At 72.9% G+C, this 109,954-nt stretch carries 104 protein-coding genes, 1 tRNA gene and 2 pseudogenes; 63 read left to right on the forward strand and 44 right to left on the reverse strand.

Features of this window, described 5'->3' with window-relative positions; all coding sequences use genetic code 11:
- Positions 1 to 142 precede the first annotated feature (142 nt).
- The 5 genes from AB0927_RS23005 to AB0927_RS23025 all read left to right on the forward strand — a co-directional run bounded on the left by AB0927_RS23005 (position 143) and on the right by AB0927_RS23025 (position 4,907).
- Entirely contained in the window at positions 143 to 1,342 is a 1,200-nt protein-coding gene (locus tag AB0927_RS23005) for a segregation/condensation protein A (RefSeq protein WP_366669546.1), read from the forward strand.
- Entirely contained in the window at positions 1,339 to 1,986 is a 648-nt protein-coding gene (gene scpB / locus AB0927_RS23010; protein WP_366669547.1) for an SMC-Scp complex subunit ScpB, read from the forward strand. Before AB0927_RS23005 ends, scpB begins: the two co-directional genes overlap by 4 nt.
- A 12-nt stretch (positions 1,987 to 1,998) precedes the next feature.
- The gene (locus tag AB0927_RS23015) at positions 1,999 to 3,066 is read left to right on the forward strand and encodes a pseudouridine synthase (protein ID WP_366669548.1); all 1,068 of its coding nucleotides are present in this window, start codon (positions 1,999 to 2,001) and stop codon (positions 3,064 to 3,066) included.
- A gap of 76 nt (positions 3,067 to 3,142) precedes the next feature.
- Positions 3,143 to 4,150, forward strand: coding sequence for an ADP-ribosylglycohydrolase family protein (locus AB0927_RS23020; protein ID WP_366669549.1), 1,008 nt, complete (start codon positions 3,143 to 3,145; stop codon positions 4,148 to 4,150).
- Positions 4,151 to 4,154: 4 nt separating this feature from the next.
- Entirely contained in the window at positions 4,155 to 4,907 is a 753-nt protein-coding gene (locus AB0927_RS23025) for a nucleotidyltransferase domain-containing protein (RefSeq protein ID WP_366669550.1), read from the forward strand.
- Positions 4,908 to 4,933: 26 nt separating this feature from the next.
- On the opposite strand, the gene AB0927_RS23030 is transcribed toward AB0927_RS23025, so the two are convergent.
- Together AB0927_RS23030 and AB0927_RS23035 are read right to left on the reverse strand one after the other, a co-directional pair.
- A complete protein-coding gene (locus AB0927_RS23030; RefSeq protein ID WP_366669551.1) occupies positions 4,934 to 5,632 on the reverse strand; it encodes a nucleotidyltransferase domain-containing protein in 699 nt (232 codons plus the stop codon).
- A 21-nt stretch (positions 5,633 to 5,653) separates the two neighbouring features.
- Complete coding sequence (locus AB0927_RS23035) at positions 5,654 to 6,139, reverse strand: Rieske (2Fe-2S) protein (RefSeq protein WP_366669552.1); 486 nt, start codon at positions 6,137 to 6,139, stop codon at positions 5,654 to 5,656.
- A gap of 185 nt (positions 6,140 to 6,324) precedes the next feature.
- On the opposite strand from AB0927_RS23035, the gene aroH reads away from it, so the two are divergent.
- The 5 genes from aroH to der all read left to right on the forward strand — a co-directional run bounded on the left by aroH (position 6,325) and on the right by der (position 10,835).
- Positions 6,325 to 6,687 (forward strand): chorismate mutase, encoded by a 363-nt coding sequence (aroH, locus tag AB0927_RS23040; protein ID WP_366669553.1) that lies wholly within the window; start codon positions 6,325 to 6,327, stop codon positions 6,685 to 6,687.
- Positions 6,684 to 7,769 (forward strand): prephenate dehydrogenase, encoded by a 1,086-nt coding sequence (locus AB0927_RS23045; RefSeq protein ID WP_366669554.1) that lies wholly within the window; start codon positions 6,684 to 6,686, stop codon positions 7,767 to 7,769. Before aroH ends, AB0927_RS23045 begins: the two co-directional genes overlap by 4 nt.
- Before the next feature lie 127 nt (positions 7,770 to 7,896).
- On the forward strand, positions 7,897 to 8,592 hold the full coding sequence (gene cmk, locus AB0927_RS23050; protein ID WP_366669555.1) for a (d)CMP kinase: 696 nt from the start codon (positions 7,897 to 7,899) through the stop codon (positions 8,590 to 8,592).
- A gap of 80 nt (positions 8,593 to 8,672) precedes the next feature.
- On the forward strand, positions 8,673 to 9,275 hold the full coding sequence (locus AB0927_RS23055; protein WP_366669651.1) for a lysophospholipid acyltransferase family protein: 603 nt from the start codon (positions 8,673 to 8,675) through the stop codon (positions 9,273 to 9,275).
- A 78-nt stretch (positions 9,276 to 9,353) separates the two neighbouring features.
- Complete coding sequence (der, locus tag AB0927_RS23060) at positions 9,354 to 10,835, forward strand: ribosome biogenesis GTPase Der (RefSeq protein WP_366669556.1); 1,482 nt, start codon at positions 9,354 to 9,356, stop codon at positions 10,833 to 10,835.
- Between the two features lie 63 nt (positions 10,836 to 10,898).
- Here der and AB0927_RS23065 read toward each other — a convergent pair whose 3' ends face one another.
- Both AB0927_RS23065 and AB0927_RS23070 read right to left on the reverse strand, forming a co-directional pair.
- Positions 10,899 to 11,297, reverse strand: a complete 399-nt coding sequence (locus AB0927_RS23065; RefSeq protein WP_366669557.1) for a hypothetical protein — start codon at positions 11,295 to 11,297, stop codon at positions 10,899 to 10,901.
- Positions 11,298 to 11,361: 64 nt separating this feature from the next.
- Complete coding sequence (locus tag AB0927_RS23070) at positions 11,362 to 12,144, reverse strand: hypothetical protein (protein ID WP_366669558.1); 783 nt, start codon at positions 12,142 to 12,144, stop codon at positions 11,362 to 11,364.
- Positions 12,145 to 12,682: 538 nt separating this feature from the next.
- On the opposite strand from AB0927_RS23070, the gene AB0927_RS23075 reads away from it, so the two are divergent.
- Together AB0927_RS23075 and AB0927_RS23080 are read left to right on the forward strand one after the other, a co-directional pair.
- Positions 12,683 to 13,363 (forward strand): transglycosylase family protein, encoded by a 681-nt coding sequence (locus AB0927_RS23075; protein ID WP_366669559.1) that lies wholly within the window; start codon positions 12,683 to 12,685, stop codon positions 13,361 to 13,363.
- A gap of 380 nt (positions 13,364 to 13,743) precedes the next feature.
- A complete protein-coding gene (locus tag AB0927_RS23080) occupies positions 13,744 to 13,959 on the forward strand; it encodes an I78 family peptidase inhibitor (protein ID WP_366669560.1) in 216 nt (71 codons plus the stop codon).
- Positions 13,960 to 14,084: 125 nt separating this feature from the next.
- Here AB0927_RS23080 and AB0927_RS23085 read toward each other — a convergent pair whose 3' ends face one another.
- Both AB0927_RS23085 and AB0927_RS23090 read right to left on the reverse strand, forming a co-directional pair.
- Positions 14,085 to 15,110, reverse strand: a complete 1,026-nt coding sequence (locus AB0927_RS23085; RefSeq protein WP_366669561.1) for a phosphatase PAP2 family protein — start codon at positions 15,108 to 15,110, stop codon at positions 14,085 to 14,087.
- A 240-nt stretch (positions 15,111 to 15,350) separates the two neighbouring features.
- On the reverse strand, positions 15,351 to 16,547 hold the full coding sequence (locus AB0927_RS23090; protein ID WP_366669652.1) for a glycosyltransferase family 39 protein: 1,197 nt from the start codon (positions 16,545 to 16,547) through the stop codon (positions 15,351 to 15,353).
- 276 nt (positions 16,548 to 16,823) lie between these two features.
- On the opposite strand from AB0927_RS23090, the gene AB0927_RS23095 reads away from it, so the two are divergent.
- Positions 16,824 to 18,473, forward strand: coding sequence for an MFS transporter (locus AB0927_RS23095; protein WP_366669562.1), 1,650 nt, complete (start codon positions 16,824 to 16,826; stop codon positions 18,471 to 18,473).
- Positions 18,474 to 18,562: 89 nt separating this feature from the next.
- Complete coding sequence (locus AB0927_RS23100; protein WP_366669563.1) at positions 18,563 to 19,747, forward strand: acyl-CoA dehydrogenase family protein; 1,185 nt, start codon at positions 18,563 to 18,565, stop codon at positions 19,745 to 19,747.
- A gap of 37 nt (positions 19,748 to 19,784) precedes the next feature.
- On the opposite strand, the gene AB0927_RS23105 is transcribed toward AB0927_RS23100, so the two are convergent.
- A complete protein-coding gene (locus AB0927_RS23105) occupies positions 19,785 to 20,222 on the reverse strand; it encodes a cell division protein SepF (protein WP_366669564.1) in 438 nt (145 codons plus the stop codon).
- Positions 20,223 to 20,493: 271 nt separating this feature from the next.
- Between AB0927_RS23105 and AB0927_RS23110 the strand changes: the two genes are divergently transcribed.
- On the forward strand, positions 20,494 to 21,717 hold the full coding sequence (locus AB0927_RS23110; RefSeq protein WP_366669565.1) for a DUF5685 family protein: 1,224 nt from the start codon (positions 20,494 to 20,496) through the stop codon (positions 21,715 to 21,717).
- Positions 21,718 to 21,723: 6 nt separating this feature from the next.
- Here the strand turns inward: AB0927_RS23110 and AB0927_RS23115 are convergent, their stop codons facing one another.
- Positions 21,724 to 22,644 carry an ABC transporter substrate-binding protein gene (locus AB0927_RS23115; RefSeq protein ID WP_366669566.1) on the reverse strand — a complete coding sequence of 307 codons (921 nt, stop codon included), beginning with the start codon at positions 22,642 to 22,644 and terminating at the stop codon, positions 21,724 to 21,726.
- 484 nt (positions 22,645 to 23,128) lie between these two features.
- Here AB0927_RS23115 and AB0927_RS23120 point away from each other — a divergent pair, with 484 nt between their 5' ends.
- The 9 genes and pseudogenes from AB0927_RS23120 (at position 23,129) to AB0927_RS23160 (ending at position 35,634) form a co-directional block, all read left to right on the forward strand.
- Positions 23,129 to 23,986 carry an amino acid ABC transporter permease gene (locus tag AB0927_RS23120; protein WP_366669567.1) on the forward strand — a complete coding sequence of 286 codons (858 nt, stop codon included), beginning with the start codon at positions 23,129 to 23,131 and terminating at the stop codon, positions 23,984 to 23,986.
- Positions 23,983 to 25,740, forward strand: coding sequence for an FAD/NAD(P)-binding protein (locus tag AB0927_RS23125; protein ID WP_366669568.1), 1,758 nt, complete (start codon positions 23,983 to 23,985; stop codon positions 25,738 to 25,740). Before AB0927_RS23120 ends, AB0927_RS23125 begins: the two co-directional genes overlap by 4 nt.
- Positions 25,741 to 25,769: 29 nt before the next feature.
- Positions 25,770 to 26,531: an amino acid ABC transporter ATP-binding protein gene (locus AB0927_RS23130; protein WP_366669569.1), complete on the forward strand. Its 762-nt coding sequence runs from the start codon at positions 25,770 to 25,772 to the stop codon at positions 26,529 to 26,531.
- Positions 26,532 to 26,808: 277 nt separating this feature from the next.
- A pseudogene (locus AB0927_RS23135) lies at positions 26,809 to 27,213 on the forward strand (LLM class flavin-dependent oxidoreductase); the annotation flags it as partial.
- A 354-nt stretch (positions 27,214 to 27,567) separates the two neighbouring features.
- Positions 27,568 to 28,350: a DUF1684 domain-containing protein gene (locus AB0927_RS23140; RefSeq protein WP_366669653.1), complete on the forward strand. Its 783-nt coding sequence runs from the start codon at positions 27,568 to 27,570 to the stop codon at positions 28,348 to 28,350.
- A gap of 216 nt (positions 28,351 to 28,566) precedes the next feature.
- Positions 28,567 to 29,466 (forward strand): S1 family peptidase, encoded by a 900-nt coding sequence (locus AB0927_RS23145; protein WP_366669570.1) that lies wholly within the window; start codon positions 28,567 to 28,569, stop codon positions 29,464 to 29,466.
- Between the two features lie 352 nt (positions 29,467 to 29,818).
- Positions 29,819 to 30,901: a S1 family peptidase gene (locus tag AB0927_RS23150; protein WP_366669571.1), complete on the forward strand. Its 1,083-nt coding sequence runs from the start codon at positions 29,819 to 29,821 to the stop codon at positions 30,899 to 30,901.
- Between the two features lie 255 nt (positions 30,902 to 31,156).
- Complete coding sequence (gene dnaE / locus AB0927_RS23155; RefSeq protein WP_366669572.1) at positions 31,157 to 34,609, forward strand: DNA polymerase III subunit alpha; 3,453 nt, start codon at positions 31,157 to 31,159, stop codon at positions 34,607 to 34,609.
- Complete coding sequence (locus tag AB0927_RS23160) at positions 34,606 to 35,634, forward strand: ImpB/MucB/SamB family protein (protein ID WP_366669573.1); 1,029 nt, start codon at positions 34,606 to 34,608, stop codon at positions 35,632 to 35,634. Before dnaE ends, AB0927_RS23160 begins: the two co-directional genes overlap by 4 nt.
- Here the strand turns inward: AB0927_RS23160 and AB0927_RS23165 are convergent.
- Positions 35,612 to 35,986 carry a cupin domain-containing protein gene (locus AB0927_RS23165; protein WP_366669574.1) on the reverse strand — a complete coding sequence of 125 codons (375 nt, stop codon included), beginning with the start codon at positions 35,984 to 35,986 and terminating at the stop codon, positions 35,612 to 35,614. The genes AB0927_RS23160 and AB0927_RS23165 overlap by 23 nt on opposite strands.
- Before the next feature lie 91 nt (positions 35,987 to 36,077).
- Between AB0927_RS23165 and AB0927_RS23170 the strand changes: the two genes are divergently transcribed.
- The 3 genes from AB0927_RS23170 (at position 36,078) to AB0927_RS23180 (ending at position 38,243) form a co-directional block, all read left to right on the forward strand.
- A complete protein-coding gene (locus AB0927_RS23170; RefSeq protein WP_366669575.1) occupies positions 36,078 to 36,524 on the forward strand; it encodes a MarR family winged helix-turn-helix transcriptional regulator in 447 nt (148 codons plus the stop codon).
- A 159-nt stretch (positions 36,525 to 36,683) separates the two neighbouring features.
- Positions 36,684 to 37,544 (forward strand): alpha/beta fold hydrolase, encoded by an 861-nt coding sequence (locus AB0927_RS23175; RefSeq protein ID WP_366669576.1) that lies wholly within the window; start codon positions 36,684 to 36,686, stop codon positions 37,542 to 37,544.
- A gap of 72 nt (positions 37,545 to 37,616) precedes the next feature.
- Positions 37,617 to 38,243 (forward strand): class I SAM-dependent methyltransferase, encoded by a 627-nt coding sequence (locus AB0927_RS23180; RefSeq protein ID WP_366669577.1) that lies wholly within the window; start codon positions 37,617 to 37,619, stop codon positions 38,241 to 38,243.
- Positions 38,244 to 38,294: 51 nt separating this feature from the next.
- Here AB0927_RS23180 and AB0927_RS23185 read toward each other — a convergent pair whose 3' ends face one another.
- Positions 38,295 to 38,795, reverse strand: a complete 501-nt coding sequence (locus AB0927_RS23185; RefSeq protein ID WP_366669578.1) for a DUF402 domain-containing protein — start codon at positions 38,793 to 38,795, stop codon at positions 38,295 to 38,297.
- The gene (locus tag AB0927_RS23190; RefSeq protein ID WP_366669579.1) at positions 38,776 to 39,705 is read right to left on the reverse strand and encodes a GNAT family N-acetyltransferase; all 930 of its coding nucleotides are present in this window, start codon (positions 39,703 to 39,705) and stop codon (positions 38,776 to 38,778) included. Before AB0927_RS23190 ends, AB0927_RS23185 begins: the two co-directional genes overlap by 20 nt.
- Positions 39,706 to 39,777: 72 nt before the next feature.
- Here AB0927_RS23190 and AB0927_RS23195 point away from each other — a divergent pair, with 72 nt between their 5' ends.
- Positions 39,778 to 40,146: a GntR family transcriptional regulator gene (locus tag AB0927_RS23195; protein WP_366669580.1), complete on the forward strand. Its 369-nt coding sequence runs from the start codon at positions 39,778 to 39,780 to the stop codon at positions 40,144 to 40,146.
- A gap of 38 nt (positions 40,147 to 40,184) precedes the next feature.
- Here AB0927_RS23195 and AB0927_RS23200 read toward each other — a convergent pair whose 3' ends face one another.
- Positions 40,185 to 40,955 carry a DUF72 domain-containing protein gene (locus tag AB0927_RS23200; RefSeq protein WP_366669581.1) on the reverse strand — a complete coding sequence of 257 codons (771 nt, stop codon included), beginning with the start codon at positions 40,953 to 40,955 and terminating at the stop codon, positions 40,185 to 40,187.
- A gap of 16 nt (positions 40,956 to 40,971) precedes the next feature.
- A complete protein-coding gene (locus tag AB0927_RS23205; RefSeq protein WP_366669582.1) occupies positions 40,972 to 42,066 on the reverse strand; it encodes a DUF5925 domain-containing protein in 1,095 nt (364 codons plus the stop codon).
- Positions 42,067 to 42,609: 543 nt separating this feature from the next.
- Here AB0927_RS23205 and AB0927_RS23210 point away from each other — a divergent pair.
- Both AB0927_RS23210 and AB0927_RS23215 read left to right on the forward strand, forming a co-directional pair.
- Positions 42,610 to 43,416, forward strand: coding sequence for an SGNH/GDSL hydrolase family protein (locus tag AB0927_RS23210; protein WP_366669583.1), 807 nt, complete (start codon positions 42,610 to 42,612; stop codon positions 43,414 to 43,416).
- Between the two features lie 586 nt (positions 43,417 to 44,002).
- On the forward strand, positions 44,003 to 44,272 hold the full coding sequence (locus tag AB0927_RS23215; protein WP_366669584.1) for a hypothetical protein: 270 nt from the start codon (positions 44,003 to 44,005) through the stop codon (positions 44,270 to 44,272).
- Between the two features lie 115 nt (positions 44,273 to 44,387).
- Here the strand turns inward: AB0927_RS23215 and AB0927_RS23220 are convergent, their stop codons facing one another.
- The 3 genes from AB0927_RS23220 to AB0927_RS23230 are packed head-to-tail and all read right to left on the reverse strand — an operon-like array spanning position 44,388 to position 47,427.
- Positions 44,388 to 45,596, reverse strand: coding sequence for a CaiB/BaiF CoA-transferase family protein (locus AB0927_RS23220; RefSeq protein ID WP_366669586.1), 1,209 nt, complete (start codon positions 45,594 to 45,596; stop codon positions 44,388 to 44,390).
- 47 nt (positions 45,597 to 45,643) lie between these two features.
- Complete coding sequence (locus AB0927_RS23225; RefSeq protein ID WP_366669587.1) at positions 45,644 to 46,423, reverse strand: ABC transporter permease; 780 nt, start codon at positions 46,421 to 46,423, stop codon at positions 45,644 to 45,646.
- Positions 46,420 to 47,427 carry an ATP-binding cassette domain-containing protein gene (locus AB0927_RS23230; RefSeq protein ID WP_366669588.1) on the reverse strand — a complete coding sequence of 336 codons (1,008 nt, stop codon included), beginning with the start codon at positions 47,425 to 47,427 and terminating at the stop codon, positions 46,420 to 46,422. The genes AB0927_RS23225 and AB0927_RS23230 overlap by 4 nt, the downstream gene beginning before the upstream one ends.
- Positions 47,428 to 47,488: 61 nt before the next feature.
- Between AB0927_RS23230 and AB0927_RS23235 the strand changes: the two genes are divergently transcribed.
- Positions 47,489 to 48,199, forward strand: coding sequence for a TetR/AcrR family transcriptional regulator (locus AB0927_RS23235; protein ID WP_366669589.1), 711 nt, complete (start codon positions 47,489 to 47,491; stop codon positions 48,197 to 48,199).
- Between the two features lie 22 nt (positions 48,200 to 48,221).
- Here AB0927_RS23235 and AB0927_RS23240 read toward each other — a convergent pair whose 3' ends face one another.
- From AB0927_RS23240 to hmgA, 3 genes are read right to left on the reverse strand one after another with little or no spacing between them, the layout of a single operon-like run.
- Positions 48,222 to 49,379 carry a type ISP restriction/modification enzyme gene (locus AB0927_RS23240; protein ID WP_366669590.1) on the reverse strand — a complete coding sequence of 386 codons (1,158 nt, stop codon included), beginning with the start codon at positions 49,377 to 49,379 and terminating at the stop codon, positions 48,222 to 48,224.
- 26 nt (positions 49,380 to 49,405) lie between these two features.
- A complete protein-coding gene (locus AB0927_RS23245) occupies positions 49,406 to 50,155 on the reverse strand; it encodes a GntR family transcriptional regulator (RefSeq protein ID WP_366669591.1) in 750 nt (249 codons plus the stop codon).
- Positions 50,156 to 50,199: 44 nt separating this feature from the next.
- Positions 50,200 to 51,510, reverse strand: a complete 1,311-nt coding sequence (gene hmgA, locus AB0927_RS23250) for a homogentisate 1,2-dioxygenase (protein WP_366669592.1) — start codon at positions 51,508 to 51,510, stop codon at positions 50,200 to 50,202.
- Between the two features lie 281 nt (positions 51,511 to 51,791).
- Here hmgA and AB0927_RS23255 point away from each other — a divergent pair, with 281 nt between their 5' ends.
- The 6 genes from AB0927_RS23255 to AB0927_RS23280 all read left to right on the forward strand — a co-directional run bounded on the left by AB0927_RS23255 (position 51,792) and on the right by AB0927_RS23280 (position 57,487).
- Positions 51,792 to 52,382 carry a hypothetical protein gene (locus tag AB0927_RS23255; RefSeq protein WP_366669594.1) on the forward strand — a complete coding sequence of 197 codons (591 nt, stop codon included), beginning with the start codon at positions 51,792 to 51,794 and terminating at the stop codon, positions 52,380 to 52,382.
- 64 nt (positions 52,383 to 52,446) lie between these two features.
- Positions 52,447 to 53,064 (forward strand): TetR/AcrR family transcriptional regulator, encoded by a 618-nt coding sequence (locus AB0927_RS23260; RefSeq protein WP_366669595.1) that lies wholly within the window; start codon positions 52,447 to 52,449, stop codon positions 53,062 to 53,064.
- Positions 53,065 to 53,571: 507 nt separating this feature from the next.
- On the forward strand, positions 53,572 to 54,237 hold the full coding sequence (locus tag AB0927_RS23265) for a hypothetical protein (protein WP_366669596.1): 666 nt from the start codon (positions 53,572 to 53,574) through the stop codon (positions 54,235 to 54,237).
- Positions 54,224 to 54,910 (forward strand): class F sortase, encoded by a 687-nt coding sequence (locus tag AB0927_RS23270; RefSeq protein ID WP_366669597.1) that lies wholly within the window; start codon positions 54,224 to 54,226, stop codon positions 54,908 to 54,910. Before AB0927_RS23265 ends, AB0927_RS23270 begins: the two co-directional genes overlap by 14 nt.
- 87 nt (positions 54,911 to 54,997) lie before the next feature.
- Positions 54,998 to 56,389, forward strand: coding sequence for an aldehyde dehydrogenase family protein (locus AB0927_RS23275; protein WP_366669598.1), 1,392 nt, complete (start codon positions 54,998 to 55,000; stop codon positions 56,387 to 56,389).
- Between the two features lie 15 nt (positions 56,390 to 56,404).
- Positions 56,405 to 57,487 (forward strand): Zn-dependent alcohol dehydrogenase, encoded by a 1,083-nt coding sequence (locus AB0927_RS23280; protein WP_366669599.1) that lies wholly within the window; start codon positions 56,405 to 56,407, stop codon positions 57,485 to 57,487.
- Between the two features lie 29 nt (positions 57,488 to 57,516).
- Here the strand turns inward: AB0927_RS23280 and AB0927_RS23285 are convergent, their stop codons facing one another.
- Both AB0927_RS23285 and AB0927_RS23290 read right to left on the reverse strand, forming a co-directional pair.
- Positions 57,517 to 58,239 (reverse strand): winged helix-turn-helix domain-containing protein, encoded by a 723-nt coding sequence (locus AB0927_RS23285; RefSeq protein ID WP_366669600.1) that lies wholly within the window; start codon positions 58,237 to 58,239, stop codon positions 57,517 to 57,519.
- 57 nt (positions 58,240 to 58,296) lie between these two features.
- Positions 58,297 to 58,938 carry a TetR/AcrR family transcriptional regulator gene (locus AB0927_RS23290; RefSeq protein WP_366669601.1) on the reverse strand — a complete coding sequence of 214 codons (642 nt, stop codon included), beginning with the start codon at positions 58,936 to 58,938 and terminating at the stop codon, positions 58,297 to 58,299.
- Positions 58,939 to 59,005: 67 nt separating this feature from the next.
- Here AB0927_RS23290 and AB0927_RS23295 point away from each other — a divergent pair, with 67 nt between their 5' ends.
- The 3 genes from AB0927_RS23295 to AB0927_RS23305 all read left to right on the forward strand — a co-directional run bounded on the left by AB0927_RS23295 (position 59,006) and on the right by AB0927_RS23305 (position 61,224).
- Positions 59,006 to 60,157 (forward strand): acyl-CoA dehydrogenase family protein, encoded by a 1,152-nt coding sequence (locus tag AB0927_RS23295; protein ID WP_366669654.1) that lies wholly within the window; start codon positions 59,006 to 59,008, stop codon positions 60,155 to 60,157.
- A gap of 59 nt (positions 60,158 to 60,216) precedes the next feature.
- The gene (locus tag AB0927_RS23300) at positions 60,217 to 60,507 is read left to right on the forward strand and encodes a YiaA/YiaB family inner membrane protein (RefSeq protein ID WP_366669602.1); all 291 of its coding nucleotides are present in this window, start codon (positions 60,217 to 60,219) and stop codon (positions 60,505 to 60,507) included.
- 93 nt (positions 60,508 to 60,600) lie between these two features.
- Complete coding sequence (locus tag AB0927_RS23305; RefSeq protein ID WP_366669603.1) at positions 60,601 to 61,224, forward strand: TetR/AcrR family transcriptional regulator; 624 nt, start codon at positions 60,601 to 60,603, stop codon at positions 61,222 to 61,224.
- A 23-nt stretch (positions 61,225 to 61,247) separates the two neighbouring features.
- On the opposite strand, the gene AB0927_RS23310 is transcribed toward AB0927_RS23305, so the two are convergent.
- The gene (locus AB0927_RS23310) at positions 61,248 to 61,709 is read right to left on the reverse strand and encodes a MaoC family dehydratase (protein ID WP_366669604.1); all 462 of its coding nucleotides are present in this window, start codon (positions 61,707 to 61,709) and stop codon (positions 61,248 to 61,250) included.
- Positions 61,710 to 61,801: 92 nt separating this feature from the next.
- Between AB0927_RS23310 and soxR the strand changes: the two genes are divergently transcribed.
- Positions 61,802 to 62,260: a redox-sensitive transcriptional activator SoxR gene (gene soxR, locus AB0927_RS23315; RefSeq protein WP_366669605.1), complete on the forward strand. Its 459-nt coding sequence runs from the start codon at positions 61,802 to 61,804 to the stop codon at positions 62,258 to 62,260.
- Positions 62,261 to 62,297: 37 nt separating this feature from the next.
- On the opposite strand, the gene AB0927_RS23320 is transcribed toward soxR, so the two are convergent.
- Both AB0927_RS23320 and AB0927_RS23325 read right to left on the reverse strand, forming a co-directional pair.
- Positions 62,298 to 63,362, reverse strand: coding sequence for an RNA ligase (ATP) (locus tag AB0927_RS23320; protein ID WP_366669606.1), 1,065 nt, complete (start codon positions 63,360 to 63,362; stop codon positions 62,298 to 62,300).
- A 284-nt stretch (positions 63,363 to 63,646) separates the two neighbouring features.
- Positions 63,647 to 64,249 carry a hypothetical protein gene (locus tag AB0927_RS23325; protein ID WP_366669607.1) on the reverse strand — a complete coding sequence of 201 codons (603 nt, stop codon included), beginning with the start codon at positions 64,247 to 64,249 and terminating at the stop codon, positions 63,647 to 63,649.
- A gap of 223 nt (positions 64,250 to 64,472) precedes the next feature.
- Here AB0927_RS23325 and AB0927_RS23330 point away from each other — a divergent pair, with 223 nt between their 5' ends.
- Positions 64,473 to 67,274 carry a penicillin acylase family protein gene (locus tag AB0927_RS23330; protein ID WP_366669608.1) on the forward strand — a complete coding sequence of 934 codons (2,802 nt, stop codon included), beginning with the start codon at positions 64,473 to 64,475 and terminating at the stop codon, positions 67,272 to 67,274.
- A gap of 34 nt (positions 67,275 to 67,308) precedes the next feature.
- On the opposite strand, the gene AB0927_RS23335 is transcribed toward AB0927_RS23330, so the two are convergent.
- A complete protein-coding gene (locus AB0927_RS23335) occupies positions 67,309 to 68,607 on the reverse strand; it encodes a serine-threonine protein kinase (protein WP_366669609.1) in 1,299 nt (432 codons plus the stop codon).
- Between the two features lie 84 nt (positions 68,608 to 68,691).
- Positions 68,692 to 69,915 (reverse strand): DUF1343 domain-containing protein, encoded by a 1,224-nt coding sequence (locus AB0927_RS23340; protein WP_366669610.1) that lies wholly within the window; start codon positions 69,913 to 69,915, stop codon positions 68,692 to 68,694.
- A 123-nt stretch (positions 69,916 to 70,038) separates the two neighbouring features.
- On the opposite strand from AB0927_RS23340, the gene AB0927_RS23345 reads away from it, so the two are divergent.
- The 3 genes from AB0927_RS23345 to AB0927_RS23355 are packed head-to-tail and all read left to right on the forward strand — an operon-like array spanning position 70,039 to position 73,136.
- Entirely contained in the window at positions 70,039 to 70,812 is a 774-nt protein-coding gene (locus tag AB0927_RS23345; RefSeq protein ID WP_366669611.1) for an SDR family oxidoreductase, read from the forward strand.
- A complete protein-coding gene (locus AB0927_RS23350; protein ID WP_366669612.1) occupies positions 70,809 to 72,482 on the forward strand; it encodes an AMP-binding protein in 1,674 nt (557 codons plus the stop codon). The genes AB0927_RS23345 and AB0927_RS23350 overlap by 4 nt, the downstream gene beginning before the upstream one ends.
- Positions 72,483 to 72,542: 60 nt before the next feature.
- Positions 72,543 to 73,136 carry a TetR/AcrR family transcriptional regulator gene (locus tag AB0927_RS23355; protein WP_366669613.1) on the forward strand — a complete coding sequence of 198 codons (594 nt, stop codon included), beginning with the start codon at positions 72,543 to 72,545 and terminating at the stop codon, positions 73,134 to 73,136.
- A 111-nt stretch (positions 73,137 to 73,247) separates the two neighbouring features.
- Here AB0927_RS23355 and AB0927_RS23360 read toward each other — a convergent pair whose 3' ends face one another.
- From AB0927_RS23360 to AB0927_RS23375, 4 genes are all read right to left on the reverse strand, one after another.
- Positions 73,248 to 74,462 carry an acyl-CoA dehydrogenase family protein gene (locus AB0927_RS23360; RefSeq protein WP_366669614.1) on the reverse strand — a complete coding sequence of 405 codons (1,215 nt, stop codon included), beginning with the start codon at positions 74,460 to 74,462 and terminating at the stop codon, positions 73,248 to 73,250.
- Positions 74,463 to 74,466: 4 nt separating this feature from the next.
- Positions 74,467 to 75,489: a phosphotransferase family protein gene (locus tag AB0927_RS23365; RefSeq protein ID WP_366669615.1), complete on the reverse strand. Its 1,023-nt coding sequence runs from the start codon at positions 75,487 to 75,489 to the stop codon at positions 74,467 to 74,469.
- A gap of 147 nt (positions 75,490 to 75,636) precedes the next feature.
- Positions 75,637 to 76,152: an NUDIX domain-containing protein gene (locus AB0927_RS23370; protein ID WP_366669616.1), complete on the reverse strand. Its 516-nt coding sequence runs from the start codon at positions 76,150 to 76,152 to the stop codon at positions 75,637 to 75,639.
- A gap of 66 nt (positions 76,153 to 76,218) precedes the next feature.
- Entirely contained in the window at positions 76,219 to 77,115 is an 897-nt protein-coding gene (locus AB0927_RS23375) for a DMT family transporter (RefSeq protein ID WP_366669617.1), read from the reverse strand.
- 405 nt (positions 77,116 to 77,520) lie between these two features.
- On the opposite strand from AB0927_RS23375, the gene AB0927_RS23380 reads away from it, so the two are divergent.
- Genes AB0927_RS23380 through AB0927_RS23390 form a run of 3 tightly spaced genes read left to right on the forward strand, consistent with a single transcriptional unit; the run spans position 77,521 to position 79,900 of the window.
- Positions 77,521 to 78,507, forward strand: coding sequence for a hypothetical protein (locus AB0927_RS23380; protein ID WP_366669618.1), 987 nt, complete (start codon positions 77,521 to 77,523; stop codon positions 78,505 to 78,507).
- A 45-nt stretch (positions 78,508 to 78,552) separates the two neighbouring features.
- Positions 78,553 to 79,278, forward strand: coding sequence for a molybdopterin-dependent oxidoreductase (locus tag AB0927_RS23385; protein WP_366669619.1), 726 nt, complete (start codon positions 78,553 to 78,555; stop codon positions 79,276 to 79,278).
- Complete coding sequence (locus AB0927_RS23390; protein ID WP_366669620.1) at positions 79,262 to 79,900, forward strand: cytochrome b/b6 domain-containing protein; 639 nt, start codon at positions 79,262 to 79,264, stop codon at positions 79,898 to 79,900. The genes AB0927_RS23385 and AB0927_RS23390 overlap by 17 nt, the downstream gene beginning before the upstream one ends.
- A 92-nt stretch (positions 79,901 to 79,992) precedes the next feature.
- Here AB0927_RS23390 and AB0927_RS23395 read toward each other — a convergent pair whose 3' ends face one another.
- Entirely contained in the window at positions 79,993 to 81,390 is a 1,398-nt protein-coding gene (locus tag AB0927_RS23395) for a gluconate:H+ symporter (protein WP_366669622.1), read from the reverse strand.
- A 44-nt stretch (positions 81,391 to 81,434) separates the two neighbouring features.
- Positions 81,435 to 81,953 (reverse strand): gluconokinase, encoded by a 519-nt coding sequence (locus AB0927_RS23400; RefSeq protein ID WP_366669623.1) that lies wholly within the window; start codon positions 81,951 to 81,953, stop codon positions 81,435 to 81,437.
- Between the two features lie 141 nt (positions 81,954 to 82,094).
- Here AB0927_RS23400 and AB0927_RS23405 point away from each other — a divergent pair, with 141 nt between their 5' ends.
- Positions 82,095 to 82,796, forward strand: a complete 702-nt coding sequence (locus AB0927_RS23405) for an FCD domain-containing protein (RefSeq protein ID WP_366669624.1) — start codon at positions 82,095 to 82,097, stop codon at positions 82,794 to 82,796.
- 25 nt (positions 82,797 to 82,821) lie between these two features.
- On the opposite strand, the pseudogene AB0927_RS23410 reads toward AB0927_RS23405, so the two are convergent.
- Positions 82,822 to 83,197 (reverse strand): annotated as a pseudogene (locus AB0927_RS23410) (YchJ family protein).
- Between the two features lie 110 nt (positions 83,198 to 83,307).
- Here AB0927_RS23410 and AB0927_RS23415 point away from each other — a divergent pair.
- From AB0927_RS23415 to AB0927_RS23425, 3 genes are read left to right on the forward strand one after another with little or no spacing between them, the layout of a single operon-like run.
- Complete coding sequence (locus AB0927_RS23415) at positions 83,308 to 83,622, forward strand: dsRBD fold-containing protein (RefSeq protein WP_366669625.1); 315 nt, start codon at positions 83,308 to 83,310, stop codon at positions 83,620 to 83,622.
- Between the two features lie 11 nt (positions 83,623 to 83,633).
- Positions 83,634 to 84,923: a phosphoribosyltransferase family protein gene (locus AB0927_RS23420; RefSeq protein ID WP_366669626.1), complete on the forward strand. Its 1,290-nt coding sequence runs from the start codon at positions 83,634 to 83,636 to the stop codon at positions 84,921 to 84,923.
- A gap of 4 nt (positions 84,924 to 84,927) precedes the next feature.
- Positions 84,928 to 86,025, forward strand: coding sequence for a CapA family protein (locus AB0927_RS23425; protein WP_366669627.1), 1,098 nt, complete (start codon positions 84,928 to 84,930; stop codon positions 86,023 to 86,025).
- Between the two features lie 33 nt (positions 86,026 to 86,058).
- On the opposite strand, the gene polX is transcribed toward AB0927_RS23425, so the two are convergent.
- Together polX and AB0927_RS23435 are read right to left on the reverse strand one after the other, a co-directional pair.
- Complete coding sequence (polX, locus tag AB0927_RS23430; RefSeq protein WP_366669628.1) at positions 86,059 to 87,783, reverse strand: DNA polymerase/3'-5' exonuclease PolX; 1,725 nt, start codon at positions 87,781 to 87,783, stop codon at positions 86,059 to 86,061.
- Positions 87,784 to 87,851: 68 nt separating this feature from the next.
- Positions 87,852 to 87,939 (reverse strand) — tRNA-Leu (locus tag AB0927_RS23435).
- 213 nt (positions 87,940 to 88,152) lie between these two features.
- Here AB0927_RS23435 and AB0927_RS23440 point away from each other — a divergent pair.
- The 3 genes from AB0927_RS23440 (at position 88,153) to AB0927_RS23450 (ending at position 90,829) form a co-directional block, all read left to right on the forward strand.
- Positions 88,153 to 89,478: a M20/M25/M40 family metallo-hydrolase gene (locus tag AB0927_RS23440; protein WP_366669629.1), complete on the forward strand. Its 1,326-nt coding sequence runs from the start codon at positions 88,153 to 88,155 to the stop codon at positions 89,476 to 89,478.
- A 192-nt stretch (positions 89,479 to 89,670) separates the two neighbouring features.
- Complete coding sequence (locus AB0927_RS23445) at positions 89,671 to 89,904, forward strand: chaplin (RefSeq protein ID WP_366669631.1); 234 nt, start codon at positions 89,671 to 89,673, stop codon at positions 89,902 to 89,904.
- A gap of 142 nt (positions 89,905 to 90,046) precedes the next feature.
- Positions 90,047 to 90,829 (forward strand): chaplin, encoded by a 783-nt coding sequence (locus tag AB0927_RS23450; protein WP_366669632.1) that lies wholly within the window; start codon positions 90,047 to 90,049, stop codon positions 90,827 to 90,829.
- A gap of 109 nt (positions 90,830 to 90,938) precedes the next feature.
- Here the strand turns inward: AB0927_RS23450 and AB0927_RS23455 are convergent, their stop codons facing one another.
- Positions 90,939 to 91,127: a DUF5703 family protein gene (locus tag AB0927_RS23455; protein WP_366669633.1), complete on the reverse strand. Its 189-nt coding sequence runs from the start codon at positions 91,125 to 91,127 to the stop codon at positions 90,939 to 90,941.
- Between the two features lie 47 nt (positions 91,128 to 91,174).
- On the opposite strand from AB0927_RS23455, the gene AB0927_RS23460 reads away from it, so the two are divergent.
- On the forward strand, positions 91,175 to 91,939 hold the full coding sequence (locus AB0927_RS23460) for a hypothetical protein (protein ID WP_366669634.1): 765 nt from the start codon (positions 91,175 to 91,177) through the stop codon (positions 91,937 to 91,939).
- Positions 91,940 to 92,001: 62 nt separating this feature from the next.
- On the opposite strand, the gene AB0927_RS23465 is transcribed toward AB0927_RS23460, so the two are convergent.
- Together AB0927_RS23465 and AB0927_RS23470 are read right to left on the reverse strand one after the other, a co-directional pair.
- Positions 92,002 to 94,281 (reverse strand): helix-hairpin-helix domain-containing protein, encoded by a 2,280-nt coding sequence (locus AB0927_RS23465; RefSeq protein ID WP_366669635.1) that lies wholly within the window; start codon positions 94,279 to 94,281, stop codon positions 92,002 to 92,004.
- Complete coding sequence (locus AB0927_RS23470) at positions 94,278 to 95,261, reverse strand: aldo/keto reductase (protein WP_366669636.1); 984 nt, start codon at positions 95,259 to 95,261, stop codon at positions 94,278 to 94,280. Before AB0927_RS23470 ends, AB0927_RS23465 begins: the two co-directional genes overlap by 4 nt.
- A 139-nt stretch (positions 95,262 to 95,400) precedes the next feature.
- Here AB0927_RS23470 and AB0927_RS23475 point away from each other — a divergent pair, with 139 nt between their 5' ends.
- Together AB0927_RS23475 and AB0927_RS23480 are read left to right on the forward strand one after the other, a co-directional pair.
- On the forward strand, positions 95,401 to 96,456 hold the full coding sequence (locus tag AB0927_RS23475) for an LLM class F420-dependent oxidoreductase (protein ID WP_366669637.1): 1,056 nt from the start codon (positions 95,401 to 95,403) through the stop codon (positions 96,454 to 96,456).
- Between the two features lie 241 nt (positions 96,457 to 96,697).
- Positions 96,698 to 97,486 carry a ferritin-like domain-containing protein gene (locus AB0927_RS23480; protein ID WP_366669655.1) on the forward strand — a complete coding sequence of 263 codons (789 nt, stop codon included), beginning with the start codon at positions 96,698 to 96,700 and terminating at the stop codon, positions 97,484 to 97,486.
- A gap of 37 nt (positions 97,487 to 97,523) precedes the next feature.
- On the opposite strand, the gene AB0927_RS23485 is transcribed toward AB0927_RS23480, so the two are convergent.
- Complete coding sequence (locus AB0927_RS23485; protein ID WP_366669638.1) at positions 97,524 to 98,525, reverse strand: magnesium and cobalt transport protein CorA; 1,002 nt, start codon at positions 98,523 to 98,525, stop codon at positions 97,524 to 97,526.
- Positions 98,526 to 98,587: 62 nt separating this feature from the next.
- Here AB0927_RS23485 and AB0927_RS23490 point away from each other — a divergent pair, with 62 nt between their 5' ends.
- The 4 genes from AB0927_RS23490 to mshC all read left to right on the forward strand — a co-directional run bounded on the left by AB0927_RS23490 (position 98,588) and on the right by mshC (position 102,087).
- Positions 98,588 to 99,274, forward strand: a complete 687-nt coding sequence (locus tag AB0927_RS23490; protein WP_366669639.1) for a histidine phosphatase family protein — start codon at positions 98,588 to 98,590, stop codon at positions 99,272 to 99,274.
- Positions 99,275 to 99,371: 97 nt separating this feature from the next.
- The gene (locus tag AB0927_RS23495; RefSeq protein WP_366669640.1) at positions 99,372 to 99,962 is read left to right on the forward strand and encodes a DUF3090 domain-containing protein; all 591 of its coding nucleotides are present in this window, start codon (positions 99,372 to 99,374) and stop codon (positions 99,960 to 99,962) included.
- The gene (locus tag AB0927_RS23500) at positions 99,926 to 100,753 is read left to right on the forward strand and encodes an SCO1664 family protein (RefSeq protein ID WP_366669641.1); all 828 of its coding nucleotides are present in this window, start codon (positions 99,926 to 99,928) and stop codon (positions 100,751 to 100,753) included. Before AB0927_RS23495 ends, AB0927_RS23500 begins: the two co-directional genes overlap by 37 nt.
- Before the next feature lie 104 nt (positions 100,754 to 100,857).
- Positions 100,858 to 102,087 (forward strand): cysteine--1-D-myo-inosityl 2-amino-2-deoxy-alpha-D-glucopyranoside ligase, encoded by a 1,230-nt coding sequence (gene mshC, locus AB0927_RS23505; RefSeq protein WP_366669642.1) that lies wholly within the window; start codon positions 100,858 to 100,860, stop codon positions 102,085 to 102,087.
- Between the two features lie 91 nt (positions 102,088 to 102,178).
- Here the strand turns inward: mshC and AB0927_RS23510 are convergent, their stop codons facing one another.
- The 5 genes from AB0927_RS23510 to AB0927_RS23530 form a co-directional block, all read right to left on the reverse strand.
- Positions 102,179 to 103,114, reverse strand: coding sequence for a PAC2 family protein (locus AB0927_RS23510; RefSeq protein WP_366669643.1), 936 nt, complete (start codon positions 103,112 to 103,114; stop codon positions 102,179 to 102,181).
- Positions 103,115 to 103,345: 231 nt separating this feature from the next.
- Positions 103,346 to 104,962 (reverse strand): glycerol-3-phosphate dehydrogenase/oxidase, encoded by a 1,617-nt coding sequence (locus AB0927_RS23515; RefSeq protein ID WP_366669644.1) that lies wholly within the window; start codon positions 104,960 to 104,962, stop codon positions 103,346 to 103,348.
- 48 nt (positions 104,963 to 105,010) lie between these two features.
- The gene (glpK, locus tag AB0927_RS23520) at positions 105,011 to 106,549 is read right to left on the reverse strand and encodes a glycerol kinase GlpK (RefSeq protein ID WP_366669645.1); all 1,539 of its coding nucleotides are present in this window, start codon (positions 106,547 to 106,549) and stop codon (positions 105,011 to 105,013) included.
- 75 nt (positions 106,550 to 106,624) lie between these two features.
- The gene (locus tag AB0927_RS23525; RefSeq protein ID WP_366669646.1) at positions 106,625 to 107,416 is read right to left on the reverse strand and encodes an MIP/aquaporin family protein; all 792 of its coding nucleotides are present in this window, start codon (positions 107,414 to 107,416) and stop codon (positions 106,625 to 106,627) included.
- Between the two features lie 353 nt (positions 107,417 to 107,769).
- Entirely contained in the window at positions 107,770 to 108,534 is a 765-nt protein-coding gene (locus AB0927_RS23530) for an IclR family transcriptional regulator (protein ID WP_366669647.1), read from the reverse strand.
- Positions 108,535 to 108,847: 313 nt separating this feature from the next.
- Here AB0927_RS23530 and AB0927_RS23535 point away from each other — a divergent pair.
- Positions 108,848 to 109,954 (forward strand): homocysteine S-methyltransferase family protein (locus AB0927_RS23535; RefSeq protein WP_366669648.1); only part of this gene is annotated, 1,107 nt, incomplete at its 3' end.

A 109,954-nucleotide genomic window follows, 5' to 3' on the forward strand; every position in this document is an offset into this window, starting at 1 on the left:
TGCTGCGCTTGCATATCTGGCTGCGCCGGAAGAACTCGCCGGTCCCGGACAGCCGGGTACGCCCGAAGATTTGGTCGGGCCCGAGGAACCTCGCCACCCCACAGGTCCGGCTGTGCCCGCCGGTCCGGCGGCGTCCGCAGAAGTGGCTGCGCCTGAAGGGCCCGCTGGCCCCGAAGGTCCGGCCGCCCCCGGAGGGTCTGCTGCGCCCGCATGTCCGGCTGCGCCCGCCGATCCGGCCGCGCCCGAACAACCCGCCGGTCCCGAAGAACCCGCCGGTCCCGAAGCGCCGGCTGCGCCCACAGATCCTGCCGCGTCCGATGGACCTGGCCGTCCCGCAGATCCGGCGGCGCCCGCAGATCCGGCCGCGCCCGAAGAACCCGTCCGCCCTGGAGAGCCTGGCGCGCCCGAAGAACCCGTCCGCCCCGGAGAGCCTGGCGCGCCCGTGCGTTTGGACGCGCCCGCGGAGGTGGCCGCGTCCGGGGGAGGGGGCCGGGCCCGGGAGGGCGGGGAGGGGGAGGAGGCGGGCGGTGGGGTGTTCAAGGTTCGGCTTGCGAATTTCGAGGGGCCCTTCGATCTGCTCCTCCAGCTGATCTCCAGGCACAAGCTGGACGTCACCGAGGTCGCGTTGTCCAAGGTCACCGACGAGTTCATGGCGCACATCCGCGCGATGGGGCCGGACTGGGACCTGGATCAGACGACCGAGTTCCTCGTCGTGGCGGCCACGCTGCTCGATCTCAAGGCGGCCCGGCTGCTGCCCGCGGCGGAGGTGGAGGACGAGGGCGACCTCGCGCTGCTCGAAGCGCGGGACCTGCTGTTCGCGCGGCTGCTCCAGTACCGGGCGTACAAGCGGATCGCCGACATCTTCAACGCGCGCGTCGACGAGGAGGCCCGCCGCTACCCCCGTACCGTGGGCCTCGAACCCGAGCACGCCGAGCTGCTGCCCGAGGTCGTGATCAGCATCGGACCCGAGGGGTTCGCGAAGCTCGCGGTCAAGGCGATGCAGCCGAGGCCCAAGCCGCAGGTGTACGTCGACCACATCCACGCCCCGTTGGTCAGTGTGCGGGAGCAGGCCGGGATCGTGGTCGCGCGGCTGCGGGAGCTGGGTGAGGCGAGCTTCCGGGCGCTCGTGGCGGACACCGGCGACACCCTCACCGTCGTCGCCCGCTTCCTGGCGCTCCTGGAGCTGTACCGGGAGAAGGCCGTCGCCCTGGAGCAGGAGACCGCCCTCGGCGAGCTGCTGGTGCGCTGGACCGGCGGGGACGGCCCCGCCGCCCCGGTGGTCACCGACGAGTTCGACCGGCCGCCCGAGCGACCCGGACCCGAGGAGGAGAGGAAGCCGTGAGCGAGACCACCGAGGCCCCGGCGGGCCCGGGCGGCGTCGCCGAGCTGGAGCTCAGGCCCGCCCTGGAGGCCGTCCTCATGGTCGTGGACGAGCCCGCGACCGAGGAGCACCTCGCCAGGATCCTGGAGCGGCCCCGGCGGCAGATCGCGGACGCGCTGCGCGCGCTGGCCGACGAGTACACCGCGCAGGGCCGCGGCTTCGAGCTGCGCCAGGTCGCGGGCGGCTGGCGCTTCTACACGCGCGCCGCCTACGCGCCCGCCGTGGAGCGCCTCGTCCTGGACGGTCAGACCGCCCGGCTCACCCAGGCCGCGCTGGAGACCCTCGCGGTCGTCGCCTACCGCCAGCCGGTCAGCCGCAGCAGGGTCTCCGCCGTACGCGGAGTGAACTGCGACGGCGTGATGCGCACCCTTCTCCAGCGCGGTCTGGTCGAGGAGGCGGGCGCGGAACCCGAAACAGGTGCGATCCTGTACAGGACGACGAACTACTTCCTGGAGCGGATGGGCCTGCGTGGCCTGGACGAGCTTCCGGAACTCGCGCCCTTCCTCCCGGAGGCGGAGGCGATCGAGGCCGAGACCCAGGAAGGGGTTCCGTCGTTCGACCCGGACGCGCCCGACGCGCCGGGCGTAGCGGACGCAGACGACTAAGACGGAACTTTGATGCGAAGCAGCGGCAGCGGCAGCGGCAAGAGTGGTGGGCGCGGTAACTACCGCGGCGCCGGCAACAACCGGGACGAGCGGCAGGGGCAGGGCCGTCCCAGCAAGCCCCGCCCCGAGGAGCGCCGCTACGACGTGGGCCCCGGCGCGACCCAGGACGGTCCCAAGTCCGGGCGCGGCGGTTCGGCGCGCGGCGGCGCCAAGGGCGGCCCGAAGCGGCCCCAGCAGGGCGGTCGTACGGCCCCCTCGCGCTCGCGTGAGTACGAGACGCGGGTGGAGGAGCGCAACCGGGACCGGTACGCGGGCAAGAAGGACGTCAAGCTGCCCAAGACCTTCCCGGGCGCCGAGCAGGAGGGCGAGCGCCTGCAGAAGGTGCTCGCGCGCGCGGGCTACGGCTCCCGGCGTGCCTGCGAGGAGCTGATCGAGCAGGCCCGTGTCGAGGTCAACGGCGAGATCGTCATGGAACAGGGCAAGCGGGTCGACCCGGAGAAGGACGAGGTCAAGGTCGACGGCCTGACCGTGGCCACGCAGTCGTACCAGTTCTTCTCGCTGAACAAGCCCGCCGGTGTCGTCTCCACCATGGAGGACCCGGAGGGTCGCCAGTGCCTCGGCGACTACGTGACCAACCGCGAGACGCGGCTCTTCCACGTGGGCCGGCTCGACACCGAGACCGAGGGGGTCATCCTGCTCACCAACCACGGTGAGCTGGCCCACCGCCTCACCCACCCCAAGTACGGCGTGCGCAAGACCTACCTCGCGCACATCGTCGGCCCGATCCCGCGCGACCTCGGCAAGCGCCTGAAGGACGGCATCCAGCTGGAGGACGGCTACGCGCGCGCGGACCACTTCCGGGTGGTGGAGCAGACCGGCAAGAACTACCTGGTCGAGGTGACCCTGCACGAGGGCCGCAAGCACATCGTGCGCCGCATGCTCGCCGAGGCCGGGTTCCCGGTCGACAAGCTGGTGCGCACCGCCTTCGGCCCGATCACCCTGGGCGACCAGAAGTCCGGCTGGCTGCGCCGCCTGTCGAACACCGAGGTCGGCATGCTGATGAAGGAAGTCGAGCTGTAGGCCGGGCGCCCGCGCGCCTTGCGTCGATCATCATCCCCCTTTATTGTCACCATGACGATAAAGGGGGATGATGTACATGTCCAAGCGGCCCGCGACCGGCTCGCTCCTCGGCCTCGCCCTCGGGGACGCCCTCGGCTTCCCGACCGAGTTCAAGACCGTCGAGTTGATCGAGTCGATGTTCGGACCCTGGCGGGAGATGCCGCTGCCGCCGCGCGCCCGTGTCTCCGACGACACCCAGATGACCCTCGCCCTCGGCCGGGGCCTGCGCACCGCCATGGCGCGCGGTTACCTCGCGCCCAAGCGGCTGGAGCGGCCGGTGCGCGAGGAGTTCGTGGACTGGTACCACTCGCCCGACAACAACCGGGCGCCCGGCAACACCTGCCTGACCGCCTGCCGCCTGCTGGAGGACGGGAACCGCGCCTGGCAGGACGCCAGCCAGGTCGGCTCCAAGGGCTGCGGCGCCAACATGCGGGTCGCCCCGATCGGGCTCGCGCCCGGCCTGAGTGACGAACAGCGCGCCGGCGCCGCCCGGTTGCAGTCCGGGCTCACCCACGGCCACCCCACCGCGCTGGCCGCCTCCGACCTCACCGCCCGCGCCGTCCACCTGCTCGCCCACGGCACCGAACCGGCCGCGCTCATCGGCGAGTTGCGCGCCTACGCCCTCGCCCACCGCACCCGCTACGACCACACCTGGCTCGGCGACCTGTGGACCCGCTCCCAGGACCCCACCCCCGAGCACTTCGCCGCGCGCGGCTGGGACGAGTGCCTGGCGATCCTGGACCGGCTCCAGGCGGCCCTCGCAAACCGCTCGCCGGAGGCCGACCCGTGCCTGGCCACCGGCGAGGGCTGGATCGCCGAGGAGGCCTTCGCCACCGGGCTGCTGTGCTTCCTGCTCTTCCCCGACGAGCCCCTCACCGCCCTGCGCCGGGCCGCCTGCACCGCCGGCGACTCCGACTCCATCGCCTGCCTGACCGGCGCCTTCGCGGGCGCGTGGCTCGGCGCGGACGCCTGGCCCGCCCACTGGGCGGAGCGGATCGAGTACCGGGAAGAGCTGTTGGCGCTCGGCACACTCTGGGACGCTTAGGCCCATGATCGACAACCTCGACATAGACCTCGCGCCCGTGGTCGCCGAACAGCCCGACCCCCTGCTGTTCGCCACCGTCTCCGGGGCCCATCTGTACGGCTTCCCCTCGCAGGACTCGGACGTGGATCTCCGAGGCGTCCACCTGCTGCCCGCCGCGGATCTCGTGGGCCTGCGCGAGCCGGAGGAGACCCGGTCGAAGACGTGGGTGCGCTACGGCGCCGAGCTGGACCTGGTCACCCACGATCTGCGCAAGTTCGTACGGCTGATGCTGCGCCGCAACGGCTATGTGCTGGAGCAGCTCCTGTCCCCGCTCGTCGTGCACACCACCGACGCCCACCGCGAGCTGGTCGCCCTCACCCCGGGCGTGATCACCAGCCATCACGCCCACCACTACCGGGGATTCGCGGTCACCCAGTGGCGGTTGTTCGAGAAGACCGGTGAACTCAAGCCGCTGCTCTACACGTTCCGGGTGCTGCTGACCGGCGTCCACCTCATGCGCACCGGCGAGGTGCAGGCCCATCTGCCCACGCTGGCGGCCGGGCTGGACGCCCCCGCCTACGTTCCCGAACTGATCGCCGCCAAGGCCGAGCGGGAACACGGCACGTTCCCCGGCCTCGACCAGGAGCGCGTCGCCGACGACGTGGAACGCCTGCACGCGGCCCTGGACGAGGCCCAGTCCGCCTCGGCCCTGCCGGCCACCGCCACCGGCCACGAGGCACTGCACGACTTCGTGGTGCGGCTGCGTCTGGACGCCTGAACCGCTCCGGGCCGTCCGCCGACGAGTCAGGGAAGCGGGGGTGACTCCAGGGCCGAGGCGCGGCGTACCCGGTACAGGAAGTCCGCCACGCGGGGGTGGTCCGGTTCGGGTGGCAGGGGGGTGTGGTGCAGGGCCTTCTCCGCCTCCGCCCCGAGCCGGGTCATCCACGCCTCGACCTCGGCCCAGGGGACCTCGCCCCGCTTCACCGCGAGCAGCGACTCGCGGTCGTCACCCACGTCGATGCACAGCTCGCCGGTGCGCAGCAGGTCGCGGCAGCTCGTCAGCAGCCGCAGCAGGTGCATGGCGTGCTTCCAGCGCGGGGCACCCGTCGTACGCACGTCGGCGTCCAGCTTCTTGCGCTGGCCCAGCGCGTAGCGGGTGAAGGTGTCGTACGCCTTGCGGGAGAGGAAGGCGCCGCGCAGGGACAGCAGTTCGCGGCCGGTGTCGTCCACGTGCTCCACCAGCGGGGAGTGCAGGCACTCCAGGATGTTCGGGTTGCCGCGCAGCGCCAGCTCGCAGAACCGCTCCAGCTCCCAGGAGAACCGTTCCTCGCCCGGCCCCTCCACATGCGTCGGCGGCTTCCGGAACCGCCAGAACAGGGCGGTGGGCGCGACGTACACGCCCCGCCGGTCGGTGTCGCTCGCGTCCGTGGCCAGGCCGAAGGCCCGGGACCCCATGACGCAGGCGTAGATCGTGTGGTCGCGCACCAGGTCCTCGGGCTGCATGCCCGGAGCCTACGCGGCCCCTCAGCCGAGCTGGATGGAGTTTCCGTCGACCTTGATCGGGTGCTCGGCCAGCGGCTTCTCCGCGGGACCCTCGGCCACCGAACCGTCCTCGATCTTGAACCGGCTGCCGTGACACGGGCAGTCGATGGTGCCGTTCTGCACCCGGCTCACGGTGCAGCCCATGTGCGTGCAGACCGCCGAGAACGCCTTGAACTGCCCCTTCGTCGGCTGCGTCACCACGATCTTCTGTGCGTCGAAGACCTTGCCGCCGCCCTCGGGGATGTCGCCGGTGCTCGCGAGCTTCTTCGCGTCGGCGGCCGGGGACGTGCCCGCGCCGGTCGGAGAGCCCGTGGCGGCCGGGGACGCCGCGGTCGTGGGGCTCGTCGGCGAGGGGCTGTCGGTGCTGTCGGCGGCCGCGCTGCTGCCGCTGTTGTTGCTGCCGCAGCCGGTCGCGAGCGCCGCCGCGCCCGTCGCGATCACCGTGCGCCGCGTCGCGCCCTGGGTCATGTCACCACTCCGTACACATGTCGGGATGCGGATACCGATACCGATGCCTGGATGAAGGCGTGGAAACCGGAAGAAACCGGAATGCCCGTATCGTCTCAGTGATCGGGCGCCGCGCGCCTTGCCCACGCGGGCTGACTACGCTGGACGGGCCAGCACGACAACACCTGTCAGCGAGGAGCAGCGCCGTGGCGGTACGAGCGGTCCGGGGGGCCGTCCAACTGGAGCGGGACGAGGCCGGTCACATGGACGAGCAGGTGGGAGCCCTGATCACCGCGGTCCTGGAGCGGAACGGACTGACCGCGGACGACCTGATCAGCATCTGGTTCACCGCCACCCCCGATCTGCACTGCGACTTCCCGGCGGCCGCCGCCCGCAAGCTCGGCATCGTCGACGTGCCGCTGATCTGCGCCCAGGAACTGGACATCGCCGGCGCCATGCCCCGGGTCGTCCGGGTCCTCGCCCACATCGAGTCGGACCGTCCCCGCGCCGACATCGCCCACGTCTACCTCGGCGCCGCGGCCGCCCTGCGCAAGGACATCGCCCAGTGAGAACCGCACTCGTCATCGGCACCGGCCTGATCGGCACCTCCGCCGCCCTGGCCCTGACGCAGCGCGGCGTCACCGTGCACCTCGCCGACCACGACCCGGAGCAGGCCCGCACCGCCGCCGCCCTCGGCGCCGGCACCGACGCGGCCCCCGAGGGACCCGTGGACCTGGCGGTCGTCGCCGCCCCGCCCGCCCACGTGGCCGGCGTCCTCGCCGACGCCATGCGCCGGGGGCTGGCCCGCGGCTACCTGGACGTGGCCAGCGTCAAGGGCGGCCCGCGCCGGGAACTGGAGGCGCTCGGCCTGGACCTCGACGCGTACCTCGGCACCCACCCGATGTCCGGCCGGGAGAAGTCGGGGCCGCTGGCCGCCACCGCCGACCTCTTCGAGGGCCGCCCCTGGGTGCTCACCCCCACCCGGGACACCGACACCGAGGTGCTCAACCTCGCCCTGGAGCTGGTCTCGCACTGCCGGGCCGTCCCCGTCGTCATGGACGCCGACGCCCACGACCGCGCCGTCGCCCTCGTCTCCCACATGCCCCACCTGGTCTCCAGCATGGTCGCCGCGCGCCTGGAGCACGCCGACGAGGCCGCCGTACGCCTGTGCGGGCAGGGCATCCGGGACGTGACCCGGATCGCCGCCTCCGACCCGCGCATGTGGATCGACATCCTCTCCGCCAACCCGGGCCCGGTCGCCGACCTGCTCGCCGACGTCGCCGCCGACCTGTCGGAGACGGTGAGCGCCCTGCGCGCCCTCCAGTCCTCCGACGAGGACAAGCGCCGCACCGGCAGCACCGGCATCGAGTCCATGCTGCGCCGGGGCAACGCGGGCCAGGTGCGGGTGCCCGGCAAGCACGGCAGCGCGCCGCGGGTCTACGAGACCGTCGTGGTGCTCATCGACGACCAGCCCGGCCAGCTGGCGCGCATCTTCGCCGACGCGGGCCGCGCCGGGGTCAACATCGAGGACGTGCGCATCGAGCACGCCACCGGACAGCAGGCCGGCCGGGTGCAGCTCATGGTCGAACCGCAGGCGGTGCCGGGGCTCACCAGCGCGCTGCGCGAGCGGGGCTGGGCGCTGCGGCAGTAGGTCACCGGGGCCGGGCGGCTGCCGGGCGGTGATGTGCGTCCGGACGAGTGACCCACACCCAGTAACCTTGTGCGGGGCGCTCTCGCTCCCCGACCCCGCCCACACCGCACCAGGAAGGTGTCCCCTCGTGGAAAACGGCGCCGCCCCGACCGCCAAGCCCGTGATCGTCGCGATCGACGGTCCCTCCGGCACGGGCAAGTCGAGCACGTCGAAGGCCGTGGCCGCACAGCTCGGCCTGAGCTACCTGGACACCGGCGCCCAGTACCGGGCGATCACCTGGTGGATGGTGCACAACGGCATCGACCTGGCGGACCCGACGGCCGTCGCGGCCGTCGCGGGCAAGCCCGAGATCGTCTCCGGCACCGACCCGGCCGCCCCGACCATCACGGTCGACGGCGTGGACGTGGCCGCCCCGATCCGCACCCAGGAGGTCACCTCCAAGGTCAGCGCGGTCAGCGCGGTGCCCGAGGTGCGCACCCGGATCACCGAGCTCCAGCGCTCGCTGGCCGCCGGTGCCGAAGGGGGCATCGTGGTCGAGGGCCGGGACATCGGTACGACGGTGCTGCCGGACGCCGACCTGAAGATCTTCCTCACCGCCTCCCCGGAGGCCCGCGCCGCCCGCCGCAGCGGTGAGCTGAAGGGCGCCGACCTGCACGCCACCCGGGAGGCGCTGGTGCGGCGCGACGCCGCCGACTCCAGCCGCAAGACCTCCCCGCTCGCCAAGGCCGACGACGCGGTCGAGGTGGACACCACCGAACTCACCCTCGCCCAGGTCATCGAGTGCGTCGTCACCCTGGTCGAGGAGAAGCGAGCAGGGAAGTGAGCCTGCCTTCCGCGAGACGGGAAGTGAGCCCGCCCTCCGAGAGGGGGGCCGAGGTCGGCCGGCGCATCGGCGTCGGCCTGATGTACGGGCTGTGGAAGCCGCGCGTGCTCGGCGCCTGGAAGGTGCCGGCCACCGGTCCGGTGATCCTCGCCGTCAACCACTCCCACAACATCGACGGCCCCATGGTCATGGGCGTGGCGCCCCGCCCGGCGCACTTCCTGATCAAGAAGGAGGCGTTCGTCGGCCCGCTGGGCGCCTTCCTGACCGGTATCGGCCAGCTGAAGGTGGACCGCGCGGCCGCCGACCGCGCCGCCATCACCCAGGCCCTCGACCTGCTGGCGGCCGGGGGAGTGCTCGGCATCTTCCCGGAGGGCACCCGGGGCGAGGGCGACTTCGCCTCGCTGCGCGCGGGCCTCGCCTACTTCGCGGTCCGCAGCGGGGCGCCGGTCGTGCCGGTGGCCGTCATGGGAAGCTCGGACCGGCCGGGTCGGTTGATAAAGGCGCTGCCCCCGGTGCGCTCGCGCGTCGACGTCGTCTTCGGCGACCCGTTCGACGCGGGCGACGGCAGCGGGCTGCGTACGCGGCGGGCGCTGGACGAGGCGACCGAGCGCATCCAGAAGCAGCTCACCGGCCACCTGGAAAACGCCAGGCGCCTGACCGGGCGCTCGGCGACACTTGAGTAGTGGATCAGCCCACCGAGGGTTAAGCCCGCCAGGGCCTGTTCCACCGATCACCACGATGAACGACGAGGTACGGACTTCATGAACGACGACATCCAGCCCGACGGCTCGGCCGAGCACGAGTACGAGCACGGGGCTCTCGGCGACGCCGAGTACGCGGAGTTCATGGAGCTCGCCGCGGTAGAGGGCTTCGACATCGAGGACGTCGAGGGCGCCATCGAGGAGGCGGGCCACGGCCCGCTGCCCGTGCTCGCCGTCGTCGGCCGCCCCAATGTCGGCAAGTCGACCCTCGTCAACAGGATCATCGGCCGCCGCGAGGCGGTCGTCGAGGACAAGCCCGGCGTCACCCGCGACCGCGTCACCTACGAGGCCGAGTGGGCGGGCCGCCGCTTCAAGGTGGTCGACACCGGCGGCTGGGAGCAGGACGTCCTCGGCATCGACGCCTCCGTGGCCGCCCAGGCCGAGTACGCGATCGAGGCCGCCGACGCGGTGGTCTTCGTGGTCGACGCCAAGGTCGGCGCGACCGACACCGACGAGGCGGTCGTACGGCTGCTGCGCAAGGCCGGCAAGCCGGTGGTGCTGTGCGCCAACAAGGTGGACGGCCCGAGCGGCGAGGCCGACGCCGCGTACCTGTGGAACCTGGGCCTCGGCGAGCCCCACCCCGTCTCCGCGCTGCACGGCCGCGGCACCGGCGACATGCTGGACGCCGTCCTGGACGCGCTGCCCGAGGCGCCCGCGCAGTCCTTCGGCAGCGCCATCGGCGGCCCCCGCCGCATCGCGCTCATCGGCCGCCCGAACGTCGGCAAGTCCTCCCTGCTGAACAAGGTCGCCGGCGAGGAGCGCGTCGTCGTCAACGAGCTGGCGGGCACCACGCGCGACCCGGTCGACGAGCTGATCGAACTCGGCGGTGTCACCTGGAAGTTCGTGGACACCGCGGGCATCCGCAAGCGCGTCCACCTCCAGCAGGGCGCCGACTACTACGCCTCGCTGCGCACCGCCGCCGCGGTGGAGAAGGCGGAGGTCGCGGTCATCCTGATCGACGCCGCCGAGAACATCTCCGTCCAGGACCAGCGGATCGTCACCATGGCGGTGGAGGCGGGCCGTGCGCTGGTCCTCGCCTTCAACAAGTGGGACACGCTGGACGAGGAGCGCCGCTACTACCTGGAGCGGGAGATCGAGACCGAGCTGGGCCAGGTCGCCTGGGCGCCCCGGGTGAACGTGTCGGCGCGCACCGGCCGGCACATGGAGAAGCTGGTCCCGGCCATCGAGACCGCCCTCGCCGGCTGGGAGACCCGCGTCCCCACCGGCCGGCTCAACGCCTTCCTCGGTGAGCTGGTCGCGGCCCACCCGCACCCGGTCCGGGGCGGCAAGCAGCCGCGCATCCTCTTCGGCACCCAGGCCGGCACCAAGCCGCCGCGCTTCGTGCTCTTCGCCTCCGGCTTCATCGAGGCGGGCTACCGGCGCTTCATCGAGCGCCGCCTGCGCGAGGAGTTCGGTTTCGAGGGCACCCCGATCCACATCTCGGTGCGGGTGCGCGAGAAGCGCGGCACCAAGCGGAAGTAAGCGACTGCCACGACGTGAAGGGCGGCCCCTGGAGACGGGGGCCGCCCTTTTCGTGTGCGGGGGTCAGGAGCCCCGGCGCGGTCCGGGGGGCAGCGCGGCGGGCACGTGATGCATCCCGGTGTCCGGCTGGGGGCGTCCGATGGTGCCGACGCGCTGCCACTGCGACTGCTGGCGGGCGCTGTAGGCCCCCGCGCTGTAGGCGCTGTACGAGCTGCTGAACGACCCCGCCCGGTGGCCGCCGTACGACCATCCCGTCCGCTCGGGCAGGCCGAAGGGGACGAATGCCATCCCCTCCTCCCCGCTGCGGTCACCCGGCAGCGTGCGGAAGGCCTTGACCCACTCGGAGGCGAGCATGTCGAAGATCGGCGTGGCCGACGCACCACCCACCCCTTCGTGCCCCGTCCGGGCGGACGGAACGGAGGAGAACGAGGACCGTCGGGGCGAAGTATCGTATGCGTGCACGTATGTCCAAACGACAGCGCGCGGGAAGAGATGCGGTTTCGCAACCTTCCTTTGGGTGCCCGGCTCAGGTCCCCGCGAGGGGGAGCGCCGCCGCCACCAGCCTGCCGTAGGCCGCGGCCTTGTCGAGTGAGTCCCGCAGCAGGTCCTCGCGCGGCTGGCGGCCGATGGAGCCGACCGGCGCGGCGAACATCAGTACCTGCTGGTGCTTGTTGGCCGCGGCCCGCCAGCCGTCGGTGACCTGGAGCGGCTGGTGGGCCTGCCACCAGGCGACCGGGTGGCCGCCGGGCGGGCCCGGCTGGAGGACCGCGTGCAGCTGGCCCACCGCCAGCAGCACCGACCAGCCGTGCAGCACCGGCGGCACCGCGACCAGTTCGGTCACCGGCATGAAGCCCTGCTCGATGAGGAGCGGCAGGAAGTCGTCGCCGGGCCCGGCGGTGCCCGGCCGCACGATGGGCGAGGTCGGCTCGACCACCAGGGCGGGGTGCAACTCGCCCTCGATCAGGACGAGTCCGCTGGTCACGCCGAGCACCGCCTGCTCGGGCGCGGGCCGCTGCGGCTCGCCGCCGGCGCCCTGGGCGCCGATGGAGCGGACGGCGCCCTGCAACTGTTCCTCGGTGACCTGGACGACCTGCGAGGGCAGGCAGCCGGCGTGGGCGAAGGCGAGGACCGCGGTCTCCTCGCCGACGAACAGAACGGTGCTGGTGCGCTCCCGCTCGGAGTCGCCCGGGGTACGGCAGGACGTGCAGTCGTAACTGCCCGGGGCGTTCTCTCCGGCGAGCAGCCGGTCGGCTTCTTCGTCGCCGATCTCGGCGCGTACGGCGTCACTGACGTCGAGCATGCGCGGCACGGTGGCTCCCTTGGGATGCGTGCTGGACCGGTCGGGTGGCCCCCGGCCGATGAGCCCCAGGGTTCCGGGCTCATGAAGAAGACAACGGACGTCCTGTGGTGAGGGTCACGGCATGGCGGAGCACCGGTTGGAACCAACCGCCGCGCAGGGTCACCTCCGGTACGGAATCGGCCACTCCCGGTCAACCCCTCGCCGCGTCAAGGTACTTGAAAGAGTGAAGTGGGCCACAGGGCGTCATCGGGCAGGGGAGAAAAATCGGTAAATCAGCACATGTAGTGGGTGTCCGAAAGTCGCCGATACCGGCGGTAACCGCCAGCTGGCCTGGCACGACGGTCATTTGGTTGATGTCCGGCGCGCGCTTTCCCTACATTCCTCCGCCGTGTGCAACGAGCACCGCTCGGGTTCGTCCGTCGCCCGGCACCGGCAGCGCGTCATCGCCGGCACCGGGACGCGGACGGGGCGGGCGCGAGGAACCGCGGTCCTGCGCGGGAAGACGCGCTCCGCCCGGGGGAATCCGGGTCGTCGAAGAAGGAGTCACATGTCCGAGTGTGCCGATACCAGCCGTACCACCGCCCGTGACGGCGGCGCGCGCAGGGGCCGTACGACGGCCGTACTCGCCGGCGCCGCACTGCTGGCCCCACTGGGGCTGCTGGCCGCGACCGGCGATGCCGCCGCCGCGGACAACGGGGTGTGGGACCGCATCGCCCAGTGCGAGAGCGGCGGCAACTGGCACATCAACACCGGCAACGGCTACTACGGAGGGCTCCAGTTCTCCGCCCACACCTGGCGCGCGTACGGCGGCACCGCGTACGCCCCCACCGCCGACCGGGCCTCCAGGAGCGCGCAGATCACCGTCGCGACGCGGGTCCAGCAGGCCCAGGGCTGGGGCGCCTGGCCGGTCTGCGCCGGCCGCGCGGGAGCGACGGGCTCCGCCCCCTCGCAGGTGAGCCTCGACAAGGGCAGCACGACGAAGAAGTCGGCCCCCGTCAAGGCGGTGCCGAGGACGCCGCGGCACCCGTCCGGCCATACCGGCCACACCGGCCACACCGGTCGTTCCGTGTCCCGGGGCACGGGCGGCTACACCGTGCGCGAGGGCGACACGCTGTCCGGGATCGCCGCGCGGCACGGCATCGACTGGCACCGTCTGTACGCGGCGAACAAGCACGTCATCGGCGCCGACCCCGACCTGATCACCCCCGGCACGCACCTGACCTTCTGAGCCGCGCCCGCTGTCCGGCCCGACGGCCCCTCGGCTCCGCGCCGGGGGGGCCGTCGGCATGTGCGGAATCCGTGAATTTTCCCATGCGGTGTCAGCTTCGGTGGCATAGGGCCGGATTCCCCCTGCGGAATCACGCTCCTCAGGCCCGCCCCGATCTTCGCCGGGGCGCTTTCCGCCGGGGAATTCGAGGGGGCGTCGCGGTACGCGGGAATTCCGTTCGAATCCCCCGGTGGGCGGTACGTAAACCCTCGATCAGGTGAGCGAGTTCGGCCGAAACGGGGGACCGGAAGCTGTGACAGAAGTGTGACGGGAGTCTGATCTCGCTCTTACCCTGCCGCGCCCGGCTTCCGTCACCGGGCGTGCCGCCCTAGCGTGGCCGTATGGCACCGATTCCCACTCCGCCAGCGGAGCCCCAGGACAGCCCGGACGGGTACGTCGGTCTCGACGCCGAGCACGCCGAGCGGCTCGCCCGGGAGCGTGGCTGGTCGACCGTGCGGCCGCTGCCGCCGGGCGCGATCATCACCATGGAGTACCGGGCGGGGCGGCTCAACTTCGAGGTGCGGGACGGCCGGGTGGCCCGCGCCTGGAAGGGCTGACCTCGCCGTCGTGGCCGCGGACACGGCGAAGGCCCCGCTCCCGGGTGAGGGAGCGGGGCCTTTCACTGTGGCGCGGGGCTGGTGGTGTGCGTACCGGAACCCGGCGCCCGGGCGGCAGTCGTCCGTCAGCCGCCCGTCAGGGGGCGGGCCGGGGAGCTGCCGCGCGGTACGCGGTCGGCGCCGGGCGGGCGGCGGGGGCCCGCCGGGGTGACCGGGCTGCGTTCCGAACGGGCCGTGTGCGGGCCGGGCGCCAGGTGGGCCAGGCCCCGGGAGGCGCGGGTCGAGGAGACCGGCTCACGGGCCGGCGCGGACTGCTCGGCCGGGGCGCCGCGCGGCGGGGTGAACACCACCGGGGCGACGGGGACGGCCGGTTGGCGCGCGGGCCGGCTGCGGCGGGCGCGCCAGCGGTCGCGCAGGTCGAACAGCCACGCCTCGGTCCGGGCGATCAGCGGCTCGAACCACGGCAGGGCGAGCAGGATCAGCAGGCCGGCGGCCCAGCCGAGGAGCACGTCGCTGAGCCAGTGCGTACCGAGGTAGACGGTGGTGAGGCCGACACCCAGCGAGGTGATCGCGGAGAGGGCCGAAAGCCAGCGGCGCGCGCGGGGGGTGGAAGCCAGGTAGGCCAGGATGCCCCAGGTGACCACCGCGTTGGCGGTGTGGCCGCTGGGAAATATATCGCCGCCCCTGACCATCTCGTTCGAGCCGATCACGGTCGCGTAGTGCGGACCGAGGCGCCCCATGCCGTACTTGGCGGCGCCGACCGTGATGTTCAGCAGCAGGAGCGAGGTGGCGAGGGTGAGCAGCGGGCGGAGCGTGTGCTGCCGCCAGGAGCGCCAGCCGAGCCACGCGGCGACCATCACCGCGGTGGGGCCGCGCTGGCCGAGCACCACGTAGTAGTCGAGGAAGGCGTGGATCTGCGGCCACTGCTGGTACGGCCGGAAGAACATGACCTGCCAGTCGAGCCGGACGAGCCAGGAGGTGGTCACCACGGCCCACACGATCGCCAGGTAGAAGGCGAGGGTCGCGGAGAACAGCACGACCCGGTGCCGGCTCATCACCGGCACATCGATATGGGCCGGCCGTTCCGGCTCGCGGTCCAGCCTGGCGAACACCCGGTCCAGACGCCGGGTGAGGTTCCGTTCGGTACGCACCCAATCGACGTTACAGCGAGTGAGCTGTGGTCCCGGTCGAAACAGCGGCTTTGTGATGACGATGTGATGTGGGAAACCTCTCAAGGGTGGCCGAATTTCACAGGATTCCGCAATCCCGGGGAGCCGCCCTCGGTAATTCCTTTGATCATGCCGGGTGTTGTTTATATGGCACTTATAAATGTGCCGACCCGGTCCCGGGCCGCAATTCCCCGGGGTGTCATCGGGCCGGGCCCGGGTCGGTCACGGCGGTCCCGAGCCGTTCAGCCAGAACGCCCCGTACACCGCTGACGCGATCGCCAACGCCGCCGTGAGCAGGGCGGATCGGGAGGTCCGCAGCCGGGCGAGCGCGGCGGCGAGGGGGAAGAGGACCGGGAAGGCGGGCAGCAGCAGCCGGGGCTTGGAACCGAAGTAGCTCGACGCGCACAGCGCGAGGGCGAGCACGATGCCGGTGTACACGAGAAGTCCGAGCGGCTGGCCCCGGCGCACGCCGGTGACGTACAGCCAGAGCAGCAGCGCGACGCCGACGATCAGGCCGACGCCCACGAGAGCGGAGGGGAATGACGTGAACCTGGCGGCCACGAAGCGTGCGAAGGCGTACCCGCCGTCGAAGCCGTTGCGCCATCCGGCCTGTACGTCGAGATAACCGAGCGGGCCCTTGCCGGTGCGGTGGCCGACCCAGAGGACGTAGCCGGCCGCGCCGAGCGGGGCGACGAGCACGCCGAGGAGACGGCGGACGGCGGAAGAAGAGGGGGCGCGTGTCGGCAGCCGCGCGCCGTCCGCGCGCGCCGCGCCTCGGTCCCGCGCGAACGAGACCGCGGCCGCGACCCACACCGCCGCCACCACCGCGCCGCCCACCGGCCGGGTCAGCCCCGCCAGCGCCGCGAGCAGCCCCGCGCTCACCCACCGCCCGGTCAGCAGCGCGTACAGCGCCCAGGCCGCCAGCGCGGTGAACAGCGACTCGCTGTACGCCATCGACTGCACGGCCGCGACCGGCAGCACCGCCCACAGCAGTACGGCGCACATCCCCACCCGGGCGCCGTACACGTGCTCGGCCACCGCGAAGATCCCCGCCGCCGCGACGAGCGAGGCCACCAGGCTCACCACGAGACCCGCGTGCGCGTACGACAGCGGGGTGACCGCGTGCAGCAGCCGCTCCAGCCAGGGCAGCAGCGGGAAGAACGCCAGGTTCGAGTGGACGTCGCCGTTCGGCAGCCGCACCTGGTAGCCGTAGCCCAGCTCGGCGACCCGCGTGTACCAGAGGGAGTCCCAGCGCGCGGTCAGCAGCGTCAGCGCGCTCTTGCCGCGCGCCGCGCTCCACACCGCCAGCACCACCAGGCCCAGGGCACGGACCGCGGCGTACCCGAGGACGGCCGGGACCGCCCGGCGCGGCAGCGACGCGGGGCGCGGGGCATGGGGCGGGGCGTGGGGTGCGGCCACACCGGTCCTGAGATCGGTCACGGGCTCGATTATCGACCGGCCGCGGGACCGGACCGCCCGCCGGGTCGCGGTCGGGCCGGTGCGACGTGGTGCAGCCCACACGGGTTGCCTGCCGCGGGTGAGAGGTCCGCCACTGGGGGGCGCGGCGGACTCGCGTAGGCTGACGAGCCATCCCCGCGGGTCGAGCGCGGGCCGGGGACACCGCTTCCTCCCGGCCGTACGACAGGGAGACCTGCCACTTCGCCGCACGCGAGGGAACATCTGGGAGGTACGTACATGTCCGGGACGACCACGGCCGCCCTGCTGCCGCGCCGTCGGACGGCCGGGCCCGTCGCCAACCGCTGGGTCGTCCTCGTCGTCCTCTGCGTCAGCCTGCTGCTCGTCGCCCTCGACGCGACCGTGCTGCACGTGGCGGTCCCCGCGGTCAGCGAGGACCTGCGCCCCAGCGCCATCCAGCTGCTCTGGATCGTCGACGTCTACCCGCTGGTCTGCGCCGCGCTGCTGATCCTCTTCGGCACCCTCGGCGACCGCGTCGGACGCAGACGCGTCCTGCTGCTCGGCTACGGCCTCTTCGGCGTGGCCTCCGCCGTGGCCGCCTGCGCGCACACCGCCGAGGTGCTGATCCTCGCCCGCGCGCTGCTCGGCGTCGGCGGCGCCATGATCATGCCCGCGACCCTGTCGATCCTGCGCCAGGTCTTCCCCGACCGGCGCGAGCGCGCGCTCGCCATCGGCGTGTGGAGCGCGGTCGCCGCGGTCGGCGCCGCGGTCGGCCCGCTGCTCGGCGGCTTCCTGCTGGAGCACTTCTGGTGGGGCTCGGTCTTCCTCGTCAACATCCCGCTGATGCTGGTCAGCCTCCCCGTCGGGCGGATCCTGCTGCCCGAGTCGCGAGGCGAGAGCGACGGCCCCTGGGACGTGACCGGCGCGCTGATGGCGGCCGCGGGCCTGTTCGGCGTCGTCCTCGGCGTGAAGCGGCTCGGCGGCGGCGAGGCCCCCGCTAGCCCCCTCACCCTGCTCCCGCTGCTGTTCGGCGCGGCCCTTCTCCTCCTCTTCGTACGACGCCAGCGGCGGCTGCCGCATCCGCTGGTGGACCTGGGCATGTTCCGCAGGCCCGCCTTCAGCACCTCGGTCGGCTGCATCGTGCTGGCCATGCTCGCGCTGGTCGGCCTGGAGCTGATCGCCGCGCAGTACCTGCAACTGGTGCTCGGCCTGTCGCCGCTCGCCACCGGCCTGCGGCTGCTGCCGCTGACCGTGGCCGCGATGGCGGCGGGCCTGCTGGGCGCGCGGGTGCTGCGCCGGTTCGGGCCGCGCCGGATGGTGTGCACCGGCTTCTGCCTGACGGCGGCCGCGGTGCTGGTCCTGACCGCGATGGGCCGCACCGACGACGCGCCGCTGCTGCTGTCCGGCTTCGTGCTGCTCGGCTTCGGCCTGGAGACCACGCTGTTCGGCGCCTACGAGTCGATGCTCAGCGAGGCCCCCGCGGACCGGGCCGGTGGCGCGGCGGCGATCGGCGAGACGTCGTACCAACTGGGCGCGGGCATCGGCATCGCGCTGCTCGGCAGTGTGATGAACGCCGCCTACACTCCCCGGCTGCGCTCGGTCCCCGGGGTCTCCGCGCCGGACGCGGCCGACGCCGGGCACTCACTGGGCGAGGCCTACGACGTCGCCGACCGGCTCGGCGGCCCCACCGGGGCGATGCTGCGCCAGGTCGCGCGGGACTCCTTCGTGCACGGGCTGCACCTGACCCTGCTGGTCAGCGCGGGTCTGCTGCTGCTGGGCGCGGTGATGGCGCTGCGGCTGCCGCGGCTCATGCAGTGCGGCGCGGAGACGGAGCCCGGCGCCGGCGCGGAGCCCGGGACCGCCGCGCCCGCCGCCGAACCGGTGCTGCCCGCCCCGCGCGCCGCCGAGAAGCCGCGGGTCTCCGCCTGACCCCTCTGGACGTGCGGGAAACTCCCCCGTAACGTCGGCTGCGAAGCCGTAACTAGCGGTGCTAGTTTTCAGTACCCGGAGGGTGTCCCATGTCCGCGAAGCTGCCCCCGTTCGACGCCGCCGACCCGCTCGGGATCGACGATCTGCTGGACCCGGAGGACCTGGCGATCCGGGACACCGTCCGCGGTTGGGCGGCCGACCGTGTGCTGCCCCACGTCGCCGACTGGTACGAGAAGGGCGAGCTGCCCCAGATCCGGGAACTGGCCCGCGAGCTGGGCGGCCTCGGCGCCCTCGGGATGTCCCTCACCGGGTACGGCTGCGCGGGCGCGACGGCCGTGCAGTACGGCCTGGCCTGCCTGGAGCTGGAGGCGGCCGACTCGGGCATCCGCTCGCTGGTCTCCGTGCAGGGCTCCCTCGCCATGTACGCCATCCACCGCTTCGGCAGCGAGGAGCAGAAGCAGGAGTGGCTGCCGCGGATGGCCGCCGGCGAGGTGATCGGCTGCTTCGGCCTGACCGAGCCGGACCACGGGTCCGACCCCGCCTCCATGCGCACCCACGCCAAGCGCGACGGCGACGACTGGGTGCTCAACGGGCGCAAGATGTGGATCACCAACGGGTCGGTCGCCGGGGTGGCCGTCGTCTGGGCGGGCACCGAGGAGGGCATCCGCGGCTTCGTGGTGCCGACCGGCACGCCCGGCTTCTCGGCGCCCGAGATCAAGCACAAGTGGTCCCTGCGCGCCTCCGTCACCAGCGAACTCGTCATGGACGACGTGCGGCTGCCCGCGAGCGCGGTGCTGCCGGAGGTCGTCGGGCTGCGCGGCCCGCTGAGCTGTCTCTCGCACGCCCGCTACGGCATCGTGTGGGGCGCGATGGGCGCCGCGCGCAGCAGCTTCGAGGCGGCCGTGGAGTACGCGAAGACCCGCGAGCAGTTCGGGCGGCCCATCGGCGGCTTCCAGCTCACCCAGGCCAAGCTCGCCGACATGGCGGTCGAACTGCACAAGGGGATCCTGCTCGCCCACCATCTGGGGCGGCGGATGGACGCCGGCCGGCTGCGCCCGGAGCAGGTCAGCTTCGGCAAGCTGAACAACGTCCGCGAGGCGATCGAGATCTGCCGTACGGCGCGCACGATCCTCGGTGCCAACGGGATCTCGCTCGAATACCCCGTGATGCGGCACGCGACGAACCTCGAATCGGTGCTCACCTACGAGGGCACCGTCGAGATGCACCAGTTGGTGCTGGGCAAGGCGCTCACCGGGCTCGACGCGTTCCGGTGAGCCGCCGGGTGGGGCGGGGCCGGTGAGCGGCCCCGCCTCAGCTCTGGTTGAAGAAGCCGTCCGAGCGGTGCGCGGAGGCCTCCCCGCTGATGATCTCGGTGTCGGCCGGGGTGAGCAGGAAGACCCGGTTGGAGACCCGGTCGATGGAGCCGCGCAGGCCGAAGATCAGCCCCGCCGCGAAGTCCACGACCCGCTTGGCGTCCCCGGCCTCCATGCTGGTGAGGTTCATGATGACCGGGACCCCGTCCCGGAACAGCTCGCCGATGGCACGGGCGTCCCGGAAGCTGTCCGGGGTGACCGTGGCGATCCTGCGGCTCTTCTCCTCGGCCTTGTCCGCGGCCACCTGCACCCGAGGGTCGGTCACCCAGGCGTCCCCGGACCTGGTGCCCTCGGAGTAGTCGTCGTCGTAGTAGCGCTCGTCATCGTTGTCGTCGACGAGGCCGAGCCACGCACTCGCCTTGCGTACCGATCCCATGGACGCCTCCTCTCACAGCGGTCTCTCGTGCTTTCCGCACCTTCCCCTATGGTCATCCATGATGCTGACAACGCGCCAAGTGGATAGTCGCCGCACGGGGGGTTTGTGACGGTACTGGTGCACAGCCGATCCGTCGAGACACCTTGTCCCCCAAGGGTTGTGACACGTACGGCTGCTGACTGTGAGTGAAATATGATGGTCAGCGGCGGATGGGTGATGCTCGGTGCGTCCGGGTGAAGCCGAGGGCACGTCAACACACGGGGGAAACGCGGTGTTCGGAATGGTCAGGCCCTGCGCGCACCGGCTCGGTGACCGCTTCAAGGCCGAGTGGATGGCACATCTGTGCGGACTCTGCCTCGCGTTGCGCCGCGACCACGGTCAGCTCGCACGTGTCGTCACCAACTATGACGGTTTGCTGATCTCCGTGTTGACGGAGGCTCAGCTGGGCCGGAACGAGGGCGGACGGCGTACGGCGGGGCCGTGCGCGCTGCGCGGGATGCGGACGGCGTCCGTCGCGCAGGGCGAGGGCGCGCGGCTCGCGGCCGCCGTCTCGCTGGTGCTCGCCGCGGCGAAGGTCCGCGACCATGTCGCCGACCGGGACGGGCTGCTGGCCCGGGGTCCGGTGGCCGCCGCCGCCCGCAAGGTCGCCGCGAGCTGGGGCCGGGCCGGGGAGTACAGCGGGGCGGCGGTCGGCTTCGACACCGGCGTCCTCGTGGCCGCCGTCGACCGGCAGCTCGGCATCGAGACGCTGGCCGGGCCCGGCACCCCGGTCCTGATGGTCACCGAGCCCACCGAGACGGCCACCGCCGCCGCCTTCGCGCACACCGCGCGGCTGGCCGGCCGGCCCGGCAACGCGGCGCCGCTCGCCGAGGCCGGGCGGCTCTTCGGGCGGCTCGCGCATCTGCTGGACGCGGTGGAGGACCAGGAGGCCGACGCCGGCAGCGGCGCCTGGAACCCGCTCACCGCCACCGGCACCTCCCGCGCCGAGGCCCGCAGACTCGCCGACGACGCCGTGCACGGCATCCGACTCGCCCTGAAGGACGCCGAGTTCAGCGACGGCGCGCTGGTCCACCTGCTGCTCGTGCACGAGTTGCGCCGGTCGGTCGACCGGGCCTTCGGCACGACCTCCTGCGGACACACCGCCGCCCAGGGCGCGTTCGGGCCGCCCACGGGGCCGTACGCCCCGGGGAACCCAGGGATCCCGGGAGCCCCGGGGCCGCAGGGGCCGTACGCTCCGGGGCACCCGCACGGCACCCCCTACGGCGGTCCGCCGCGGGGCCCGGAGAAGCGGGGCTTCTGGGCCGGCTGCGCCGCCGCCCTCGCCGTGTGCTGCACCTGCAAGGTGTGCTGCGCCGACGAGTTCGAGGGGCCGTGGTCGCGGAAGCGGCGCGAGGGCTGCTGTGCCTCCTGCGACTGCGACTGCGACTGGTCGTGCTGCGAGGCCCTGGAGTGCTGCGAGTGCTGCGAGTGCTGTGCCTGCGACTGTGGCTGCTGACCCCGCTCAGTTCTTGAGCTCCGGCGGGGAGATCCGCGACTTCTTGATCGCCGAGCCCGTCGTGCCCCACTTCTTGAGGATCTTGTCGTAGGTGCCGTCGGCGATCAGCCGGTCCACCGCGGCCTGGAAGGCGGGCGCGAGCTTGGTGCCCTTCTTGAAGGCGAAGCCGACGTCCAGGCGGTGGAACTCGTTGAGGAACTTCAGGCCGGGCTGCCGGGCGACGGCGTAACGCAGGCCGTTGATCGTGGACATCACGACATCGCTGCGGCCCTGCTGCACCGAGGACCAGATCGCGCTCGTCTCGGCGTACGTCTGCACCTGGTACGGCTTCTTGCCCGCGTCGGTGCACAGGTGCTTGTTCTCCTCCAGCGTGGCCTCGAACGTGGTGCCGGCGCCGGTCGCCACGTTCAGTCCGCACAGCTGCTTCAGCTCGGTGATCCTGGTGAGCTTGCTGTCCTTGCGGGTGGCGAAGCCCTGGCCGTCGTTGATGTAGGTGACGAAGTCGATGGCCTTGCGCCGCTCGTCGGTGACCCCGAAGTTGCTCGCGCCGAAGTCGTACTTGCCGCTGTCCAGGGCGGGCAGGATGGCCTCGAAGCTCGCCTGATCCACCGTCAGCTTGATACCGAGGACCTTGGCGGCCGCCTTGGTGAAGTCGACGTCCTGGCCGGTCAGCGTTCTGCCGTCGGCGAGGTAGGTGGTGCCGGGCGGGGTGCCGCCGACGCTGATCGCGACGGTGAGGTGCGTGGTGCCGGGGGGCAGCAGCCTGGCCGCCGCGGGGTCCGTCTTCTCCGCCGACACCACGTCGGTGGTCGGCACCGCGTCGGACTTGGCCGCCACCCCGGAGGCGTCCGTCCCGCCCGAGGCGCCGGAGCCGGAGCCGCAGGCGGTGAGGAGCAGGGCGGCCGAGGTCACGGCGGTAACGGGCATGACAAATCGATACATCGAGGTACGCATCGGCGGCGTTCTCCTGAACGGGAAAGGGTGTGCGAGAGCGCGAGGGGAGGGGCGCGTGTGAAGGCCTGGTGGAGCGAAGGGAGCGCGAAGGAAGGCGCTCAAGAAGGCGGGAAAAAAGGGAGAGCGCGAAGCAGGCCCGCCGCAGGCGGGCGTGCGCAGGGGGTCAGCTCAACAGGAGGAGGACCACACGCGACCGAAGTCGATGTGGGAGCGGGTGACCAGCCACTGCTGTGGATGCATGGGGCAAGTGGAACAGGCATCCGGTTCCGCGTCAACCGACTTGAGACGTAACGCTCACAGTGTGGACAGCCTTGACAGCGCGGGCGACCGCTTGCGTACTCTCGGTGCACGGCCCTGCTGAGGGGCTCGGCCGTGACCGCGCCATCCGTAGGGGGCGCGCCCGTGTGAAGGCATCACCCGTTCCGACGTTCGACCGATCGCGTCACGGAGCCTTCGCATGTCATCCGACACCCTCGCCCAAGCCCCCACCGCCCCGGAGATACCCGGGCCCGCGGCCGTCCCCCGGATCGTGCCCCAGCGCCGCTACGGACAGTGGACCGCCGCCGTCGTCGTCCTCGTGCTGCTCGGCCTCGCCGTCACCTCCGTCGTCCGCAACCAGGCGTTCCAATGGGGCGTCGTCGCCGACTACTTCACCACCGGCTCGGTGCTGCGCGGGCTGTGGCTCACGCTCTGGCTGACCGCCGTGGTGATGGTCCTCGGCTTCGCCCTCGGCACCCTGCTCGCCGCCTTCCGGCTGTCCGCCAACCCCGTGCTGCGCGCGGTCGGCTGGGGCTACGTCTGGCTGTTCCGGTCCATCCCGATCCTGGTGCAGCTGCTGCTGTGGTTCAACATCGGGGCGCTGTACCCGACGCTGCTCGGGGTGAAGACGGTCAACCTGCTCAGCCCCGTCGCCGTCGCCGTCATCGGCCTCACCCTGCACGAGGCCGCCTACGCCGCCGAGGTCGTGCGCGGCGGCATCCTCTCCGTCGACCGCGGCCAGGTCGAGGCCGCCCAGGCGCTCGGCCTGAGCCGGTGGCGCCGCGGGTGGCGGATCGTGCTGCCGCAGGCGATGCGCTCCATCGTGCCGCCCGCCGGCAACATGCTGATCGGCACCCTCAAGGGCACCTCCATCGTCAGCGTCATCGCGGTCAACGACCTGCTGTTCTCGGCCCAGTTGATCTACCACCGCACCTACCAGGTCATCCCGCTGCTGATGGTCGCCACCCTCTGGTACGCCGTCGTCACCACCCTGCTCGGCATCGGCCAGGCGTACGTCGAGAAGCACTACGCGCGGGGCACGGGGCAGGCCCGATGAGGCCCCAGCTGGTGATCGTGGGCGCCGGGCCGCGGGGGACCGGCCTCCTCGAACGCATCGCCGCCAACGCGCCGGAGCTGTACGCCGGTTCGGGACTCGACATCCATCTCGTGGACCCGTACCCGCCGGGCGGCGGACGCGTCTGGCGCCAGGAGCAGTCGCCGCTGCTGTGGATGAACTCGCACGCCGAGGACGTCACCATGTTCACCGACGACACGGTGCGCATGGACGGGCCGGTGCGCGCGGGCCCCACCCTGCACGAGTGGGCCGCGCTGGACGGCCGTACCTTCGCCGACCGCCGGCTCCAGGGCCGCTACCTGCGCTTCGTGTACGAGCGGGCCCTGGCCGAGCTGCCCCCGGACATCACCGTGCACCACCACCCCACGCGCGCCCTGCGCGTCGGCGGCCCCCGCGAGGGGCGCCAGCAGGTGTGGCTGGAGGGCGTGCCGCGCCCCCTCCTCGCCGACCTGGTGATCCTCGCCCTCGGCCACCTCGACGCCGAACTCGACGAAGAGCAGGCCGAGCTGGCCGCGTACGCCCGCGCGCACGGCCTGGTGCACCTGCCGCCCGACTTCACCGCCGACACCGACCTGTCCGCGCTGCGGCCCGGCGAACCGGTCCTCGTCCGGGGCTTCGGACTGGCGTTCGTCGACCTCATGGTGCTGCTCACGGAGGGCCGCGGCGGCCGGTACGAGGGCGAGACCTACCTGCCCTCGGGGCGGGAACCGGTGCTGTACGTCGGCTCGCGGCGCGGGGTGCCGTACCACTCGAAGATCGGTTACGACTGGACCGGCGACCGGCCCCCGCTGCCGCGCTTCCTCGGCCCCGCCGAGACGGCCGAACTGCGGTCCCGGCCCGGCGGCTTCGACTTCCGGCGCGATGTGTGGCCGCTGGTCGAGAAGGAGCTGGGCTTCGCCCACTACCACCGGCTGTTCACCGCCCACCCGGAGCGCACGGCGAGCGCCTGGACCGACTTCGAGGAGAAGTACGCGGCCGCCGGGGGCCCCGCCGAACTGGACGCGCTCGTCGCCGCCGCCGTACCGGACCCGGCCGACCGGCTCGACCTCGCCGCGCTCGACCATCCGCTGGCCGGGGTGCGACACGCCTCGCACGAGGACCTCCAGGACGGGCTGCGCGCCTACATCGAGAACGACCTGACGAGACGTCACAATCCCTCCTTCAGTGCCGACTTGGGTGTCTTCCTCGGACTGCTCTCCGTCTACGGCCAGCTCGTGCGGCTCGGGGACCCCGGACCCTGGTGGCACGGGTTCTTCAGCTATCTGGCGTCCGGGCCGCCCGGCCCCCGGCTGCGGCAGATGCTCGCGCTGTCCCGGGCGGGACTGCTGCGGTTCCTCGGCGCCGACATGGCCGTCACCGCCGAGGACGGGGTGTTCCGGGCGTCCGGTTCGACGGTGCCGGGGTACTCCGTCACGGCACGGGCGCTGGTCGAGGCCCGACTGCCCGAGCCCACCGTCGGCCGCGCCCGCGACCCCCTGCTGCGCGAACTGCGCGCCGACGGCGCCGCCGAGACCCCCGAGGGGCTGCTCCGGGTCGACCCCCACGACGGGCGTCTCCTCGACGGTGCCGGGCGCCCGCACCCCCGCCGCTTCGCGCTCGGTCCCTGGACCGACGCCCGCACTCCCGGGGCCTTCACCCGGCCGCGCACCGGCGGACCCGCCTTCCGGCAGAACGACGCCACCGCGCGGACGGCCCTGGCCTTCCTGCGGGCCCGGTCCGGGCGCGCCGCCGCATGAACCTCCCCCCTATACAAAGGAACTGAGCCATGACCGTCATGGTCGACATCAGGTCGGTGCACAAGAGCTTCGGCCCGCTCGACGTCCTCAAGGGCGTCGACCTCCAGGTCCGCACCGGCGAGGTCACCGTCGTGCTCGGCCCCTCCGGCTCCGGCAAGTCCACGCTGCTGCGCACCATCAACCACCTGGAGAAGGCGGACCGGGGCGAGATCACGGTGGACGGCTCGCCGATCGGCTACCGGCGCTCCGGGGACCGGTTGTACGAGCTGCCCGAACGCGAGGTGCTGCGCCGGCGCACCAAGATCGGCTTCGTCTTCCAGAACTTCAACCTCTTCCCGCACCTCACCGTCCTGGACAACCTGGTCGAGGCGCCGGTGTCCGCGCTGAAACGGCCCCGCAAGGAGGCGGAGGAAGACGCGCACCGGCTCCTCGCGCGGGTGGGGCTCGCGGACAAGGCCGGCGCGTATCCGAGACAGTTGTCCGGGGGGCAGCAGCAGCGCGTCGCCATCGCGCGGGCGCTCGCGCTGCGGCCCCGGCTGCTGCTCTTCGACGAGCCGACCTCGGCGCTCGACCCCGAACTGGTCGGCGAGGTCCTCGACGTCATCCGCGATCTGGCCGCCCAGGGCACCACGATGATCGTCGTCACCCATGAGATCGCGTTCGCCCGGGAGGTCGCCGACACGGTGGTCTTCATGGACGACGGGCGGATCGTCGAACAGGGGTCGCCGGACGCGGTGTTGGGGGCGCCGCGCGAGGAGCGGACACGGGCGTTCCTGGCGAAGGTGCTGTGAGGATGGGTGCGGTCGCGGAGTGCGCGGCGCCGGGGCGGCGCGGGGGCCGGGCCGGGGGCCGGGCCGGGGGAGTGCGGCGGCCGGAGGCGGGCGGATGAGCGGGCGGTACCGCCGCGGGATGCTGCACCTCGCCGCCGCCGTCGACCTGCCGGAGGGTTCCGGCACCGGTCCGTACACCGAACTGGTGCGGCTCGCCGAGCACGGCCGGCTGGACTTCGTGACCCTGGACGACTCCACCGGGCGGCCGGGACCCGAGGCGTTCGGCCTGCTGTCCGCGATGGCGTCGGCGACCCGGCGGATCGGGCTGGTGCCGACGGTGACCGGGACGCTCCCCGCGCGGGCCGCCCCGGCCGTCCTGGAGCGGGTCGCCACGGACCGCGTGGGCCGACGGATCCAGGCACCCGGCGCCGACGCAGATGCCGACTTCGGCGCGGATGCCGATACCGATGCCGGCTTCGACGCCGGCCCCGAGGCCCTCGCCGGAGTGCCCCACCCTGCCCGGCCCCACCCCGTCCGCGTCGTCGACGCGAGCACCCGGGACGGCCGGGCCCTCGCCGCCCGGCACGCCGACGTGGCCCTGGTCCGCGCCGCGTCCTCGGCGCAGGCCGCCGTGGTGCGCGAGGAGTTACGGGACCGGGCGGCGCGGTCGGGGCGGGGTCCGGGCGCCCTGCGGGTCCTGGTGAGCCTGCGGGTCGACCTCGGCGGCGGGGAGTGCGCGGCCGAGCCCGGCCACGGCGGGGGCGGTCCCCGGCCCACCGCGCAGGGCCCGCTGTACCGGGGCGGGCCCGTCGACCTCGCGGACCTGCTCGCCGCCTGGCACACCGAGGGCGCCGCCGACGGCTTCCACCTGGTCCCCGTCGAACCCCGCCGCGACCTGGAGCGGCTGGTCAACGGCACCGTGGCACTGCTCCAGCACCGCGGCCTGTTCCGGACCTTCTATCCGGGGGGCACCCTGCGCGAGCACCTGGGGCTGGGCCGCCCCGCCCACCGCGCTTTACTGCCGAAGAAGACGAAGCACACGAAGAGATGGAACAGCATGGCAATCGACGCGTCCGACGCATGGAAGCAGTGGCGGGAGAAGCGGGAGGAATCGGTCACCGCGCCCTACGGGCCGCTCGCACTGACCGCGACTCACTGGATCGAGGACCATCCGGATGGACGACTTCCGGACATTCCCGGGAACTGGGTGGCGGATGACCAGGGAGTTGTGCTTAAGGCCACCGAGGCCGACGGACTGCGGGTGGACCGCCGCCCGTTCGCCGGGGAGATCCGGCTGACCGCCGGCACCGGTCCGGAGGCCGCCGCCCGCGTCTCGCTCGGCGAGAAACGGCTGGTCGTCCTGGTGCGCGAGGGCGTCTGGGGGGTTCGGGTCTACGATCCCGGCGCCGGGGCCCGCCAGGCCTTCCGGGGCATCGAGGTCACCGAGTACGACCCCGCCTGGTCGGTGCCGGGCCGCTTCACGCCGTACGACACGGAGCGCGTCGTGCGGCTCGGCAACGCGGACGGCCGGGCCCGCGGGTTCGCCCTCGCCGGTGAACTCGCGTTCACCCTGGGCGGCCGGGAGCGGACACTGGCCGTGGCGCGGCCGGACGGAGGCGCGCTGTGGGCGGTGTTCGCCGACGCCACCAGCGGCGACACCAGCTTCCGGTTCCGCTTCCTCTTCCCGGACGCGCCCGACGCGCGGGGTCGTACGACCGTCGACTTCAACCGCGCCCAACTCCCGCCCTGCGCCTTCGCCGAGCACTTCCTCTGCCCCTTCCCGCCGCCCGGGAACACGCTGGACACGGCCGTGGAGGCGGGGGAGCGGGCGCTGAGCTGACACCAACAAAGGTTAAAGCGAGGGCCGTTGGGCAAAGGGGGGCTAAAGTCCGACGGCCGAAAGCCACCCTTGTGCCTGCCGGGCGGCCGGTCGAATACTCGCCCTCAGCGCTTGTCAGGGACATGCATAACCGGAACCCGGTCACGGCTCCCTGACTGCGCCTCACCGGGCCCCGACCCCACGCGGGCCCCTGAATTCCCTTGGAGGGAACGACACGTGAGGAACGAGCGCACCACCCCCCGCAGCGGCTCGGCGAGACGGACCCGGCTGATCGCCGTGGCCGCGGGCTTCCTGGCCGCGGCCGCGTTCGCCGCCCCCACCGCGAGTGCCAGCGACGCCCACCCCTTCAGCGCCGCGCAGCTCACCCAGGCGAGCGACTCGGTGATGAAGGCGGACGTCCCCGGCACCGCCTGGGCCGTCGACGCCAAGAACAACAAGGTCGTCGTCACCGTCGACAGCACGGTGTCCCAGGCCGCGATCGCCAAGATCAAGAAGGAGGCCGGCGCCGACGCGGGCGCGCTCACCATCAAGCGCACGGCCGGCAAGTTCAACAAGCTGATCAGTGGCGGCGACGCCATCTACGGTGGTTCGTACCGCTGTTCGCTCGGCTTCAACGTGCACAGCGGCAGCACGTACTACTTCCTGACCGCGGGGCACTGCGGCGAGGTCGCCTCCACCTGGTACAGCAACTCCGCCCACACCACGGTGCTCGGCACCAACGTGGGCTACAGCTTCCCGGGCAACGACTTCGCTCTGGTCAAGTACACCAACACCTCGATCGCCCACCCGAGCGCGGTCGGCAGCCAGACCATCTCCAGCGCGGCCACCCCGAGCGTGGGCCAGACCGTCTACCGGCGCGGCTCCACCACCGGCACGCACAGCGGCAAGGTCACCGCGCTCAACACCACCGTCAACTACGGCAGTGGTGACATCGTCTCCGGCCTGATCCAGACCACGGTCTGCGCCGAGGGCGGCGACAGCGGCGGCCCGCTGTACAACGGGTCCGTCGCCTACGGTCTGACCTCCGGCGGCAGCGGCGACTGCACCTCCGGCGGCACGACCTTCTTCCAGCCGGTGACCGAGGCGCTGAGCTACTACGGCGTCACGCTCCCCTAAGAAGTCACGGCTTCGGCCACGCTTCGGTGATCCCCCGCACACATGCGTGTGTGCGGGGGCTTCTTCATGCCCGGCTCGTGAAGGAAGGGCGACGGCGGCGAAAGAAACAAGCCAGGCGCCGCCGTCACGTTCCGATGAGCGTTACTCGCTCGTAGTGTTTGCACCCCGAAATTTCCTCGGTGGTGATGGTGGGTCAGCCGGGAACGGGTGTCCGCAAGCCCTTCCACCGGGCGTCCGGAACTCGGCCTTGTGTGCCGCCTGTGGGTTTCGGAAGAGTGGGCGCCCGTCAACCAGCCTTCCGGCCGTCGGATCCCCACAATCCGGCGGCCGTCCCCCCACAGGAGGACGTGAGTTGAAGCACCGACGCATACCCAGGCGCCGGCTCGTCATGGCCGGCGCGGGTGTCGCCGCGCTGGCCGCGGCGGGTGTCACCTTGCAGAATGCGAACGCCAGCGAGCCCGCGAAGCCCGCGATCCACCCCCGGCTGCTGTCCGCTCCGGCGGCCGCGACGCTGGCCTCCGACCTCGGCGCGCGTCTCGGGCCGGACGCGGCGGGCAGCTACTACGACGCCAAGGCCAGGAGCCTCGTCGTGAACGTGCTCGACCGGACGGCCGCGAAGGCCGTCGAGGCCAGGGGCGCCGAGGCCAGGATCGTCACCCACACGCTCGCGCAGCTCGACGGCGCCCGTACGACACTGAAGGAGAACGCGACCATTCCCGGCACGTCCTGGTCCGTCGACCCGGTGTCGGACAAGGTCGTCGTCACGGCCGACAAGTCGGTCACCGGCGCCCGGTGGGACAAGCTGAGCAAGGTGGTCGCCGGGCTCGGCGGCAAGGCCGAACTCAAGCGCTTCCAGGGCGAGTACAAGCCCTTCATCGCCGGCGGCGACGCCATCAGCGGCTCCGGCGGCCGCTGCTCGCTCGGCTTCAACGTGGTCAAGGACGGACAGCCGTACTTCCTGACCGCCGGGCACTGCACCGCGGCCATCTCCACCTGGTCGGACGCCGGCGGCAACCCGATCGGGCAGAACGCGGAGTCCCACTTCCCGGGCACCGACTTCGGCCTGGTCAAGTACACCTCGGACGCCGCGCACCCGAGCGAGGTCGACCTCTACGACGGCTCGACCCGGAAGATCACCGGCGCCGCCGAGGCGACGGTGGGCATGAAGGTCACGCGCAGCGGGTCCACCACCCAGGTGCACGACGGCACCGTCACCGGCCTGGACGCCACCGTGAACTACCAGGAGGGCACGGTCAGCGGGCTGATCCAGACCGACGTCTGCGCCGAACCCGGTGACAGCGGCGGCTCCCTGTTCTCCGGCGGCGACGCGATCGGCCTGACCTCCGGCGGCAGCGGCGACTGCACCTCCGGCGGGGAGACCTTCTTCCAGCCGGTCACCGCGGCCCTCTCCGCCACGGGCACCGAGATCGGCTGACCGGATCCGTTCGACCGACCGTTCCCCTCTGTTCGAACGGCTCCCGCGACGTCCCGCCCCGAACCTCCGGGGCGGGACGTCGTCGTTTCGGCCATCCTCCCCCTGCCGCTCTCCCCGTTCACTCGCCGTGAAGAATCGCCTACTTGTTCGAACCCACTCGCCGACCAGCGGTGATGGAGCTAGAGTATTCGAACGAGCGTACGATGAACGTATCGGGCGTATGGCTGAAAAGGGGTGGAGTGAGGGAGGTGTGGCATGGCGGGCTTCGCTCATCTGCATGTCGCGTCCGGTTACTCCGCCCGCTACGGCGCCGCCCACCCGGAACAGCTGGTGCGCCGGGCGGCCGAGCGGGGCATGACGGCGCTCGCACTGACCGACCGGGACACGGTCACCGGCGTTGTTCGATTCGCGCGGGCGTGTGCGAAGGAGGGGATACGGCCGGTCTTCGGCGTCGACCTCGCGGTGGAGGCCGTCGCCCCGCCGCCGCCCGGCCGGTCCCGCCGCACCCCGGCGCGCGGCGGTGCCCATGTGGTCGAGCCGCCGCTGCGCGTCGTGCTGCTCGCCCGGGACCGGGAGGGCTGGGCGCGGCTGTGCCGTATCACCTCGGCCGCCCACGCGGACGCCCTCGGCGGCCGGGCGCCCGTGGTGCCGTGGACGGCGCTGCGGGAGCACGGCGGCCCCGGTCTGCTGGTCCTGCTCGGCCCGCTCTCCGAGCCGGTACGGGCGCTGTCGGTGGGCCGGGAGGATGTCGCGGCGCGGCTGCTGACTCCGTGGCGGGAGGTCTTCGGAGGGGAGGTCCGGCTGGAGGCCGTCGCGCAGAAACGTTTTGGCACGGGTCCCGGCTCCCTCCGCCTCGCCGCCCGCACCCTGGCGCTGGCCGATCGCACCGGTACGACCGCCGTCCTCACCAACGCCGTCCGCTACGCCGACCCCGCGCAGCACCGCCTCGCCGACGTCCTGGACGCCGCCCGGCTGCTGCGGCCCATCGACCGGCGCCGCCTGGACAGCGGGCAGCGCTGGCTCAAGGACGAGCGGGCGATGGCGGTCCTCGCGCGCATGGTCGCCGAGTGCGCCGGCGCCGACGACCGGCGGGCCCGCCGGCTGCTCGCGGACACCGCCGCCACGGCCGCCGGATGCACCCTCGACCCCGGCGCCGACCTGGGCCTGGGCACCCCGCACTTCCCGGAACCCGCGCTCTTCGGCGCCGACCCCGGTGCGGACGGCGCCGCCCGGCTGCTGCGCCGGCGCAGCGAGGAGGGCCTCGCCCGCCGGGGCCTCGACCGCGACCCGGCGGCGCGCGCCCGCCTCGACGAGGAACTCGCCGTGATCTCCCGGCTGCGCTACGACTCGTACTTCCTCGCCGTAGGCCAGGTCGTCGCCGACATCCGCGCCAAGGGCATCCGGGTCGCGGCCCGCGGCTCGGGCGCCGGATCGCTGGTCTGCCACGCGCTGGACATCGCCACCGCCAATCCGCTCGACCACCGCCTGCTGTTCGAACGGTTCCTCAGCGTGCGCCGGGCCTCGCTGCCCGACATCGACATCGACGTGGAGTCCGCGCGGCGCCTGGAGTGCTACGACGCGATCTTCGAACGGTTCGGCAAGGAGCGGGTCGCGGTCACCGCGATGCCCGAGACCTACCGGGCGCGCCGGGCCCTGCGGGACACCGGCCTCGCCCTCGGCATCGCGCCCGCGGAGGTCGACCGGATCGCCAAGAGCTTCCCGCACCTGCGCGCCTCGGACATCACCGGCGCCCTCGCGGAACTGCCCGAACTGCGCGGGCTGGCCGCCGAGGCCGGCCGGTTCGGGCCCTTGTGGGAGCTGGCCGAAGGGCTCGACTCCCTGGTCCACGGCATGGCCATGCACCCCTGCGGCGTGGTCATCAGCGACGCCACCCTGCTGGACCGGCTGCCGGTGCAGCCCACCCCGCAGGGCGACTACCCGATGGCCATGGCCGCGAAGGAGGAGATTGAGGCGCTCGGCAACATCAAACTCGACGTCCTGGGCGTGCGGATGCAGTCCGCGATGGCCCACGCCGTGGCGGAGATCGAACGGGTCACCGGCGACCGCGTCGACCTGGACGACCCCGGACAAGTGCCGCTGGACGACGTGTTCGCGTTCAAGCTCATCCAGGAGAGCCAGACCCTCGGCCTGTTCCAGCTGGAGTCGCCCGGCCAGCAGGACCTGCTGTCCCGGTTGCAGCCGCGCAACCAGCAGGACGTCATCGCCGACATCAGCCTCTTCCGCCCCGGCCCGGTCGCGGGCGGCATGCCCGAGCGGTACATCGCCGCCCGGCACGGCGGCACACCCGCCTACGCCCACCCGGACCTGGAGCCGGTGCTCGCCGACACCTACGGCGTGACCATCTGGCACGAGCAGATCATCGAGACGCTGGTGGTGCTGACCGGCTGCGACCCGGCCTTCGCGGAGGTCACCCGGCGGGCGCTCGGCGAGAAGGAGCTGCTGCCCGGGATCCGGGACTGGTTCCACCAGCGGGCGCGGGCCCGCGGCTACGAGGCGGCCGTCCGGGACGAGGTCTGGCGGACGATCGAGGCCTTCGGGGCGTACGGCTTCTGCCGGGCGCACGCGGTCGCCTTCGCCGTACCGGCCCTGCAGAGCGCCTGGCTCAAGGCGCACCATCCGGCCTTCCTGCTGGCCGGGCTGCTCGAACACGACCCCGGGATGTGGCCCAAGCGGGTCCTGGTCGCCGACGCGCGCCGGCGCGGGGTGCCGGTGCTGCCCGTCGACGTCAACCGGTCGAAGACGCGGCACACCGTGGAGAGGACCGACGGGGAGAGGTGGGGCGTGCGCCTCGCCCTGTCCGCCGTGCACGGCATCGGCGAGCAGGAGTGCGCGCGGATCGAGGAGGGGCAGCCGTACGGTTCGCTGTCGGACTTCTGGCAGCGGGCCCGGCCCAGCCGCCCGGTCGCCGAACGCCTCGCGGAGACAGGGGCGCTGGACGCCCTGCACGACGGCCGGCTCACCCGGCGCGATCTGCTGCTCCAGATCGCCGAACTCCACCGGGCCGCCCGCAACCGGTCCGCGGGCACCGGCCAGCTGTCCCTGATGGCGGGCGCCGTCGGCGGGGCGGAGCCGAGCGGGCTGCCGGAGATGACCGGACGCGAGGCCCTCGGCGCCGAGCTGAACAGCCTCGGCATCGATGTCTCCCGGCATCTGATGGAGCACCACCACCGGCTGCTGCGGGAGGTCGGCGCGACCGACGCGGCGCATCTGGCCGGGCTGCGGGCCGGGCAGCGGGTGCTGGTGGCGGGCGTACGGGCCTCGACCCAGACCCCGCCGATCGCGAGCGGCAGGCGGATCATCTTCGTCACCCTGGAGGACGGCTCCGGCCTGGTCGACCTGGCGTTCTTCGAGGACTCCCACCCGGCCTGCGCCTACACCGTCTTCCACAGCGGGCTGCTGCTGGTCCGGGGCACGGTGCAGGTGCGCGGCACCCGTCGTACCGTCGTCGGCACCATGGCCTGGGACCTCGACCGGATCGCCGCCGCCCGCCGCGACCACGGTCCCGAGGCCGCGCTCGCCCTCCTCGGCGAGAGCCGCCCGCACCCGACCCCCGCCCAGCCGCGGCGCACCCTGGCCAACGGCACCACCGGCGCCCGCCTGCACCCGTACGCCGACCTGCTGCCCGCCGGCAGCCGCTCGGCCGACCTGAAGAAGTTCGGTTACACCAGTCCGGGGAGCGCGGGATGAGCATCCGTCAGCGGCACATCGCCCATCTGTATCTGCACGGTTCGCTGAGCGAGGAACAGTACGGTGATGTAATCGAACTGGTGTCTGGTATCACGCCCCATGTGCAGGAGATGCCGCCCGACGCCGTGCAGCTTGACCTGACATCGGCGCTCCGGTACTTCGGCCTCTCCCCCTACGACGTGGTCCAGATGACGATGATGCGGCTGAAGGCCCACTACGGCATCGACGGCAGCGCCGGGCTCGCGGGCAACCGGATGCTCGCGGCCATGGCGGCCGACGCGGCCGCGCCGGGGGAGACCGTCCGGGTGCCCGTCGAGCGGGCCGCCGAGTGGCTCCGCCCCCGGCCGGTCACCGCCCTGCCGGGCATCGGCCGCACCACGGCGGCGACGCTCGGCCGGTACGGCCTGCACAGCGTCGGCCAGATCGCCGACCTGTCCCCGGCGACCCTGCAACGCCTGCTCGGCGCGGGCCCCGCCCGGCTGCTGGCCGAGCGCGCCCGCGGCCACGACCCGCGCCCCGTCCTGCCCAGCGAACCGGCGGACCGGCTGACCGCCGACCTGGTGCTGGAACGGGACTGCCTCGACCCGGCGGAGCAGCACCGGTCGGTCCTCGGGCTCGCCGACCGGATCGGCCAACTCCTGCGCACGGAACGGCAAGTGACGGGCCGGGTCACCCTCGCGGTGCGCTATGCCGACCGCAGCTCCAGCACCCGGACGCGCACCCTGCCGGAACCCACCGCCCACTCGCCCGCCCTCGCGGCGGCGGCCCTGGGTCTGCTGGCCTCCCTGGGGCTGCAACGGGCCCGGGTCCGCGCCTTCACGCTCCGCGCCGACCACCTCCGTCCGGCCGCCGACGCCTGTCACCAGCTCTCCCTGGACCCCGCCGACGCCCGCGCCCGCGCCGCCGAGGCCGCCGCCGACCGGGCCCGCCGCCGCTTCGGCCCGAACGCGGTGCGGCCCGCGGCGACGGCACGTTTCCCCGGCGACTCCCCGGGCGGCGGGCTCAGTTGGCCCAGGGCGGGGTGATCCGCCCGCCGTCCGCCAACTCGGCCGTGAGTCCGACGGAGGTGGTGACCCAGGAGATCGCGGTGTGACCGGTCGGGTTCTCCACGCCCAGCGTGGCCCCGGCACCGACGATCACCGTGTCGCCCGCTCGCACACGCTCGGTGCGGCCGTCGAGCGTGACGAGCAGCTCGCCGACGAGCAGATGGAAGATCTCCTCGTGACTGACGGCGTGGGCCGGGGCCCGGGTGCCGGGCGGGATCTCCCCACGCCAGGCGCACAGCTCCTTGCTGCCGGTGAGCGGGGTGGCGTACGAGACGAAACGGGCGCCATGGATCTCGTGGGTCACGGCGTCGGACGAGCGGACGACGGGCATGGGTGGGCTCTCCGTTCGGATGCATGGTCAAGCAACTTGACTATATGGTCAGGCTGCTTGACCAATGCGTCAAGGGTGTTTCAATGCCTCCGTGCAGAACTCCGAAGCCATGGCCCTGTCCGCCGCCCTGCTCGCTGTGGCGGGCGATCTCACGCAGCGCATCCATGAGGGGGTCGTGGCGCGCGGCTTCGCCGATCTGCGGCCCGCGCACGGGTTCGCCTTCGCGCGGCTCGCGGCGGGCGGGGCCACCGTCACCGAACTCGCGGCGCATCTCGGGGTGACCAAGCAGGCGGCGAGTCAGCTGGTGGACGAGGTGGTGCGCAAGGGGTACGCCGAACGGCGGCCGCATCCGGGGGACGCGCGGGCACGGCTGATCGTGCTGACCGAGCACGGACGGGACTGCACCCGGGCGGCGGAGGAGGCGGCGGCCGAGGTGGTCGGGGGGTGGGGGGAGCTGCTGGGCGAGGGAGAAGTGCGGGAGCTGCGCGGGAGTCTGGCGAGGATCGCGCCGTGCGGGCCGGTGCGGCCCGTCTGGTGACGGTGGGTCAAACGGCTGACCGGCGCCGGAAGTTTTACGTGCGCGCGGCTTTTCCCGGAAGCTACCCGACCGTAACTTGACGGGTGAACAGCATCCCCGTGGTACGGATCACAGGGCACAGCCCCCGTACCCTCCCTTGAGCCGCAAGGAGATCACCCGATGCTGCCCTGGAAGCGACTGCTCAGACCCCTCGCCGCGCTGCTCCTGTCCGCCGCCGCCGTCACCCTGCCCGCCACGGCCGCGCACGCCGACTCCGCCCCCCACAGCGGCTGGAACGACTACTCCTGCAAGCCGTCCGCCGTCCATCCCCGCCCCGTCGTCCTGGTCCACGGCACCCTCGGCAACTCGGTCGACAACTGGCTCGGCCTCGCCCCCTACCTGGAGGCCCGCGGGTACTGCGTCTTCTCCCTCGACTACGGCCAGCTTCCCGGCGTCCCCGTCTTCCACGGCCTCGGTCCCATCGACCGGTCGGCCGAGCAGCTCGCCTCCTTCGTGGACCAGGTGCGCGCCGCGACCGGCGCCGCCAAGGCCGACCTGGTCGGGCACTCCCAGGGCGGCATGATGCCCCGTTACTACCTGAAGTTCCTCGGCGGCGCGGACAAGGTCAACGCGCTCGTCGGCATCGCCCCCGACAACCACGGCGCCACCCTCAGCGGCCTCACCAACCTGCTGGCGTACTTCCCCGGCGCCACGGACCTGCTCAAGGACACCACCCCCGGCCTCGCCGACCAGCTCCCCGGCTCCGCCTTCCTCACCAAGCTCAACGCGGGCGGCGACACCGTCCCCGGAGTGCACTACACGGTCATCGCGACCCAGTACGACGAGGTGGCCACCCCCTGGCGCAGCCAGTTCCTCAGCGGCCCCGACGTCCACAACATCCGGATCCAGGACCTGTGCCCGCTGGACCTCTCCGAGCACGGGACGATCGGCCTGTCCGACCGCATCGCCTTCCACGAGGTCGCCAACGCCCTCGACCCGGCGCACGCCGCCGCCACGACCTGCCTCTCCGCCCTCAGTTGACGACCCCCTCTCGGCCGACCTCCCGGCGGCTGCCCGGCCGGGACTGTCAGTGGCGTGTGTCACGCTCGGGCCATGACGGATGAGTGTGAACACAGCGGTGCGGGGGGCGGGGTCGGGGCCGTGGACTGGGACGCGCAGGCCGCCGGCTTCGACGACGAGCCGGACCACGGCCTGCGCGATCCCCGCGTGCGGGCCGCCTGGGCGGCCAGACTCCGGTCCTGGCTGCCCGAGCACCCGGCCGACGTGCTCGACCTCGGCTGCGGCACCGGCAGCATGTCCCTCCTCGCGGCCGAGCAGGGACACCGGGTCACGGCCGTCGACCTGTCCCCGGCCATGATCGAGCGGGCCCGCGCCAAGCTCGCCGGGCGCGCCGCCGAGGTGCTGTGCGGACCGGCCGAGGCCCCGCCGGTGGGGGAGCGGCGCTTCGACGTGGTCCTCGTCCGCCATGTGCTGTGGATGCTGCCCGACCGGGCCCGCGTGCTGCGGCACTGGCGGGAGCTGCTGCGCCCCGGCGGCCGGTTCGTGCTGATCGAGGGCGTCTGGGGCGAGCTGCACCCCGCGGGCATACCCGCGGACCGGCTCACCGCGCTGCTGGAGCCGCTGACGGCCGGGGCGCGGGTGGAGCGGCTGTCCGGTGACGCGGTGCTGTGGGGGAAGGAGGTGACCGACGAGCGGTACGCGGTGGTGGCGACCCGCTGAGCGCGGTCGGCCGCGGTCCGGACCGGCGGTCGGCCCGGACCGGCGGCTCGCTCAGGCGAGCAGTTCGCCGAAGCCACCCGCGCGGGCGAGCCGTTCCAGCTCCCCGAGGGCGGCCACGGCGGCCGCGGCGGCGTCGGGATCCGTCTCGGCCAGCCCGCTCGCGGCGAACTCGTCCTCGTCCAGGCGGCGTACGTCCCCGCCGTCGGCCGAGCGCCACAGGTCCAGGTCGAGGTCCTCCACCACCAGTTCCGCGCCGGTGCGGACCGCGGGCCGGGTGATGTCGCAGTACCAGCCCTTGACGGCACCGTCCGCGGCGCGGACCTCCTTCACCGCGTACCACCGGTCACGCCAGTAGTACTCGGTGAACACATCGCCCGGCTCGAAGCGCACGAACCCGAAGTCGCGGGTGCCGGAGCCCGCCCAGGGGGCCCGGACCACCACCCGGGTGCCGTCGTCGCCGAGCAGCCCGGCCGGGTAACGGATCTTCGTGCGGCCGCCCTTGACCAGGACGACCGTCAAGTCCCCGTTCGATTCAGACGAGTTCGCGTACATGGTGGACCTCCGTCGCACAGATTCCGTAGCCGAGCCACTTGTTGATCGCGATCATGGGATCGTTGCCGGTGTCGTTGCCCGTGAACGCCTCGGTGACGCCGGCGGCGCGGGCCCGGTGCAGGGAGTGCAGCTTGGCGAGCTTGGCCAGGCCCCGGCCGCGGTGGGCGCGGGCGGTGCCGGTCATCGCGGTCGAGTAACGGCCGGCGCCGTCGGTGTAGGCCAGGCTGAAGGCGACCGGACGGCCGTCGACGCACGCGGCCACGGTCAGCTCGCGGTTCAGCAGCGGATGGCGCCAGATCCGGGCCAGCCAGTCCTCGTAGCCCCGGGACTCGAAGTCGAGGTCACCCGGCTCGTCCCGCGTCGTGTCCGCGTCCAGCTCGAACAGCGGGCGCGGGTCGTCCGCGAACTCCGCGGCCGTGCGCAGCTCGACGCCCGGCGGGGTGGGCGGCAGTGCCGGGAGGCGGACGCCCGCCAGGTCCAGGCGGAGGAAGTGCGCGGAGCGGCCGGCCCGGTAGCCGTGCCGCTCGGCGAAGGCGCGGTGGGCCGGCTCGTCCAGGACCCAGCTGAACACCCTGGTCGCGCCCAGCCCGGCGAGGTACTCCTCGGCCGTGCGCACCAGCAGCCCGCCCGCGCCGCGGCCCGCCCGGTCCGGCCGCACGTAGACGTTCAGCAGGCCCTGGCCCGGCTCGCTGCTGTCGTACGCCAGCAGCACCTGGGCGGTGCCGACGATCTCGCCGTCCTCCTCCGCGACCAGCGGGCGGTAGCGGGCGTCGGGATGCGTGTGGAGCGCGTTGTGCCGGACCGAGTCCGAGGTGAACAGGATGTACGGCAGGGCGAGTCGGCGTACCCGGGCGAAGCCCTCGGTGTCGGCCGGTACGCCGGGACGCAGGTCTCGGACGATCAGTGTCATGGAGAGGGACCGTACGGGGGGATGCGCCGGGGGTGCCTCTCATTTTTCCCCGGGTGCGGGAGAATCGGCGCCGTGAGCCTGAAGATCCGCATCGATGACAGCGCGCCCCCCTACGAGCAGGTGCGGGCGCGGATTTCCGAGCAGGCACGGTCCGGGGCGCTGCCCGTGGGGTACCGGCTGCCGACCGTGCGGGGGCTGGCCGAGTCCCTGGGGCTCGCGGTGAACACCGTGGCCAAGGCGTACCGGGCGCTGGAGAGCGACGGGGTGATCGAGACCCGGGGGCGCCGCGGCACGTACGTGGCCGCGGCCGGCTCCGCCGCGGAACGGGAGGCGTCGCTGGCCGCGCAGGCCTATGCCGACCGCGTGCGGCGGCTGGGGCTGGGGGAGGAGGAGGCGGTGGCCGCGGTGCGGGACGCCCTGCGGGCCGCCTACGGGGGATAGCGGGCCGCTCGCGGCGGGGGCGGTGGAGAAGACCGGGGTCAGCGGAGCGGTGCCGGTTCCGGAACCCGCGTCACCGCCAGTCCCGCCCTTCGCGCCGCCTTCCCGAACGTCACCGCGTCCGCCACCGCCGCGCCGCCCGGGTCGTTGTTGAAGTAGGCGTACACGTCCTCCCCGTCGGGGAAGGCCGTGGCGACGCGGTCCACCCACGTCTCCAGGGCACGGCGGCCGTAGCGGGGCCAGGGGTGGGCACGGCCCTGGTGGAAGCGGACGTACCCCCAGTCGGCGGTGCGCCACAGCGGGGTCACCGGGCGGGACAGGACGTCGGCCCAGCACAGGGCCGCGCCGCGGGAGCGGAGGACCTCGCGCACTTCCGGTGTCCACCAGGAGTCGTGGCGGGGTTCCACCGCGACCCGCGTACCGCGCGGGAAGCGGGCCAGGCAGGCGTCCAGCAGGGCCGGATCGGCGCGCAGGGTGGGCGGGAGCTGGAGCAGGACCGGACCGAGGCGGTCGCCGAGGCCCGCGGCATGGGTCATCAGCCGGTGCACCGGCTCGGCGGGGTCCTTCAGCCGCTTGATGTGGGTGAGATAGCGGCTGGCCTTGACCGCGACCACGAAGTCCGGCGGCACCCGCGCCCGCCAGGCGGCGAAGTTGTCGTGGGAGGGCAGCCGGTAGAAGGCGTTGTTGATCTCCACCGTGGCGAAGAGGCGGGTGTACTCCTCCAGCCACAGCCGCGCCGGGACCCCGGCCGGATAGACGAGGTCCCGCCAGTCCTTGTACTGCCACCCCGAGGTGCCGACGAACAAGGTCACGTCTTCATGAAAGCACCTACAGGTAGAGTCCCGCGTCCGCTCCGTTGCGCGCGCCCGGTACCGAGGTCGGCGTGGTGCCCCGGCGCAGTGCGTACAGCTCGGCCAGGGTGGCTCCCTCGCGGCCGACGCCCTCCTCGGTGCCGAGCCAGTGCACCGCCTCGTCGCGGGTGAGCGGGCCCACCTCGATGCGGGCCAGGCAGCGGCCGGGGCGGACCACGGCGGGGTGCAGGCGCTCCAGGTCCTCGTTGGTGGTGACGCCCACCAGGACGTTGCGGCCCTGGCCGAGCAGACCGTCGGTGAGGTTCAGCAGCCGGGACAGCGCCTGGCCCGCGGTGTGCCGGGCCTCGCCGCGGATCAGCTCGTCGCAGTCCTCCAGGAGCAGCAGCCGCCAGCGGCCCTTGCCCGCGCCGTCCTCCTCGCCGATCGCGATGTCCATGAGATAGCCGACGTCGGAGAAGAGCCGCTCGGGGTCGAGGACGCAGTCCACCTGGCACCAGTCGCGCCAGGAGCGGGCCAGGGTGCGCAGGGCCGAGGTCTTGCCGGTGCCCGGCGGGCCGTGCAGCAGGAGAAGCCGGCCCGCGATGTCCTCGGGGGTCGTCTTCATCAGCCGGTCCATCGCCTCGGCCACCGGCGCGGTGTAGTTGGGCCGGACCTCCGACCAGGTGCCGGCCGAGATCTGCCGGGTGGTGCGGTGCGGACCGCGGCGCGGGGACACGTACCAGAACCCCATCGTCACGTTCTCCGGCTGGGGTTCGGGCTCGTCGGCCGCGCCGTCCGTGGCCTTGCCGAGGATCTCCTGGGCGAGTTCGGGGCTGGTCGCGGTCACGGTGACGTCCGCGCCCCGGCTCCAGCGGGAGACCAGCAGGGTCCAGCCGTCGCCCTCGGCGAGGGTGGCGCTGCGGTCGTCGTCCCGGGCGACCCGGAGCACCTGGGCGCCCTCGGGCAGCAGGGTCGCGCCGGAGCGCACGCGGTCGATGTTCACCGCGTGCGAGTACGGCTGCTCGCCCGTCGCGAAACGGCCGAGGAACAGCGCGTCGACGACGTCGGACGGCGAGTCGGAATCGTCGACGTGGAGCCGGATCGGCAGAGCGTCGTGCGGGTTCGCAGGCATGCCGCCATGATCCGCCACCGATGCCCTCCGCGCACGGCATTTCCACCGCTTGTCCCGGGTGTTCCGGGCCCGCTCCGGGCCCGCTCCGGGCCCGCTCCGGGCCCGCTCCGGGTCCGTCCGAACCCCGGACCGCGCCGTCTCCGGCACCCTTGACAGCGACTCACCTTGCTCGCTCTTGCGTGCTTTTGCCGTGAATTCGATACCGGAGGGCACCGCGGGCGTCACCTGGCAATAGCGACGGCTCACTGTTCATCCATAAGGTGCGCATTGGCGATTTTGCCGCCCTAAGCGCTGGAATGCCGGGCTTGAATATGGCGCGGGCCCGAGGGGGGCTTCGAGGACGGCCGCCCCCCCTGAAACCCCACGAGAGCAGGTGTTTGAGGCGCGGTCAACATAGTTGACATGTACGCGCAATAGGTAGGCGGTAAATCTTTGGAGTCGGTCTTATTGAGAGTCAAAAATTCTTGGCATGAACACTTCCGGTCAACGCGCGTAGTTGCTACTTAAGTTGCCGCAGACTTCGTGCTCACCTGGGAGATACCAATGAGACGTTCCCGGCTTGTCGGATTCGTTGCCCCACTCCTCCTTGCCCTCGGCCTCGGCTTCACGCAGGCCGCGTCGGCGCAGGCGGCCACCAACAGCGGTGGCTACGTGGCGCTGGGCGACTCCTACGCCTCCGGCGTCGGCGCCGGCAGCTACATCAGCTCCAGCGGCGACTGTGACCGCAGCACCAACTCCGCGGCCTACCTGTGGAACGCCGCGCACAAGCCGGCCTCCTTCGCCTTCAACGCCTGCTCGGGCGCCACGACGGACGACGTGCTGGCCAACCAGCTCGGCTCCCTCAACTCGTCCACCTCGCTGGTGTCCATCAGCATCGGCGGCAACGACGCCGGCTTCGCGGACGTCATGCAGACCTGTGTGCTGAGCCTCAGCGACAGCGGCTGCCTGTCCCGGATCAACACCGCGACCTCGTACATCACGTCGACGCTGCCCGGCAAGCTCGACAACCTGTACAACACGATCCACTCCAAGGCGCCCAACGCCCGCGTGGTCGTCATCGGCTACCCGCGCTTCTACCTGCTCGGCCAGGTCTGCGTCGGCCTGTCGGACACCAAGCGCAGCGCCATCAACAACGCGGCCGACACCCTGGACTCGGTCATCCAGTCCCGCGTCAGCGCCCACGGCTTCTCCTTCGCCGACGTCCGCTCCGCGTTCTCCACCCACGAGCTCTGCTCCGGCAGCGCCTGGCTCCACAGCGTCAACGTCCTCGACCTCACCGAGTCGTACCACCCCACCGCGGACGGCCAGTCCGGCGGCTACCTGCCGGCGCTCACCGCGGCGGCCAGCTGACCCGAACGGGTGAGCACCACGCGACGCATCACCGGGCCCGCCCGTCAGGGTGAACTCACGGACCGGCCCGCGGCGTCGACGTGACTCCCGGTACCTCCCGGGCGAGCCCGCCGTGTGCACCGGCGGGGTCGCTCACCATGACGGCGGGGACCCAGGCCGATGGGGCCTCCGCCGGCGCCCGGGCCGGGCGCGTGAGATGGACCACGTTCCCGGCCGCTTCCTCCGCCCGCGCCGAGACCGGTGCGGGCGTGCGCGGTCACGGAGCGATCGAATCCGGATCGTCGCCGTACCCGTCGTCGCCCCGGCGCCGCGGGGGTGACGCGCCCCTGGTCACGCGGGGGCCGGTGCCGGGTGGGTGTCACGGGCCGTGACGGCCGTCCCCGGCCGGCTGGACGCGTGCGGGCCGTCGGCCAGCTCATTGTCCAACTCGCCCTGAAACCGGTCGGATTCGGAGAGTAGTCAGCGCGGGATGGTCAACCCCCTTACGGGAAAGGTGAATCCTGCGGGCGCGATACCCGTGTGCCCCAGTGGGGCGATAGGGTTACTCTGCCCGGGGCCGGGTGGACTCGTACGGGTGGGGAGTGACATGGAACAGATAACAGTGCGCAGCAGGGCCAGGGTCCCTGCGATCACCTGCGGGAGCAGCGCGACCAGCTCGCGCCTCGACCGGCACCTCGCGGTGCTGGGGGGTCCCGCCGTGCCGCAGCAGAAGACCGTCGAGGCGACCTCGCTGATGCGGGAGCTGACGGCACGGGACACCCGGCGCACGCACAGCGACCGGGGCGCGCGGGTCCGCCGGGTCTCCCTCTTCGCGCCGCTGCGCCGACTGCGGCGTTCGCTGTTCGGCGGCCACTGACCGGTCCCGACCGGCCGCTGATCCGGCCCCGATCCGGCCACTGATCGGCCCCTTGGGCGCCCACCCCGCGCTCACCGGGTGAACCGGCGGTCCTGGACCCGTCCAGGGCCCGCGCTCAGGCTGCCACACCGTCCCGGCGCAACGCTGCGATCTCGTCGTCCGTCATTCCCACGGCACGCAGCAGCGCCCCGGTGTGCTGTCCGAGCGCGGGCACGTCGCCCATCCGAGCCCCGTCCCCGCCCGGCAGCGTGATCGGCGGCAGCAGCGCCCGCAACGGCCCCACCGGCGAACCCACCTGACGCCAGCGCTCCCGGGCCGCCAGCTGCGGATGCTCCGCCAGCCCACGCGGGTCCCGCAGCCGGGCGCAGGCGACGCCCGCCCGTTCCAGCCGAGCCATCGCCTCGTCGGCGTCCAGCGCGCCGAGCGCCCGCGCCACCGCCCCGTCCGTCTCCGCCCGGTGGGCGACCCGCCGCGCGTTCGTCGCGAACCGCGGATCCGTCGCCAACTCCGGCCGCTTTAGAACCAGTTCCGCCAGGCGCCGCCACTCACGGTCGTTCTGCACCGACAACAGCACCAGGCTGCCGTCCGCCGTCGCGTAGGCGTCGTAGGGCGCGATCACGGGATGCGCGAGCCCGGTGCGCGCCGGGGGCTCGCCGCCGTGCATCGTGTGGTGCAGCGGATGACCCATCCACTCCGCCAGCGAATCCAGCAGGGACACCTCCACCGGCCCGCCGCGCCCGGTGGTGCCCCGGCGGACCAGCGCCGCCAGCACCCCCGAGAACGCGTACATGCCCGCCGCGATGTCCGCCGCCGGGATCCCCGCCTTCACGGGCCGCTCCGGCGTCCCGGTGACCGACACCAGCCCCGTCTCGCACTGCACCAGCATGTCGTACGCCCGCTTGTCCGCGTACGGGCCCGAGGAGCCGTACCCCGAGATGTCCACGGCGACCAGCCGCGGATGCGCCGCGCACAGGGTGGCCGCGTCCAGGCCGAGCCGGGCCGCCGCCCCGTGCGCCAGGTTCTGCACGAACACGTCCGCGTCCGCGACCAGTCGCCGCACGACGTCCCGGCCGCGCGGATCCTTCAGGTCGAGGGCGATGGACTCCTTGCCGCGGTTGCACCACACGAAGTGCGAGGCGAGCCCGCCCGCCGCGGTGTCGTAGCCCCGCGCGAAGTCACCCCCGTCCACCCGCTCCACCTTGATGACCCGCGCCCCCAGATCGGCGAGCTGCCGGGTCGCGAAGGGCGCGGCCACGGCCTGTTCGACGGCGACGACGGTGATGCCCTCCAGGGGCGGCGGCTGATGTCCGGCGGGGTGCTCCATGGAGGGGATCGTCTCCCCTTCGGGCGGGTCTGTCAGTACCGCGTATGTCACTCGCCGCGGCTGTGACGGCGTACGGCCGGCGGCAGGAACACCGCGATCAGGACGAGACTCCAGGCGAGCGACCCGGCGACCGGATGGGCCACCGGCCAGGCGGCGCCGCGCGGCACGGGCGCGTTGCCGAACAGGTCCCGCAGGGCGGTGGTCACCGCGCTGATCGGGTTCCACTCGGCCAGCGTCCGCAGCCATCCGGGCAGCTGGTCCGTCGGGATGTACGCGTCGGACAGCAGCGGCAGCACGAACGAGGCGGCGCCGAGCTGCCCGGCCGCGTCCTCGCTGCGGGTGAGCAGGCCCAGGTGGATCCCCGCGCAGGTGCAGGCGAACCGGAAGAGCAGCAGCAGCCCCACCGCCCCGGCGGCCGCGGGCACGGACCCCTGGATCCGCCAGCCCACCGCGAGCCCCACCAGCAGCAGCGGCACCGTGCCGAGGGTGGTGACCACGAGGTCCGCGACGGCCTGTGCGAGGGGTACGGCGGCCCGGCTCACCGGCAGCGTGCGGAACCGGTCCGTCACACCCCGGTGGGTGTCCGCGGCGGCCTGGAACATCCCGGTCATCAGCCCGCCGGCCGCGGTCGCGACCAGCAGTCCCGGCACGAGGAAGGCGCGGTACTCGCGGCCGGGCATCGCCAGCGCGCTGCCGAAGACGTAGCCGAAGAACAGCAGCATGTTGATCGGCATCAGCTGGGTCAGGACCGCCAGGCCGGGACTGTTGCGGACGCGGCGCAACTGCCGTCCGGTCAGGGCGAGTCCGTCGTACACCAACGCGCTCATGCGGCGTGCTCCTCGGTGGTGCCGGCCGCGTGACCGGCGTCGGCGTCGGCTTCGGTCCCTGCTCCGTCGTCGCCGCCGGCTCCGGTGAGCCGCAGGAAGACGTCGTCCAGGGTGGGCGGGCGCAGGCTCGCGTCCAGCAGCGGCACGCCCGCCGCGTCGAGTTCGCGCACCAGGCGGGGCAGGGTCAGCGTCGGGTCGATGGTGAGGACGCCGACCGCGGTGCGCTCGCGGTCGAGCACCGGCTCGCGGCCCGTGAGGCGGTCGAGCACGGCGGCCGCCTTGCCGAGCGCGCCCTCGTGGGAGACCACGGCCTCGGCGTACGAGCCGACGAGTGCCTTGAGTTCGGCGGGCGAGCCGGTGCGGGCGATGCGTCCCCGGTCCAGCAGGGCGATGTCGTCGGCGAGCCGGTCGGCCTCCTCCAGGTACTGCGTGGTCAGCAGCACCGTCGTACCCTCCGCCGTGAGGTCCCGTACCGCCTGCCAGACGCGGTCGCGTCCAGCCGGGTCGAGGCCGGTGGTGGGCTCGTCCAGGAAGAGCACCTCCGGGCGGCGCACGAGGCTCGCGGCGAGGTCGAGACGGCGCCGCATGCCGCCCGAGTAGGCGGCGGCCTTCCGGTCGGCGGCCTCCGTCAGGCCGAAGCGTTCCAGCAGCTCGTCGGCGCGCGCGGCCGGTCCGCGGACCCGGTGCAGGCGGGCGAACAGCCGCAGGTTCTCCCGGCCGGTCAGATCGCCGTCGACCGAGGCGTACTGCCCGGTGACCGAGATCAGCCTCCGCACGGCGGCGGCCTCCCGGACCAGATCGTGCCCGCCGATCCGCGCGGAGCCGGCGTCCGGCCGCAGCAGCGTGGTGAGCAGGCGGACGGCGGTGGTCTTCCCGGCGCCGTTCGGCCCCAGCAGCCCGCAGACCGTGCCCCGCGCGACCGCCAGATCGAGCCCGCGCAGGGCGTGTACGGCGCCGAAGCGCTTCTCCAGACCTTCACTAAGTACAGCGTACGTAGTTGGCATGGGGCGACCATAGCGCACTACGTACGGTGTACGTAACTAGGATGGTGGGCGAGGTGATCACATGGCAGTCCGAGGGGCCGTACCCGAGGTGATCTGGGCGCGCCCCGAGCGCACCGGGCGGGGGCCGAAGCCGGCGTACTCCCGCGACGACATCGCGGCCGCCGCCGTGCGGATCGCCGACGCGCGGGGGCTCGACGCGGTGTCGATGCGGCACGTCGCGGCGGAGCTGGGGTGCGGCACGATGTCGCTGTACAACTACGTGCCGCGCAAAGAGGATCTGTACGAGCTGATGGTGGACGCGGCCGCCGCCGAGCACGTCCTGTGGGAGCCGGGCGGCGACTGGCGGGCGGATCTGACGCGGGTGGCGCACCAGACGCGGGCGCTGATGCACCGGCATCCGTGGATGCCGCGCCTGATGTCACCGGTCTACGGGTTCAGCCCGCACACCCTGCGGTATCTGGAGCACTGCCTGGCCTGCCTGGATCCGCTGGAGGCCGCCTACGGCACGAAGCTCGAACTCATCGCCATGGTCAACGGCGTGGTGACGACGTACGTGCGCAACGAGCTGGACACCGCCGAGCGGGTGCGGGGGCTGCCGTGGTCGCAGGAGGAGGAGACCGCGGTGCGCGGGGCCTACCTGATGCGCCAGGTCGCCTCCGGTGCCTATCCGAGGATGGCGGAGGCGTTCGCGGAGGACCCGGGCCCGATCGATCTGGAGGCCGTTTTCGAGCGGGCGCTCGGCCGGATTCTGGACGCCTACGCGCCGTCCTGAGGGAAGGCCCCGGCCGGGGGCGTCACAGCAGGGCGAACTGGCCCTCCGGGCCCTCCTCGGGGTGGTCGAGGACCGAGGCGGGGCGGCGGGAGGCGGGTGGGGGCGGGAGGATGCCCGACCGTCGCAGCTCGTCCGCGCCGATCGCCGACGGCGGCTTCAGCGCGGCCAGTTCCGGGCGCAGCGCGGCCAGCAGCGCCAGCACCGTGATCAGCTCCAGCAGCTCCGAGGTCCACGGCTGGGGCCACGCCGCCGGGCCGATCGCGGCCAGCGTGCCGGGGGCGGCCGGGGCGGTGCGCGAGGTGAACCACGCCTCCAGGACGCGCACGCCGTTCACCTCGTAGTCCCAGGCCTCCGGCGGGACGGGGGAGACGCGGCCCTCGTCCAGGTGCAGGGTCTCCTCCTCGGGGTCGTAGCCAAGGGTCCGGGGGCGGGGCGGCAGCGGGGCGCGGACGTAGGGGCGGCGGCCGCCCGGCAGCTTGGGGCGGTCGCCGTCGCGGCGCAGCAGCCAGAGCACGCGGCGGCCCAGTGCCACGCCGGACGACCAGAGTTCCGCGTCGTCGGTCAGGGGGACCGTGTGGTCGGGGCGGGCCGTGGCCAGGAACCAGGCCGGCAGGTCGAGCGGGGTGACCCGGACGCCCAGTCGGGCCGTGAGGTGGTCCAGGAGGCCGGGGGCCAGGTTGGGGTCCGCGGCGGCCGGGCGGCGGTGGAGGGGGCGGACGCGGCCGGTGCGCAGGGTGGGGAGGAGCGAGGTGGCCAGCAGGGGGTGCCGGTCGTCGGGGGTCTCCACCAGGAAGACCTGGTGCTCGTCCGCCACCCGCCACAGCTCCGGGCGGGCCGCGTCGAGCAGGCGGTGGTCCGGGATCAGCCACTGTTCGTCGAAGGGGGCCGCCAGGACCCGTACCGGCTCCGCGCACGGGCCCTCGGCGCGCGCCAGCCGCTCCGTGCCGGCGGACCCGCGGGGCAGCCGGCCCACGGCCGAGTGCAGGGTCCGGGCCCTGCTCGGCTCGAACAGGGCCTCGCGGTCCGGGAGTCCGGCCTTCAGCAAGGTGTCCCAGCGGGCCCGCAGGCTGGCCGGGTCGGGGGCCGTCGGCCAGGCGCGGCCCGGCCGCAGCGGTGCGACGGACCACGGCATGAGGTCCGCCAGCAGCGGAGCGTCGTCGTCGTACGGCACGCTGGGCATCGTACGGGCCGGGCCGGCCGGGCGGGTCAGGTGGCGTCCAGGGTCACCGTGAAGGAGAAGCGGTCGCCCCGGTAGTGGATCACCGCCACGTCCAGCACCCGGCCCTCGGTGTCGTAGGTGATGCCGGTGTAGTGCAGGATCGGGCTGAGCAGCGGGACTTGCAGGAGACGGGCGGTCTCCGGGTCGGCGAGCCGGGCCTCCACCGTGTCCGTGATGCGGCTGATGTCCTCCTTGGCGATGTCCCGCAGCACCTTCGTCATCGGCCAGCGGACCAGATCGTCCGGGTCGATCCGCTCCGCCAGTTCGGGGCGTACGTGGTTGACGGCGTGGTTGGTCGGCTCGCCGGTCTGCTCGTCGAAGCGCAGCCGGTGGTACGTCGCCACCTCGGTGAGCCCGGGGAAGCAGTCGGTGAACCCGCCCGGCACCGGCGTGGGCCCGTGGTCCAGCAGTTCCGTGCGCATCCCGGACTGCTGGGCCACGATGGCGTCCACCGAGCCCAGCAGCCGCACCGGGGCGCCGCGCCGGGCGTCGGGCTCGATGAAGGTGCCGCGCCGCCGGTGCCGGCTGATCAGCCCCTCGTCCTCCAGCTCCTTCAGCGCCTGCCGCATGGTCAGCACGCTCACCCCGTAGTGCTCCGCCAGCCGCTCCTCGGTGGGCAGGCGCAGCGGGTCCGCGGGCGAGCGGCCCAGTATCGAGGCGCGCAGCGACTGCGACACCTGGTACCAGAGCGGCAGCTTGCGGTTCAGGACGATCGAGTCAGGGGCGAAGGAGGTCACGCTGATATCCGTACCGGTCGGGAACAACGGGCGCAACAGACGTGTCAGATACGGAAGTTCCGCGTCAGGCCCCGCCACACGTCGTCGTAGGCCCCCTGGAGGTGGTCGGCGTGGGCCGCCTGCGGGGCGAGCGTCACCGGCCAGCGGGTCTCGAACATGAAGGCGAGGCCGTCGTCGATCTTCTGCGGCTTCAGTTCGGCCGCGCTCGCCTTGTCGAAGGTCTCGCGGTCCGGGCCGTGCGCCGACATCATGTTGTGGAGCGAGCCGCCGCCCGGCACGAAGCCCTCCGCCTTCGCGTCGTAGGCGCCCTCGATCAGGCCCATGTACTCGCTCATCACGTTCCGGTGGAAGTACGGCGGCCGGAAGGTGTCCTCGCCCACCAGCCAGCGCGGCGCGAAGACGACGAAGTCGACGCCGGCCAGGCCCGGGGTGTCCGACGGGGAGGTCAGGACCGTGAAGACGGAGGGGTCCGGGTGGTCGTAGGAGATCGTGCCGATCACGTTGAAGCGGCGCAGGTCGTAGACGTACGGCACATGGTTGCCGTGCCAGGCGACCACGTCGAGGGGCGAGTGGTCGTACGTGGCGGTCCAGAGGTTGCCGCAGAACTTGTTCACCACCTCCACCGGGCCCTCGACGTCCTCGTACGCGGCGACGGGCGCGCGGAAGTCCCGCGCGTTGGCGAGGCCGTTGGCGCCGATCGGGCCGAGGTCGGGCAGCCGGAAGGGCGCGCCGTAGTTCTCGCAGACGTAGCCGCGGGCCGACTCGTCCAGCAGCTCGACCCGGAACCGCACCCCGCGCGGGACCAGCGCCACCTGCGCGGGCTCCACGTGCAGCCGCCCGAACTCGGTGTGCAGCAGCAGCCCGCCGCGCTCCGGGACGATCAGCAACTCCCCGTCCGCGTCGGAGAAGACGCGCTCCATCGAGGCGTTGGCGTGGTACAAGTGCACGGCCATGCCCGCCCGTTGGGCCGCGTCGCCGTTGCCGCCGAGCGTCCACAGGCCCGCGAGGAAGTCGGTGCCCGCGGCCGGCTCGGGCAGCGGGTTCCAGCGCAGCCGGTTGGGGTCGGGCACGGTCTCGGTGAAGGGCGCCGTGCGGATCGAGCCGTTGGCGGTGCGGGTGAACCGCGGGTGCGCGGCCGACGGGCGGATCCGGTACAGCCACGAACGCCGGTTGTGCGCGCGGGGCTCGGTGAAGGCCGCGCCGCTGAGCTGCTCCGCGTACAGTCCGAGCGGCGCGCGCTGCGGCGAGTTGCGGCCCTCGGGCAGGGCGCCCGGCACCGCCTCCGAGGCGTGTTCGTTGCCGAATCCGGTCAGATACGACAGTCCCTCGGCGGTCTTGCGCGCGTCCCCGCTCATGGTCGCCCCCACGCTCCTTCGCGTCCTCGGGTGCGACGGATCGCCCAGGGTCGCCGGTCCCGGGTGTCCCGGATTCCGGACGCCACCGCTTTCCAGCGCACCCACTGATTCCTATGCATCACCGTAGGAATACGCGGGGCCGTGCGCAAGAGGGCGGGCCGTCCTCCCATGGAGGAGATCCCGTCCTTCCTCGGGGGAGATCCCGTCCTCCCACGGAGTGGGTCCGGAACCCGACTTCAGACGGATACCCGGGCCCGGCGCCGTGTTCTACGCTCCCCGGCATGTCGTGGACGAAGGAGACACGGGGACGCCTGGCCGCGCTCGCGGTGTGCCTTCTGCTGCCCCTCGGCGCGGCGGGCTGCGGTACGGCGCACGGGGGCACGGGCACGGGCAGGGGCACGGGGGCGAGCCCGGGTACGGCCGGCGCGGACTCGCCCTCGCCCGTCGGCAAGGTCCTGGACGGCACCGACGGCACCGGCCGCCATCTGCGCGAGGTCGAGGGGAAGGACGCCCCCGAGGTCGGCGTCGAGATCACCCCGGACGCCGCCGACGGCTGGGACGTACGGCTGACCTTCCGCCACTTCCGGGTCTCCGCGCCCGGCGCGCGCCCGACCGCGGTGACCGGGCGCGGGCTCGCCTGCCTCTTCGTGGACGGCCGCCGCATCGCCCGGCTGCGCGCCCCCGCCTACCGGCTGCCCGGCCGGCTCGTCCCGCAGGGCACCCACCACGTCACCGCCCGCCTGTACGCCGACGACGGCACGGTGTGGGCCGTGCACGGCAAGCCGGTCCAGAGCACCGCCGACATAACGGTGTCGCAGACCCGGCCGCCACAGCCCTCACCTGGGAGTACCGACCGCCTGCCGGACGGCTGACGGCCCCGGGCACGCTTCTCCGTACCCTGGGACCAGGTTCAACGGACCCCGGCGGAAAGGCATCATGAAGCCCGTGCCCCACGCGACATCGCTCCGCCGCGCCCCCGTCCAGCGGCGCAGCGCCGAACGGCTGGCCAGGATCCTCGACGCCTGCGCCGAACTCCTCGACGAGGTGGGCTACGACGGTCTGAGCACCCGCGCCGTCGCGGGCCGCGCCGGCGTGCCCATCGGCTCGGTCTACCGGTTCTTCGGCAACAAACGGCAGATGGTCGACGCCCTCGCGCAGCGCAATCTGGAACTGTTCACCGAGCATGTCACCGGGCGGCTGGAGCAGGCGGCGGCGGGGGACTGGCGGGCCGCGATGGACGCCGTCCTGGACGAGTACCTGACGATGAAGCGCACCGCGCCCGGCTTCTCCCTGATCGACTTCGGCAACCAGATACCGGTCGGCACCCGCCAGACGGAGCCCAACAGCCTGGTCGCCGACCGGCTTTCGGAACTGCTCGCCGGCTATGTCGGCCGTACCCCCGACGAGGACCTGCGGCGGGTCTTCCTGGTCGCCGTGGAGAGCGCGGACACCCTGGTCCAACTGGCCTTCCGGCTCGACCCGCAGGGGGACGAGGCGATCATCCGGGAGACCCGGGAACTGCTGCGGGCGTACCTGGGACGGCTGTTCGACTGACGGGAGCCTCAACACCCCTGAGAACGAAGGGCAGTTGCCACGCGCTGCCCGACCCGTCCCCGTCGGCCTCCCCGACTGTGCGCGGCCCGCGACGAGCGCCCCACGCGGGGTCCGTCCACGGCGGCCGTCACACCTCCCCCAGGGGGCACCAGCCGGGGCCGCCGACGCCGTACGGCCCGGCGTGGTCCGGCCCGCCGCACGGCCGGCCCATGACCCGCCCGCCGCCCCCGGTCCGACGCCCGCCGCCCCCGGTCCGACGCCCGCCGCCCCCCGTCCGACGCCCGCCGCCCGGCACCCGGCACCCGGCTCCCCCCCGCCCCCACCGCCCCGGCGTCGACATCGGCCGGCTCCTCGGCGCCGTGGTGGCCGGACCGGGCGTCACATTGCGCCGCCAGGGGGATATCTGACGACGCGCCGGGCGTCGGTGCCGTCGGGCGTCGTGCACATTGGGCAGAGTCCAGATGAGATCGATTTGTATGAAAATCGTCTGACTCGGAGGAAATGCGCATGCCCACCCGTACGATCCCGCGCACCGCCGGCACCCGCGCCGGTGCCACCGTCGTCCTGACCGCACTCGCCGCGGCGGGCGCGTCGTGGATGGCGGCACCCACCGCCATGGCCCAAGGGGAGAACGGCGACATCAGAGTCCACCGGGTCGGCACGCCGTTCGGTGTCTCGAAGGACGACCCGGTCGTCTGCCGGTTCTACCTCGACGCCGTCAACTTCGACATCCTGCCCGTCATCGCCTACACCATCACGCCCCAGCCACCACTGCCCACCTCCGCCACCGTCACCGGCACCATCCAGCTCGCCGGGGGCGCCGGGCACACCGACCCGCTGGGGCTCGCGGACGGCCAGTACCGGGTCACCTGGTCCGCCGCCGGCGCCGTCAAGGAGAAGGTCTTCCGGGTCAACTGCCGGGAGAACGGCGCCCAGGGCGCGCCCGGTCGGATCGAGGACCACCAGCAGGAGCAGCAGCACAACGACGCGAGCTGGGGCCAGAGCGGCGAGCGCGGCGGCCCGCAGGGCGGGGTGCACGCCGGCGGCGGCGGACTCGTCGACACCGCGGCCGCGTACTCCCCGGTCGGCGCCGCCGCGGCGGTGGGCCTGATCGCGGTCGGTGGAGCCGCGTACGTCCGGCGCAGCCGCCGCCGGCCGCATGGCGCCGCGTAGGCGCAGACGCAGGCCCTGGTACCGGACCCGTGCCTACCGCCTCACCAGGACGGCCGTGCTCGCGGCCGTCCTGGTGACGCTCGTCGGCCGGTGCGGGTCCGACGGCGCACCGGACCGCACGGACGGCCCGGACACCGTCACCGTCGCCGGGGCCGGCCCGGACGGAACGGACGGGCGCGGCGCGGGCCGGGCGGGCTCCGGCACCGCCCGCCCGCTGCCCCGGTCCCGGCCCACCTCCCTGCGCATCCCCTCCCTCGGCATCGACGCCCCGGTCACCGGCGTACGGCTCGGCCGCGACCGGCAGTTGGAGACACCGCCGTTCGACCGGCCCAAGACGGCCGGCTGGTACGAGGGCGGCGCCACCCCCGGCGAGGCGGGCACCGCGATCGCCGTCGGCCACCGCGACACCCCCTCCGGGCCCGCGGTGTTCGCCGCGCTCCCGCTGATCAAGCCCGGCAAGGTGATCGAGGCGCGGCGCGTGGACGGCCGCACCGCCGTCTACACCGTGGACCGCGTGCAGGTCTTCGACCGGTCCGGCTTCCCCGACAAGGAGGTGTACGGCCACTCCCGCCGTCCGGAGCTGCGGGTACTCACCTGCGGGGGGCTGTACAGCAGGCGTACCGGATACACGAGCAACGTGGTGGTGTTCGCCCACCTCACCGCGACCAGGTGAGTCCGCTCGGCGAGAGCGTCTGGCGCCGCAAAACTATCGCCGCTAGTTTGTGGTGCGGACGACGCGGATCCGCCGGGAGGAAGCAGTATGAAGGCACACGACGGCCTGTACATCGACGGCGCCTGGCGCCCCGCCGCGTACCCGGACGATGTGATCGAGGTCGTGAACCCGGCCGACGAGCAGGTCATCGCCCGGGTCCCGGCCGGCGGCCCGCAGGACGTGGACGCCGCCGTCCGCGCGGCCCGTGCCGCCCTGCCCGGCTGGGCCGCCACGCCGCCCGCCGCCCGCGCGGCCCGCCTCACCGCCCTCCGGGACGCCCTGGCGGCCCGCAAGGACGAGATCGCCGAGACGGTCACCGCCGAACTCGGCTCCCCGCCCGCCTTCTCGGAGGCCGTGCACGCGGGCCTGCCCATCGCGGTCGCCGGCACCTACGCCGAACTCGCCGCGAGCCGCCCCTTCGAGGAGAAGGTCGGCAACTCCACCGTCCTGCACGAGCCCGTCGGCGTGGTCGGCGCGATCACCCCCTGGAACTACCCGCTCCACCAGATCGTCGCCAAGGTCGCCCCGGCGCTCGCCGCGGGCTGCACCGTCGTCCTCAAGCCCGCCGAGGACACCCCGCTCACCGCCCGGCTGTTCGCCGAGGCGGTGCACGAGGCGGGCGTCCCGGCAGGCGTGTTCAACCTGGTCACGGGCCTAGGGCCGGTCGCCGGAGAGGCCCTCGCCGGCCACCCGGACGTGGACCTCGTCTCCTTCACCGGCTCCACCGCCGTCGGCCGCCGGATCGGCGCGCTGGCCGGCGGGGCCGTGAAGCGGGTCGCCCTCGAACTCGGCGGCAAGTCCGCCAACGTCATCCTGCCGAGCGCCGACCTCGCCAAGGCGGTCAACGTCGGGGTGGCCAACGTGATGTCCAACTCCGGGCAGACGTGCAGCGCCTGGACCCGGATGCTGGTCCACCGCGACCGGTACGAGGAGGCCGTCTCGCTGGCCGCGGCCGCCGCCGCCAAGTACGGCGACCGCATCGGGCCGCTGGTCAGCGCCAAGCAGCAGGCACGGGTGCGCGGTTACATCGAGAAGGGTGTCGCCGAGGGGGCGCGGCTGGTCGCCGGCGGGCCGGAATCCCCGCGCGAGAAGGGCTACTTCGTCAGCCCGACCGTCTTCGCCGACGTCACGCCCGAGATGACCATCGCCCAGGAGGAGATCTTCGGCCCGGTCCTCTCGGTCCTCGCCTACGACGACGAGGACGACGCCCTGCGCATCGCCAACGGCACGGTGTACGGCCTGGCCGGCGCCGTCTGGGCCGGCGACGAGGACGAGGCGGTGGCCTTCGCCCGGCGTATGGACACCGGCCAGGTCGACATCAACGGCGGCCGCTTCAACCCCCGCGCGCCGTTCGGCGGTTACAAGCAGCCCGGGGTCGGCCGGGAACTCGGCAGTCACGGCCTCGACGAGTACCTCCAGACCAAGTCCTTCCAGTTCTGAGGGAGTCCGCCCGCCATGGCCGTACGAGCCGCTGTCCTGACCGCCGTCGGCGCACCCCTGGAGACAACCGGCATAGAGCTGCCCGACCCGGGCCCCGGACAGGTCCGGGTCCGGCTCGCGGCGGCCGGGGTGTGCCACTCCGATCTGTCCCTGTCCGACGGCACCATGAGCGTGCCGGTACCCGCGGTGCTCGGCCATGAGGGCGCGGGGACGGTCGTCGCGGTGGGGCCCGAGGTCACCCATGTCTCGCCCGGGGCGCCCGTCGTCCTCAACTGGGCACCCGCGTGCGGGCGTTGCCACGCCTGCTCGCTCGGCGAGGTCTGGCTGTGCGCCAACGCGCTCAACGGCGCGGGCTCGGTCCACGCCCACACCGTGGACGGCACCGCGCTCCATCCCGGTCTGAACGTGGCCGCGTTCGCCGAGGAGACCGTCGTCCCCGCGTCCTGCGTCCTGCCGCTGCCACCCGGCGTGCCCCTCGCGGACGCCGCGCTCCTCGGCTGCGCCGTGCTCACCGGCTACGGCGCCGTCCACAACTGCGCGCGGGTCCGGCCCGGGGAGACGGTCGCGGTGTTCGGCGCGGGCGGGGTCGGGCTGGCCGCGCTCCAGTCGGCCCGGATCGCGGGCGCGTCCCGGATCATCGCCGTCGACGTGTCCCTGGGCAAGGAGGCCCTCGCCCGCGCCGCCGGCGCCACCGACTACCTCCTCGCCGGCGCCCACACGCCCCGCGAGATCCGCGCCCTCACCGGGAAGCAGGGCGTGGACGCCGCCGTCGAGTGCGCCGGCCGCGCGGTCAGCATCCGGGCCGCCTGGGAGTCCACGCGGCGGGGCGGGCGTACGACGGTCGTCGGCATCGGCGGCAAGGACCAGCAGGTCACCTTCAACGCCCTCGAACTGTTCCACTGGGGCCGCACCCTCTCCGGCTGCGTCTACGGCAACAGCGATCCCGCGCGCGACGTCCCCCTGCTGGCCGAGCACGTCCGCACCGGCCGACTGGACCTCTCGGCCCTGGTCACGGAGCGCATCGGGCTGGAGGACATCCCCGGGGCCTTCGAGAACATGAAGGCGGGCCGGGGCGGGCGGTCGCTGGTGGTGTTCTGAGGCGTCAGGACGTCAGGGCGTCAGGGCGGTCAGCGCAGCGCATCCGGCGCGATGCCGAGCAGCGAGGACAGCGCCCGTCCCCCCGCCGGTGTGACCCGGACCGCCCGCTCGCTCCCGATCCGCTCGCACCACCCCGAATCCAGCGCGTGACGGCACAGCGCCGCCCCCGCCACCCCCGCGAGATGGGGCCGGCGTTCGGTCCAGTCGAGGCAGGCCCGGACCAGGGGGCGGCGGCCGGCGCGGGCCAGCGGGATCCCCGCCGCGGCGAACCAGTCGAGGCCGGCCGGCGTCAGGGCGAACCCCGTGTCCTGCCGCAGCAACCCCCGCTCGGTCAGCGCGTCGGTGAGCGCGATGCCGAGGCGGCCGGCGAGATGGTCGTAACAGGTGCGCCCCCGCGCCATGGCCGACCCGGCGCTCGACTCGCGCAGGGTGCGCACGGGGCGCGGGTCCCCGGCCGCGGGCGGCGGCACGTGCGCGGCGAGGTCCTCCACCAGCGTGGCCACCCGCGCGTCGGCCAGGCGCACGTACCGGTGCCGCCCCTGCCGCTCCTCCGCGAGCAGACCGCCCGCCACCAGCTTGCCCAGATGCTCGCTCACCGTGGACGCGGCCACCCGGGCGTGCCGCGCCAGTTCGCCCGCCGTCCAGGCCCGCCCGTCCAGCAGGGCCAGCAGACACGCGGCCCGCGTCTCGTCCGCGATCAGCCCGGCCAGCCGGGCGAGACCCGCGGACTGGGGATCCTTGGTCCTGGTCATGCCCTCCAGCATGCGCCGGGAACGCTTCGGCCGGTACCGAAGCGTCGGCCGCGGGGCTCAGACGCCCTGCCGTACCCGCTCGTACTGCTGCGCCAGCCCGTCCAGCAGCGCGCTCAGCCCCGTCTCGAACGCCCGCTCGTCGATCTTCTCCTGCTGCTCCGCGAGCAGATGGGCCTGCCCGAGATGTGGGTAGTCGGCGGGGTCGTAGGCGCTGGCGTCGTCCACGAAGCCACCGGCGAAGGAGCCGAGCGCCGAGCCCATGATGAAGTACCGCATCAGCGCCCCGATGGAGGTGGCCTGCGCCGGCGGCCACCCCGCGTCGACCATCGCGCCGTACGCCGCGTCCGCCACCCGCAGCGCGGCCGGCCGGCGGCCGGGGCCCCGCGCGAGCACGGGCACGATGTTGGGGTGGGCGCGCAGGGCGGCCCGGTAGGAGACGGCCCAGTCGCGCAGCGCGGTCCGCCACCCGCGGCCGTCCTCGAACATCGACAGGTCGACCAGCGCGCTCACCGAGTCCGCGACCGCCTCCAGGATCTCGTCCTTCGTGCGGAAGTGGTTGTACAGCGAGGGCCCGCTCACCCCCAGCTCCGCGGCGAGCCGGCGGGTGGAGACGGCCGCCAGGCCCTCCCGGTCCACGAGTTCCCGGGCCGTCTGGACGATCCGGTCGGTGCTGAGCAGGGGCTTGCGCGGTCGGGCCATGGCGCACATAGTAGGGCTGCGCCGGTAAACTAGCAGTGCTAATTTAAATGTGTGAGGTGATCTCGTGGTGAACCTGGGGCTCAGCGAGGAGCAGGCCGCCGTACGGCGACTGGCGCGGGACTTCGTGACCCGTGAGATCGCCCCGCACGTGGTCGCCTGGGACCGGGCCGAGGAGGTCGACCGGGGCATCGTGAAGAAGCTCGGCGAGATCGGCTTCCTCGGGCTGACCGTCCCGGAGGAGTACGGCGGCTCCGGCGGCGACCATCTCTCGTACTGCCTGGTCACCGAGGAGCTGGGCCGCGGGGACTCCTCGGTGCGCGGCATCGTGTCCGTCTCCCTCGGCCTGGTGGCCAAGTCGGTCGCCGCCTGGGGCAGCGAGGAGCAGAAGCGGCGCTGGCTGCCGGGACTGACCTCGGGCGCGTACGTCGGCTGCTTCGGTCTCACCGAGCCCGGCACCGGCTCCGACGCGGGCAACCTCAGCACCCGGGCGGTGCGCGACGGCGACGAGTACGTCGTCAACGGCACCAAGATGTTCATCACCAACGGCACCTGGGCGGACGTCGTCCTGCTCTTCGCCCGCTCCACCGACGCCCCCGGCCACAAGGGCGTGAGCGCCTTCCTGGTGCCCACCGACACGCCCGGACTGAGCCGGCGCCCGATCCACGGCAAGCTCGGCCTGCGCGGCCAGGCCACCGCCGAACTCGTCCTGGAGGACGTGCGGGTGCCCGCCTCGGCGATGCTGGGGGAGGAGGGCAAGGGCTTCTCGGTCGCCATGTCCGCGCTCGCCAAGGGCCGGATGTCCGTGGCCGCCGGCTGCGTCGGCATAGCCCAGGCCGCGCTGGACGCGGCCGTCACGTACGCGGGCGAGCGCGAGCAGTTCGGCAAGCCGATCGCCCGGCACCAGCTGGTGCAGGAGCTGATCAGCGACATCGCCGTCGACGTGGACGCGGCCCGGCTGCTGACCTGGCGGGTCGCCGACCTGATCGACCGCGGCGAGCCGTTCGCCGTCGAGTCCTCCAAGGCCAAGCTGTTCGCCTCCGAGGCCGCCGTGCGCGCCGCCAACAACGCGCTCCAGGTCTTCGGCGGTTACGGCTACATCGACGAGTACCCGGCCGGCAAACTCCTGCGCGACGCCCGGGTGATGACCCTGTACGAGGGCACCAGCCAGATCCAGAAGCTGGTCATCGGCCGTGCGCTGACCGGGGTCTCGGCGTTCTGAGTACCGGCTGAGTAGCCGAGCGGATGCGGGGCGGTCCGTACCCCGCCGATGCTCTCCTCATGAGTGACACACCGGTCAAGCAGCAGAGTACGGCCGCCTTCTACGGTCAGGCCGTCGCTTCCTTCGCGATCGCCATGACGGCCACCGCCATCGGCATCTTCCGGCTGGACACCGACGCCTGGGTGCGGGCCTTCCTGGCGATCGCCGTCCTCTACCTCGTCACGTCCGCCTTCACCCTCGCCAAGGTGATCCGGGACCGCCAGGAGGCCGGACAGATCGTCAGCCGGGTCGACCAGGCCCGGCTGGACAGGCTCCTCGCCGAACACGACCCCTTCACCGAGAAGCTCTGACTGTCCGGAGGGCCTCCGGGCTGCTGTGCTAAGCGCTCGCTCACCGTCGGCGGTATGGTGGTGCCTTCTGTCACCGAGAGGGGCGTAAGAGCGATGAGTACGGCGGAGGAGACGACCGGCGGCGAGGCGGAGCCGTGGGAAGAGGTCACCCCTGACGCGGCCCGGCGGCTGCTGGTCGCCGCCGTGGAGGCCTTCGCCGAGCGCGGCTACCACGCGACGACGACCCGGGACATCGCGGGCCGCGCCGGGATGAGCCCGGCCGCGCTCTACATCCACTACAAGACCAAGGAAGAACTGCTCCACCGGATCAGCCGCATCGGCCACGACAAGGCCCTCGGCATCCTGCGTACGGCGGCCCGCCGCGAGGGCGGCGCCAAGGAGCGGCTCGCCGACGCGGTCAGCTCCTTCGTCCGCTGGCACGCCGGCCGGCGCACCACCGCCCGGGTCGTGCAGTACGAGCTCGACGCCCTCGGCCCCGAGGCGCGCGCCGAGATCCTCGCGCTGCGCCGGCAGGTCGACGCCGAGGTGCGCGGGATCATCGAGGACGGCGTCGCCGCGGGCGAGTTCGACGTGCTCGACGTCCACGGCACCACGCTCGCCGTGCTGTCGCTGTGCATCGACGTGGCCCGCTGGTTCAACATCGACGGGCCACGTACGCCCGAGGCGGTCGGCGAGCTGTACGCCGAGCTGGTGCTGCGGATGGTCGGCGCGAAGTAGCGCCGACGGGCGGGGAGCGGCACCTACAGGTAGTAGCGGGACACCGACTCCGCGACGCACACCGGCTTGTCCCCGCCCTCGCGCTCCACGGTGAAGGCGACGGCGACCTGGACGCCGCCGGTGACGTCCTCCACGCCGGTGATCCTCGCGGTGGCGCGCAGCCGGGAGCCGACGGGGACCGGGGAGGGGAAACGGACCTTGTTGGTCCCGTAGTTGACGCCCATCTTCACGCCCTCGACCCGCATGAGCTGCGGGCCGAAGAGCGGCAGCAGGGAGAGCGTGAGGTAGCCGTGCGCGATGGTCGTCCCGAACGGCCCCGCGGCGGCCTTCTCCGGGTCCACGTGGATCCACTGGTGGTCCCCGGTGGCCTCGGCGAACAGGTCGATCCGCTTCTGGTCGACCTCCAGCCAGTCGGTGTGGCCCAACTGCTCGCCCACGGCCGCCTTCAGCTCGGCGGGTGAGGTGAAGATCCTCGGTTCTGCCATGTTCCCGGCCTCTCGATCGCGTTTCTAAGCAACTGCTTAGCATGGTCGGGCGGGCGGTCGATGTCAACGACGCATTGACTAGGCTCTGAGGAGTGCCGCAGATTCCCGAGAAGATCCATGAGCTGACCGTCGGCCAACTGGCCGCGCGCAGTGGTGCCGCCGTGTCCGCGCTGCACTTCTACGAGTCCAAGGGGCTGATCACCAGCCGCCGCACCCCGGGCAACCAGCGCCGCTTCAGCCGGGACACGCTGCGCCGGGTGGCGTTCATCCGCGCGGCGCAGCGGGTGGGGATCCCGCTCGCCACGATCCGCTCCGCGCTGGCCGAGCTGCCGGAGGAGCGGACGCCCACGCGGGAGGACTGGGCGCGGCTGTCCCGGACGTGGCGGTCGGAACTGGACGAGCGCATCACGCAGCTGAACCGGCTGCGGGACCATCTGACCGACTGCATCGGCTGCGGGTGTCTCTCACTGGACACCTGTGTGCTGTCCAACCCGGACGACGTGTTCGGCGAGCGGCAGACGGGGTCGCGGCTGATGTCCGAGAAGCGCTGAGTCCGGCCGCCGGGGTGCCCGCGGGGCGCCGCCCCCGTCACTCGTACTCGGTGCCGCCCTTCCGCGTCAGATACGCGGGGCTCACCGCCTTGGCGATCGCGCGGCCCCCGGTCACCGGGCTGTACCGCTCGGTGGACGGCCGTATCACCACGCCCTCGCGCACGTGCAGGCCGCGGCCGGACACGGTCTCCCGGCCGCTCGCGAGGGACAGCACCCGCTCGATGTCGTACGGCCCGCTGTACAGCCGGGGCACCACCGGCAGCTCGCCCTCCAGCAGGGCGGTGTCCAGCCAGCGCACGGTCCCGTCGATCTCCGCCGAGAGGTCGAACGCCGCGTACCCCAGCGTCTCCCGCCGGCCGTCCGCGCCGTACGTCAGGTCCTGGACCCCCGCCCCGAAGACCTCCCCGAAGACGCCGACCCGGCGCGCCCCGAGCCGCTCGGCGAGCCGGGCGGCGGCTTCGGCGACGCCGTGGGCGTGTACGGCCCGCCAGTACAGGTTGCGGGGGTCCTCCCGGAGCGCGAGCGACTTGGCGCCGAAGCCCTTGGAGGAGACGTGCACCCGCCCCTCGTCGGCGACGTACGTCAGCAGGCACGCCGAGCCGTGCAGCTTCTCGGTGAGCACCACCGGCTCGCCGGGCGTGAAGATGTCCGGGTACCGCTGGATGTTCTCGATGTCGACCCAGGGCAGCAGCTCGGGCGCCGCCTCCACCTCGCCGTTCATGGTGGGCGGGATCGGGGGCACCCATTTGGTGATGCCGAGCCGCTCCGAGAAGTCCGTGCCCGCCGCCGCGGCGGCCGCGAGATCGACATCGGCGAGCGCCTTCGGTCGGCACACGATGCCCTGCGACAGCTCACCGCGCAGCCGCACCGCCCTGACCCGGTCGGCCGCGGTCCCCGCGAGCCGCCCGGTCAGCCCCAGCTCCTCGATCAGCCCCTCGGGGAGCACCGCCTGCTCGGGGATGTAGACGGCCACCTCCCCGGTGCGGAACACCCCCTTGGCCACCACGGCCCGGTACAGCCCCACCTGCGCCAACTCCAGCGCGTCGGCGTTCGGGTGGTCATGGACGGTCAGCACCTCGGCGGTCACCCGCAGCGTGGACATGAGGATCCCCCTACGTGTCGGCTCCAACTCCCGCCACTATCGCGGACGTCAAACACCTGGAACGACCGAATTCCCGCCTGCTACCGTCCCTCCGGCAGCCACCACCGCGCACGTCTCCGGGACCCGCGCCTCGGTTCCGGGCACCATGACTGCCGTCCGATCGCCCGACCGCCGGATCCGTCGGGGCTGATGCAGCCCCGCCGATGACGCCGGTGCGCTCGGGGGCGCGGCATCCCCTGCGCGGCCCCCTGGACGGTCCCCCTTCCGCGGTCTTCGCCGGCTGGTCAGGCCGGCAGCAGCAGCCGGCCACGCCTGACGTACGCCAGCGCCTGCGGGGAGAGCACCGGGCGCGGCACGAGTATCCCGCAGTCGCCGCACACCGGTCCGGAGGACGGCTCGTGGTCGAGGCCGTACTTCCAGACGAGCCGGTCGGCACCGCACACCGGGCAGCACGCGCCCGGCTCGCGCTCCAGCGCGTCGATCAGCCTGCGCAGCACCTCGGCCAGCGGGGCCGAGGGGTGCACCCGCGGGTCGTCGCACCAGGCGACCCCGAAGCCGCCCCAGGTCAGCCGGTGCCAGTCGTCCACGCTGCCCGGCCGGCGCAGCCCGTCGTGCTTCTCCCGCCTGCGCCGCTCGGTGAAGTCGCCCTCGTAGCCCAGCCAGACGGAGCGGGCCTCCTCCAGTTCCTCCAGCGCGGCCACGAGCCGCGCCGGGTCGGGGGAGCGGTCCTCGGGACCGAATCCGGCCCGCGCGCACAGATGGTCCCATGTCGCCCGATGCCCGTAAGGGGCGAACTTCTCAAGGCACTTGCGCAGCGAGTAGCGCCGCAGCGCCAGATCGCAGCCCGGATCGCGTACCTGTCTCGCCAGACTCCGGAAACCGGCCATCGCCCTGCACCTCCGTCACACCTGCACCTGTATCGCGGCCACTTCGGCGTCGTCGTACGGACGTCGCCTGATAGACGTGTCGACAGACGCTTCGGATCCGTCTCGTCTTCTCGCGGTTGTTCTCCTGGGCCTTCCTGCGAACTCGAAAACATGACGCATGTTCATCTTCAACTTCGGGGATACCGGCGGTAACGTTCGCGCACCCCACTCGCTAGGAGCTGCCATGCCACGGCGAACCGCACGGACCGCCCTCGACAGAGTGAGAACGTCCCGCCGACTCCCCGGGTTCCTGAAGACCGCGTCGGTATGCGTTCTGATAGCCGGACTTGTCTCCCCGCTCACCCAGACCGCGGCGAGCGCCGCGACCCCGAGCGCCACCGTGACCGCCTCGAACGACTACTGCGGCGGCCAGTGTTCGGACATCGTGCCGCCCGGTGAGAACGGCAACGCCACCCTCGCGCAGATCCTCCTCAACCAGGCCTTCGGCACCCTGCCCGCGCACTCCGAGGACCAGCTCGCCCCGTACGCCAACCTGGCCACGGGCTACAAGAGCCTCAGTGACACGACCATCAACAGCTTCTTCAACGACGCCTCCTTCGGCGTCCCGTCCGACCAGGTCGCCTCGACGGAGAAGCCGAACGGGCGCGGCGACGTGACGATCGTGCGCGACAAGAAGACCGGTGTGCCCCACATCACCGGCACCACCCGCTACGGCACCGAGTTCGGCGCCGGGTACGCCGCCGCCGAGGACCGGCTCTGGCTGATGGACGTCTTCCGGCACGTCGGCCGGGGCCAGCTCACCTCCTTCGCGGGCGGCGCCGCCGCCAACCAGGGCCTGGAGCAGGAGTTCTACCGCAACGCGCCCTACACCGAGGCCGACCTCCAGGCGCAGATCGACCGCGTCATCGCGAACAACGGCGCCCGCGGCCAGCAGGCCCTCGCCGACGCCAACGCCTACCTGGACGGCATCAACTCCTACATCGACGCCTCCGACAGCGGCCTCTACTTCCCCGGCGAGTACGACCTGACCGGCCACAAGGACGCCATCACCAACGCCGGCACCATCGACCACTTCAAGATCACCGACCTGGTGGCGCTGGCCTCCGTCGTCGGCTCCCTGTTCGGCTCCGGCGGGGGCGGCGAGGTGAACAACGCCCTCTCCCTGATGGCCGCGCAGAACAAGTACGGCGTCGAGGAGGGCACCAAGGTCTGGGAGTCCTTCCGCGAGCGCAACGACCCCGAGGCGGTCCTCTCCGTCCACGACGGACAGAGCTTCCCCTACGGCACCAAGCCCGCCACCGCCAAGGGCCAGGCACTGCCCGACGCCGGCTCGGTGACCCAGGAGCCGCTGGTCTACGACCGCAGCGGCAGCGCGACCACCGCGGCGGCCGAGACCGCCTCCACCACCGCGGCGAAGACGGACCTCGGCTCCGCCCGGCGCGGGATGTCCAACGCCCTCGTGGTGAGCGGCAGGTACACCGCGAGCGGCCATCCGATCGCCGTCTTCGGACCGCAGACCGGCTACTTCGCCCCGCAGCTCCTCATGCTCCAGGAGATCCAGGGCCCCGGCATCAGCGCCCGCGGCGCCTCCTTCGCGGGCCTGAGCATGTACGTCGAACTCGGCCGCGGCCAGGACTACTCCTGGAGCGCGACCACCTCCGGCCAGGACATCATCGACACCTACGCCGTCGAGCTGTGCCAGGACGACTACCACTACCTGTACCACGGCACCTGCACCGCCATGGACAAGGTGGAGCAGAAGAACTCCTGGAAGCCCACCCTGGCCGACAGCACCGCCGCCGGGTCGTACACCATGCGGGTGTGGCGCACCAAGTACGGACCGGTGGAGTACCGGGCGACCGTCGGCGGCAAGAAGGTCGCCTACACCGCCCTGCGCTCCTCCTACCAGCACGAGGCCGACTCCATCATCGGCTTCCAGATGCTCAACGACCCCGGCTACGTCAAGGGCCCCCAGGACTTCCAGAGCGCGGCGCAGCACATCAACTTCACCTTCAACTGGTTCTACGCCGACTCCCAGCACACCGCCTACTACAACAGCGGTGACAACCCGGTCCGCGCCGACGGCGTCGACTCCGAGTTCCCGGTGTGGGCGCAGCCCGCGTACGAGTGGAAGAACTGGAACCCGGACGTCAACACGGCCGACTACACCGCGCCCGCCGCCCACCCCAACTCCGTCGACCAGGACTACTACATCTCCTGGAACAACAAGCAGGCCAAGGACTACACCACCGCCTCCTGGGGCGACGGCTCCGTGCACCGCGGCAACCTGCTCGACGACCGGGTGAAGAAGCTGGTCGCGGCCGGCGGGGTGACCCGCGCCAAGCTGGTGCAGGCCATGGAGTCCGCGGCCGTCACCGACCTGCGGGCCGAGGACGTGCTGCCCGAACTGCTCCAGGTGATCGGCTCCTCGCCGGTGACCGACACCACGGCCGCGGCCGCCGTGAGCAAGCTCCAGGCCTGGTCGAGCGCGGGCGCCCAGCGCACCGAGACCTCCGCCGGCTCCAAGACCTACGCCGACGCCGACGCGATCCGCATCCTGGACGCCTGGTGGCCGCTGCTGGTCAAGGCGGAGTTCCAGCCCGGCCTCGGCGGCGACCTGTACAACGCGCTCACCGCCAACCTGGCCGTCGACGAGGCCCCGTCCGCCGGACACGGTCCGACCGGCTCGCACGCCGGAAGCTCCTTCCAGTACGGCTGGTGGAGCTATGTCGACAAGGACATCCGGTCGGTGCTCGGCCAGAGCGTGCAGGGCCCCCTCGCCGAGAAGTACTGCGGCGGCGGGAACCTCGGCTCCTGCCGGGACGTCCTGATCAGCACCCTGAAGCAGGCGGCCCAGATGACCGCCGCCCAGGTCTACCCGGGCGACGATCTCTGCTCCGCCGGCGACCAGTGGTGCGCCGACTCGATCGTCCAGCGCGCGCTGGGCGGCATCAAGCACGGCAACATCGGCTGGCAGAACCGGCCGACGTACCAGCAGGTCGTGGAGTACACCTCGCACCGGTGACATCCGGTCCGAACGGGCGGTGACTGGCGGCGGGTCAGACGATCCGGCCCGCCGCCAGCACCACCCGCGCCAGTTCCGGGTGCAGGATGTCGCTGTGCGCCCCGGCCGGCGGACCGCCCCGGCGGACCACCGCGGCCGCGTCCACGTTCACGCATCCCGACGCGGGCAGCCGGCCCGCCAGGGCGCCGGCCAGGTCCAGCCGGGCCGTGCCCGGCACCGCCTGCACCCCGTCATGGCCCATCGCGCCCCACCGGGGCCCCAGGACGGCCGCGACCGCGTTGCCCAGGAAGGACCGGTCGTCCCCCGCGAGGCGCGAGGCGAGCGGATAGAACGTGCCGAGCGCCGCGTCGAAGTGCGAGTGGCAGCACACCAGCGGGCCGTCGATCCGCCCCTGCAAGCCCTTCAACGCGCCCGAGCAGTGCGGGTCGTCGGGCAGCCGCTCGGCGAACGCGTAGTGGGAGAAGGCCCCTTCGAGCAACGTCACGGACTTCACCGAGCGCGCCGTGCCGGGCAGCCCGCGCAGCGCGAACGACACCAGCCGCCCGCCGAAGCTGTGCCCGACCAGGTGCACCCGCACCCCGGGCGCCGTGGCCGCCAACTTCCCGAGCAGCGGCCCGAGTCCGCGCTCGCCGACGCTGCCGGCCCGTCCCTTCATCGTGTAGTACGTCGCCTGCCGCAGCAGCTCCTTCGCGCCCTCCCAGGGGTTCGGCAGGCTGAACCCCTCGGCGCCGTCCGGCGCCGCGGCCGCGGCCAGCGCGTCGGCGAACTCCGCGCAGACGGTGGCAGGTTCCCCGGTGAACACGGCCGGCTCGCCCTGCTCGTCGGTGTCGGCCGCCGCGGGCCCCGCCCCGTCCAGCAGCAGCCGCACCAGCCGCCCGAACTCCGTCAGCCCGGCGTCACCGTCCGGCCGTTCGTCCAGGAGCCGGGCCAACTGGTCGACGACGCTCGCCCGGTCCGGGAAGGCCGCGAGCAGCGCGCGCCGGGTGTCCTTGTCCAGCGGCGGGCCGGGCGCCGCCTCCGCCTCCGTCGCCACCACCGACTTCGGGAAGTCGGGGATCGGCTCGTCGCTGAACCGCATCGACGGCCAGATCACCCCCGCGTACCCGAGGCGCGCCTTGGGCGCGAGCGCCGGGAAGGGGGCGAAGAACCGGCGGTACAGCGCGGTCGCGGCCGACCGGTCCTCGTTCCAGCCGTGCGCGAAGACGACCAGGTCACGGACGCCGTGTTCCGTGACCTGGGCCAGCAGGCGATCGCGTTCGGGCGGGTCGGCGTCCCCGTTCGCGTCGAAGGTCAGCTCCCAGTAGGGAGACACGCTCATCCCAGGATCCGCCATGCCAGGCTCCCTCGCCCCGCGGAAACGATGCGTTACCGGTTGTGATGGTCCCGCGACGGAGCGAAGTTGACCAGCCCTCGCGCATCACCCGTACAGCAGATATTCCTTTCGAATCCGGCGGAACGCGGCCAGCTCCTGCTGCCAGGCGCCCACCACCTCGTCGGTGTCCGCGCCCGCGTCGATCATGGTGCGCACCCGGTCCGAGCCGGTGAGCTTGTCGATCCAGTCGTCCGACCGCCAGGCGAAGCCGTCCCACACCTGCCGCGCGGTCACCAGCAGGGCGATCCCGGTGCGCACGGGGTCGTAGGCGGCCCGGTCCGTCACATGGATCTGCACCCCGCCGACCGTTTTGCCCTCGAACTTGGAGAAGGTGGGCGCGAAGTACGCCTCGCGGAACCGCACCCCGGGCAGCTCCAGCCGGTTCGCGGCCGCCGCCCAGCGGCCGTCGATGCCCTCGGCGCCGAGGAGTTCGAACGGCCGGGTGGTGCCGCGGCCCTCGGAGAGGTTCGTGCCCTCGAACAGGCACGTGCCGGAGTACACCAGCGCCGTGTCCGGGGTGGGCATGTTGGGGCTCGGCGGCACCCAGGGGAGGCGGGAGGCGTCGTAGAAGTCCGTGCGCCGCCAGCCCGTCATCCGCACCGTCTCCAGCGGGACGGGCGCGGCGAGGAACTCCTCGTTGAACAGCCGGGCCAGCTCCGCGACGGTCATGCCGTGCGCCTGCGCGATCGGCTGTCGGCCGACGAACGTGGCGAACTCCTTGTGCAGCACCGGGCCCTGGGCCGCGCGGCCGGTGACGGGGTTCGGGCGGTCCAGCACGACGAAGCGCTTGCCGGCGAGCTGAGCGGCCTCCATGCAGTCGTACAGCGTCCAGATGTAGGTGTAGAAGCGCGCGCCGACGTCCTGGATGTCGAAGACGACGGTGTCGACGCCGGCGGCGGTGAAGACGTCGGCCAGCGGCCGGCCGCTCTTGAGGTACGTGTCGTAGACCGGCAGGCCCGTCTCCGGGTCGTCGTAGCGGCCTTCGGAGCCGCCGGCCTGGGCGGTGCCGCGGAAGCCGTGCTCCGGGCCGAAGACCGCCGTCAGCTCGACCAAGGGGCTTTCGTGCATGACGTCGACGATGTGCCGGGCGTCCCGGGTGATGCCCGTGGGATTGGTGACGATGCCGACGCGCCGGCCCTCCAGAAGCCGGTAGTCGTCGGCCGCGAGTCGCTCGAAGCCGGTGTGGAAGGCGTCCTGGTGGCGCGGGACCGTGGTCGGTACGGCCGCCAGGGTGGCCGTGGCCAGGAGGTTTCTTCGGGAGAGGTGCACGGGGCCTCCGTGGGTGCGGAAGTTGCGGGCCTCTAGAGGTTGGTGCGATGGCCCTTCCTTCACACATACCGACCGGTTAGTCTGGCCGCGCCGAGCCGAGTCACGTCGTGTCGAAGGAGACCGATGGTGGAAGCCATGCAGGATGCGGGAGTCGTCGTCACCGGAGCCGGTGGGGGGATCGGGGCCGCGCTGGCCAGGCGGTTCGCCGGGGCCGGTGCACGGGTCGTGGTGAACGACCTCGACGGGCAGAAGGCGAAGGCGGTGGCCGAGGAGATCGGCGGGATCGCCGTGCCCGGGGACGCCTCCGCGATCGTCGAGGACGCGCGGGACGCGCTCGGCGGGACCGTCGACATCTACTGCGCCAACGCCGGGGTCGCCTTCGCGGACGGCGACCTCGCCGGGCCGCTGGACGCCAAGTCCTGGGCGCTGACCTGGGACGTCAACGTGATGGCACACGTCCGCGCGGCCCACGCGCTGCTGCCGCACTGGCTGGAGCGGGGCAGCGGCCGGTTCGTCGCGACCGTGTCCGCAGCCGGGCTGCTCAGCATGGTCGGCGCCCCCTCCTACACCGTGACCAAGCACGGAGCCTATGCCTTCGCCGAGTGGCTGTCCCTGACGTACCGCCACCGGGGTCTGAAGGTGCACGCGATCTGCCCGGAGGGCGTGCGCACCGACATGCTCGCCGCCAGTGGCAGCGCGGGCGAGGTGATGCTGGCGCCGACCGCGATCGAGCCGGCGGACGTGGCGGACGCGCTGTTCCGGGGCATCGCGGAGGACCGCTTCCTGATCCTGCCGCACCCGGAGACCGCCGACCGCTTCCGGGGGCGCGGGGCGGACCCCGAGCGCTGGGTGGCCGGCATGAACCAGATCCAGCAGAAGGTGGAGGAGGTGTCGTGAGCGAGTCCCCCTACGCGTCCAGGCCCTGGCTGGCCCTGCTCGACGACGCCCAGCGCGCCCCCGTCGACCCCGCCGACTCGCTGGTGCACGCCCTGCGCGCCGCCGTCGCCGAGGCCCCCGAGCGCACCTTCCTGAGCTACTTCGACGCCCGGCTGAGCTACCGCGAGGTGGACGAACTCAGCGACTCGGTCGCCGCGCACCTCGCCGCGCGCGGACTGGAGCGCGGTGACCGGGTGGCCGTCCTCCTCCAGAACTCCCCGCACTTCGTGCTCGCCGTGCTCGGCGCCTGGAAGGCGGGCGCGACCGTGGTGCCGGTCAACCCGATGTACAAGTCGGCCGAGGTCGCCCATGTGCTGCGGGACGCCGAGACGGCCGCGCTGATCTGCTCCGACCGGGCGTGGGAGTCGTACCTGAGGGAGACGGCCGCCGGCTCGCCGGTGCGGATCGTGCTCACCGGGTGCGAGCTGGACTTCCAGACCCGCGGCGACGAGCGGGTGCTGGCCTTCGAGCGGCTGCCCCAGGCCCCCGACGCGGAGGACCTGGTGGCCGTGGCCCGGCAGGGCGGCCGGGCGCCCGAGGGACGCCTGCCGGAGCCCGGCGACATCGCGCTGATCAGCTACACCTCCGGGACCAGCGGCACCCCCAAGGGCGCCACCAACACCCACGGCAACATCATGTACACCGCGGAGCGGCAGCGGACCGGGCTGCCGCTGTCCGAGGCGCCGGTCTACTTCGCGCTCGCGCCGCTGTTCCACATCACCGGCATGGTCGTCCAGTTCGGCGGCTGTCTGAACAGCGCGGGCACCCTCGTGCTCGCCTACCGCTTCGAGCCCGGCGTCGTCCTGGAGGCGTTCGCCGAGCACCGCCCGCAGTTCACCGTCGGCCCCGCCACCGCCTTCATGGCGCTCGCCGCCCACCCCGGGGCGGGACCGGAGCACTTCTCCTCCTTCGTGCACCTCGCCTCCGGCGGCGCCCCGCTGCCGCCCGCGCTGGTGGACGGGTTCCAGGAGCGGTTCGGGGCGTACATCCGCAACGGGTACGGGCTCACCGAGTGCACCGCCCCCTGCGCCTCCGTGCCGACCGCCCACCGGGCGCCGGTCGACCCGGTCTCCGGGACGCTCGCGGTCGGGCTGCCGGGACCGGACACGCTCGTACGGATCGTGGACGACCACGGCGCGGACGTGCCGTTCGGCGAGCAGGGCGAGATCGTGGTGCGCGGGCCCCAGGTGATCCCCGGCTACTGGCGGCGCCCGGACGCGACCGCCGAGACCTTCCCCGGGGGCGAGCTGCACACCGGCGACATCGGGTTCATGGACCCGCAGGGCTGGCTCTACGTCGTGGACCGCAAGAAGGACATGATCAACGCGGCCGGGTTCAAGGTGTGGCCGCGCGAGGTCGAGGACGTCCTGTACACCCACCCGGCGGTGCGCGAGGCGGCCGTCGTCGGCGTCCCGGACGGCTATCGCGGGGAGACCGTCAAGGCGTACCTCAGCCTGCGCCCGGGTGCCGAGGCGGACCCGGATGAGATCGCGGTGTACTGCAAGGAGAGACTGGCGGCCTACAAGTATCCGCGCCAGGTGGAGATCCTGCCCGAGTTGCCCAAGACCTCGAGTGGGAAGATCCTCCGCCGGGAACTGCGTTCCCGAAACGGCCGGGAACGGCAGGACTAGCGCGGGACCGAGCGCGGGACCAGCGACATCAGCGACATCACGGAAAGGCAGGTGGCGGCAGTGCCCAGGACGACGGACGGCGACGGAGCCCCTGTTCCGCAGCGGCTTCTGGCCGCCGCCACCCGGCTCTTCGCCGAGCAGGGCTACGACCGGACCTCCGTGCAGGAGATCGTGGAGGCGGCCGGCGTGACCAAGGGGGCGCTGTACCACTACTTCGGCTCCAAGGACGACCTGCTGCACGAGGTGTACGCGCGCATGCTCCGCGTCCAGCAGGAGCGGCTCGACCACTTCGCGGGCATGGACGCGCCCGTGGAGACGCGACTGCGCGGAGCGGCGGCGGACGTCGTGGTGTCGACCATCGAGAACCTGGACGACGCCTCGATCTTCTTCCGCTCCATGCACCAGCTGAGCCCCGAGAAGTTCAAGCAGGTACGGGCCGAACGGCGCCGCTACCACGAAAGGTTCCGCGCGCTCATCGAGGAGGGGCAGAAGTCCGGCGTCTTCTCCACCGCGACCCCGGCCGACCTGGTCGTGGACTACCACTTCGGCTCCGTCCACCACCTGTCCACCTGGTACCGCCCGGACGGACCGCTGAGCCCCCAGCAGGTCGCCGACCACCTCGCCGACCTGCTGCTGCGGGCGCTGCGTCCCTAGGGCCTCTCGTTTGGATCACGCCGGGCTGATCCAAACGAAAGACCCTAGGGGTGATCCCAGAGCACGCGTGAGGGGCGGCCCCGCGGCGGGCCGCCCCTCACCCGTGTCCGCTCACAGGTACTGCTTCAGCTCCCGCCGCGCCAGCGACCGCTGGTGCACCTCGTCCGGGCCGTCGGCCAGCATCAGGGTGCGGGCGGAGGCGTAGAGCTCGGCCAGCGGGAAGTCCTGGCTCACCCCGCCCGCGCCGTGGAGCTGGATCGCCCGGTCCAGGATGGCGACCACCGCGCGCGGCGTGGCGATCTTGATGGCCTGGATCTCGGTGTGCGCGCCCCGGTTGCCGACGGTGTCCATCAGCCAGGCCGTCTTCAGCACCAGCAGCCGCAGCTGCTCGACCGTCACCCGGGCGTCGGCGATCCAGTTCTGCACCACGCCCTGCCGGGCCAGCGGCTTGCCGAACGCCGTACGGGACACCGCCCGGCGGCACATCAGCTCGATCGCCCGCTCGGCCATGCCGATCAGCCGCATGCAGTGGTGGATCCGGCCGGGGCCGAGCCGGGCCTGCGCGATGGCGAAGCCGCCGCCCTCCTCGCCGATCAGGTTGGCCACCGGCACGCGCACCCGGTCGAAGACGACCTCGGCGTGGCCGCCGTGGGAGTGGTCCTCGTAGCCGAACACCCGCATGGCCCGCCGGACCGTCACACCGGGGGTGTCGCGCGGGACCAGGACCATGGACTGCTGGCGCCGGATGTCCGCGCCGTCCGGGTCGGTCTTGCCCATCACGATGAAGATCTTGCAGTCCGGGTTCATCGCCCCGGAGATGTACCACTTGCGGCCGGTGATGACGTACTCGTCGCCGTCCCGCTCGATGAGGGTGGTGATGTTGGTGGCGTCCGAGGAGGCCACCTCCGGCTCGGTCATCGCGAACGCGGAGCGGATCTCACCGGCGAGCAGCGGCTCCAGCCACTGCTTCTTCTGCGCCTCGTCGCCGAACTGCGCCAGTACCTCCATGTTCCCGGTGTCGGGCGCGGCGCAGTTGGTCGCGGTGGGCGCCAGGTGCGGGGAGCGGCCGGTGATCTCGGCGAGCGGCGCGTACTGGAGGTTCGTCAGCCCCGCGCCGTACGCGGTGCCGGGCAGGAAGAGGTTCCACAGCCCCTGCCTGCGCGCCTCCGCCTTCAGCTCCGCCACCACCGGCGGGGTGTCCCAGGGGGAGGCGAGGGCGGCCCGCTGCTCCTCGGCCACCGGCTCGGCCGGGTAGACGTGCTCGTCCATGAAGGCGAGCAGCCTGGCCCGCAGCTCCTCGGTGCGCGCGTCGAACGAGAAGTCCATGGCGTCAGCCTTCCTGAAGGGTGGTCAGTCCGTGGTCGATGAAGACGGGCACCAGCTCGCCGATCCGGTCGAAGCCGCGGCCGACCGTCTGGCCCAGCGTGTAGCGGTAGTGGATGCCCTCCAGGATCACGGCGAGCTTGAAGAAGGCGAACGCCTCGTACCAGGAGACGGCCGACACGTCCCGCCCGGAGCGCGCCGCGTAACGCTCGATCAGCTCCCGAGGCGCCGGGTGACCGGGCGCCTCGGCGGTGGTGGAGACGGGCGAGTCCGGCATGTCCAGGGAGCGGCTGTACATCACCAGCAGACCGAGGTCGGTCAGCGGGTCGCCGAGCGTGGACATCTCCCAGTCCAGGATCGCGGTGATCTCGTCGTCCGCCCCGATCAGCACGTTGTCCAGGCGGTAGTCGCCGTGGACGACGGCGGCGGCGGGCGAGAGAGGGAGCCTGCGGCCCAGTTCGGCGTGCAGTTCGTCGATGCCGCCCAGCTCGCGGCTGCGGGAGGCGTCAAGCTGCTTGCCCCAGCGGCGCAGCTGCCGGTCCAGATAGCCCTCCGGGCGGCCGAAGTCGCCGAGGCCCACCTCGGCGGGGTCCACGGAGTGCAGCTCGACCAGTGTGTCCACCAGGGAGAACACCGCCTTGCGCACCCGCTCCTCGCCGAGCGGCGCGAGCTGCGCGGAGGTGCGGTAGGGCGTGCCCGCCACGAACTCCATCACGTAGAACGGCGCGCCGAGCACCTCCTCGTCCTCGCACAGCAGCACCGGCGCGGGGACCGGTACGGAGGTGGGGTGCAGGGCGCTGATCACCCGGTGCTCGCGCTTCATGTCGTGCGCGGTGGCGAGCACATGGCCGAGCGGCGGGCGGCGCACGACCCACTTCGAGACGCCGTCGGAGAGCGCGTAGGTGAGGTTCGACCGGCCGCCCTCGATCAGCCGTCCGCTCAGCGGCCCCCGCACCAGCCCGGGGCGTTCCCGCTCCAGCAGGGCGCGCAGCCGGTCCAGGTCGAGTCCGGGCGGGTGGTCGGCGCTCATGAGTCACTCCTACGAACGGTCGCGTACAGGACCCGACTCATGATGCCGACCGGTCGGTATGTCGTCCAGTGCGTGCGGCGAAGACGGCCGGAAACGTGACGGGGGCCACGGGCGGCCCCATGGCCCGGAGCACCGGCGGCGGGGGCCTCAGCGCGCGGCGCGGAACTCCGCGAGCCGCTCGTACGCCGCCAGCCCGTCCGGCACCCACTCCCACTCGCCGAGGCGTGCCTCGACCTCCTCGTCGGTGAGGAAGTCGTGCCACTGCACCTCCTCCGCCTGCGGGTTCACGGGCAGGTCGCAGCGCACCTCGTACACCGCCGACCACCAGGTCTTCCCGGCGCCGTCGTCGTAGAGGAACTTGAAGAGGTACGCCGGCCGGGGCAGTCCGGAGACGCCCAGCTCCTCCTCGGCCTCCCGCAGCGCCGCCTCGTCGTAGGACTCGCCCGCGCCCACGACCCCGCCGACGAACGGGTCGTACAGGGACGGGAACACCAGCTTGGTCGCCGTGCGCCGGTGCACGAAGAGCCGGCCGGCCGCGTCCCGGGCCTGGATGAAGACGCAGCGGTGGCGCAGCCCGCGGTCGTACACCTCGCCGCGCGGCAACTGCCCGACGACGCGGTCGTGTTCGTCGACGATGTCGAGGATCTCGTCAGCAGGGTTCATGCCCTCATCCAAGCACGGGGCCGGGCGCGGCAGGGCGCGATGCCGGGGGAGCCCCGGACCAGGGGCTCAGCGGCGCTGGAGTTCGTGGGCCGGCGGCTCCGACTCCGTGGTGCCGCACGGCATCGCCGGGTGCATCCCGAGCAGCACGATGGCCGCCACCACGGCCGCGAGCCCGGCCGCCTCCCACGCCAGCGCCCCGGTGTCGGTGCGCAGCCGGTCGCCGAGGAAACCCACCCCGCACAGGATGCCGGCGAGCGGCTCGGCCGCGGTGAGCGCGGGCAGCGACATCCGCAGCGGCGCCGTCTCGAACGCGCTCTGCACCAGGACGAGTCCGGTGACCCCGCAGGCGAGCACGCCGTACGGCTGCCAGCTGGTGAACAGCTCCGCGAGGCCGCCGCCGGAGAACAGGGTGCCGCTCACCCGGGTCAGCGCGTCCTGCACCCCGTACAGCAGCCCGGCGGCCAGGGCCAGCAGCGCGGCGGTCCAGTTCAGCCGGGAGCGTTTGGCGTACGCCGTCAGGGCCAGGGCCGCGCCCACCACCACACCGATGATCAGCCAGTGCCGCAGCGGATCGGCGACGGCACTGCCCGCCCGGGGCTCACCGGCCGTGATGAACGCGCTCACCCCGCCCGCGAGCAGCAGCAGCCCGGCCCAACCCTGGCGCCCCAGCGGCTGTTTGGTCTGGTACCGGGACAGCGCGAGCGCGAACAGCAGATTGGTCGCGAGCAACGGCTCCACCAGCGAGATCTCGCCCTTGCCGAGGGCCACGGCGCCCAGCACCATGCCGGCCACCATCAGCCCGAGGCCGCCCAGCCAGCGCGGCACCCGCATCAGGTCGAGCAGCAGCCGGAACGACAGGAAGTCGCTCAGCGGCGCCCGTTGCGCGGCGTTCTGCTGGAGCACGAAGCCGAGGCCCAGACAGCAGGCCGCGCTCACGGCGAGGAGGAGAACCAGAACCGACACGCTGCGTACCTCGATCATCCGGCCGGACCACGGACGCGTAGTGGCCGACTGTAGCGCTCCCGGGACGCCATTGCCCCGGAAGGACCCGGAAAGGGGTGGTTGCCCCGCCATGGTCGGTGCCCGGGGCGCGGGGCGCCATGGCGTACGCCACACCACCCGGCACGGCGCCATGGCGTACGCCACACCACCCGCCACGGCGCCGTGGCGTGCGCCACAGCGACGCCCCCCGAGCCGGTTCCGGGTCCGCCCGCCAGCCGGTCACGTATCCGCCGTATACCCCAATCCCCCTGCCGGGAACGGTAGTTGACGCCATGAACATCCCTGTTCCGCTTGACGCAAACCTTGGCCTGCGGCTTTGCTGTGTGTGATCGGCCGATGGCAGCCCGAGAAACAGGAAGTGCCGCGGTGTCACCACTCCCGCCCCCGCTCGTCGTGCGCCGGGCCCGCACGGACCGCTCCGGCGCCACCGCCCCGGACCTCCCCGGCGCCTGTGACCACGCCTTCGACGACGCCGAACTGGGCGCCGCCCGCGCCGCGTTGCTCCAGGGCCGCCGGCAGGCCGCCCGCTCCCTGCTGCTGCGCACCGGCGACGACTGGGACCGCCGGGGCCACCGGCTGACCGTGCTCGCCCGGGAGCCGTACGCCGCCGCCCACGCCGCCGACTGGCTCCAGGCCGAACCCGCCTCCCCGGACGCCGCCGCGCTGCTCGCCCTCGCCCGCGTGCAGCGCGCCCTGCGCGGCCGGGAGGACCCCGAACGGGCCCGCGAGGCCTGCGCCCGGGCCGCCGCGCTCGCCCCCGCCGACCCCGTCCCCTGGCTCGGCCTGCTCCGCCTCGCCCGCACCCTCGGGCCCGAGCACGAGGTCCTCGACGTCTTCGCCGAGGTGCGCCGCCGCCACCCCGAGCACCACCACGCCCACCATCTCCTCGTCGCCCGCCTCGCCGAACGGCCCTCGGGCGGGCGGTACGAGTCCCACGAGGTGTACGAGCTCGCCGAGCGGGCCGCCGCCGAGGCCCCCGCCGACTCCCCGCTGGCCGTCCTGCCGGTCGTCGCCCTCGCCGAGCGCTACCGGGTGCTCGCCGCCACCGGCCTCGTCCCGGCCGACCCCGCCGCCTCGGGACACTGGGGCGGGCCGCGCGCCCGCCGGATCCTGCGCGCCGGCTTCGACTGGTGGCTGGAGTGGGAGCACGACGAACATCCCCGCCGCCACATCGACCTCAACCACCTCGCGCTCGCCCTGTCCTGCGCCGGCCGCCCGGCCGAGGCCGCCGTCCTCTTCCGGCGCATCGGCGTCCACGCCACCCGGGCGCCCTGGTGCTACCCGCACCGCGACCCGTGGGCCGCCTTCCGCGCGGCCCGCGCCCGCGCGGGCGCCCTCGCCCCGGCTTCCTGACGGGGAGTCCTGGTCACACCGCGCATCCGGTGTTCGAATGAAGGGGTGAACCCCGAACCCCCCGAACCCCCCGAGGACCGGGACGGCACCCCCGTCGGCCGCCGCGTCTTCCTCGGCACCCTCGGCCTGGGCGCCCTCGGCGTGCTCGCCGCGCCCGCCCTGCAACGCGCCCTGGACGGCCTCGCGAGCAAGGACCCGACGGGCCTGACCGGTCTGCTGCCCAACGGCGGCGGCTTCCGCTACTACTCGGTCGCCGCCTCCGTCCCGGACAAGAACGCCACGGACTACCGCCTGACCGTCGGCGGGCTGGTCGACCACCCCCGCGCCTACACCCTCGCCGACCTGCGCGCCCTCCCGCAGACCCGGCTGGTCAGGGACGTCCAGTGCGTCACCGGCTGGCGGGTCCCCGGCACCCCCTTCGAGGGCGTCCGCCTGAGCGACCTGCTCGACGCCGCGGGCGTCCGCCCCACCGCCAGGGCCCTGCGCTTCACCTGCTTCGACGGCACCTACACCGAGAGCCTCACCCTCGACCAGGCCCGCCGCCCGGACGTCCTGGTCGCCCTGCGCATGCAGGACAAGGACATCGGCCACGACCACGGCGGCCCGGTACGCCTCTACGTCGCCCCCATGTACTTCTACAAGTCCGCCAAGTGGCTCTCCGGCATCACCGTCACCGACCGCGTGCGGCCCGGCTACTGGGAGAACCTGGGCTACGACGTCGACGCCTGGGTCGGCCGTTCGAACGGACGCACCGATGAGCCTACGAGCTGACACCCCGGCCCGCCCCGCCGCCCGCGTCCGCCGCTTCTCCCGGGCCGAGCGCTGGGTGCACCGGACCACGGCCGCGCTGATGGGCGTCTGCGTGGTGACCGCGGCCGTCCTCTACATCCCCCAGCTCGCCGTCCTGGTCGGCCGCCGCGCACTGGTCGTCCGGGTCCACGAGTGCGCGGGGCTCGCGCTGCCCGTCCCCGTCCTGCTGGGCCTGGCCTCCCGCGCCTTCCGCGCCGACCTGCGCTTCCTCAACCGGTTCGGCCCGCACGACAGGCTCTGGCTGCGGGCCGCCCTGCGTCGCGACCGGCGCCACGAGGCGCGCCCGGCGGGGAAGTTCAACGCCGGGCAGAAGATCTACGCCGCCTGGATCGCCGGCGCGAGTCTGGTCATGCTCGGCACCGGCCTGCTGATGTGGTTCACCCACCTCGCCCCGCTGGTCTGGCGCACCTCGGCCACCTTCGTCCACGACTGGCTGGCCCTCACCATCGCCGTCGTCCTCGCCGGCCACATCGGGATGGCGCTGGGCGACCCGGAGGCACGGGAGGGGCTGCGCACGGGAACGGTGAGCGAGGAGTGGGCGAGGCGGCGGCACCCTCTGTGGCGCCCGCGCCCGCGCTCGTGAACGGGCCCGCGCTCGTGAACGTGAACGGGCCCGCCCCTCCTCGATCTGCGCGATCGAAGAGGGGCGGGCCGTCGGTGTCGTAGCGCCGTCCGTCACAACAGCAGCGACAGCACCAGCACCAGCGCGCCACCGACCACCGACAGGATCGTCTCCATGATCGACCAGGTCTTGACGGTCTGGCCGACGCTGAGCCCGAAGTACTCCTTGACCAGCCAGAACCCGGCGTCGTTGACGAAGCTGAAGAAGAGCGAACCGGCGCCGATCGCCAGGACCAGCAGAGCGGTGTGCGTGGTCGACATGCCGGTCGCGAGCGGGGCGACCAGGCCGGCCGCCGAGACCGTCGCCACCGTCGCCGAGCCGGTCGCGAGCCGGATCACCACGGCGATCAGCCAGGCCAGCAGCACCGCCGGGATCGACCAGTCCTTCGAGACGTCCAGGATCATCTGGCCCACGCCGCAGTCGATCAGCGTCTGCTTGAAGCCGCCGCCCGCGCCCACGATCAGCAGGATGCCGGCGATGGGCATCAGGCCCTTCTCCACCGTGGCCTGGAGCCGCTCCTTGCTGAACCCGGCGGGCCGGCCCAGCGTGAAGAAGCCGACGATCACGGCGGCCAGCAGGGCGATCAGCGGGGCGCCGATGACGTCGAAGGCGCGCTGCGTGGTGTCGGTGGGGTCGTCGATGACGATGTCCACCAGCGCCTTGAGCAGCATCAGCGCCACCGGCAGCAGGATGGTGACGAGCGTCGCGCCGAAGCCCGGACGGCGCGTCAGCTCCTGCGCGGGGCGCTGCGGCAGCATCCGCTCGGGCGCGGGGACGTCCACCCAGCGGGCCGCGACCTTCGAGAACAGCGGACCGCCGACGATCACCGTCGGGACGGCGACCAGGATGCCCAGCGCCAGGGTCACGCCCAGGTTGGCGTGCAGCGCGGAGATCGCGACCAGCGGACCGGGGTGCGGCGGGATCAGGCCGTGCATCACGGACAGACCGGCGAGCGCCGGGATGCCGATGCGCATCAGGGAGTAGTTGCCGCGCTTGGCGACCATCAGGACCACCGGGATCAGCAGCACGATGCCGACCTCGAAGAAGATCGGCAGCCCGATCACGGAGGCGATGAGCACCATCGCCCACGGCATCGCCCGGCCCTTGGCCTTGGCGAGGATCGTGTCCACGATCTGGTCCGCGCCCCCGGAGTCGGTGAGCAGCTTGCCGAGCACCGCGCCCAGCGCGATCAGCACGCCCGTGCTCGCGACCGTGGAGCCGAGGCCGGTGGTGAAGCTGGTGAGCACCTTGTCGAGGGGCGCTCCGGCGGCCGCGCCGAGCGCGAGCGACCCGATGGTCAGCGCCAGGAAGGCATGCAATTTGAACTTGGTGATCAGCAGGACGATCACCGCGATGCCCACCAGGACGGCGATGCCCAACTGGGCGTGGCCTGCGGTGGAGATCGGCGGAGGGGTGTCCGCTGCCAGCATCTCGACGCTGAGTCTGGTCACGGGTTTTCCTTGCGGTTACGGGGAGTGGGGAGGGGGTGCCGCTGTTACGCGGATGCCGTGGACAGCCCGGCCAGAGCCTGGACGGCGCGCTCGGCGATGTCCTGGGGGTCGCCGCTCACGTCCACGGCGACACCGGCCTCGTCCTGGCCCAGGGGCTCCAGCGTGGCGAACTGGGAGTCCAGCAGCGCGGTCGGCATGAAGTGGCCCTGCCGATGCGCCATCCGGTCCTCGATCAGCTTCCGGTCGCCCGTCAGGTGCACGAACACCACCCCGGGCGCCACGGCGCGCAGCCGGTCGCGGTACGCCCGCTTCAGCGCCGAGCTGCTGACCACCCCGCCGAGCCCGGCCCGCCCGTGCGCCCAGTGGCCGATGGCGTCCAGCCAGGGCCAGCGGTCGTTGTCGTCGAGCGGGATCCCGGCCGTCATCTTGTCGATGTTGGCCTTGGGGTGGAAGTCGTCACCCTCGGCGTACGGGACGCCCAGCCGCGCGGCGAGCAGAGGACCGATCGTGGTCTTGCCCGTCCCCGCGACGCCCATCACGACGACGACCTGGGGGGTTCGCATGTACTGCCTCGCTGTCTTCCTCGACATCCGACGCCACGACGGCGTCGCCACACTGAAACGCATTAGGTACGACAAATTCAAGAGAGTGTGACGCATAAGTCTGACTTTTTGATTCCGTGACCTACGCCGTACGCTGAGTGCATGAGCACACCGGGCCGGGGGCTGCACGGCCGCGTACTGGACACCCTCGGCCCCGCGATCACGGCAGGGGAGTACCCGCCGGGCAGCATCCTGCGCACCGACGAACTCGCCCAGCACTTCGAGGTCTCACGCTCCGTGATGCGCGAGGCGGTGCGGGTCCTCGAATCCATGCACCTGGTCGAGTCCCGCCGCCGGGTGGGCGTCACGGTCCGCCCCAAGTGCGAGTGGAACGTCTACGATCCGCAGGTCATCCGCTGGCGGCTGGCCGGCGCCGACCGCCCCCACCAGCTTCGCTCGCTCACCGTGCTGCGCTCCGCGATCGAACCGGCCGCGGCCGCGCTCGCGGCCCGGCTCGCCACCGCCGAACAGTGCGCCGAACTCACCGAGTGCGCGCTCGGCATGGTCGCCCACTCCCGCGGCCACCGGCTGCGGGAGTACCTGCACCACGACGTCGCCTTCCACCGGGTCATCCTCACGGCCTCGGGCAACGAGATGTTCGCCCGCCTCGGCGACGTCGTGGCCGAGGTGCTGACCGGCCGCACCCGGCACGAGGTCATGTTCGAGGACCCCGACCCGGCGGCCGTCACCCTGCACGTGCGGGTGGCCGAGGCGGTCCGCGCCCGGGACGCGGTCCGCGCCGAGGAACTCACCCGGCAGATCGCCGTGGGCGCGCTCCACGAACTGGACATCCTCGCGCCGTGACCGGCGCTCCCCGAGGCTCGGTCGCTCAGTCGAGGAAGTCCCCGTCCACGTACACCCACGCCCCGTCCACCCGCTCGAACCGGCTGCGCTCGTGCAGTGAGCCGCCCCGGTAGGAGGCGCGGAAGGTCACCGTCCCGGTGGCGTGGAACGCGGAGCCGTCGGTGCCGCCGAGGATCTCCAGGCCGGTCCACCTCATCCGCGGGTCGAGGTCGAGGCGCTCCGGCCGGGTCCGCGGATGCCAGGTGCGCAGCAGATACCCCGCGTCCCCCCCGGACGAACGCGCAGTACCGCGAACGCATCAGCGCCTCGGCACTCGGCGCGCTCGCGGTCCCCGAGTGGAAACGGCCGCAGCAGGCGTCGTAGGGCTGGGACAGTCCGCAGGGGCAGGTGCGCGTGGTCATGCGCCCCATTGTGCCGGGGCAGGGGAGGCGGCCGATGCCGGGCGGGTGCACAGTGGAGGTGCGGGCCCTGACGCGCGCCGGGGCCATGCCCCGAGGAGGAGGGACGGACGATGACCCGACCCGAGAGCAGCCACCATCCTCCGGCCGTCAAGGAGTGGCGGCTGAACCTGTACCTGTCCGAGCACGACCCGGACACCACGGCCCGGATCGTCATGGACACCGGGGACAACGTCCTGGAGAGCCGCGCCGAGGCCCGCCGCAACCCGTACGACCGCGACATACCCGAGATCGGCGACGAACTCGCCGCCGGACGCGCCCTGATCGCCATGGGCCGCCTGCTGGTGCGCGCGGCCAACGGCGACATGCGGGCGCTCGGCGCGGCCGACACGGATGGTCCCCAGCCGCTCTGGCTGCCCCGGGAGTGACGGAGCCCGCCATGCGGTTCGAAAACCGGCTCCAGGCCGGAGCGCGGCTCGCCGCCCGCCTGGCGTACCTGCGCGGCCAGGACGTGGTGGTCCTCGGACTGCCGCGCGGGGGAGTACCGGTCGCCGCCGAGGTCGCCGAGGCCCTGGACGCCCCGCTGGACGTCTGCCTCGTCCGCAAACTCGGGGTGCCGTACCAGCCGGAACTGGCGATGGGCGCGATCGGCGAGGACGGCGTGCGCGTGCTCAACGCGGACGTGCTGCGCGGCACCGGCGTCCGCGACGACGAACTCGCCCGCGTCGAGGAACGCGAGCGCCGGGTGCTCGCCGAACGCGCCGAACGCTACCGGGGCGAAGGCCCCTCCACCCCGCTCGCCGGCCGCACCGTCGTGGTCGTGGACGACGGCGTGGCCACCGGCTCCACCGCTCGCGTCGCCTGCCGGGTCGCCCGCGCCAGGGGCGCCGCCCGCGTCGTGCTCGCCATCCCCGTCGCCCCCCGCGACTTCGCCCGCCGCGTCGGCGACGACGCGGACGACCTGATCTGCCTGGAGACGCCCTGGGACTTCGCCGCCGTCGGCCAGTTCTACGACGACTTCGCGCAGACCGAGGACGCGGAGGTCACGGCTTGTCTGCGCCGCGCCAGGCGGCGTCGCACGGGCGGCACCGGACGGGAGGTGACGGTGCCGGCCGGCGCCGTACGGCTGGCCGGGAGCCTCACCCTGCCCGAGGACGCCACCGGCGTCGTCGTCTTCGCCCACGGCAGCGGCAGCAGCCGGCACAGCCCCCGCAACCGGCACGTGGCCGAGGGCCTGCACCGCGCCGGACTCGGCACCCTGCTGTTCGACCTCCTCACCGACGCGGAGGCACGCGAGAGGGACAACGTCTTCGACATCCCCCTGCTGGCCGGCCGGCTGCTGGCCGCCACCCACTGGCTGCGCCGGGAACCCGCCGCGTCCGGCCTCGCCCTCGGCTACTTCGGCGCCAGCACCGGCGCGGCCGCCGCCCTGTGGGCCGCGCCCGACGGGCACCCCGCCGCCGTCGTCTCCCGGGGCGGCCGCCCCGACCTCGCCGGTCCCCGGCTCCCCGAGGTCACCGCGCCCACCCTGCTGATCGTCGGCGGCGCCGACCCGCTGGTCCTCGGCCTCAACCGGGGCGCACAGGCCCGCCTGCGCTGCGAGAACCGGCTGGAGACCGTCCCCGGCGCCACCCACCTCTTCGAGGAACCGGGCACGCTGGAAAGGGTGACCGAACTGGCCCGCGACTGGTTCACGGACCACCTGCACATGGCACCCGCGCACGCCTGACGCCATGGCCGAGGACGCGGTCACGGTGGTCCTCGCCGGGGACGTCATGCTCGGCCGGGGCGTCGACCAGATCCTGCCGCACCCCGGCGACCCGGTCCTGCGGGAGGACTACGTCCGCGACGCCCGCGACTACGTCGCCCTCGCCGAGGCCGCAGGCGGCCCCATCCCCCGCCCCGTGGACTTCGGCTGGCCCTGGGGCGCGGCCCTGCCCGCGCTGGCGGCGGCCGCGCCGGACGTCCACGTGCTCAACCTGGAGACCGCCGTCACCGCGGACGGCGCCTTCGCCCCCGGCAAGGCCGTCCACTACCGCATGCACCCCGCCAACCTGCCCTGCCTGACCGCCGCCCGCCCCGACGTCTGCGTCCTCGCCAACAACCACGTCCTCGACTTCGGCCCCCGCGGCCTCGCGCAGACGCTGACCTCCCTGGCGGCGGCGGGGCTGCGCACGGCCGGCGCGGGCCCCGACGCGGACGCGGCCCGGCGCCCGGCCGAGGTCCCGCTGCGCACGGGCGGCCGGGCCCTGGTCTTCTCCCGCGGCCTGCCCTCCAGCGGCATCCCGCACGGCTGGGCGGCCACCGCCGAACGCCCCGGCGTGGCCCTGCTCACCCCGGGCGCGGTGGAGGAGTTCGCCGACCGCCTGCGCCCGCTGCGCCGCCCCGGCGACCTCGTGATCGTCTCCCTGCACTGGGGCCCCAACTGGGGCTACGACGTCTCCCGCGCCGAGACCCGCCTCGCCCACGCCCTCGTCGAGGCGGGCGCCGACATCGTCCACGGACACTCCTCGCACCATCCGCGCCCACCGGAGATCCACCGCGACCGGCTCATCCTGTACGGCTGCGGGGACCTGGTGAACGACTACGAGGGCATCGGCGGCTACGACCGCTACCGCGACGACCTGCGGCTGCTGTACCTGGCCCGCCTCGACCCCGGCACCGGCCGGCTGACCGGCCTCACGCTGCTGCCCTTCCGGGCCCGGCGGATGCGCCTCGAACCCACGAGCCCCGAGGACACCGCCTGGCTGCGCACGGCCCTCGGCACCCGCGCCCTGAACGCCCGCGTCGAGCAGGCGGCCGACGGCACCCTCACCGTACGAGCCGCATGAGCCGTACGAGCCGTCTGCCCCTCCTCGTGCCGCTCAGCGTCCGCCCTTGCGCAGGAAGCGCCGCAGCCGGGTCAGCGGCCAGGTGTTGATCACCTCGTCCGGGGTCAGCCAGCCGCGCTGGGCGGTGCCGATGCCGTACCGAAGCTGCGCCAGGTGCGGCACCGCGTGCGCGTCGGTGTCCACCGCGAACCGCACCCCGTGCGCCCGCGCCCGCAGGATGTCCTCGTCCCCCAGGTCCAGCCGGTCCGGCTGGGCGTTGACCTCCAGCGCGGTCCCCGAGCGCGCGCAGGCCGCGAACACCTCGTCCCAGTCCGCGTCCACGCCCGCCCGGCGGCCGATCAGCCGGGTGGTGGGATGCCCGAGGACGTTCACGTACGGGTTCTCGACCGCCCGCACCAGCCGCCGCGTCATCGCCCGCCGCCCGAGGTCGAAGTGCGAGTGCAGCGAGGCCACGCACAGATCGAAACCGGCCAGGAACCCGTCCGGCCAGTCCAGGCCGCCGTCCGGCCCGATGTTCAGCTCCGTGCCGTGCAGCAGCCGCATCCGGCGGCGCGTGCCGTCCAGCTCCCGCAGCCGCTCCCGCTGGGCGAGGACCTTCTCGTCCGTCATCCGCTGCATGGGCATGCCCGGCGCGTGGTCGGTCACCGCGTAGTACGCGTACCCGCGCGCCGCCGCCGCCTCCACCATGGCGTCGAGCGAGGCGAGGCCGTCGGTGAGATCCGTGTGGGTGTGCAGGTCACCGCGGATGTCCCGCTCGGTCACCACCTCCGGCAGCTCCCCGCGCAGCGCCGCCTCGATCTCCCCGCGGTCCTCCCGCAGCGTCGGCGGGATCCACGGCAGGCCCAGCCGCGCGTACACCTCCTCCTCGGTACGGGAGGCCACCGACTCCCCGCTCTCCGTGTCGAACACGCCGTACTCGGACAGCTTCAGCCCCCGGTGCACGGCGATCGTCCGGGTGCGGATGTTGTGCGCCTTCGACCCGGTGAAGTACTGGAGCCCCGCGCCCCACGACCGGGGCGGCAGCACCCGCAGATCCACCTGGAGTCCCTCGCCGGTCCGCACCGACGTCTTCTTCGACCCCCGCGCGATCACCTCGGCCGTGCCCGGCAGCTCGCACAGCGCCGCCATGAACGGCTCCGGCTTCCGCGCCGCCACCAGCACGTCCAGGTCCCCGACCGTCTCCCGCATCCGGCGCAGCGACCCCGCGTACGCGCACCGCCCGCACCCGGTCAGCGCGGACAACCGGCCGACGATCTCCTCGGCGGTGTCCAGCGCGAGCGACAACGGCACCCGGGCCCCCGCCTGCCGCAACAGCTCGATCCCGTGCCGGAGGTTGTCCTGCGTCTTCTCCCCGAACCCCTTGAGACCGGCCAGCCGGTCCGCCTCGATGGCCGCGGCCAGCTCGCTCACCGACGAGATGTGCAGGTCCTCGTACAGCCGCAGCGCCTTCTTCGGCCCGAGCGTCGGGATGGCGATCAACTGCCGCACTCCGGCGGGAATCCCGGCCCGCCGCTCCTCGACGACCGCCATCCTCCCCGTGCGCAGGTACTCGATCACCTTCTCGGCGATCGACCGTCCCACGTTCGGGATCTCCCGGAGCCCGTCCTCGTCCAGCTTCGCGATGTCGGCCGGATACCCCCCGACGGCACGCGCCGCCTTCTCGTAGGCGCGCGCCTTGAACGCGTCGCCTCCGGTGATCGCGAGGAGGTCGGCGTACTCCCGCAGGATCGCCTCGACCTCGTCGTTGACCCGGGCCACACACCCAAGTCTAGGAACCCGCCCGTCCCCGGGCACGCGAAAGGCCCCTGCTGAGCAGGGGCCTTCTCTGGTGTCCGAGGGGGGACTTGAACCCCCACGCCCGATAAAGGGCACTAGCACCTCAAGCTAGCGCGTCTGCCATTCCGCCACCCGGACAAGGTGTCTGTCGTGCGCGGTGTTCCCTCGGCGGGGTTTCCCTCGCGGCGACGAAGGAAACATTACCAGGCTTTCGGGGGTGGCTGATCACCCGCCGCACCCGGGGCGGCCCGGCGTGAACGACGTGTGACGGGCCGGGGCCGGTCTTGGGCCGGGGCGGGGGCCGGAGAGAGGATGAGGGGGACCACCAGCGGGAAAGCGGGAGGAAGCAGCGTGAGCGAGAAGGACACGGCCCAGGGCGTCACCGGTGAGGACGAGGTCGTGGACCTCTGCCGCGAGCTGATCCGGTTCGACACCAGCAACTACGGCGACCACTCCGGGCCCGGCGAGCGCCAGGCCGCCGAGTGGGTCGCCGGGAAACTGGCGGAGGTCGGCCTGGAGCCGAAGATCTACGAGTCCCACCCCGGCCGCGCCTCCACCGTGGCCCGCATCGAGGGGGAGGACCCGTCCCGGCCCGCCCTGCTGATCCACGGCCACCTGGACGTCGTACCGGCCAACGCCGGCGACTGGACCCACCACCCCTTCTCCGGCGAGATCGCCGACGGGTGCGTGTGGGGGCGCGGGGCGGTCGACATGAAGGACATGGACGCCATGACCCTCGCGGTCGTGCGCGACCGGCTGCGCAGCGGGCGGCGGCCCCCGCGCGACATCGTCGTGGCCTTCCTCGCGGACGAGGAGGCGGGCGGCACCTTCGGCGCCCGTCACCTGGTCGACCACCACCCCGAGCTGTTCGAGGGCGTCACCGAGGCGATCAGCGAGGTCGGCGGCTTCTCCTTCACGGTGAACGAGCAGCGCCGGCTCTACCTGATCCAGACGGCCGAGAAGGGCATGCACTGGATGAAGCTCACCGTGGCCGGCACCGCCGGGCACGGCTCCATGATCCACCGTGACAACGCCATCACCGAGCTGTCCGAGGCCGTCGCCCGGGTGGGCCGGCACAAGTTCCCGGTGCGGGTCACCAAGACCACCCGGGCCTTCCTCGACGAGCTGGGCGACGCGCTCGGCACCGAGCTGGACCCCGAGGACATGGAGGCCACCATCGCCAGGCTCGGCGGTATCGCCAAGCTGATCGGCGCGACCCTGAGCAACACCGCCAACCCGACCCAGCTCAACGCCGGTTACAAGGTCAACGTCATCCCCGGCGAGGCCACCGCGCACATCGACGGCCGCTTCCTGCCGGGGCACGAGGAGGAGTTCCTCGGCGACCTCGACCGGCTGCTCGGGCCGCATGTGCGCCGCGAGGACGTGCACGCCGACAAGGCCGTCGAGACCAGCTTCGACGGCGCGCTGGTCGAGGCCATGCAGTCCGCGCTGCTCGCCGAGGACCCCATCGCCAAGGCGGTCCCGTACATGCTGTCCGGCGGCACCGACGCCAAGTCCTTCGACGACCTCGGCATCCGCGGCTTCGGCTTCGCCCCGCTGAAGCTGCCGCCGGAGCTGGACTTCGCGGGCATGTTCCACGGCGTGGACGAGCGGGTGCCGGTGGACGGCCTCCAGTTCGGCGTGCGGGTGCTCGACCGGTTCATCGACGCCTCCTGACCCGAGCGGTCGCCGGGACGTCCGGGGCGCGCCGCCGGGGCTTCGGGGCGCGCCGCCTGGGTTTCGGGTGCGCGTTCGAGATCGACTGAGAAGGGTGAATCCGACCATAAGCTCGTAGCTCCATTACTCCGTCCTCGTTACAGGTGATGCGATCCCCGCACCTTGGGATCGCATTGCCAACGAGGAGGAACAATGATCAAGAAGGTCGTCGCCGCCGCGGCTGCCACCGGTGGGCTGATTCTCGCGGGAGCGGGCCTGGCCGTCGCCGACTCCGGTGCCCAGGGTGCCGCCCTGCACTCCCCGGGCGTCGTCTCCGGCAACGTCGTCGAGGTGCCCGTGCACCTCCCGGTGAACGCGTGCGGCGACACGGTCTCCGTGATCGGGATCCTGAACCCCACCTTCGGCAACACCTGCGTCAACAGCTGATACTCCGGCTCCCCGCAGGGGCTATCCACCCCGAGGGGCGTCTTCTACCAGCCGTCGGCCTCGGAGCACGCGCCACGCGCTCCGAGGCCGACCGGCCTTTTCCAGACAGCCAAGGCAAGCGAAGGCAGGGGGGTACGCAGCGATGCGACAAGGAACCCGTAAGGGACTGATGACCATGGCGGCGGCGACCGGGATGCTCGCCGCCGCGACCGGTATGGCACACGCGGACGCGGACGCGTCCGGTGCCGCCGCCGGCTCACCCGGCGTCCTGTCCGGCAACACCGTGCAGGTGCCGGTGCACGTGCCGGTCAACGTCTGCGGTAACACCGTCAATGTCGTCGGGCTTCTCAACCCGGCGATGGGCAACGCCTGCGCCAACTCCGGTGGCGGCCACGAGGGTCAGGGCCACGGCGGGCCGGGCGGTCCGGGGGGCGCGCACGCCGGCGGACACAGCTCGGGCTCGCCGGGCGTGGGATCGGGCAACACCGTCCAGGTGCCGATCGACGTCCCGGTGAACGTGTGCGGCAACAGCGTCGACGTCATCGGCGTGGGCAACCCCGCCGCGGGCGACCACTGCGCCAACGGCGGCGGGACGCACGGCCGTCCGCCGGGCGGCGGCCACACCAACCCGCCGGGCCGGCCGGGTCACCCGGGTCATCCCGGCCACCCGAGCCACCCCGGCCACCCGAGCCGGCCGACTCAGCCGGGGACGCCGGCCAAGCCGGGCCGGCCGGCCCACCCGGCGACCCCGGCGGCCCCGCCCGCCCGGCAGGCGCACCTGCCGCACGGCCCCTCGACGTCACCGGCCACCGGCCAGCTCGCGCACACCGGCAGCGACCTGCCGCTGGGCCTCGCGCTGCCGGCGGGTGCGGGCGCGCTGATCGCGGGTGCCGTGCTCTACCGCAGGGCACGGGCCGGGGCCTGACCAGGCGGCCGGTCAAGCCGTGACGGACGGCGGGAGAGGAGCGGGTCCGGCCCTGCCGGCGGGCCCGCTCCTCTCCCTTCGCGTCCTCGTCGTCCTCAGTGTTCCCGCCTCACCACGTGGCCCGGAGCTGGCGGATGATCCGCCGCCGCAGCCGCACCTTGCGGCTGCCGTCGTGCAGCAGGCTCAGGCGGTCCAACTCCCAGTGTCCGTACTCGGCATGGTCGGTCAGCAGGCGTGCGGTCTCCTTGCGGGACACCCCGCGAGGCACGTACACGTCGACAAATTCGTATTCCGGCATCGCATCTATTGTGCGGGCTGGTGCCCGGTACGGATAGCGTCTGCACTATGTCTGATGCTGCGCAGCCCACCGCTGCCGAGGTACGTGCCGCCGCCGAGGCGATCAAGACCGCGCTCGACCGTCACCTTGCGGCGGTCGAACGCAGGTCAGGAGACGACGACCCGGCCGTCTTCGAGGCTTTCAACCAGCTCGCCGCGGCCGCCGAGGTGTACGACGAGCTGCTCTACGACCGTTACGACGAGGTCACTCCCTTCGAGATCCCCGGCGCCGACGAGACGCTGCCGCCGTACGCGGGCCCCGAGGAACCCCACGCGATCAGCGTGCTGATCCGCCGCGACTACACCGTGGCCGAGCCCCAGCGGCTGCTGGCCCAGGCCGAGCGGGTCGAGGCGGCGGAGGGCCCCGAGGACCTCGCCGGCCGGGGCCGGGACGCCGCCGGCACCGTGCCGGGGGCGCTGGGGCTCCTGTTCGGTGAGTTCGAACCGGACGAGATCGCTTCCCGGCACCTCGAGTTCGGCCTGGAGGAGGGCGACTCCACGCTCTGGGTCACCGCGGCCGAGGACGCCCCGGAGGCCGGGGAGTGGCTGGAGGCCCCCTTCGAGCACATCGACGCCCAGGCGGTGGTGTGCCGCTTCGACGTCAGCGCCGTGTTCGACGACGAGGACGAAGAGGACGAAGAGGACGACGAGCAGCACGAGGCCGGCGCGGACGCCGAGGACGACGACCTCGAATACGTGGACGACGAGGATCTGGACGAGGCCGAGGACGAGCCCGACGAGGAGGACGCGGGGGTCCGGGGCCCCCGGAGGTGACCTCGGCGGCGGTGCCCTCACGGCCGAAGCCGTACGGCACCGCCGCACCCCCCTCCGCGGCCTCAGCCGGCCGGCGACTGCGCGCGCAGCAGGGTCACCAGTCGGGTGGTGCGGGGCCTGGCCGGGACCTCCGCGACCGCCCTCGGCAGGGCCCCTTCCGCGCCGTGGACCACGGAGAGATGCCGCTCGCCCCGGCCGAACGCCGTGTACACCCACGGTCTGCTCAGCGCCTGGGCGGCGTCGCCGGGCAGCACCACGACCGCGGCGGGCCAGCGTCCGCCCACCGCCTGGTGCGCGGTCAGCGCCCATCCGTGCCGCACACACCCCTCGACCCGCTCCCTCGGGACGACCACGGCGGCGCCCGCGCAGGACAGGTGCAGCCCCTCCGCGTCGGCCCGCACCACCGTGCCCGGCAGTGACCGGCCCGGGGCGGGGGAGTAGACGATCCGGTCGCCGGGGTCGAAGCCGCCGAACCGGCCGGGGCCCGGGTTGAGGCGTTCCTTCAGGGCGGAGTTGAGGGCCCGGGTGCCGGCCGCGCCGCCATGGCCCGGCGTGATCACCACGGTCCCCTCGACCGGGACACCGAACGCCCGCGGCACCGAGTCCGCAACCAACTGCACCGTCCGGTGCACGGCCTCGCCCGCGTCCCGCACCGGCACGATCACGACCTCCTTGCCGGGCGCGTCGACCTGGTTCAGCTCCCCGATGCCGATCCCGGAGACCAGCTCGCCGACCGGACCGGGGTCGGGGAGCCGGGAGGCGATCTGCGGGCAGGCGCGGGCCGCGAGCAGATCGGCGAAGACCCGCCCCGGACCGGCCGACCACAGCAGCGCCGGATCCCCGCTGAGCACCAGCCGCGCCCCGTCGGGCAGCGACTCCACCAGCATCGCCGCGCCCTCCACGTCCAGCTGGGGCGCGTCCAGCACGATCAGCAGATCCAGCTCCAGCGCACCGTCCCCGTCCCGGCCGGGTCCCTCGGCACCGGCCAGCAGCCCGGCGACGGTGCCCACGCCCGCCCCCTGGGCGGGAAGCAGCGCGGCGAGGCGATCGCGGCCGTCGGGGGTGTGGCAGACGGCGAGGGCGCGCAGGCCCGCGTCCCGGGCGGCGGTGAGCAGGGCCGCCGGTTCGGCGCGGGCGGCTTCGCCACCGGTGTGCAGGACCAGGCCGTGTCCGGCGACCGCGCGGGCCAGCTCGGCCGCGCCGCCCGTCACCGCCGCGCCGACCGAGTCCCAGGCCTTTGCGGCGTCCTGGGACGGGGAGGCGATCAGCCGGGCCAGGCCGTCGGCGAGGCTCTCCTCGGCCAGGGCGTACCGCTCCAGGGCGAGGAGCACGCGCACCGGGCGCTCCTCCTCGTCGTCCTCGTCGTCCTCGTCGGCCTCCGCCCGCGAGGCCGGCGCGCCCGGTTCCTCCAGGGCGTCCTGGAACACCAACGCCTCGCCCTCGGCCAGAGTGCTCTGCACCGCCGCGTCCGGGTCCGGCACGCCCCGCTGGGCCAGCGCCGCGGTGAGCGCGGGCAGCTCCAGGGCGGTGTGCCCGGCGAGGGCCGCCTGCTCCAGCAGCCAGACCGTCACCGCCCGCCCCCGCCGCTCGTCGTCCGGACCGCACCCGGCGCCGAGCAGCGCCCGCGCGAAACCGTCCGCCTGCTCGGGCCGCACCCCGGGAACGCGCAGCAACTGCCAGGGATCCTCCCGCAGCGCCTCCCCGGCACCCTCGCCGAGCGCCAGGGCCGCCTGGTGGGCCAGCCCCTCGGGCGCGCCACCGGCCGCCAACACCTGGCGGACCTCGCCGACCGCCACGGGAGCAGGGGCAGGGGCAGGGGCGGGCGCGGGCCGCTCCTGACGCGTCGGCTCCGCCACCGGCGCCGTGCGGGCCGGGGCGGCCGTGGGGCTCGGCTCCGGTGCCCGCTCGGGCTCGGGCCGCTCAGGCTCGGCGAACACCGTGGCCGACGGTTTCCGGCCACCCTCCACCGCCCGCACGGCGGCCAGCAGATCGGCCGCCTTCCCGCTGAGCTTGGCGCCGCTCTCGACGGGCCCCTTCTTCTCCGCCTTCCGGCGCTCGATCCGCTCCCGCTCCAGCCGCTGCGCGGCCAGCTCGGCCGCCGCCTCGGACAGGTCGGGCTTGCCCGCGCCCTCCGACGCCGGCTCCGCCGCCCCGCCGTCCGCGCCACCGTCGACGCCTTCGGCCTCCGCCTCGGAGACCTCGGGCGCGTCCGCACCGCCCTCCGGCGGCTTCGGCGCGCCCTGCGCCCCCGTCTCCGGCGTCTCCGCCCCCGGCGTCTCCGCCCCCGGTTTCTCCGGCGTCCCCGGACCCGCTTCCTCCGTGGTCTCCGGTTCCGTGCTCACAGCGTGCTCCAGTCGTGATCGGGATAGCGGTGCAGGGGCGCCGACACATCGTCCAGCGCCCGGCAGATCTCGTCAGGAAGACTAAGCGCCTCCACTGACAACGCCGCCGTGAGCTGCTGCGCGGTGCGGGCGCCGACGATCGGGGCGGTGACCCCGGGCCGGTCGCGGACCCAGGCGAGGGCCACCTGGAGCGGGGTCACCGCGAGCCCGTCGGCGGCCGTGGTCACCGCGTCGACGATGCGCGTCGCCGTGTCGTCCAGGTACGGCTCCACGAACGGCGCCAGATGCTCGGAGGCGCCGCGCGAGTCCGAGGGCGTGGCGTGCCGGTACTTTCCGGTCAGCACGCCCCGGCCGAGCGGGGAGGAGGGCAGCAGGCCCACGCCCAGGTCCAGCGCGGCGGGCAGCACCTCGCGCTCCACGCCCCGCTGCAACAGCGAGTACTCCATCTGCGTGGCGGCCAGCCGGGTGCGGGTGCCCGGCGCCGCGAGCTGCCAGGTGGCCGCCTTGGCGAGCTGCCAGCCGCAGAAGTTGGACACCCCCGCGTACCGGGCCCGGCCGCTGGCCACCGCTATGTCGAGGGCCTGGAGGGTCTCCTCCAACGGGGTCCCGGGGTCGTAGGCGTGGATGTGCCACAGGTCCACGTGGTCCGTGCCCAGGCGCATCAGCGAGGCGTCCAGCGCGGCGAGCAGATGGCCGCGGGAGCCGTCGAAGCGGCGCTCGGGATCCGGGACGCTGCCCGCCTTGGTGGAGATGACCAGGTCCCGGCGCGGCACGAGCCGCTCCATCAGCCGGCCGAGCAGGTACTCAGCCTCCCCGCCGCCGTACACGTCCGCGGTGTCGACGAGGGTGCCGCCGGCCTCCCAGAACGCCTTCAGCAAGTCCGCCGCGTCATGCTCTTCGGTGTCCCGGCCCCAGGTGAGGGTGCCGAGTCCGATCCGGGACACACGCAGGCCGGTACGGCCGAGATGCCTCTGCTCCATGTCCGCGAGATTACTGGCCAGAACCAGTGCGGTGGGTTGCCTGTGGACAACTCGTACGGGCCCGCACGGGGCACCGCCCGCGCCCCCGCGCTAAGGTCTGCGCCACAGAGACGTTACTCGCGGGTAAGGGGAATCGGCCATGCAGCTCGGACTCAACCTCGGCTACTGGGGTGCGGGAATGGACGGGGACAATCTGGCCGTGGCCCAGGAGGCCGACCGGCTGGGCTACGCCGTGTGCTGGGCCGCCGAGGCGTACGGCTCCGACGCGGCCACCGTGCTCAGCTGGGTCGCCGCGCAGACCGAGCGCATCGACGTCGGCTCCGCCATCTTCCAGATCCCGGCCCGCCAGCCCGCGATGACCGCGATGACCGCGGCCACCCTGGACACCCTCTCCGGCGGCCGCTTCCGGCTCGGCCTCGGCGTCTCCGGGCCGCAGGTCTCCGAGGGCTGGTACGGCGTCAGGTTCGACAAGCCGCTGGCCCGCACCCGCGAGTACGTGGACATCGTCCGCAAGGCGATGACCCGGGAGCGGCTGTCGTACGAGGGCGAGCACTGGACGCTGCCGCTGCCGGGCGGTCCGGGCAAGCCGCTCAAGCTGACCGTGCACCCGCAGCGCGAGCACATCCCGCTGTACATCGCGGCCATCGGCCCGAAGAACCTGGAGCAGACCGGCGAGATCGCCGACGGCGCCCTGCTGATCTTCCCCGCCGCCGAGCACCTGGAGGAGACCACCCTCACACACCTGCGCGCGGGCCGGGAGAAGGCGGGCCGGACCCTCGACGGGTTCGACGTGTGCCCGACCCTGCCGCTCGCCGTCGGCGACGACAAGGACCTGGCCGCGCTCGCCGACACCTTCCGCCCCTACACCGCGCTGTACGTCGGCGGCATGGGCAGCGCCAAGCAGAACTTCTACAACCGGCTCGCGCAGCGCATGGGATACGAGAAGGAGGCCGCCGAGATCCAGCGGAAGTACCTGTCCGGGGACAAGCAGGGCGCGGCCGCCGCGATCCCGCAGGAGCTCATCGACAAGACCACGCTGCTGGGCTCCGTCGACCGCATCGCCGACCGGATGAAGGCCTACGCCGAGGCCGGTGTCACCACCCTGAGCCTCGCCCCCGCCGGTTTCACCCTGGAGGAGCGGCTCGCCTCCCTGCGCGCCGGCACCGAGGCCCTGGAGCGCGCCGGGCTCGCCTGAGCCGGGAGATCTTCCACGGCCGTGGTGGGGGCTCGGGGTCTTCCCCGCCACGGCCGTCACCGGGAACAACGCGCCCGGCGGCGAGCGGTTACGTCCCCGCGCCTCCTTCTTTCGGCCGCACCGCACCGCACCCGTGTTGCGGCACCCTTCCATCCGCATTTGAGTCGTTCTTTACCGGAGGTCTTCACCGGAGGCCGTTACGGGAGGCTCTTACCGGAAACGGACGAGAGAGGTGACCGCGATGCTGTCGGCCAGGAGTCTGTTCCGGGAGATCCTCGACCACGACGAGTCCTTCCGGCTCTTCTGCTCCGTCGCGGCGGGCGGCGAGGCCCAGGGCGGCTGGGAGAACGGCCGTATCGCCGCGCTGGTGCCCACGGCCCAGCGCGCCCTCGCTCCCAAGATCGCCCGGCACGGCGCCGACGAGGACAAGCACGGCCGGATCTTCACCGCCCTGCTGCGCAGACGCGGCTTCACCCCGCTGCCCGTACCGCCCGAGACCGACTACACGGTGCTCCTCGAACGCCGCGGCATCGGCCTCGCCCACGCCCGCCTGCGCCAGGACACGCCGCTGACCGAGCGGGACATCGTCGTCTACCTCGCCCACAGCCGGGTCACCGAACAGCGCGCCGCCGAGCAGATGGCCCTGCTCCTGAAGCACTTCGCCGGCCACCCGGAGATCGGCAGGGCCGTGCGGATGATCGCGCATGACGAGGACAACCACCTCGCCTACACCCACGAGGAACTCCTGCGCCTGGCCGCCGCCGGGCACGGCCGGTTCATCCAGCGCACCCTGCGCGCCTGCGCCCTCGCCGAGATCCGCGTCCACCGCGACGTCAGCCTCGCCGTCATGGCCCGCATGGGCCGCCTCCTCGGCTGGTCCCGCATTAGATCCGCGCTGCTCACCGCGGGCATCCACGCCGTGTACGGCTACGAGCGGCTGGCCGGCTGGCGCCGCATGGTCACCCTCGGCACGCCCGCCCGCCGCGACCCCCTCGGCGGCCCCGCCGCCCCCGCCCCCGAATTCGCCTGAGCCGTCCGCGCCCGCCGTCCGCGCCGGCGGGCGCCCCTCACAGCCACTCGCGCCGCTTGAACAGCCGGTACAACACCAGCTCCAGCAGCGCCATCACCAGGATCACCGCCGGATACGACCACCACCAGTGCAGCTCGGGCATGTGATCGAAGTTCATGCCGTAGATCCCGGCGATCATCGTGGGCACCGCCGCCATCGCCGCCCAGGCGGAGATCTTCCGCATGTCGTCGTTCTGCCGCACGCTCGTCTGCGCCAGGTGCGCCGACAGCACGTCCGACACCAGCCGGTCCAGGCCCTCCACCGACTCGTTCACCCGCGCGAGATGGTCGCCCACGTCCCGGAAGAACGGCCGCGCGTCGTCATGGACGAACGGCACCCCGCCCCCGCCGCCGGCCGGACCCGTCCCCGCCAGCCGGCCCAGCGGCAGCGCCAACGGCCCGGTCGCCCGGCGGAACTCCACGATCTGCCGCTTGAAGCCGTAGATCCGCGAGGCGGTGTTGCGCGCGCCGCCCACCTCCGGCCGGAACACCTCCGCCTCCACCTCCTCCAGATCCGTCTGGAGCTCGGTCGCCACCTCCAGATACCGGTCCACGACGGCGTCGGCGATCGCGTACAGCACCGAGGTGGGCCCCTTGCCGAGCATCTCCGGCTCCTCCTCCAGCCGGTGCCGCACCGCCGCGAGCGGGGAGGCCTCGCCGTGCCGCACCGTCACCACGAAGCTGTCGCCGACGAAGACCATCACCTCGCCCGCCGAGACCCGGTCGCTGGCCGGCTCGTACTCGACCGGCTTCAGCACCACGAACAGCGAGTCCTCGTACACCTCCAGTTTGGGCCGCTGATGGGCCTTGAGAGCGTCCTCCACAGCCAGCGGGTGCAGCCCGAACTCCCGGGTCACCAGATCAAACTCCCGTTCGGACGGCTCGTGCAGCCCGATCCATACGAACCCGCCCGCCGCCCGCGCCTCGGCGAGCGCGTCGGACAGGTCCTCCGGACCCTCGGTCCGCTGTCCGTGCCGGTAGACGGCACAGTCGACGATCACGGAGCGCATTCTCCCTTCACATGATCACCGGCGCATCACCTGATGCGCCTACCCTGGTCCGCATGCCCACGCTGATCCTCGTAAGGCACGGACGATCCACCGCCAACACGTCCGGCGTGCTCGCCGGCTGGACCCCGGGGGTCTCCCTGGACGAACGGGGCGCCGCCCAGGCCGCCGCCCTGCCCGAGCGGCTCGCCGCCCTGCCCCTGGCCGAGGTCGTCACCAGCCCGCTGCAGCGCTGCCAGGAGACCATGGCCCCCCTGCTCGCGGCCCGCCCCGGACTGCGCTCCCACACCGACGACCGGATCGGGGAGTGCCACTACGGGGACTGGTCCGGCCGCAAGCTCGCCGAACTCGCGGACGAGCCGCTGATGGAGGTCGTCCAGGCCCACCCCTCCGCCGCCGCCTTCCCCGGCGGGGAGTCCATGCGCGCCATGCAGACCCGCGCCGCCGAGGCCGTACGCGAGTGGAACGCGCGCATCGAGCGCGACCACGGCGCCGACGCCGTCTACCTCATGTGCTCGCACGGTGACATCATCAAATCGCTGGTCGCCGACGCCCTCGGCCTCCACCTCGACCTCTTCCAGCGGATCTCCGTGGAGCCGTGCTCCGTCACCGCGATCCGCTACACGCGCCTGCGCCCCTTCCTCGTCCGCCTCGGCGACACCGGCGATTTCGCCTCCCTCGCCCCCCGCGTGGAGCACCCCGACGGCGACGCACCGGTCGGGGGCGGTGCGGGCGCACCGTGATCGTCGGCCGCAGTAGGGTGAAGCGATCCGTGCCGTCGCGTATCCGCAGCGGCCCGCACCCGCACCGCCGAAACTCTCGACCCAATGGAGACAGGACGTGTCCCGTCAGGTGTTCCTCTACGATCCGCCGGACCGCTTCGTGGCCGGCACGGTCGGACTGCCCGGACGCCGTACGTTCTTCCTCCAGGCCACCGCGGGCCCCCGGGTGACCAGCGTGGTCCTGGAGAAGACCCAGGTCGCCGCGCTCGCCGAGCGCATGGACGAACTCCTGGACGAGGTCGTGCGCCGCAGCGGCGGCAGCGCCTCCGTCCCGGCCATGGCGCCCGCCGAGGTCGCCGACACCGCCCCGCTGGAGACGCCCGTCGAGGAGGAGTTCCGGGTCGGCACCATGGCCCTGGCCTGGGACGGCGAGGAACAGCGCATGGTGGTGGAGGCGCAGGCCCTGGTGGAGCTGGACGCCGACACCGAGGAGGACCTCGCCGAGGCCGAGGAGCGGCTGCTCCAGGACGAGGAGAACGGACCCCCGATGCTGCGGGTCCGGCTGACCGGCGCGCAGGCCCGTGCCTTCGCCAAGCGCGCCCTCGACGTCGTCAACGCCGGGCGGCCGCCGTGCCCGCTGTGCAGCCTCCCACTCGATCCGGAAGGACACGTATGCCCGCGCCAGAACGGATACCGCCGCGGGGCGTGACGGCCGCCGACCCGGGCGCCGCCGACCTGCTCGCCCGCGGTGAACTGACCGTGCGCGGCCGCATCCGCGACGCCTCCAACGCCGCCCTGTTCTGCACCGTCGCCCACGACGGCCGGGAAGCCACCTGCGTGTACAAGCCCGTGGCCGGCGAGCGCCCCCTGTGGGACTTCCCCGACGGCACCCTCGCCGCCCGGGAGGTCGCCGCCTACGAGGTCTCCGAGGCCACCGGCTGGGGCCTCGTGCCGCCCACCGTGCTGCGCGACGGCCCCTACGGCGAGGGCATGTGCCAGCTGTGGGTCGAGGTGTCCGCCGAGGCCGAACTCCTCGCCCTGGTGGACGGCGAGGAACCCGCACCCGGCTGGAAGGCCATCGGCTTCGCCGAGGTCGGCGAGGGCCGCACCGCGCTGCTCGTGCACGCCGACGACGAGCGGCTGCGCCGGCTCGCCGTCCTCGACGCCGTGCTCAACAACGCCGACCGCAAGGGCGGCCACCTGCTGCCCACCGCCGACGGCCGGCTCTACGGCATCGACCACGGCGTGACTTTCAACACCGAGGACAAACTGCGCACCCTGCTGTGGGGCTGGGCCGGCGAACCCCTCACCGCCGAGGCCGTCGAGGTCCTCAAGAGACTCCGCGACGCCCTGGACGGCGACCTGGGCGAGCGCCTCGCCCCGCTGATCACCGCCGCGGAACTCGACGCCACCCGGGCCCGCGTCGCCGCCCTGCTCGCCTCCGGAACGCACCCGGAGCCCGGCGGGGACTGGCCGGCGATCCCCTGGCCGCCCGTCTGAGCGTCCCCTGATCACAGGGCGGCCGAAGATACAAGAGCACACAACCGGCCAACTGGCGTGATCCCGGTCGTGTGCGCGACTCGCGGCCGGTTAGGCTCATGTACATGCATGCCTGGCCCGCTTCCGAGGTCCCCGCCCTGCCTGGTCAGGGCCGCGACCTGAGGATCCACGACACCGCGACCGGCGGTCTGGTCACCCTCCAGCCCGGTCCCGTCGCCCGCATCTACGTCTGCGGCATCACCCCGTACGACGCGACCCACATGGGTCATGCGGCGACCTACAACGCGTTCGACCTCGTCCAGCGCGTGTGGCTCGACACCAAGCGGCAGGTCCACTACGTCCAGAACGTGACCGACGTCGACGACCCCCTCCTGGAGCGCGCGGAGCGCGACGGCGTCGACTGGGTCGCCCTCGCCGAGAAGGAGACCGCGCTCTTCCGCGAGGACATGACCGCCCTGCGGATGCTCCCGCCCCAGCACTACATAGGCGCCGTCGAGGCGATACCCGGCATCGTCCCGCTGGTGGAGCGGCTGCGCGACCTCGGCGCGGCCTACGAGCTGGAGGGCGACCTCTACTTCTCCGTCGAGTCCGACCCGCACTTCGGCTCGGTCTCGCGCCTCGACGCGGCCGCCATGCGGCTGCTGTCCGCCGAGCGCGGCGGCGACCCGGACCGCCCGGGCAAGAAGAACCCGGTCGACCCGATGCTGTGGATGGCGGCCCGCGAGGGCGAGCCCAGTTGGGACGGCGCCTCCCTCGGCCGGGGCCGGCCCGGCTGGCACATCGAGTGCGTGGCCATCGCCCTCGACCACCTCGGGATGGGCTTCGACGTCCAGGGCGGCGGCTCCGACCTCGCCTTCCCGCACCACGAGATGGGCGCCTCGCACGCCCAGGTGCTCACCGGCGAGTTCCCGATGGCCAAGGCGTACGTGCACGCCGGCATGGTCGCCCTGCACGGCGAGAAGATGTCCAAGTCCAAGGGCAACCTGGTCTTCGTCTCCCAGGTGCGCCGCGACGGCATCGACCCGGCCGCGATCCGCCTCGCCCTGCTCGCCCACCACTACCGCGCCGACTGGGAGTGGACCGACCAGGTCCTCCAGGACGCCGTGACCCGCCTCGACCACTGGCGCGCCGCGGTCTCCCGCCCCGACGGCCCCTTTGCCGACGCGCTCGTGGAGGAGATCCGCGAGGCCCTGTCGAACGACCTGGACGCCCCCACGGCGCTGGCCGCGGTGGACCGCTGGGCGGCCCGCCAGGAGGCCGAGGGCGGCACCGACACCGGCGCCCCCGGCCTGGTCACGCGGGCGGTCGACGCGCTGCTGGGCGTGGCGCTGTAGAGCCGCCGGTCACAGGGCTGTAGACCCGCCGGACACACGCAAAGGGGCGGCTCCCCACCGGGAAGCCGCCCCTTTTCGTTTGTCCGGTCGCTCAGTTCTCCGGGCCTTCGCCCTCGTCGCCGTCGTCCTCGGCCGAGCCGCCGGCCGCGTCCGGCTTGGACGGCCGGGCCTTGCCACCCGGCGGGCTGACGTCCCGGCGCCGCAGATACCGCTCGAACTCCCGCGCGATCGCCTCGCCGGAGGCCTCCGGCAGCTCGGCGGTGTCGCGGGCCTCCTCCAGCGTCTGGACGTACTCGGCGACCTCGCTGTCCTCCGCGGCCAGTTGGTCCACGCCCACCTGCCAGGCCCGCGCGTCCTCGGGCAGCTCGCCCTGCGGGATACGCAGGTCCAGCAGATCCTCCAGACGGTTGAGCAGCGCCAGCGTGGCCTTCGGGTTGGGCGGCTGGGAGACGTAGTGCGGCACCGCCGCCCACAGCGACACCGCCGGTACCCCGGCATGCGTGCACGCCTCCTGGAGAACCCCGACGATGCCCGTCGGACCCTCGTACTTCGTCTCCTCCAGGTCCATCCGCTGCGCCAGATCCGTGTCCGAGGTCACCCCGCTGACCGGCACCGGGCGCGTGTGCGGGGTGTCCCCCAGCAGCGCCCCCAGCACGACCACCAGCTCCACGCCCAACTCGTGCGCGAAGCCCAGCAGCTCGTTGCAGAACGAGCGCCACCGCATGGACGGCTCGATGCCCCGCACCAGCACCAGGTCGCGAGGTTTCGCACCGCCGACGCGGACCACCGACAGGCGGGTCGTCGGCCAGGTGATCTTGCGTACCCCGCCCTCCATGAACACCGTGGGCCGGTTCACCTGGAAGTCGTAGTAGTCCTCGGCGTCCAGCGCCGCGAACACCTCGCCCTTGAACTCGCGTTCCAGATGCGCGACCGCCGTGGAGGCGGCGTCACCGGCATCGTTCCAGCCCTCGAACGCGGCCACCATGACTGGGTCGATCAGCTCGGGAACCCCCTCCAGCTCGATCACCCAGTGCCTCCTTCCGACGTGCCCTCGCTTGACTCACCAACCTTACGGCGTCCCGCAAGGGCGTCCGCAGTCCCCTTGTAGGGGGCAGTGAACGGATCACTGCCCCGCGCTCCCCGCTCGAACACCCTTCGCGCCCCGGAGATAGCCCGGACCCGGAATCCGTCGAACCCGTGGGCGCGCGGAAGGGGCGGCCCGTGCGCACGGCGCCGCCCCGCTCCACTGTCCCCGGGACTACTTCCGGTCGAGCAGCCCCTGGACCTCCGCCCGGAGCTCGTCCGTGGCCAGGCCGCGGATGGTCAGCGTGGTCCGGCGGCGCAGCACGTCGTCCGCCGTCTCGGCCCACTCGTGGTCGCGGGCCCACACGACCTGCGCCCAGATCTCGGGCGCGTCCGGGTGCACCCGCCGGGCCAGCTCCGGGTTCTCGTTCGCCAGCCGGGCGATGTCGAAGGCCAGGGAGCCGTAGTGGGTGGCCAGGTGCCTGGCGGTGTCGGCGGCCATCCGCGGGCCGGGCGCCGGGTGGTCCACCAGCAGCCGGTGCGCGACCGCGCGCGGGTTGGCGACACCGGGCAGCGGAAGCTTCTTCGGCAGCGAGGAGATCGGCTCGAAGTCGTCGCCCAGCGGGTGACCCGGCAGCGACTCCAGCTTCTTCATGACCGTACGGCCGATGTGGCGGAACGTGGTCCACTTGCCGCCCGCGACGGACAGCATGCCGCCCTTGCCCTCGGTCACCACCGTCTCGCGCTTGGCCTTCGCGGTGTCGCCGGGGCCGCCCGGCAGCACCCGCAGACCGGCGAACGCGTACGTGATCAGATCGCGGTCGAGCTGCTGGTCCCGGACGGAGAACGCGGCCTCGTCCAGGATCTGGGTTATGTCCTTGTCGTTGACGGAGACGTCCGCCGGGTCGCCCTCGTACTCCTCGTCGGTGGTGCCGAGCAGCAGCATGTCCTCCCAGGGGAGGGCGAAGGTGATCCGGTACTTGTCGATCGGGGTGGCCAGCGCGGCCCGCCACGGCGAGGTCCGCTTCAGGACCAGGTGAGCGCCCTTGGACAGCCGGATGGACGGCGCCGCGTTCGGGTCCTCCAGCTTGCGCAGGTGGTCCACCCAGGGGCCGGTCGCGTTCAGCACCAGCCGGGCGTCGACCCCGAACTCGTCACCGGAGCGCCGGTCCTTCAGCTCCGCGCCCGTCACCCGGCCCCGGGTGAAGCGCAGGCCGGTGACCTCGGCGTGGTTCAGCACGACCGCGCCCGCCTCGACGGCCGCGCGGACCGTCATCAGTGCCATGCGCGCGTCGTTCATCTGGTCGTCGCCGTACACGGCCACGGCCTTGAGGTTCTCGGTCCGCAGCTCGGGCACGTCCTGCGCCGCCTTGGCGGGGGAGAGCAGGTGGCCGACGCCGTCGCCGAACGCGGACAGCGCCGAGTAGGCGAAGACGCCCGCGCCGAGCTTGGCCGCGCCGTGCGGCCCGCCCTTGTACACCGGGAGGTAGAAGGTGAGCGGGTTCGCCAGGTGGGGGGCCACCTGGCGGGAGACCGCACGGCGTTCGAAGTGGTTCTCCGCCACCAGCTTCACCGCGCCGGTCTGCAGGTAGCGCAGACCGCCGTGGAGCAGCTTGGAGGAGGCGGAGGACGTGGCGCCGGCGAAGTCGCCGGCGTCGACCAGGGCCACCCTGAGCCCGGACTGCGCGGCGTGCCAGGCGGTGGAGATGCCCAGGATGCCGCCGCCGATCACAAGAAGGTCGTACGACGCCTTGGCGAGCTGCTCCCTGGTCTCGGCGCGGCTCGGCAGGGAGCCGGAGGCCGGGCGCGTTCCCAGGGCGGGCACGGACTGCAGGGTGGACTGACTGGTCATGTGGGGTACTTACTCCTCGTCAGAGCGGTCTGCGCGGAAAGAGGCAGCTCAGCTCTCGTCCTCGATCCAGCCCATGGTCCGGTCGACGGCCTTGAGCCAGTTCTTGTACTCACGGTCGCGGGTCTCCGCGTCCATCTGGGGGGTCCACTCGGCCGCCCGGCGCCAGTTGGCGCGCAGCTCGTCGGTGCTGGACCAGAAGCCGACGGCGAGGCCGGCGGCGTAGGCGGCGCCGAGGCAGGTGGTCTCGGCGACCATCGGGCGCACCACGGGTGCGTCCAGGACGTCGGCGAGCGTCTGCATCAGCAGGTTGTTGGAGGTCATGCCGCCGTCGACCTTCAGGGCCACCAGCTCGTCGCCGGAGTCCTTCACCATGGCGTCGGCGATCTCCCGGGTCTGCCAGGCGGTGGCCTCCAGCACGGCGCGCGCGAGGTGCGCCTTGGTCACGTACCGGGTCAGACCGGCGATGACACCGCGGGCGTCGGAACGCCAGTGCGGGGCGAACAGGCCGGAGAAGGCCGGCACGAAGTAGGCGCCGCCGTTGTCCTCGACCGAGAGCGCGAGCGTCTCGATCTCGGCGGCGGTGGAGATCAGGCCCATCTGGTCGCGCATCCACTGCACCAGCGAACCGGTGACGGCGATCGAGCCCTCCAGGGCGTAGACCGTGGGCTGCTCGCCGATCTTGTAGCCGACGGTGGTCAGCAGACCGGCGTAGGAGTTGATGATCTTGTCGCCGGTGTTCATCACCATGAAGGTGCCGGTGCCGTAGGTCGACTTGGTCTCGCCCTCGGAGAAGCAGGTCTGGCCGAACAGGGCCGCCTGCTGGTCGCCGAGCGCGGACGCGACCGGGATGCCGCCCAGCAGCTCACCGAGCCGGCCGCCGGTGACCTCGCCGTAGACCTCGGCGGAGGAGCGGATCTCGGGCAGGATCGCCAGCGGCACGCCGATCGACTCGGCGATCTTCCGGTCCCACTGCATCGTGTGCAGGTTCATGAGCATGGTGCGGGAGGCGTTGGTGACGTCGGTGACGTGCTTGCCGCCGTTGGCACCGCCGGTCAGGTTCCAGATGACCCAGGTGTCCATGGTGCCGAAGAGGATGTCCCCGGCCTCGGCGCGCTCCTTGAGGCCCTCGACGTTGTCGAGCAGCCAGCGGGCCTTGGGGCCGGCGAAGTAGGACGCGAGCGGCAGGCCGGTCTCGCGGCGGAAGCGGTCCTGGCCGACGTTGCGGCCCAGCTCCCGGCACAGGGCGTCGGTGCGGGTGTCCTGCCAGACGATGGCGTTGTGGACGGGCTCACCGGTGTTCTTGTCCCACAGCACGGTGGTCTCGCGCTGGTTGGTGATGCCGATGGCCTTGATGTCGTCGCGGGTGATGCCGGCCTTGGCGACGGCTCCGGCGACGACCTCCTGGACGTTGGTCCAGATCTCGTTGGCGTCGTGCTCGACCCAGCCCGGCTTCGGGAAGATCTGCTCGTGCTCCTTCTGGTCGACGGAGACGATACGGCCGTCCCGGTCGAAGATGATGCAGCGCGAGGAGGTGGTGCCCTGGTCGATCGCCGCGACGAAGGGGCCTGCGGTGTGGGCGTCGGTCACTGTGTGCTCCTGAAGGGTCCGTGGTGAGAGGGGCTGAACGTACGGCGCGTGCGCGAAACCCGTGCGGGGGTTTCGTCAGAAGGCGACGTTGTAGATACCCGCCGCGATGGCGGCGCCGATCAGCGGGCCGACCACCGGGATCCAGGCGTAGCTCCAGTCGGAGCCGCCCTTGTTGGGCAGCGGCAGCAGGGCGTGCACGATGCGCGGGCCGAGGTCACGGGCCGGGTTGATCGCGTAGCCGGTCGGGCCGCCGAGGGACAGGCCCACGGCGACCACCACGAACGCGGTGATCAGACCGCCGAGCGCGCCGAGGCCGTTGCCCTGGTTGTTCAGGCCCTGCGTGAGGACCGCGAGGATCAGCACGATGGTGCCGATGATCTCCGTGACGAGGTTCTGCACCACGTTCCGGATCTCCGGGCCGGTCGAGAAGACGCCGAGGACCGGGCCGGCGCCCCGCTCCTGGGCCTCGACCGCCTTGGCCGACGTGGCCTGGGCACCCGGGCCGCCGACGATCTCCTTGTCGGTCAGGTGCGCGTGGAACTGCCCGTAGTAGGCGAGCCACACCAGGACCGCACCGATCATGGCGCCGAGCAGCTGGCCGCCGAGGTAGTACGGGACGTCGCTCCAGTCGCTGTCCTTGATGGCCAGGGCGACGGTGACGGCCGGGTTCAGATGGGCGCCGGAGAGCGGCGCGGAGATGTACACCGCCGTCATGACGGCGAAGCCCCACCCGAAGGCGATGGCGACCCAGCCGGCGTTGCGTGCCTTGGAGGCCTTCAGGGTGACGGCGGCGCAGACGCCACCGCCGAGCAGGATGAGTATGGCGGTACCGAGGGTCTCGCCGATGAAGATGTCGGAGCTGGACACCCGCGACTCCTTTGTCCTTCGTCCAGGGGTAAGCGAACCCCGGTCCCACCGGGGGTTCTGGTGCCCTCGGGGTGAGAGCGATGCCGGCCCTTGGCGTTGCCACACTCTAACGCGTATTGCCGGTAGGTGTTCGACAATGCCGACCGATGGACGGGAGTCTTGCTTCGCTGTTACGGGTGCGTCAAGAGTTCTCTTATCGAAAATCGGATCGTTATTGATCGTCGCCGGCTATCGCTCTTCGTCGCGCTATGCAGTTTTAGCTCCGATTTGTCCGTTTCAGGGTAGGCCGAGAGCCGGAACGCCGCCCGGCGTCCCGGTCATACCCACAACAGGGCGTGATCCCTCAGGGACCCTCAGAATCGCCCGGCGCCCAGGTCCCTGGAGACCGCGCGGGCGCAGTCGCGCACCGCCGCGATCAGCTCGGGCCGCAGCTCGCCGTCCCGGCACACCCGCTCCACCGCGCCCGTGATGCCGACCGCACCCACGGGCATCCGGCGCCGGTCGTGGACGGGCGCGGCGATCGACGCCACTCCCTCCCACGTCTCCTCCACGTCGGCCGCGTAGCCCCGTGCCCGCGTGAGGTCGAGGACGTGCTCGAACTCCTGCGGGCCGCACACCGTGCGGTCCGTGAAGGCCTTGCGCTCCGCCTCCAGCGCCTCGCTGTGCGCCACCGGGTCGTACGCCGACAGCACCTTGCCCAGCGCCGTGCTGTGCAGGGGCTGCATGGCCCCGATCTCCAGCACCTGCCGGCTGTCGTCGGGCCGGAAGACGTGGTGCACGATCAGCACGCCGTGCTGGTGCAGCACCCCCAGGTGCACGCTCTCGCCGCTGGAACGGGCCAGGTCGTCCGTCCACACCAGGGCGCGTGCCCGCAGCTCGTGGACGTCCAGATAGGTGGTGCCGAGGCGCAGCAGCTCCGCGCCGAGCTGGTAGCGGCCCGAGGCGTCGTCCTGCTCCACGAACCCCTCGTGCTGGAGGGTGCGCAGGATCCCGTGCGCGGTCCCCTTGGCGAGGCCGAGCGACGAGGCGATGTCCGACAGGCCGAGCCGTCGCTCGCCGCCCGCGAGCAGCCGCAGCATCGCGGCCGCGCGTTCGAGCGACTGGATGTTCCGTGCCATCGCCGTCCTGCCTCCGTCCCCTTCGACCGCCGAAACGCATCTGTGGGCGAAGCGCCGCCGACTTCCTGCGCTTCGCTACCACCGTTCGGCAATGTCGAACACTACCGGTCCATGTCGACCTCCCGCTAATGGTCGGTCGATACCTGTTACATCACGTGTGGCCCGTCTGTGGCGCCGGGGCCGTCCGCGTCCGCCTCGTGGACGCGTGTCCCCATCCAAGCCCACACCCGGTTAGTCTGACGCCGTGCGGCCCCCCGCCCGTCGAGGGGGCACCGCATAGCCGACAGCCGTCGCACCTTCAGGGAGCCCCACCATGGCCTCGTTGCCAACGTCCCCTATCGTCGACAGCCGGACCCGTGCGTCCGCGCTCCGAGAGGCGCTCGCCACCCGTGTGGTGGTCGCCGACGGAGCCATGGGCACCATGCTCCAGGCCCAGGAACCCTCCCTGGACGACTTCCAGCAGCTCGAAGGCTGCAACGAGATCCTCAACCTCACCCGCCCGGACATAGTCCGCTCCGTGCACGAGGAGTACTTCGAGGTGGGCGTCGACTGCGTGTCGACCAACACCTTCGGGGCCAACCACTCCGCCCTCGGCGAGTACGAGATCGCCGACCGCGTCCACGAGCTGTCCGAGGCCGGCGCCCGCGTCGCCCGCGAGAGCGCCGACGCGTTCACCGCCCGCGACGGCCGCGCCCGCTGGGTGCTCGGCTCCATGGGCCCCGGCACCAAGCTGCCCACCCTCGGCCACGCCCCCTACCCCGTCCTGCGCGACGCCTACCAGGCGAGCGCCGAGGGACTGGTCACCGGAGGCGCGGACGCCCTCCTCGTGGAGACCACCCAGGACCTCCTCCAGACCAAGGCCGCCGTACTCGGCGCGCGCAGCGCCCTGAACGCCCTCGGCCTGGACCTCCCGCTGATCGTCTCGGTCACCGTCGAGACCACCGGAACCATGCTCCTCGGCTCCGAGATCGGCGCGGCCCTGACCGCGCTGGAACCGCTGGGCATCGACATGATCGGCCTGAACTGCGCCACCGGCCCGGCCGAGATGAGCGAACACCTGCGCTACCTCGCCCGCAACGCCCGCGTCCCGCTGTCCTGCATGCCCAACGCGGGCCTGCCCGTCCTCGGCAAGGACGGCGCCCACTACCCGCTGACCGCCCCCGCGCTCGCCGACGCGCAGGAGACGTTCGTGCGGGAGTACGGCCTGTCGCTGGTGGGCGGCTGTTGCGGGACGACGCCGGAGCATCTGCGGCAGGTGGTGGAGCGGGTGCGGGGGCTGACGCCGCCGGCGCGGGATCCGCGTCCCGAGCCGGGGGCCGCGTCCTTGTACCAGTCGGTGCCGTTCCGGCAGGACACCTCCTATCTGGCGATCGGTGAGCGGACGAACGCGAACGGGTCGAAGAAGTTCCGTGAGGCCATG

Origin of the sequence: Streptomyces sp. NPDC048106 (assembly GCF_040706415.1) — a bacterium.
Taxonomy (GTDB): domain Bacteria; phylum Actinomycetota; class Actinomycetes; order Streptomycetales; family Streptomycetaceae; genus Streptomyces.

What these genes read in the sequence shown, in the direction of transcription:
- AB0927_RS23015 (WP_366669548.1), top strand. Translation starts at nt 1,999, where the DNA reads ATGCGAAGCAGCGGCAGCGGCAGCGGCAAGAGTGGTGGGCGCGGTAAC.
- AB0927_RS23020 (WP_366669549.1), top strand. Translation starts at nt 3,143, where the DNA reads ATGTCCAAGCGGCCCGCGACCGGCTCGCTCCTCGGCCTCGCCCTCGGG.
- AB0927_RS23025 (WP_366669550.1), top strand. Translation starts at nt 4,155, where the DNA reads ATGATCGACAACCTCGACATAGACCTCGCGCCCGTGGTCGCCGAACAG.
- AB0927_RS23030 (WP_366669551.1), bottom strand. Translation starts at nt 5,632, where the DNA reads ATGCAGCCCGAGGACCTGGTGCGCGACCACACGATCTACGCCTGCGTC.
- AB0927_RS23035 (WP_366669552.1), bottom strand. Translation starts at nt 6,139, where the DNA reads ATGACCCAGGGCGCGACGCGGCGCACGGTGATCGCGACGGGCGCGGCG.
- AB0927_RS23055 (WP_366669651.1), top strand. Translation starts at nt 8,673, where the DNA reads ATGTACGGGCTGTGGAAGCCGCGCGTGCTCGGCGCCTGGAAGGTGCCG.
- der (WP_366669556.1), top strand. Translation starts at nt 9,354, where the DNA reads ATGAACGACGACATCCAGCCCGACGGCTCGGCCGAGCACGAGTACGAG.
- AB0927_RS23075 (WP_366669559.1), top strand. Translation starts at nt 12,683, where the DNA reads ATGTCCGAGTGTGCCGATACCAGCCGTACCACCGCCCGTGACGGCGGC.
- AB0927_RS23080 (WP_366669560.1), top strand. Translation starts at nt 13,744, where the DNA reads ATGGCACCGATTCCCACTCCGCCAGCGGAGCCCCAGGACAGCCCGGAC.
- AB0927_RS23095 (WP_366669562.1), top strand. Translation starts at nt 16,824, where the DNA reads ATGTCCGGGACGACCACGGCCGCCCTGCTGCCGCGCCGTCGGACGGCC.
- AB0927_RS23100 (WP_366669563.1), top strand. Translation starts at nt 18,563, where the DNA reads ATGTCCGCGAAGCTGCCCCCGTTCGACGCCGCCGACCCGCTCGGGATC.
- AB0927_RS23105 (WP_366669564.1), bottom strand. Translation starts at nt 20,222, where the DNA reads ATGGGATCGGTACGCAAGGCGAGTGCGTGGCTCGGCCTCGTCGACGAC.
- AB0927_RS23115 (WP_366669566.1), bottom strand. Translation starts at nt 22,644, where the DNA reads ATGCCCGTTACCGCCGTGACCTCGGCCGCCCTGCTCCTCACCGCCTGC.
- AB0927_RS23120 (WP_366669567.1), top strand. Translation starts at nt 23,129, where the DNA reads ATGTCATCCGACACCCTCGCCCAAGCCCCCACCGCCCCGGAGATACCC.
- AB0927_RS23125 (WP_366669568.1), top strand. Translation starts at nt 23,983, where the DNA reads ATGAGGCCCCAGCTGGTGATCGTGGGCGCCGGGCCGCGGGGGACCGGC.
- AB0927_RS23130 (WP_366669569.1), top strand. Translation starts at nt 25,770, where the DNA reads ATGACCGTCATGGTCGACATCAGGTCGGTGCACAAGAGCTTCGGCCCG.
- AB0927_RS23140 (WP_366669653.1), top strand. Translation starts at nt 27,568, where the DNA reads ATGGCAATCGACGCGTCCGACGCATGGAAGCAGTGGCGGGAGAAGCGG.
- dnaE (WP_366669572.1), top strand. Translation starts at nt 31,157, where the DNA reads ATGGCGGGCTTCGCTCATCTGCATGTCGCGTCCGGTTACTCCGCCCGC.
- AB0927_RS23160 (WP_366669573.1), top strand. Translation starts at nt 34,606, where the DNA reads ATGAGCATCCGTCAGCGGCACATCGCCCATCTGTATCTGCACGGTTCG.
- AB0927_RS23165 (WP_366669574.1), bottom strand. Translation starts at nt 35,986, where the DNA reads ATGCCCGTCGTCCGCTCGTCCGACGCCGTGACCCACGAGATCCATGGC.
- AB0927_RS23175 (WP_366669576.1), top strand. Translation starts at nt 36,684, where the DNA reads ATGCTGCCCTGGAAGCGACTGCTCAGACCCCTCGCCGCGCTGCTCCTG.
- AB0927_RS23180 (WP_366669577.1), top strand. Translation starts at nt 37,617, where the DNA reads ATGACGGATGAGTGTGAACACAGCGGTGCGGGGGGCGGGGTCGGGGCC.
- AB0927_RS23185 (WP_366669578.1), bottom strand. Translation starts at nt 38,795, where the DNA reads ATGTACGCGAACTCGTCTGAATCGAACGGGGACTTGACGGTCGTCCTG.
- AB0927_RS23190 (WP_366669579.1), bottom strand. Translation starts at nt 39,705, where the DNA reads ATGACACTGATCGTCCGAGACCTGCGTCCCGGCGTACCGGCCGACACC.
- AB0927_RS23205 (WP_366669582.1), bottom strand. Translation starts at nt 42,066, where the DNA reads ATGCCTGCGAACCCGCACGACGCTCTGCCGATCCGGCTCCACGTCGAC.
- AB0927_RS23210 (WP_366669583.1), top strand. Translation starts at nt 42,610, where the DNA reads ATGAGACGTTCCCGGCTTGTCGGATTCGTTGCCCCACTCCTCCTTGCC.
- AB0927_RS23215 (WP_366669584.1), top strand. Translation starts at nt 44,003, where the DNA reads ATGGAACAGATAACAGTGCGCAGCAGGGCCAGGGTCCCTGCGATCACC.
- AB0927_RS23220 (WP_366669586.1), bottom strand. Translation starts at nt 45,596, where the DNA reads ATGGAGCACCCCGCCGGACATCAGCCGCCGCCCCTGGAGGGCATCACC.
- AB0927_RS23225 (WP_366669587.1), bottom strand. Translation starts at nt 46,423, where the DNA reads ATGAGCGCGTTGGTGTACGACGGACTCGCCCTGACCGGACGGCAGTTG.
- AB0927_RS23230 (WP_366669588.1), bottom strand. Translation starts at nt 47,427, where the DNA reads ATGCCAACTACGTACGCTGTACTTAGTGAAGGTCTGGAGAAGCGCTTC.
- AB0927_RS23235 (WP_366669589.1), top strand. Translation starts at nt 47,489, where the DNA reads ATGGCAGTCCGAGGGGCCGTACCCGAGGTGATCTGGGCGCGCCCCGAG.
- AB0927_RS23240 (WP_366669590.1), bottom strand. Translation starts at nt 49,379, where the DNA reads ATGCCCAGCGTGCCGTACGACGACGACGCTCCGCTGCTGGCGGACCTC.
- hmgA (WP_366669592.1), bottom strand. Translation starts at nt 51,510, where the DNA reads ATGAGCGGGGACGCGCGCAAGACCGCCGAGGGACTGTCGTATCTGACC.
- AB0927_RS23255 (WP_366669594.1), top strand. Translation starts at nt 51,792, where the DNA reads ATGTCGTGGACGAAGGAGACACGGGGACGCCTGGCCGCGCTCGCGGTG.
- AB0927_RS23260 (WP_366669595.1), top strand. Translation starts at nt 52,447, where the DNA reads ATGAAGCCCGTGCCCCACGCGACATCGCTCCGCCGCGCCCCCGTCCAG.
- AB0927_RS23265 (WP_366669596.1), top strand. Translation starts at nt 53,572, where the DNA reads ATGCCCACCCGTACGATCCCGCGCACCGCCGGCACCCGCGCCGGTGCC.
- AB0927_RS23270 (WP_366669597.1), top strand. Translation starts at nt 54,224, where the DNA reads ATGGCGCCGCGTAGGCGCAGACGCAGGCCCTGGTACCGGACCCGTGCC.
- AB0927_RS23275 (WP_366669598.1), top strand. Translation starts at nt 54,998, where the DNA reads ATGAAGGCACACGACGGCCTGTACATCGACGGCGCCTGGCGCCCCGCC.
- AB0927_RS23280 (WP_366669599.1), top strand. Translation starts at nt 56,405, where the DNA reads ATGGCCGTACGAGCCGCTGTCCTGACCGCCGTCGGCGCACCCCTGGAG.
- AB0927_RS23285 (WP_366669600.1), bottom strand. Translation starts at nt 58,239, where the DNA reads ATGACCAGGACCAAGGATCCCCAGTCCGCGGGTCTCGCCCGGCTGGCC.
- AB0927_RS23290 (WP_366669601.1), bottom strand. Translation starts at nt 58,938, where the DNA reads ATGGCCCGACCGCGCAAGCCCCTGCTCAGCACCGACCGGATCGTCCAG.
- AB0927_RS23300 (WP_366669602.1), top strand. Translation starts at nt 60,217, where the DNA reads ATGAGTGACACACCGGTCAAGCAGCAGAGTACGGCCGCCTTCTACGGT.
- AB0927_RS23305 (WP_366669603.1), top strand. Translation starts at nt 60,601, where the DNA reads ATGAGTACGGCGGAGGAGACGACCGGCGGCGAGGCGGAGCCGTGGGAA.
- AB0927_RS23310 (WP_366669604.1), bottom strand. Translation starts at nt 61,709, where the DNA reads ATGGCAGAACCGAGGATCTTCACCTCACCCGCCGAGCTGAAGGCGGCC.
- AB0927_RS23320 (WP_366669606.1), bottom strand. Translation starts at nt 63,362, where the DNA reads ATGTCCACGCTGCGGGTGACCGCCGAGGTGCTGACCGTCCATGACCAC.
- AB0927_RS23325 (WP_366669607.1), bottom strand. Translation starts at nt 64,249, where the DNA reads ATGGCCGGTTTCCGGAGTCTGGCGAGACAGGTACGCGATCCGGGCTGC.
- AB0927_RS23330 (WP_366669608.1), top strand. Translation starts at nt 64,473, where the DNA reads ATGCCACGGCGAACCGCACGGACCGCCCTCGACAGAGTGAGAACGTCC.
- AB0927_RS23335 (WP_366669609.1), bottom strand. Translation starts at nt 68,607, where the DNA reads ATGGCGGATCCTGGGATGAGCGTGTCTCCCTACTGGGAGCTGACCTTC.
- AB0927_RS23345 (WP_366669611.1), top strand. Translation starts at nt 70,039, where the DNA reads ATGGTGGAAGCCATGCAGGATGCGGGAGTCGTCGTCACCGGAGCCGGT.
- AB0927_RS23360 (WP_366669614.1), bottom strand. Translation starts at nt 74,462, where the DNA reads ATGGACTTCTCGTTCGACGCGCGCACCGAGGAGCTGCGGGCCAGGCTG.
- AB0927_RS23365 (WP_366669615.1), bottom strand. Translation starts at nt 75,489, where the DNA reads ATGAGCGCCGACCACCCGCCCGGACTCGACCTGGACCGGCTGCGCGCC.
- AB0927_RS23370 (WP_366669616.1), bottom strand. Translation starts at nt 76,152, where the DNA reads ATGAACCCTGCTGACGAGATCCTCGACATCGTCGACGAACACGACCGC.
- AB0927_RS23390 (WP_366669620.1), top strand. Translation starts at nt 79,262, where the DNA reads ATGAGCCTACGAGCTGACACCCCGGCCCGCCCCGCCGCCCGCGTCCGC.
- AB0927_RS23400 (WP_366669623.1), bottom strand. Translation starts at nt 81,953, where the DNA reads ATGCGAACCCCCCAGGTCGTCGTCGTGATGGGCGTCGCGGGGACGGGC.
- AB0927_RS23405 (WP_366669624.1), top strand. Translation starts at nt 82,095, where the DNA reads ATGAGCACACCGGGCCGGGGGCTGCACGGCCGCGTACTGGACACCCTC.
- AB0927_RS23415 (WP_366669625.1), top strand. Translation starts at nt 83,308, where the DNA reads ATGACCCGACCCGAGAGCAGCCACCATCCTCCGGCCGTCAAGGAGTGG.
- AB0927_RS23420 (WP_366669626.1), top strand. Translation starts at nt 83,634, where the DNA reads ATGCGGTTCGAAAACCGGCTCCAGGCCGGAGCGCGGCTCGCCGCCCGC.
- AB0927_RS23425 (WP_366669627.1), top strand. Translation starts at nt 84,928, where the DNA reads ATGGCCGAGGACGCGGTCACGGTGGTCCTCGCCGGGGACGTCATGCTC.
- AB0927_RS23445 (WP_366669631.1), top strand. Translation starts at nt 89,671, where the DNA reads ATGATCAAGAAGGTCGTCGCCGCCGCGGCTGCCACCGGTGGGCTGATT.
- AB0927_RS23450 (WP_366669632.1), top strand. Translation starts at nt 90,047, where the DNA reads ATGCGACAAGGAACCCGTAAGGGACTGATGACCATGGCGGCGGCGACC.
- AB0927_RS23455 (WP_366669633.1), bottom strand. Translation starts at nt 91,127, where the DNA reads ATGCCGGAATACGAATTTGTCGACGTGTACGTGCCTCGCGGGGTGTCC.
- AB0927_RS23460 (WP_366669634.1), top strand. Translation starts at nt 91,175, where the DNA reads ATGTCTGATGCTGCGCAGCCCACCGCTGCCGAGGTACGTGCCGCCGCC.
- AB0927_RS23470 (WP_366669636.1), bottom strand. Translation starts at nt 95,261, where the DNA reads ATGGAGCAGAGGCATCTCGGCCGTACCGGCCTGCGTGTGTCCCGGATC.
- AB0927_RS23475 (WP_366669637.1), top strand. Translation starts at nt 95,401, where the DNA reads ATGCAGCTCGGACTCAACCTCGGCTACTGGGGTGCGGGAATGGACGGG.
- AB0927_RS23480 (WP_366669655.1), top strand. Translation starts at nt 96,698, where the DNA reads ATGCTGTCGGCCAGGAGTCTGTTCCGGGAGATCCTCGACCACGACGAG.
- AB0927_RS23490 (WP_366669639.1), top strand. Translation starts at nt 98,588, where the DNA reads ATGCCCACGCTGATCCTCGTAAGGCACGGACGATCCACCGCCAACACG.
- AB0927_RS23500 (WP_366669641.1), top strand. Translation starts at nt 99,926, where the DNA reads ATGCCCGCGCCAGAACGGATACCGCCGCGGGGCGTGACGGCCGCCGAC.
- mshC (WP_366669642.1), top strand. Translation starts at nt 100,858, where the DNA reads ATGCATGCCTGGCCCGCTTCCGAGGTCCCCGCCCTGCCTGGTCAGGGC.
- AB0927_RS23515 (WP_366669644.1), bottom strand. Translation starts at nt 104,962, where the DNA reads ATGACCAGTCAGTCCACCCTGCAGTCCGTGCCCGCCCTGGGAACGCGC.
- AB0927_RS23530 (WP_366669647.1), bottom strand. Translation starts at nt 108,534, where the DNA reads ATGGCACGGAACATCCAGTCGCTCGAACGCGCGGCCGCGATGCTGCGG.